Annotated in this window: 122 protein-coding genes and 1 pseudogene (1 of these 123 cut by a window edge); 82 read left to right on the top strand and 41 right to left on the bottom strand. The window is 55.3% G+C overall.

The window, feature by feature from the left end; all coding sequences use genetic code 11:
• The 18 genes from fabD to ACR809_RS15760 all read left to right on the top strand — a co-directional run.
• On the top strand, nt 1-93 hold the end of the coding sequence (fabD, locus tag ACR809_RS15845) for an ACP S-malonyltransferase (RefSeq protein WP_122051420.1). The gene continues 837 nt to the left of window position 1, outside the view; 93 of the gene's 930 nt are visible here — the last part of the coding sequence; its start codon lies beyond the left edge, outside the window; its stop codon occupies nt 91-93.
• A 12-nt stretch (nt 94-105) separates the two neighbouring features.
• The gene (gene fabG / locus ACR809_RS15840) at nt 106-840 is read left to right on the top strand and encodes a 3-oxoacyl-ACP reductase FabG (RefSeq protein WP_002899294.1); all 735 of its coding nucleotides are present in this window, start codon (nt 106-108) and stop codon (nt 838-840) included.
• Between the two features lie 210 nt (nt 841-1,050).
• A complete protein-coding gene (acpP, locus tag ACR809_RS15835) occupies nt 1,051-1,287 on the top strand; it encodes an acyl carrier protein (RefSeq protein ID WP_000103754.1) in 237 nt (78 codons plus the stop codon).
• Nucleotides 1,288-1,376: 89 nt separating this feature from the next.
• On the top strand, nt 1,377-2,618 hold the full coding sequence (gene fabF, locus ACR809_RS15830; RefSeq protein ID WP_002900666.1) for a beta-ketoacyl-ACP synthase II: 1,242 nt from the start codon (nt 1,377-1,379) through the stop codon (nt 2,616-2,618).
• Nucleotides 2,619-2,743: 125 nt separating this feature from the next.
• Nucleotides 2,744-3,553, top strand: coding sequence for an aminodeoxychorismate lyase (gene pabC, locus ACR809_RS15825; RefSeq protein WP_004140684.1), 810 nt, complete (start codon nt 2,744-2,746; stop codon nt 3,551-3,553).
• 1 nt (nt 3,554) lies between these two features.
• Nucleotides 3,555-4,577 carry a cell division protein YceG gene (gene yceG, locus ACR809_RS15820; RefSeq protein WP_004176577.1) on the top strand — a complete coding sequence of 341 codons (1,023 nt, stop codon included), beginning with the start codon at nt 3,555-3,557 and terminating at the stop codon, nt 4,575-4,577.
• Complete coding sequence (gene tmk / locus ACR809_RS15815; protein WP_002900674.1) at nt 4,567-5,208, top strand: dTMP kinase; 642 nt, start codon at nt 4,567-4,569, stop codon at nt 5,206-5,208. Before yceG ends, tmk begins: the two co-directional genes overlap by 11 nt.
• Nucleotides 5,205-6,209 carry a DNA polymerase III subunit delta' gene (gene holB, locus ACR809_RS15810; RefSeq protein WP_122051419.1) on the top strand — a complete coding sequence of 335 codons (1,005 nt, stop codon included), beginning with the start codon at nt 5,205-5,207 and terminating at the stop codon, nt 6,207-6,209. The genes tmk and holB overlap by 4 nt, the downstream gene beginning before the upstream one ends.
• A gap of 10 nt (nt 6,210-6,219) precedes the next feature.
• Nucleotides 6,220-7,014, top strand: coding sequence for a metal-dependent hydrolase (locus tag ACR809_RS15805; protein WP_004140680.1), 795 nt, complete (start codon nt 6,220-6,222; stop codon nt 7,012-7,014).
• A 296-nt stretch (nt 7,015-7,310) separates the two neighbouring features.
• A complete protein-coding gene (gene ptsG / locus ACR809_RS15800) occupies nt 7,311-8,744 on the top strand; it encodes a PTS glucose transporter subunit IIBC (protein ID WP_122051418.1) in 1,434 nt (477 codons plus the stop codon).
• Nucleotides 8,745-9,005: 261 nt separating this feature from the next.
• Nucleotides 9,006-9,362: a purine nucleoside phosphoramidase gene (gene hinT, locus ACR809_RS15795; RefSeq protein WP_002900681.1), complete on the top strand. Its 357-nt coding sequence runs from the start codon at nt 9,006-9,008 to the stop codon at nt 9,360-9,362.
• A 4-nt stretch (nt 9,363-9,366) separates the two neighbouring features.
• Entirely contained in the window at nt 9,367-9,741 is a 375-nt protein-coding gene (locus tag ACR809_RS15790) for a YcfL family protein (protein WP_002900683.1), read from the top strand.
• A gap of 21 nt (nt 9,742-9,762) precedes the next feature.
• Nucleotides 9,763-10,401 carry a penicillin-binding protein activator LpoB gene (lpoB, locus tag ACR809_RS15785; protein ID WP_014342994.1) on the top strand — a complete coding sequence of 213 codons (639 nt, stop codon included), beginning with the start codon at nt 9,763-9,765 and terminating at the stop codon, nt 10,399-10,401.
• Complete coding sequence (gene thiK / locus ACR809_RS15780) at nt 10,382-11,209, top strand: thiamine kinase (RefSeq protein WP_101970361.1); 828 nt, start codon at nt 10,382-10,384, stop codon at nt 11,207-11,209. The genes lpoB and thiK overlap by 20 nt, the downstream gene beginning before the upstream one ends.
• A gap of 23 nt (nt 11,210-11,232) precedes the next feature.
• Nucleotides 11,233-12,243, top strand: a complete 1,011-nt coding sequence (nagZ, locus tag ACR809_RS15775) for a beta-N-acetylhexosaminidase (RefSeq protein WP_004147935.1) — start codon at nt 11,233-11,235, stop codon at nt 12,241-12,243.
• Between the two features lie 35 nt (nt 12,244-12,278).
• Nucleotides 12,279-12,821: an alpha/beta hydrolase YcfP gene (ycfP, locus tag ACR809_RS15770; protein WP_002900775.1), complete on the top strand. Its 543-nt coding sequence runs from the start codon at nt 12,279-12,281 to the stop codon at nt 12,819-12,821.
• A 245-nt stretch (nt 12,822-13,066) separates the two neighbouring features.
• Nucleotides 13,067-14,371, top strand: coding sequence for an NAD(P)/FAD-dependent oxidoreductase (locus ACR809_RS15765; protein WP_002900778.1), 1,305 nt, complete (start codon nt 13,067-13,069; stop codon nt 14,369-14,371).
• A gap of 194 nt (nt 14,372-14,565) precedes the next feature.
• Complete coding sequence (locus ACR809_RS15760) at nt 14,566-15,105, top strand: glycine zipper 2TM domain-containing protein (protein WP_002900781.1); 540 nt, start codon at nt 14,566-14,568, stop codon at nt 15,103-15,105.
• Between the two features lie 57 nt (nt 15,106-15,162).
• Here ACR809_RS15760 and ACR809_RS15755 read toward each other — a convergent pair whose 3' ends face one another.
• A complete protein-coding gene (locus ACR809_RS15755) occupies nt 15,163-17,352 on the bottom strand; it encodes a TonB-dependent siderophore receptor (RefSeq protein ID WP_122051417.1) in 2,190 nt (729 codons plus the stop codon).
• 68 nt (nt 17,353-17,420) lie between these two features.
• On the opposite strand from ACR809_RS15755, the gene ACR809_RS15750 reads away from it, so the two are divergent.
• Nucleotides 17,421-17,543 carry a hypothetical protein gene (locus tag ACR809_RS15750; RefSeq protein ID WP_004140642.1) on the top strand — a complete coding sequence of 41 codons (123 nt, stop codon included), beginning with the start codon at nt 17,421-17,423 and terminating at the stop codon, nt 17,541-17,543.
• A 52-nt stretch (nt 17,544-17,595) separates the two neighbouring features.
• On the opposite strand, the gene ACR809_RS15745 is transcribed toward ACR809_RS15750, so the two are convergent.
• Nucleotides 17,596-18,231, bottom strand: coding sequence for a TetR/AcrR family transcriptional regulator (locus tag ACR809_RS15745; protein ID WP_004140640.1), 636 nt, complete (start codon nt 18,229-18,231; stop codon nt 17,596-17,598).
• A complete protein-coding gene (locus ACR809_RS15740) occupies nt 18,228-18,383 on the bottom strand; it encodes a hypothetical protein (protein ID WP_004147941.1) in 156 nt (51 codons plus the stop codon). Before ACR809_RS15740 ends, ACR809_RS15745 begins: the two co-directional genes overlap by 4 nt.
• A gap of 97 nt (nt 18,384-18,480) precedes the next feature.
• Between ACR809_RS15740 and bhsA the strand changes: the two genes are divergently transcribed.
• The gene (gene bhsA / locus ACR809_RS15735; RefSeq protein ID WP_002900788.1) at nt 18,481-18,738 is read left to right on the top strand and encodes a multiple stress resistance protein BhsA; all 258 of its coding nucleotides are present in this window, start codon (nt 18,481-18,483) and stop codon (nt 18,736-18,738) included.
• A gap of 128 nt (nt 18,739-18,866) precedes the next feature.
• Here bhsA and ldtC read toward each other — a convergent pair whose 3' ends face one another.
• Together ldtC and mfd are read right to left on the bottom strand one after the other, a co-directional pair.
• Entirely contained in the window at nt 18,867-19,826 is a 960-nt protein-coding gene (ldtC, locus tag ACR809_RS15730; protein ID WP_023279550.1) for a L,D-transpeptidase LdtC, read from the bottom strand.
• A gap of 163 nt (nt 19,827-19,989) precedes the next feature.
• On the bottom strand, nt 19,990-23,436 hold the full coding sequence (gene mfd, locus ACR809_RS15725; RefSeq protein WP_122051416.1) for a transcription-repair coupling factor: 3,447 nt from the start codon (nt 23,434-23,436) through the stop codon (nt 19,990-19,992).
• A gap of 39 nt (nt 23,437-23,475) precedes the next feature.
• On the opposite strand from mfd, the gene ACR809_RS15720 reads away from it, so the two are divergent.
• The 7 genes from ACR809_RS15720 to ACR809_RS15690 all read left to right on the top strand — a co-directional run bounded on the left by ACR809_RS15720 (nt 23,476) and on the right by ACR809_RS15690 (nt 29,118).
• Nucleotides 23,476-23,607 (top strand): hypothetical protein, encoded by a 132-nt coding sequence (locus ACR809_RS15720; protein ID WP_004140630.1) that lies wholly within the window; start codon nt 23,476-23,478, stop codon nt 23,605-23,607.
• A 133-nt stretch (nt 23,608-23,740) separates the two neighbouring features.
• Nucleotides 23,741-24,940, top strand: coding sequence for a lipoprotein-releasing ABC transporter permease subunit LolC (lolC, locus tag ACR809_RS15715; RefSeq protein ID WP_004176566.1), 1,200 nt, complete (start codon nt 23,741-23,743; stop codon nt 24,938-24,940).
• On the top strand, nt 24,933-25,634 hold the full coding sequence (gene lolD, locus ACR809_RS15710; RefSeq protein ID WP_002900798.1) for a lipoprotein-releasing ABC transporter ATP-binding protein LolD: 702 nt from the start codon (nt 24,933-24,935) through the stop codon (nt 25,632-25,634). The genes lolC and lolD overlap by 8 nt, the downstream gene beginning before the upstream one ends.
• On the top strand, nt 25,634-26,878 hold the full coding sequence (gene lolE / locus ACR809_RS15705) for a lipoprotein-releasing ABC transporter permease subunit LolE (protein WP_004176565.1): 1,245 nt from the start codon (nt 25,634-25,636) through the stop codon (nt 26,876-26,878). Before lolD ends, lolE begins: the two co-directional genes overlap by 1 nt.
• 48 nt (nt 26,879-26,926) lie before the next feature.
• Nucleotides 26,927-27,838, top strand: a complete 912-nt coding sequence (nagK, locus tag ACR809_RS15700) for an N-acetylglucosamine kinase (protein ID WP_004176564.1) — start codon at nt 26,927-26,929, stop codon at nt 27,836-27,838.
• A gap of 14 nt (nt 27,839-27,852) precedes the next feature.
• Nucleotides 27,853-28,683 carry a Sir2 family NAD+-dependent deacetylase gene (cobB, locus tag ACR809_RS15695; protein ID WP_004176563.1) on the top strand — a complete coding sequence of 277 codons (831 nt, stop codon included), beginning with the start codon at nt 27,853-27,855 and terminating at the stop codon, nt 28,681-28,683.
• A gap of 90 nt (nt 28,684-28,773) precedes the next feature.
• Nucleotides 28,774-29,118, top strand: coding sequence for a hypothetical protein (locus ACR809_RS15690; protein WP_114690437.1), 345 nt, complete (start codon nt 28,774-28,776; stop codon nt 29,116-29,118).
• 24 nt (nt 29,119-29,142) lie between these two features.
• Here the strand turns inward: ACR809_RS15690 and ACR809_RS15685 are convergent, their stop codons facing one another.
• Together ACR809_RS15685 and ACR809_RS15680 are read right to left on the bottom strand one after the other, a co-directional pair.
• Nucleotides 29,143-30,105, bottom strand: coding sequence for a sugar-binding transcriptional regulator (locus ACR809_RS15685; RefSeq protein ID WP_004140612.1), 963 nt, complete (start codon nt 30,103-30,105; stop codon nt 29,143-29,145).
• A 35-nt stretch (nt 30,106-30,140) separates the two neighbouring features.
• A complete protein-coding gene (locus ACR809_RS15680) occupies nt 30,141-30,935 on the bottom strand; it encodes a triose-phosphate isomerase (protein WP_004211823.1) in 795 nt (264 codons plus the stop codon).
• A gap of 242 nt (nt 30,936-31,177) precedes the next feature.
• Between ACR809_RS15680 and pdxA the strand changes: the two genes are divergently transcribed.
• The 9 genes from pdxA to ACR809_RS15635 all read left to right on the top strand — a co-directional run bounded on the left by pdxA (nt 31,178) and on the right by ACR809_RS15635 (nt 42,505).
• Nucleotides 31,178-32,185, top strand: a complete 1,008-nt coding sequence (pdxA, locus tag ACR809_RS15675) for a 4-hydroxythreonine-4-phosphate dehydrogenase PdxA (RefSeq protein WP_004179336.1) — start codon at nt 31,178-31,180, stop codon at nt 32,183-32,185.
• A gap of 35 nt (nt 32,186-32,220) precedes the next feature.
• Complete coding sequence (locus ACR809_RS15670) at nt 32,221-33,939, top strand: four-carbon acid sugar kinase family protein (RefSeq protein WP_004183649.1); 1,719 nt, start codon at nt 32,221-32,223, stop codon at nt 33,937-33,939.
• 92 nt (nt 33,940-34,031) lie between these two features.
• Nucleotides 34,032-35,051 (top strand): 2-keto-3-deoxygluconate permease, encoded by a 1,020-nt coding sequence (locus tag ACR809_RS15665; RefSeq protein ID WP_004140602.1) that lies wholly within the window; start codon nt 34,032-34,034, stop codon nt 35,049-35,051.
• Nucleotide 35,052: 1 nt separating this feature from the next.
• Nucleotides 35,053-35,427 (top strand): PTS glucitol/sorbitol transporter subunit IIA, encoded by a 375-nt coding sequence (locus ACR809_RS15660; protein ID WP_004140600.1) that lies wholly within the window; start codon nt 35,053-35,055, stop codon nt 35,425-35,427.
• A gap of 28 nt (nt 35,428-35,455) precedes the next feature.
• On the top strand, nt 35,456-35,914 hold the full coding sequence (rpiB, locus tag ACR809_RS15655) for a ribose 5-phosphate isomerase B (RefSeq protein WP_004179338.1): 459 nt from the start codon (nt 35,456-35,458) through the stop codon (nt 35,912-35,914).
• Nucleotides 35,915-35,944: 30 nt separating this feature from the next.
• Nucleotides 35,945-36,895 carry a transaldolase gene (gene tal / locus ACR809_RS15650; RefSeq protein ID WP_004147958.1) on the top strand — a complete coding sequence of 317 codons (951 nt, stop codon included), beginning with the start codon at nt 35,945-35,947 and terminating at the stop codon, nt 36,893-36,895.
• A 19-nt stretch (nt 36,896-36,914) separates the two neighbouring features.
• On the top strand, nt 36,915-38,918 hold the full coding sequence (tkt, locus tag ACR809_RS15645) for a transketolase (protein ID WP_032408796.1): 2,004 nt from the start codon (nt 36,915-36,917) through the stop codon (nt 38,916-38,918).
• Between the two features lie 237 nt (nt 38,919-39,155).
• Nucleotides 39,156-40,784, top strand: a complete 1,629-nt coding sequence (locus tag ACR809_RS15640) for a long-chain fatty acid--CoA ligase (RefSeq protein ID WP_122051415.1) — start codon at nt 39,156-39,158, stop codon at nt 40,782-40,784.
• Complete coding sequence (locus ACR809_RS15635; RefSeq protein ID WP_122051414.1) at nt 40,781-42,505, top strand: aldehyde dehydrogenase family protein; 1,725 nt, start codon at nt 40,781-40,783, stop codon at nt 42,503-42,505. The genes ACR809_RS15640 and ACR809_RS15635 overlap by 4 nt, the downstream gene beginning before the upstream one ends.
• A gap of 46 nt (nt 42,506-42,551) precedes the next feature.
• On the opposite strand, the gene potD is transcribed toward ACR809_RS15635, so the two are convergent.
• From potD to potA, 4 genes are read right to left on the bottom strand one after another with little or no spacing between them, the layout of a single operon-like run.
• Nucleotides 42,552-43,598, bottom strand: coding sequence for a spermidine/putrescine ABC transporter substrate-binding protein PotD (gene potD, locus ACR809_RS15630; protein ID WP_004213081.1), 1,047 nt, complete (start codon nt 43,596-43,598; stop codon nt 42,552-42,554).
• Nucleotides 43,595-44,380: a spermidine/putrescine ABC transporter permease PotC gene (gene potC / locus ACR809_RS15625; protein WP_004150813.1), complete on the bottom strand. Its 786-nt coding sequence runs from the start codon at nt 44,378-44,380 to the stop codon at nt 43,595-43,597. Before potC ends, potD begins: the two co-directional genes overlap by 4 nt.
• Nucleotides 44,377-45,234, bottom strand: a complete 858-nt coding sequence (potB, locus tag ACR809_RS15620) for a spermidine/putrescine ABC transporter permease PotB (RefSeq protein WP_004150812.1) — start codon at nt 45,232-45,234, stop codon at nt 44,377-44,379. The genes potC and potB overlap by 4 nt, the downstream gene beginning before the upstream one ends.
• Complete coding sequence (gene potA, locus ACR809_RS15615) at nt 45,218-46,354, bottom strand: spermidine/putrescine ABC transporter ATP-binding protein PotA (protein ID WP_004147966.1); 1,137 nt, start codon at nt 46,352-46,354, stop codon at nt 45,218-45,220. Before potA ends, potB begins: the two co-directional genes overlap by 17 nt.
• Nucleotides 46,355-46,612: 258 nt before the next feature.
• Here potA and pepT point away from each other — a divergent pair, with 258 nt between their 5' ends.
• The gene (gene pepT, locus ACR809_RS15610; protein WP_004150810.1) at nt 46,613-47,845 is read left to right on the top strand and encodes a peptidase T; all 1,233 of its coding nucleotides are present in this window, start codon (nt 46,613-46,615) and stop codon (nt 47,843-47,845) included.
• 376 nt (nt 47,846-48,221) lie between these two features.
• Here pepT and ACR809_RS15605 read toward each other — a convergent pair whose 3' ends face one another.
• From ACR809_RS15605 to phoP, 3 genes are all read right to left on the bottom strand, one after another.
• On the bottom strand, nt 48,222-49,343 hold the full coding sequence (locus ACR809_RS15605) for a ribosomal protein uL16 3-hydroxylase (RefSeq protein WP_004176560.1): 1,122 nt from the start codon (nt 49,341-49,343) through the stop codon (nt 48,222-48,224).
• An 85-nt stretch (nt 49,344-49,428) separates the two neighbouring features.
• Nucleotides 49,429-50,895, bottom strand: a complete 1,467-nt coding sequence (gene phoQ / locus ACR809_RS15600; RefSeq protein WP_004147969.1) for a two-component system sensor histidine kinase PhoQ — start codon at nt 50,893-50,895, stop codon at nt 49,429-49,431.
• Nucleotides 50,895-51,566 carry a two-component system response regulator PhoP gene (phoP, locus tag ACR809_RS15595; RefSeq protein WP_004150807.1) on the bottom strand — a complete coding sequence of 224 codons (672 nt, stop codon included), beginning with the start codon at nt 51,564-51,566 and terminating at the stop codon, nt 50,895-50,897. Before phoP ends, phoQ begins: the two co-directional genes overlap by 1 nt.
• 283 nt (nt 51,567-51,849) lie before the next feature.
• On the opposite strand from phoP, the gene ACR809_RS15590 reads away from it, so the two are divergent.
• The gene (locus tag ACR809_RS15590) at nt 51,850-52,656 is read left to right on the top strand and encodes an AraC family transcriptional regulator (RefSeq protein WP_122051413.1); all 807 of its coding nucleotides are present in this window, start codon (nt 51,850-51,852) and stop codon (nt 52,654-52,656) included.
• An 83-nt stretch (nt 52,657-52,739) separates the two neighbouring features.
• Nucleotides 52,740-53,102 (top strand): cupin domain-containing protein, encoded by a 363-nt coding sequence (locus ACR809_RS15585; protein WP_060415566.1) that lies wholly within the window; start codon nt 52,740-52,742, stop codon nt 53,100-53,102.
• Nucleotides 53,103-53,156: 54 nt separating this feature from the next.
• On the opposite strand, the gene purB is transcribed toward ACR809_RS15585, so the two are convergent.
• From purB to rluE, 5 genes are read right to left on the bottom strand one after another with little or no spacing between them, the layout of a single operon-like run.
• Nucleotides 53,157-54,527, bottom strand: a complete 1,371-nt coding sequence (gene purB / locus ACR809_RS15580) for an adenylosuccinate lyase (protein WP_004176557.1) — start codon at nt 54,525-54,527, stop codon at nt 53,157-53,159.
• A 3-nt stretch (nt 54,528-54,530) separates the two neighbouring features.
• Entirely contained in the window at nt 54,531-55,172 is a 642-nt protein-coding gene (gene hflD / locus ACR809_RS15575; RefSeq protein ID WP_004140557.1) for a high frequency lysogenization protein HflD, read from the bottom strand.
• A gap of 54 nt (nt 55,173-55,226) precedes the next feature.
• The gene (gene mnmA, locus ACR809_RS15570) at nt 55,227-56,333 is read right to left on the bottom strand and encodes a tRNA 2-thiouridine(34) synthase MnmA (protein WP_004150803.1); all 1,107 of its coding nucleotides are present in this window, start codon (nt 56,331-56,333) and stop codon (nt 55,227-55,229) included.
• Between the two features lie 56 nt (nt 56,334-56,389).
• Complete coding sequence (locus tag ACR809_RS15565; protein WP_021313538.1) at nt 56,390-56,848, bottom strand: NUDIX hydrolase; 459 nt, start codon at nt 56,846-56,848, stop codon at nt 56,390-56,392.
• Nucleotides 56,849-56,864: 16 nt separating this feature from the next.
• Entirely contained in the window at nt 56,865-57,515 is a 651-nt protein-coding gene (rluE, locus tag ACR809_RS15560; RefSeq protein WP_004150801.1) for a 23S rRNA pseudouridine(2457) synthase RluE, read from the bottom strand.
• 240 nt (nt 57,516-57,755) lie between these two features.
• Here rluE and icd point away from each other — a divergent pair, with 240 nt between their 5' ends.
• Entirely contained in the window at nt 57,756-59,006 is a 1,251-nt protein-coding gene (gene icd, locus ACR809_RS15555) for an NADP-dependent isocitrate dehydrogenase (protein WP_004150800.1), read from the top strand.
• A gap of 272 nt (nt 59,007-59,278) precedes the next feature.
• On the opposite strand, the gene ACR809_RS15550 is transcribed toward icd, so the two are convergent.
• From ACR809_RS15550 to ACR809_RS15535, 4 genes are all read right to left on the bottom strand, one after another.
• Nucleotides 59,279-59,992 carry an ArsR/SmtB family transcription factor gene (locus tag ACR809_RS15550; RefSeq protein ID WP_020324087.1) on the bottom strand — a complete coding sequence of 238 codons (714 nt, stop codon included), beginning with the start codon at nt 59,990-59,992 and terminating at the stop codon, nt 59,279-59,281.
• A complete protein-coding gene (locus ACR809_RS15545) occupies nt 59,989-60,381 on the bottom strand; it encodes an amino acid-binding protein (RefSeq protein WP_019705570.1) in 393 nt (130 codons plus the stop codon). Before ACR809_RS15545 ends, ACR809_RS15550 begins: the two co-directional genes overlap by 4 nt.
• Entirely contained in the window at nt 60,374-60,697 is a 324-nt protein-coding gene (locus tag ACR809_RS15540) for an antibiotic biosynthesis monooxygenase family protein (RefSeq protein ID WP_004150797.1), read from the bottom strand. The genes ACR809_RS15545 and ACR809_RS15540 overlap by 8 nt, the downstream gene beginning before the upstream one ends.
• Nucleotides 60,698-60,816: 119 nt before the next feature.
• Complete coding sequence (locus ACR809_RS15535) at nt 60,817-60,993, bottom strand: hypothetical protein (RefSeq protein WP_020805510.1); 177 nt, start codon at nt 60,991-60,993, stop codon at nt 60,817-60,819.
• Here ACR809_RS15535 and ACR809_RS15530 point away from each other — a divergent pair.
• Nucleotides 60,941-61,126: a hypothetical protein gene (locus ACR809_RS15530; RefSeq protein ID WP_023159860.1), complete on the top strand. Its 186-nt coding sequence runs from the start codon at nt 60,941-60,943 to the stop codon at nt 61,124-61,126. The genes ACR809_RS15535 and ACR809_RS15530 overlap by 53 nt on opposite strands.
• Nucleotides 61,127-61,146: 20 nt before the next feature.
• Here the strand turns inward: ACR809_RS15530 and ACR809_RS15525 are convergent, their stop codons facing one another.
• The 3 genes from ACR809_RS15525 to ACR809_RS15515 all read right to left on the bottom strand — a co-directional run bounded on the left by ACR809_RS15525 (nt 61,147) and on the right by ACR809_RS15515 (nt 63,083).
• Nucleotides 61,147-61,374 carry a DUF1272 domain-containing protein gene (locus ACR809_RS15525; protein ID WP_004140530.1) on the bottom strand — a complete coding sequence of 76 codons (228 nt, stop codon included), beginning with the start codon at nt 61,372-61,374 and terminating at the stop codon, nt 61,147-61,149.
• A gap of 112 nt (nt 61,375-61,486) precedes the next feature.
• Nucleotides 61,487-62,680 (bottom strand): zinc-dependent alcohol dehydrogenase, encoded by a 1,194-nt coding sequence (locus ACR809_RS15520; RefSeq protein ID WP_021462619.1) that lies wholly within the window; start codon nt 62,678-62,680, stop codon nt 61,487-61,489.
• A 67-nt stretch (nt 62,681-62,747) separates the two neighbouring features.
• On the bottom strand, nt 62,748-63,083 hold the full coding sequence (locus ACR809_RS15515; RefSeq protein ID WP_032421220.1) for a hypothetical protein: 336 nt from the start codon (nt 63,081-63,083) through the stop codon (nt 62,748-62,750).
• Between the two features lie 219 nt (nt 63,084-63,302).
• Between ACR809_RS15515 and ACR809_RS15510 the strand changes: the two genes are divergently transcribed.
• The 6 genes from ACR809_RS15510 (at nt 63,303) to cydB (ending at nt 67,979) form a co-directional block, all read left to right on the top strand.
• The gene (locus ACR809_RS15510; RefSeq protein ID WP_004150795.1) at nt 63,303-63,488 is read left to right on the top strand and encodes a general stress protein; all 186 of its coding nucleotides are present in this window, start codon (nt 63,303-63,305) and stop codon (nt 63,486-63,488) included.
• Between the two features lie 90 nt (nt 63,489-63,578).
• Complete coding sequence (locus tag ACR809_RS15505) at nt 63,579-64,073, top strand: YciE/YciF ferroxidase family protein (protein ID WP_004148027.1); 495 nt, start codon at nt 63,579-63,581, stop codon at nt 64,071-64,073.
• A 26-nt stretch (nt 64,074-64,099) separates the two neighbouring features.
• Complete coding sequence (locus ACR809_RS15500) at nt 64,100-64,606, top strand: ferritin-like domain-containing protein (protein ID WP_004140514.1); 507 nt, start codon at nt 64,100-64,102, stop codon at nt 64,604-64,606.
• 16 nt (nt 64,607-64,622) lie between these two features.
• Nucleotides 64,623-65,510, top strand: coding sequence for a manganese catalase family protein (locus ACR809_RS15495; protein WP_004179357.1), 888 nt, complete (start codon nt 64,623-64,625; stop codon nt 65,508-65,510).
• Between the two features lie 55 nt (nt 65,511-65,565).
• On the top strand, nt 65,566-66,972 hold the full coding sequence (locus ACR809_RS15490) for a cytochrome ubiquinol oxidase subunit I (protein ID WP_004140511.1): 1,407 nt from the start codon (nt 65,566-65,568) through the stop codon (nt 66,970-66,972).
• Nucleotides 66,969-67,979, top strand: a complete 1,011-nt coding sequence (gene cydB / locus ACR809_RS15485) for a cytochrome d ubiquinol oxidase subunit II (RefSeq protein ID WP_004183659.1) — start codon at nt 66,969-66,971, stop codon at nt 67,977-67,979. The genes ACR809_RS15490 and cydB overlap by 4 nt, the downstream gene beginning before the upstream one ends.
• 115 nt (nt 67,980-68,094) lie before the next feature.
• Here cydB and ACR809_RS15480 read toward each other — a convergent pair whose 3' ends face one another.
• Nucleotides 68,095-68,292: a hypothetical protein gene (locus ACR809_RS15480; protein WP_004140506.1), complete on the bottom strand. Its 198-nt coding sequence runs from the start codon at nt 68,290-68,292 to the stop codon at nt 68,095-68,097.
• A 566-nt stretch (nt 68,293-68,858) separates the two neighbouring features.
• On the opposite strand from ACR809_RS15480, the gene ACR809_RS15475 reads away from it, so the two are divergent.
• The 3 genes from ACR809_RS15475 to ACR809_RS15465 all read left to right on the top strand — a co-directional run bounded on the left by ACR809_RS15475 (nt 68,859) and on the right by ACR809_RS15465 (nt 70,794).
• Nucleotides 68,859-69,491 carry a helix-turn-helix domain-containing protein gene (locus ACR809_RS15475; RefSeq protein ID WP_004150791.1) on the top strand — a complete coding sequence of 211 codons (633 nt, stop codon included), beginning with the start codon at nt 68,859-68,861 and terminating at the stop codon, nt 69,489-69,491.
• A 39-nt stretch (nt 69,492-69,530) separates the two neighbouring features.
• Complete coding sequence (locus ACR809_RS15470) at nt 69,531-69,710, top strand: hypothetical protein (protein ID WP_122051412.1); 180 nt, start codon at nt 69,531-69,533, stop codon at nt 69,708-69,710.
• A 397-nt stretch (nt 69,711-70,107) separates the two neighbouring features.
• A complete protein-coding gene (locus tag ACR809_RS15465) occupies nt 70,108-70,794 on the top strand; it encodes a KPN_01159 family EAL domain c-di-GMP phosphodiesterase (protein WP_122051411.1) in 687 nt (228 codons plus the stop codon).
• A gap of 112 nt (nt 70,795-70,906) precedes the next feature.
• Here the strand turns inward: ACR809_RS15465 and ACR809_RS15460 are convergent, their stop codons facing one another.
• Together ACR809_RS15460 and ACR809_RS15455 are read right to left on the bottom strand one after the other, a co-directional pair.
• On the bottom strand, nt 70,907-71,071 hold the full coding sequence (locus ACR809_RS15460; RefSeq protein WP_032410895.1) for a hypothetical protein: 165 nt from the start codon (nt 71,069-71,071) through the stop codon (nt 70,907-70,909).
• Nucleotides 71,072-71,104: 33 nt separating this feature from the next.
• Nucleotides 71,105-72,613, bottom strand: coding sequence for a UbiD family decarboxylase (locus tag ACR809_RS15455; protein ID WP_122051410.1), 1,509 nt, complete (start codon nt 72,611-72,613; stop codon nt 71,105-71,107).
• Between the two features lie 120 nt (nt 72,614-72,733).
• Here ACR809_RS15455 and ACR809_RS15450 point away from each other — a divergent pair, with 120 nt between their 5' ends.
• A complete protein-coding gene (locus ACR809_RS15450) occupies nt 72,734-73,624 on the top strand; it encodes a LysR substrate-binding domain-containing protein (RefSeq protein ID WP_004150788.1) in 891 nt (296 codons plus the stop codon).
• A 6-nt stretch (nt 73,625-73,630) separates the two neighbouring features.
• On the opposite strand, the gene ACR809_RS15445 is transcribed toward ACR809_RS15450, so the two are convergent.
• Both ACR809_RS15445 and ACR809_RS15440 read right to left on the bottom strand, forming a co-directional pair.
• Entirely contained in the window at nt 73,631-75,415 is a 1,785-nt protein-coding gene (locus ACR809_RS15445; protein WP_032432901.1) for a sensor domain-containing diguanylate cyclase, read from the bottom strand.
• A gap of 73 nt (nt 75,416-75,488) precedes the next feature.
• Nucleotides 75,489-76,697 carry an HD-GYP domain-containing protein gene (locus ACR809_RS15440; protein WP_004140494.1) on the bottom strand — a complete coding sequence of 403 codons (1,209 nt, stop codon included), beginning with the start codon at nt 76,695-76,697 and terminating at the stop codon, nt 75,489-75,491.
• Between the two features lie 302 nt (nt 76,698-76,999).
• On the opposite strand from ACR809_RS15440, the gene fraE reads away from it, so the two are divergent.
• From fraE to ACR809_RS15420, 4 genes are all read left to right on the top strand, one after another.
• On the top strand, nt 77,000-78,043 hold the full coding sequence (gene fraE / locus ACR809_RS15435) for a fructose-asparagine asparaginase (protein WP_004179363.1): 1,044 nt from the start codon (nt 77,000-77,002) through the stop codon (nt 78,041-78,043).
• A gap of 661 nt (nt 78,044-78,704) precedes the next feature.
• Nucleotides 78,705-79,619, top strand: coding sequence for a kdo(2)-lipid IV(A) palmitoleoyltransferase (gene lpxP, locus ACR809_RS15430; RefSeq protein WP_004148038.1), 915 nt, complete (start codon nt 78,705-78,707; stop codon nt 79,617-79,619).
• An 89-nt stretch (nt 79,620-79,708) separates the two neighbouring features.
• Entirely contained in the window at nt 79,709-80,347 is a 639-nt protein-coding gene (gene leuE / locus ACR809_RS15425) for a leucine efflux protein LeuE (RefSeq protein WP_004150783.1), read from the top strand.
• Between the two features lie 130 nt (nt 80,348-80,477).
• Nucleotides 80,478-80,741, top strand: a complete 264-nt coding sequence (locus ACR809_RS15420) for a DUF2534 family protein (protein ID WP_004140489.1) — start codon at nt 80,478-80,480, stop codon at nt 80,739-80,741.
• Nucleotides 80,742-80,800: 59 nt separating this feature from the next.
• Here ACR809_RS15420 and ACR809_RS15415 read toward each other — a convergent pair whose 3' ends face one another.
• The 6 genes from ACR809_RS15415 to ACR809_RS15390 form a co-directional block, all read right to left on the bottom strand.
• Entirely contained in the window at nt 80,801-80,926 is a 126-nt protein-coding gene (locus tag ACR809_RS15415; RefSeq protein WP_004140488.1) for a hypothetical protein, read from the bottom strand.
• A gap of 117 nt (nt 80,927-81,043) precedes the next feature.
• On the bottom strand, nt 81,044-81,118 hold the full coding sequence (gene yoaJ, locus ACR809_RS15410) for a protein YoaJ (RefSeq protein ID WP_004213093.1): 75 nt from the start codon (nt 81,116-81,118) through the stop codon (nt 81,044-81,046).
• Entirely contained in the window at nt 81,118-81,219 is a 102-nt protein-coding gene (locus ACR809_RS15405; protein ID WP_004150782.1) for a YoaK family small membrane protein, read from the bottom strand. Before ACR809_RS15405 ends, yoaJ begins: the two co-directional genes overlap by 1 nt.
• A gap of 57 nt (nt 81,220-81,276) precedes the next feature.
• Nucleotides 81,277-82,290, bottom strand: a complete 1,014-nt coding sequence (locus tag ACR809_RS15400; protein ID WP_122051408.1) for a sensor domain-containing diguanylate cyclase — start codon at nt 82,288-82,290, stop codon at nt 81,277-81,279.
• Between the two features lie 264 nt (nt 82,291-82,554).
• Nucleotides 82,555-83,538, bottom strand: a complete 984-nt coding sequence (locus tag ACR809_RS15395) for a phage integrase (protein ID WP_040181453.1) — start codon at nt 83,536-83,538, stop codon at nt 82,555-82,557.
• Nucleotides 83,539-83,653: 115 nt separating this feature from the next.
• Nucleotides 83,654-83,953, bottom strand: coding sequence for a helix-turn-helix domain-containing protein (locus ACR809_RS15390; RefSeq protein ID WP_004213095.1), 300 nt, complete (start codon nt 83,951-83,953; stop codon nt 83,654-83,656).
• A gap of 120 nt (nt 83,954-84,073) precedes the next feature.
• Between ACR809_RS15390 and ACR809_RS15385 the strand changes: the two genes are divergently transcribed.
• From ACR809_RS15385 to ACR809_RS15345, 9 genes and pseudogenes are all read left to right on the top strand, one after another.
• Nucleotides 84,074-84,352 carry a regulatory phage cox family protein gene (locus ACR809_RS15385; protein WP_020806130.1) on the top strand — a complete coding sequence of 93 codons (279 nt, stop codon included), beginning with the start codon at nt 84,074-84,076 and terminating at the stop codon, nt 84,350-84,352.
• Between the two features lie 20 nt (nt 84,353-84,372).
• Nucleotides 84,373-84,591, top strand: a complete 219-nt coding sequence (locus ACR809_RS15380) for a hypothetical protein (protein WP_004216643.1) — start codon at nt 84,373-84,375, stop codon at nt 84,589-84,591.
• Nucleotides 84,592-84,606: 15 nt separating this feature from the next.
• The gene (locus ACR809_RS15375) at nt 84,607-84,984 is read left to right on the top strand and encodes a hypothetical protein (protein WP_040181449.1); all 378 of its coding nucleotides are present in this window, start codon (nt 84,607-84,609) and stop codon (nt 84,982-84,984) included.
• Nucleotides 84,985-84,999: 15 nt separating this feature from the next.
• Nucleotides 85,000-85,272, top strand: a complete 273-nt coding sequence (locus tag ACR809_RS15370) for a hypothetical protein (RefSeq protein ID WP_023329526.1) — start codon at nt 85,000-85,002, stop codon at nt 85,270-85,272.
• Nucleotides 85,273-85,340: 68 nt separating this feature from the next.
• The gene (locus ACR809_RS15365) at nt 85,341-85,565 is read left to right on the top strand and encodes a hypothetical protein (RefSeq protein ID WP_004213098.1); all 225 of its coding nucleotides are present in this window, start codon (nt 85,341-85,343) and stop codon (nt 85,563-85,565) included.
• Between the two features lie 8 nt (nt 85,566-85,573).
• Nucleotides 85,574-86,128, top strand: coding sequence for a 3'-5' exonuclease (locus tag ACR809_RS15360; protein ID WP_227508577.1), 555 nt, complete (start codon nt 85,574-85,576; stop codon nt 86,126-86,128).
• A gap of 8 nt (nt 86,129-86,136) precedes the next feature.
• A complete protein-coding gene (locus ACR809_RS15355) occupies nt 86,137-86,364 on the top strand; it encodes a ParE family toxin-like protein (protein WP_046623557.1) in 228 nt (75 codons plus the stop codon).
• Nucleotides 86,361-87,317: a DNA adenine methylase gene (locus ACR809_RS15350; protein WP_040181444.1), complete on the top strand. Its 957-nt coding sequence runs from the start codon at nt 86,361-86,363 to the stop codon at nt 87,315-87,317. Before ACR809_RS15355 ends, ACR809_RS15350 begins: the two co-directional genes overlap by 4 nt.
• A 17-nt stretch (nt 87,318-87,334) precedes the next feature.
• Nucleotides 87,335-89,916: pseudogene (locus ACR809_RS15345) on the top strand (replication endonuclease).
• 290 nt (nt 89,917-90,206) lie between these two features.
• On the opposite strand, the gene ACR809_RS15340 reads toward ACR809_RS15345, so the two are convergent.
• The 4 genes from ACR809_RS15340 to ACR809_RS15325 form a co-directional block, all read right to left on the bottom strand.
• Nucleotides 90,207-92,477 carry a UvrD-helicase domain-containing protein gene (locus tag ACR809_RS15340; protein ID WP_122051407.1) on the bottom strand — a complete coding sequence of 757 codons (2,271 nt, stop codon included), beginning with the start codon at nt 92,475-92,477 and terminating at the stop codon, nt 90,207-90,209.
• Nucleotides 92,477-93,268, bottom strand: coding sequence for a hypothetical protein (locus tag ACR809_RS15335; RefSeq protein ID WP_040181440.1), 792 nt, complete (start codon nt 93,266-93,268; stop codon nt 92,477-92,479). The genes ACR809_RS15340 and ACR809_RS15335 overlap by 1 nt, the downstream gene beginning before the upstream one ends.
• Nucleotides 93,269-94,116: 848 nt before the next feature.
• Nucleotides 94,117-95,178 carry a phage portal protein gene (locus ACR809_RS15330; protein WP_048289843.1) on the bottom strand — a complete coding sequence of 354 codons (1,062 nt, stop codon included), beginning with the start codon at nt 95,176-95,178 and terminating at the stop codon, nt 94,117-94,119.
• Entirely contained in the window at nt 95,172-96,899 is a 1,728-nt protein-coding gene (locus tag ACR809_RS15325; protein WP_040181438.1) for a terminase large subunit domain-containing protein, read from the bottom strand. Before ACR809_RS15325 ends, ACR809_RS15330 begins: the two co-directional genes overlap by 7 nt.
• A gap of 156 nt (nt 96,900-97,055) precedes the next feature.
• Here ACR809_RS15325 and ACR809_RS15320 point away from each other — a divergent pair, with 156 nt between their 5' ends.
• The 18 genes from ACR809_RS15320 (at nt 97,056) to ACR809_RS15235 (ending at nt 111,794) form a co-directional block, all read left to right on the top strand.
• Nucleotides 97,056-97,895 (top strand): GPO family capsid scaffolding protein, encoded by an 840-nt coding sequence (locus ACR809_RS15320; RefSeq protein WP_040181436.1) that lies wholly within the window; start codon nt 97,056-97,058, stop codon nt 97,893-97,895.
• A gap of 9 nt (nt 97,896-97,904) precedes the next feature.
• The gene (locus ACR809_RS15315; RefSeq protein ID WP_023328071.1) at nt 97,905-98,939 is read left to right on the top strand and encodes a phage major capsid protein, P2 family; all 1,035 of its coding nucleotides are present in this window, start codon (nt 97,905-97,907) and stop codon (nt 98,937-98,939) included.
• 49 nt (nt 98,940-98,988) lie between these two features.
• Entirely contained in the window at nt 98,989-99,846 is an 858-nt protein-coding gene (gene gpM / locus ACR809_RS15310) for a phage terminase small subunit (protein ID WP_023287465.1), read from the top strand.
• Nucleotides 99,847-99,958: 112 nt separating this feature from the next.
• Complete coding sequence (locus tag ACR809_RS15305; protein WP_040181431.1) at nt 99,959-100,474, top strand: head completion/stabilization protein; 516 nt, start codon at nt 99,959-99,961, stop codon at nt 100,472-100,474.
• Complete coding sequence (locus ACR809_RS15300; protein ID WP_004131559.1) at nt 100,474-100,674, top strand: tail protein X; 201 nt, start codon at nt 100,474-100,476, stop codon at nt 100,672-100,674. The genes ACR809_RS15305 and ACR809_RS15300 overlap by 1 nt, the downstream gene beginning before the upstream one ends.
• Nucleotides 100,665-100,949, top strand: coding sequence for a hypothetical protein (locus ACR809_RS15295; RefSeq protein WP_004213110.1), 285 nt, complete (start codon nt 100,665-100,667; stop codon nt 100,947-100,949). Before ACR809_RS15300 ends, ACR809_RS15295 begins: the two co-directional genes overlap by 10 nt.
• The gene (locus ACR809_RS15290) at nt 100,946-101,491 is read left to right on the top strand and encodes a lysozyme (protein WP_023339943.1); all 546 of its coding nucleotides are present in this window, start codon (nt 100,946-100,948) and stop codon (nt 101,489-101,491) included. The genes ACR809_RS15295 and ACR809_RS15290 overlap by 4 nt, the downstream gene beginning before the upstream one ends.
• Before the next feature lie 186 nt (nt 101,492-101,677).
• Nucleotides 101,678-102,013, top strand: a complete 336-nt coding sequence (lysC, locus tag ACR809_RS15285; protein ID WP_158246032.1) for an Rz1-like lysis system protein LysC — start codon at nt 101,678-101,680, stop codon at nt 102,011-102,013.
• Entirely contained in the window at nt 102,014-102,481 is a 468-nt protein-coding gene (locus ACR809_RS15280; protein ID WP_040181428.1) for a phage tail protein, read from the top strand.
• On the top strand, nt 102,478-103,113 hold the full coding sequence (locus tag ACR809_RS15275; RefSeq protein WP_020316957.1) for a phage virion morphogenesis protein: 636 nt from the start codon (nt 102,478-102,480) through the stop codon (nt 103,111-103,113). The genes ACR809_RS15280 and ACR809_RS15275 overlap by 4 nt, the downstream gene beginning before the upstream one ends.
• Nucleotides 103,110-103,697 carry a phage baseplate assembly protein V gene (locus ACR809_RS15270; RefSeq protein WP_009486481.1) on the top strand — a complete coding sequence of 196 codons (588 nt, stop codon included), beginning with the start codon at nt 103,110-103,112 and terminating at the stop codon, nt 103,695-103,697. Before ACR809_RS15275 ends, ACR809_RS15270 begins: the two co-directional genes overlap by 4 nt.
• Nucleotides 103,694-104,044 carry a GPW/gp25 family protein gene (locus ACR809_RS15265; RefSeq protein ID WP_040181426.1) on the top strand — a complete coding sequence of 117 codons (351 nt, stop codon included), beginning with the start codon at nt 103,694-103,696 and terminating at the stop codon, nt 104,042-104,044. The genes ACR809_RS15270 and ACR809_RS15265 overlap by 4 nt, the downstream gene beginning before the upstream one ends.
• A 1-nt stretch (nt 104,045) precedes the next feature.
• Nucleotides 104,046-104,969, top strand: a complete 924-nt coding sequence (locus ACR809_RS15260; protein WP_023300878.1) for a baseplate assembly protein — start codon at nt 104,046-104,048, stop codon at nt 104,967-104,969.
• Complete coding sequence (locus ACR809_RS15255; RefSeq protein WP_040181424.1) at nt 104,959-107,985, top strand: phage tail protein I; 3,027 nt, start codon at nt 104,959-104,961, stop codon at nt 107,983-107,985. The genes ACR809_RS15260 and ACR809_RS15255 overlap by 11 nt, the downstream gene beginning before the upstream one ends.
• Nucleotides 107,982-108,194, top strand: coding sequence for a hypothetical protein (locus ACR809_RS15250; protein ID WP_023339950.1), 213 nt, complete (start codon nt 107,982-107,984; stop codon nt 108,192-108,194). The genes ACR809_RS15255 and ACR809_RS15250 overlap by 4 nt, the downstream gene beginning before the upstream one ends.
• Nucleotides 108,194-109,291: a phage tail-collar fiber domain-containing protein gene (locus tag ACR809_RS15245; RefSeq protein WP_040181419.1), complete on the top strand. Its 1,098-nt coding sequence runs from the start codon at nt 108,194-108,196 to the stop codon at nt 109,289-109,291. Before ACR809_RS15250 ends, ACR809_RS15245 begins: the two co-directional genes overlap by 1 nt.
• 599 nt (nt 109,292-109,890) lie before the next feature.
• Nucleotides 109,891-111,114 carry a DUF262 domain-containing protein gene (locus tag ACR809_RS15240; RefSeq protein WP_052450975.1) on the top strand — a complete coding sequence of 408 codons (1,224 nt, stop codon included), beginning with the start codon at nt 109,891-109,893 and terminating at the stop codon, nt 111,112-111,114.
• Between the two features lie 17 nt (nt 111,115-111,131).
• Entirely contained in the window at nt 111,132-111,794 is a 663-nt protein-coding gene (locus tag ACR809_RS15235) for a HEPN domain-containing protein (protein WP_040181417.1), read from the top strand.
• Nucleotides 111,795-111,924 lie beyond the last annotated feature (130 nt).

Genomic DNA, 111,924 nt, shown 5'->3' with positions numbered 1-111,924 from the left:
GTCCTCACCGGCCTGACCAAACGTATTGTTGACACCCTGACCGCTTCCGCGCTTAACGAGCCGGCGGCGATGTCTGCGGCGCTTGAGCAATAAAAGAGGAAAACCATGAGTTTTGAAGGAAAAATCGCGCTGGTTACCGGTGCAAGCCGCGGTATTGGCCGCGCTATCGCTGAAACGCTCGTCGCCCGTGGCGCGAAAGTTATCGGTACTGCGACCAGCGAAAGCGGCGCGCAGGCGATCAGCGACTATTTAGGCGCCAATGGTAAAGGTCTGATGTTGAATGTGACCGACCCGGCATCTATTGAATCTGTTCTGGAAAATGTGCGCGCAGAGTTTGGCGAAGTGGATATCCTGGTGAATAATGCCGGGATCACTCGCGACAATCTGTTAATGCGCATGAAAGATGACGAGTGGAACGATATTATCGAAACCAACCTGTCATCGGTTTTCCGTCTGTCAAAAGCGGTAATGCGCGCTATGATGAAAAAGCGTCATGGACGTATTATCACTATCGGTTCTGTGGTTGGTACCATGGGAAATGCGGGTCAGGCCAACTACGCCGCGGCGAAAGCGGGTCTGATCGGCTTCAGTAAATCACTGGCGCGTGAAGTTGCGTCCCGCGGTATTACTGTAAACGTTGTTGCTCCGGGCTTTATTGAAACGGACATGACGCGTGCGCTGACCGATGAGCAGCGTGCGGGTACGCTGGCGGCAGTTCCTGCGGGGCGCCTTGGCACCCCAAATGAAATCGCCAGCGCGGTTGCATTTTTAGCCTCTGACGAAGCAAGTTACATCACTGGTGAAACGCTGCACGTCAACGGCGGAATGTACATGGTCTGACCGAGATTTGTGCAAAACGTTCAGGAACCGCGCACTTCGCACGGTTCTCTGTGCGGTTTTGTGCGAAAAGATTTGCGTTCTTAGGGCAAACGGCCTCAAAATAGCGCAAAATCGTGGTAAGACCTGCCGGGATTTAGTTGCAAATTTTTCAACATTTTATACACTACGAAAACCATCGCGAAAGCGAGTTTTGATAGGAAATTTAAGAGTATGAGCACTATCGAAGAACGCGTTAAGAAAATTATCGGCGAGCAGCTGGGCGTTAAGCAGGAAGAAGTTACCAACAATGCTTCCTTCGTTGAAGACCTGGGCGCTGATTCTCTTGACACCGTTGAGCTGGTAATGGCTCTGGAAGAAGAGTTTGATACTGAGATTCCGGACGAAGAAGCTGAGAAAATCACCACCGTTCAGGCTGCCATTGATTACATCAACGGCCACCAGGCGTAAGTGAACATCTCCAGGCGGTCATTCGACCGCCTGAGTTTTATCTTTTTTTTGTCCCACAAGAATCTATTTTCCCTCCCTGGAGGACAAACGTGTCTAAGCGTCGTGTAGTTGTGACCGGACTGGGCATGTTGTCTCCTGTCGGCAATACCGTAGAGTCTACCTGGAAAGCTCTCCTTGCCGGTCAGAGTGGCATCAGCCTGATCGACCATTTCGATACTAGCGCCTATGCAACGAAATTTGCTGGCTTAGTAAAGGATTTTAACTGTGATGACATTATCTCGCGCAAAGAACAGCGCAAGATGGATGCCTTCATTCAATATGGAATTGTCGCTGGCGTTCAGGCCATGCAGGATTCTGGCCTTGAAGTGACGGAAGAGAATGCAACCCGTATTGGCGCCGCTATCGGCTCCGGTATCGGCGGTCTCGGCTTGATCGAAGAAAACCACAGTTCGCTGGTTAACGGCGGACCGCGCAAGATCAGCCCATTCTTCGTTCCTTCCACAATTGTTAACATGGTGGCCGGACATCTGACCATCATGTTTGGTCTGCGTGGGCCAAGTATCTCTATCGCGACCGCGTGTACTTCAGGCGTGCACAACATCGGCCAGGCCGCGCGCATCATCGCCTATGGCGATGCCGATGCGATGGTGGCAGGCGGCGCGGAAAAAGCCAGCACCCCGCTTGGCGTGGGCGGCTTCGGCGCGGCGCGTGCGCTCTCCACGCGCAATGACAACCCGCAGGCGGCGAGCCGTCCGTGGGATAAAGATCGTGACGGCTTCGTGCTGGGAGACGGCGCGGGTATGGTGGTGCTGGAAGAGTACGAGCATGCCAAAAAACGCGGCGCCAAAATCTACGCCGAGATCGTTGGCTTCGGCATGAGCAGCGATGCTTACCACATGACGTCACCGCCGGAAGATGGCGCGGGCGCCGCGCTGGCAATGGTGAATGCTATTCGCGATGCGGGCATCGAACCGGGCCAGATCGGCTACGTCAACGCCCACGGCACCTCGACGCCGGCTGGCGATAAAGCGGAAGCGCAGGCGGTTAAGTCTGTCTTCGGTGATGCGGCGAGCCGCGTACTGGTGAGCTCTACCAAATCCATGACCGGGCATCTGCTGGGTGCGGCAGGGGCGGTAGAGTCGATTTACTCTATCCTGGCGCTGCGCGATCAGGCGGTTCCGCCGACGATCAACCTCGACAACCCGGATGAAGGCTGCGACCTCGACTTCGTTCCACACGAAGCGCGTCAGGTTTCCGGTATGGAGTACACCCTGTGCAACTCCTTCGGCTTTGGCGGCACTAACGGTTCGCTGATCTTCAAAAAAGTGTGACAGGGCTTGCCCCGGTACTGCTTTAACAAAAGGCCCGTTCGTCGGGCCTTTTTTATTCAGCTTTCTCCCCTTGTTCTCTGCTCTGGGTCCTGACACACTGACCGACCAGTGAAAAGGAGTCCTTTATGTTCTTGATAAACGGCGTTGTACAGGACACGTTGGCAGCGAACGATCGCGCCATCCAGTTTGGCGACGGCTGTTTTACCACCGCCCGCATCCAGCAAGGGCAGGTTGCGCTACTGGACGCCCATCTGCAGCGTTTACAGACAACCTGTGAAAAATTACATATCCCATTTAACGACTGGCTGACGCTGAGCGAAGAGATGCAGCGTCTGGCTCGGCCGCACGCGCAGGGCGTGCTCAAGGTGACTCTCACCCGCGGCGTTGGGGGAAGGGGATACAGTACGGCAGGCTGCGTGTCGCCCACTCGCATTCTCAGCTTCTCTCCATTCCCGGCGCATTATGCGCGCTGGCGGGAGGAGGGCATTACTCTGACCCAGAGTCCGGTGCCCCTGGGGCGCAACTCCTGGCTTGCCGGCCTGAAGCACCTTAATCGCCTTGAGCAGGTGCTGATCCGCTCTCATCTTGAGCAGACGGACGCCGATGAGGCGCTGGTCCTTGACAGTGACGGGTGGCTTACGGAATGCTGTGCCGCGAATTTATTCTGGCGTCAGGGACGTGATGTATTTACTCCGCGACTCGATTATGCCGGGGTCAACGGCATTATGCGGCAGCGCTGTATCGCGCAGCTGGCACCATCGACGTTTCGCGTTGTCGAAGTGACAGCGCGTCCCGAGACGTTGCGGGAGGCCGATGAAGTGCTGATCTGCAATGCGCTGATGCCGCTGGTGCCGGTTCGCCGCTGGGAGGAGACCACCTGGTCCTCGCGTGAGCTTTACCATTTTTTAGCCCCTTTGTGTGAGCTGTCTGGTTAGTATGAAGAAAATGTTACGTTTTATCCTGTTGCTGGTCGTGCTGTTGGGCATCGCCGCGGCGGCAGGCATGTGGAAGGTACGCCAGCTGGCGGACAGCAAGCTGCTGATTAAGGAAGAGACCATCTTTACCCTCGAAGCCGGCACCGGCCGGCTGGCGCTGGGCCAGGATCTCTATCGCGAGAAGGTGATCAATCGCCCGCGCGTTTTCCAGTGGCTGCTACGGGTGGAACCTGAGCTGTCGCACTTCAAGGCCGGGACCTATCGCTTCACGCCGCAAATGACGGTGCGCGAGATGTTGCAGCTGCTGGCCAGCGGCAAAGAGGCGCAGTTTCCGCTGCGCTTTGTCGAAGGCATGCGCGTCAGCGACTACCTGCGCCAGCTGCGCGATGCCCCGTACGTGAAGCACACGCTTGAAGACGATAGCTACGCGACGGTGGCTAAGGCATTAGGTCTTGAGCATGCCGACTGGGTAGAGGGCTGGTTCTGGCCGGATACCTGGATGTACACCGCCAACACCAGCGATATCGCCATCCTCAAGCGCGCGCATCAGAAAATGGTCGCCGAAGTGGCGAAGGTCTGGGAAGGACGGATGGAGAATCTGCCCTATGCCGATCAGAACCAGCTGTTGACCATGGCCTCGATTATTGAAAAAGAGACCGCGGTAGCGGAAGAGCGCGACCGCGTCGCGTCGGTATTTATCAACCGCCTGCGCATCGGTATGCGCTTGCAGACCGATCCGACCGTAATCTACGGGATGGGCGAAGGATATACTGGTAAGTTAACGCGTAAGGATCTCGAGACGCCGACCGCATACAATACTTATACCATCAGCGGTTTGCCGCCGGGCCCTATCGCGGTGCCGGGCGAGGCCTCGCTGAAGGCGGCCGCCCATCCGGCGAAAACGCCATATCTTTATTTCGTCGCCGACGGGAAGGGGGGCCATACGTTTACCACAAACCTGGTCAGTCATAACCGTGCGGTGCAGGATTATCTGAAAGTACTTAAGGAAAAAAATGCGCAGTAACTATATCGTCATCGAGGGGCTGGAGGGCGCCGGGAAGACCACCGCACGTCAACTGGTGGTGGAGACGCTGCAGTCGGCGGGTATTCACGATATGGTGTTTACCCGCGAGCCGGGGGGCACAATCCTTGCCGAAAAACTGCGTAGCCTGGTGCTGGATATCCAGTCCACGGGCGATGAAGTGATTAACGATAAAGCGGAAGTGCTGATGTTTTACGCGGCGCGCGTCCAGTTGGTGGAGACCGTGATTAAGCCCGCGCTGGCCCGCGGCCAGTGGGTGATCGGCGATCGTCACGATCTGTCGACGCAGGCCTATCAGGGCGGCGGCCGGGGAATTGACCGCACGATGCTGGCGACGCTGCGCGACGCGGTACTCGGTGATTTTCGCCCCAATCTGACGCTGTATCTCGACGTCACGCCGGAAGTGGGGCTGCAGCGCGCCCGGGCCCGCGGCGAGCTGGATCGCATTGAGCAGGAGTCCATGAACTTTTTCAACCGTACCCGCGCGCGCTATCTTGAGCTGGCCGCCGCCGATCCTTCTATCCGCACGGTTGACGCAACTCAGCCGCTGGATGCCGTGGCGCGCGACATTCGCGCCACGATCGCCCAGTGGATGGCGGAGCAAGCGGCATGAAATGGTATCCGTGGCTGCGCCCCTCGTTCGAGCAACTGGTCGGTAGCTATCAGGCCGGACGAGGCCACCACGCCTTACTGTTACAGTCCCTGAACGGGATGGGCGGCGAGGCGTTGATTTACGCGCTGTGCCGCTTCCTGATGTGCCGCCAGCCCGAAGGACATAAAAGCTGCGGCCACTGCCATAGCTGTCAGCTGATGCAGGCCGGCACGCACCCCGATTACTATGCGCTCAGCCCCGAGAAGGGCAAGAGCGCGCTGGGTATTGACGCGGTGCGCGATGTCAATGAAAAGCTCTATGAACATGCGCGCCTTGGTGGGGCAAAAGTGGTCTGGATTAGCGATGCTGCCTTGCTGACCGATGCCGCCGCCAACGCGTTGCTGAAAACGCTGGAGGAGCCCCCGGAGAATACCTGGTTCTTCCTCGCCTGCGAGGAGCCGGCGCGTCTGCTGACCACTCTGCGCAGCCGCTGTCGCCTGCATCATCTGGCGCCGCCGTCTGAGCCTTATGCTCTGGCCTGGCTGGAGCGTGAGGTGAGCCTGCCGCAGGAGTCATTGTTGACCGCGTTACGCCTGTGCGCCAGCGCGCCGGCTGCGGCGCTCGAACTGTTACAGGAACCGCTGTGGACGGCGCGGCAGCAGTTGTGTCAGGCGCTGGCGGCTACCCTGGCGAGCGGTGACTGGCTGGCGCTGCTGCCGATACTCAATCATGAACAGGCGGCGGTTCGCCTGCACTGGCTGGCGTCGCTACTGGTCGATGCGCAAAAACGACAGCAGGGGATTACCCTGGTGAGTAACCCTGACGTCTGGCCGCTGCTGGAGCAGCTGGCGCACAGCCTGCCCGCCGCCCGGCTGCAGGCGATTGCCCATGACGTCTGTACCTGCCGCGAGCAATTGCTCAACGTTGTCGGTGTCAACCGCGAACTGCTGCTTACCGAGCGCCTGCTGCGCTGGGAACATTACCTGCAACCCGGGACGGGTTTACCCGCCTCCCACCTCTGAGTGAGACATTATGTTTTTAGTCGACTCCCACTGCCATCTTGATGGTCTGGATTATCAAACTCTACACAAAAACGTCGACGACGTGCTGGCAAAAGCGGCCGCACGCGATGTGAAATTTTGCCTCGCCGTCGCCACGACGCTGCCTGGCTACCGCAGTATGCGCGAACTGGTGGGGACGCGTGACAACGTCGTCTTCTCCTGTGGCGTACACCCATTAAACCAGGACGAGCCCTGGGAGGTAGAGACCCTGCGCGCGCTGGCAGCGGAAGAGGGCGTCGTGGCGATGGGGGAGACCGGTCTGGATTATTTTTATACCCCGGAAACTAAAGCCCAACAGCAAAGCTCGTTCCGCGACCACATTCGTATCGGCCGTGAGCTCAATAAGCCGGTGATCGTCCATACCCGTGACGCGCGTGCCGATACTCTGGCTATTTTGCGCGAAGAAAAGGTGACGGATTGCGGTGGCGTACTACACTGTTTCACTGAGGACAGGGAGACAGCGGGCAAGCTGCTCGATATGGGGTTCTATATCTCGTTTTCCGGTATCGTCACTTTTCGTAACGCCGAGCAGCTGCGTGATGCGGCGCGCTACGTGCCGCTGGATCGCCTGCTGGTTGAAACCGATTCGCCGTACCTGGCGCCGGTCCCCCACCGCGGCAAAGAGAACCAGCCGGCGCTGGTCCGTGACGTTGCCGAGTATATGGCGGTACTGAAGGGGGTGTCGCTTGAGCAGCTGGCTCAGCAGACCACCGACAATTTTGCCACCCTGTTCCACATCGACCCCGCCCGTTTGCAACCTGCTTGATCTGCTTATTATTTTAAGGCTCGTAATTAATAGCCAAAGCGAGTAAAGTTCACCGCCACAAAAGTGGCGGTGAAGGTTTTTTAGCAACATCTGGATACAATTTATGTAAGTTGATGTAAATTTTTACCGGAAGGCTGATTGAAACGTGATAGCCGTCAAACAATCATCCCGTTAATTATTTTACTCTGTGTAATAAATAAAGGGCGCTTAGATGTCCTGTCCACGGCACGGTTCTCCCCCCGGGCCAATGCGTGAAAGCGTAAAAAAGTACCAAATACTCAGGAGCACTCTCAATTATGTTTAAGAATGCATTTGCTAACCTGCAGAAGGTCGGTAAATCGCTGATGCTGCCGGTATCCGTACTGCCTATCGCAGGTATCCTGCTGGGCGTCGGTTCCGCTAACTTCAGCTGGCTGCCAGCCGTGGCCTCCCACGTTATGGCAGAAGCAGGCGGTTCAGTTTTCGCCAATATGCCGCTGATCTTCGCTATCGGTGTGGCCCTCGGCTTCACCAATAACGACGGTGTATCCGCACTGGCTGCAGTCGTGGCTTACGGCATCATGGTGAAAACCATGGCGGTTGTTGCGCCGCTGGTGCTGCATTTACCTGCTGACGAGATTGCGGCAAAACACCTTGCTGATACCGGCGTGCTTGGCGGTATTATCTCCGGTGCTATCGCCGCCTACATGTTCAACCGCTTCTATCGCATCAAGCTGCCAGAATATCTCGGCTTCTTTGCGGGCAAGCGATTTGTGCCGATTATCTCTGGTCTGGCCGCTATCTTCACCGGCGTGATCCTCTCCTTCATTTGGCCGCCGATCGGCTCCGCGATCCAAACCTTCTCCCAGTGGGCTGCTTATCAGAACCCAGTGGTGGCGTTTGGTATCTACGGTTTCATCGAACGTTGCCTGGTGCCGTTTGGTCTGCATCACATCTGGAACGTTCCTTTCCAGATGCAGATCGGCGAATACACCAACGCGGCTGGTCAGGTGTTCCACGGCGATATCCCGCGCTACATGGCAGGCGACCCGACGGCGGGCAAACTGTCTGGCGGCTTCCTGTTCAAAATGTATGGTCTGCCGGCAGCGGCTATCGCGATTTGGCACTCTGCTAAACCGGAAAACCGCGCCAAAGTGGGCGGTATCATGATCTCCGCCGCGCTGACCTCGTTCCTGACCGGTATCACCGAGCCGATCGAGTTCTCGTTCATGTTCGTGGCGCCGATCCTGTACGTTATCCATGCCATTCTGGCGGGCCTGGCGTTCCCGATCTGTATCCTGCTGGGTATGCGTGACGGTACCTCGTTCTCTCACGGCCTGATCGACTTTATCGTGCTGTCCGGTAACAGCAGCAAGCTGTGGCTGTTCCCGATTGTTGGTATCTGCTATGCGATCGTGTACTACGTCATTTTCCGTGTGCTGATTAAAGCCCTGGATCTGAAAACTCCGGGTCGTGAAGACACCACCGAAGAGAGCAAAGCTGGCGCCACCAGCGAGATGGCTCCGGCTCTGGTCGCCGCTTTCGGCGGTAAAGAGAACATCACCAACCTCGACGCATGTATTACTCGTCTGCGTGTTAGCGTGGCGGATGTAGCGAAAGTTGACCAGGCTGGCCTGAAAAAACTGGGCGCCGCTGGCGTGGTAGTGGCAGGTTCTGGCGTACAGGCCATCTTCGGTACCAAGTCCGATAACCTGAAAACTGAAATGGATGAGTACATCCGTAACAGTTAAGACGTAGTATCGGGGAGACTAAGGCAGCCAACTGGCTGCCTTTTTTATGCGCTAAAGTCGGTGCCCCACAAGCGATAACCCTGAAAACAGTCCGCCATATGCTTATTCCCTCAGCAGCTAAGTCTATAGTTGAATAAGAAAAAGAGCTTTCAGGTTGAAAGAGAGGGAGAATGTCGCTCATACTCTTAGCGGAACCTGTGCGTCCGCGTTTATCTGCAGAAGCAGGCCAGCGCACGGGATAAAACTTATAAGGAATCAGTCATGGCAGAAGAAACGATTTTCAGCAAAATCATTCGCCGGGAGATCCCGTCGGATATTGTCTATCAGGATGAGCTTGTGACCGCTTTTCGCGACATCTCCCCGCAGGCGCCCACCCATATTCTGATTGTCCCGAATGTTCTGATTCCTACCGTAAATGACGTCACCGCTGAACATGAGCTGGCGCTGGGCCGGATGATGACCGTCGCGGCGAAGATCGCCCGCGATGAAGGTCTTGCCGACGATGGCTATCGGTTGATCGTCAACTGCAACCGCCACGGCGGCCAGGAAGTGTACCATATCCATATGCATCTGCTGGGCGGTCGTCCGCTTGGCCCGATGCTGGCGCACAAAGGCTAACGTCATGCTCAGGACCCTTTTGGGCGCGTGTCTGGCGGCGGGGCTACTCGCCGGGTGTAGTTCACACCCGGAGATCCCGGTTTCTGACCAGCAGGCGCTGGTGATGGAGTCGAGCGTGCTGGCGGCGGGGATCAGCGCCAGCGAGCCTGCCGTCGTGGCGACAGAGATTCAGGCTACCGCCTCCTCAACGCTATATAACGAGCGCCAGCAGCCGGTTACCGTGCACTATCGTTTTTTCTGGTATGACGCCCGAGGGCTGGAGATGCATCCGCTGGACGCGCCGCGCACCATCGTGGTACCGGCCCGCTCCTCGGTCACGTTATATGGCAGCGCCAATATCCTGGGGGCGCATAAGGCCCGCCTTTATCTTTATCTGTAAGGGGTAATTATAATGATGAAAATGTGTCGCTATGCGTTAATCACAGCACTGGCGATATTCCTCGCAGGCTGTGCGGGGTTGCGGGAGCAGCCCGCGCCGGTAGAAGAGGCCAAACCGCAGCCGCAGCAGCCTGCGCAGCCGCAGCCCACGGTGCCGACCGTACCGGCGGTGCCCTCTGTCCCGGCGCAGCCTGGGCCGATTGAGCATCAGGATCAGCAGTCGGGTCAGCCGGCGCCGCGCGTGCGTCATTATGACTGGAACGGCGCGGTTCAGCCGCTGGTGGGGCAGATGCTGCAGGCGAGTGGGGTCAATGCCGGCAGTATTCTGCTGGTTGACAGCGTGAACAACCGCACCAACGGTTCGCTGAATGCTGGAGAAGCCACCACTGCGCTACGTAGTGCGCTGGCCGGTAACGGCAAATTTACCCTGGTATCGGCGCAGCAGCTGGCGGTCGCCAAGCAGCAGCTGGGCCTGTCGCCGCAGGACAGCCTCGGCAGCCGCAGCAAAGCCATGGGCATCGCCCGCAACGTGGGCGCGCAGTATGTGCTTTACTCCAATGCCACCGGCAACGTCAACGCGCCTGAGCTGAAAATGCAGCTCATGCTGGTGCAAACCGGTGAGATTATCTGGTCAGGTAAAGGTGCTGTTCAGCAACAATAAGCTAACGCGCGACGAGCTCTTGTCGCGCTTCTTTCCCCATTATCATCCTGTCGCCTCGCTGAGCCAGAGTGGCCTCAGCGGCGGCAGTGTGATTATCAGCGACGGCGACCGGCGGCACGTGCTGCGTCAGCCGCACGATCCGTCTGCCGGCACTTACTATTTTCGCCGTCAGTATCACACACTCCGCCGACTGCCTGCCAGGCTGGCGCCAACCCCGCTGTTTTACTCACCCTGCTGGATGGTGGTGGAGTATTGCACAGGGGAGGTGAAAAGCGAGTTACCGGCCTCCCCGCAGCTGTCAGGCTTATTGTATGATTTGCATCAGCAACCGCGGTTTGGCTGGCGGGTTAGCCTCACACCACTGCTGGCCCAGTACTGGCAGAGGTGCGATCCGGCGCGGCGCAAGCCGCGTTGGCTGCGCTGGCATCAGCGGCTGCGCCGCCAGGGCGAGCCCCGTCCCCTGCGGCTGGCGCCGCTGCACATGGACGTCCATGCTGGCAATATTATTCATAATGAGTCCGGCCTGAGGCTGATCGACTGGGAATATGCCGGCGATGGCGATATCGCGCTGGAGCTGGCCGCGGTGTGGATCACGCCTGGCGAGCGCCGTCGGCTGGTAGAAGCGTATGCCCGGCGGGCGGCCATCGACGCGCAGCTGCTTTGGCGGCAGGTTGTACTCTGGCGCCCGTGGGTACTGCTGTTGATGGCGGGCTGGTATGAAATGCGCTGGCGGCAGAGCGGGGACCGGCAATTTATCACGCTGGCAGATGAAACATGGTGTCAGTTAGACAACGAACGTAAAGGATAAGAGAGGTCAGTGTGGGCCCAGTGATGTTGGATGTCGAAGGGTATGAGCTGGATGCGGAAGAGCGAGAAATTCTGGCGCATCCGCTGGTGGGAGGGTTGATCCTCTTTACCCGAAATTATCACGATCCGGCGCAGCTGCGCGAGCTGGTGCGCCAGATCCGCGACGCCTCCCGGAACCACCTGGTGGTGGCGGTCGATCAGGAAGGGGGGCGGGTTCAGCGTTTCCGCGAAGGGTTTACCCGTTTACCGGCGGCCCAGTCTTTCGCCGCGCTGCTGGGGATGGAAGAGGGGGGCAAACTGGCCGCCGAAGCCGGCTGGCTGATGGCCAGCGAAATGATCGCCATGGATATCGATATTAGTTTTGCGCCAGTGCTGGACGTCGGCCATATCAGCGCCGCAATCGGCGAACGTTCTTATCATGAAGATCCGCAGAAAGCGCTGACGATGGCGCGTCACTTCATTGACGGGATGCACGCCGCGGGCATGAAAACCACCGGCAAACACTTCCCGGGACACGGGGCGGTGACTGCCGATTCGCACAAAGAGACGCCGTTCGATCCGCGGGCGGCATCGGTTATCCGCGACCATGATATGGCGGTGTTCAAAAGCCTTATCGCCGAGCAGCGTCTGGACGCCATTATGCCGGCGCATGTGATTTACCCGGAGCTCGATCCGCGTCCGGCCAGCGGCTCGGCGTACTGGCTGAAAACGGTGCTGCGCGGCGAACTGGGCTTTGACGGGGTGATTTTCTCCGACGATCTGTCGATGGAAGGGGCGGCGATCATGGGCAGCTATGCCGAACGCGGTCAGGCATCGCTCGACGCCGGTTGCGATATGATCCTCGTCTGCAATAATCGTAAAGGCGCGGTCAGTGTGCTGGATAACCTGTCGCCGATCAAAGCAGAGCGTGTTACGAAATTGTATCATAAAGGTTCCTTTTCCCGTCAGGAGTTAAGGGATTCAGCCCGTTGGAAAACGGTGAGTGCCCAGCTGGAGCAGCTTCATGCGCGCTGGCAAGAGGCGAAGTCCGCGTAACGCTCTACGGGGCGTTGTTGTCTGGTGAGGATGCGATGATTATCTATTTACACGGTTTTGACTCGAACAGCCCCGGTAACCATGAGAAGGTGATGCAGCTGCAGTTTATCGACCCGGACGTGCGGTTGATTAGCTACAGCACGCGGCATCCCAAGCACGATATGCAGCATTTGCTGAAAGAGGTCGATAAAATGCTGCAGCTCACTGCCGATGACCGGCCGCTGATCTGCGGCGTCGGCCTTGGCGGCTACTGGGCGGAGCGGATTGGTTTTCTGTGCGATATCCGCCAGGCGGTGTTCAATCCAAACCTGTTTCCGCATGAGAACATGGAAGGCAAAATCGACCGACCGGAAGAGTATGCTGACATCGCCACCAAGTGCGTGACCAACTTCCGCGAGAAGAACCGCGATCGCTGCCTGGTGGTGCTTTCCCGCCAGGACGAGGCGTTGGACAGCCAGCGTTCCGCCGATCTCCTGCACCACTATTATGAAATTATCTGGGATGAAGAGCAGACCCATAAGTTTAAAAATATCTCGCCGCATCTGCAGCGGCTGAAAGCGTTTAAAACCCTCGGCTAACTGCTTTTCCCTTGTTCCCAAACCCGCGTCGGGTTCACCACGCGGGTTTTTTCATGTCTACACTTATTGGTTTCGCTGAAAAAATACGCGACAAAACTTGATGCACATCAATTTTGGTATGACCAATGCACCGTTCATGGTATTCTCGACAGTGCTGAATGGTTTCATTAACGTAACTTGTTGTTAAATAAAGGCTATTTCAATAACTTTTATTTAACAATTGGTTAATAATTTTAGGGGTACACATGACTACGCCATTGAAAAAAATCGTAATTGTGGGTGGCGGCGCTGGCGGACTGGAACTGGCAACTCAGCTGGGGAGAAAGTTAGGGCGCCATAAGAAAGCGAAAATCACCCTGGTGGACCGTAACCACAGCCATCTGTGGAAGCCGCTGCTGCACGAAGTGGCCACCGGTTCTCTGGATGAAGGCGTTGATGCGCTGAGCTATCTGGCCCATGCCCGCAACCACGGTTTCCAGTTCCAGCTGGGCTCGGTGGTTGATATCAACCGCGAAGGGAAAACCATCACCCTCGGCGAGCTGCGCAATGAAAAAGGCGAGCTGCTGGTGGCTGAGCGTAAACTGCCGTACGACACGCTGGTCATGGCGTTGGGCAGTACCTCGAATGACTTTAATACCCCTGGCGTAAAAGAGAACTGCATTTTCCTCGACAACCCGCACCAGGCGCGTCGCTTCCATCAGGAAATGCTCAACCTGTTCCTTAAATACTCTGCTAACCTCGGCGCTAACGGTAAAGTAAATATCGCCATCGTCGGCGGCGGCGCCACCGGCGTGGAGCTCTCCGCTGAGTTGCACAATGCGGTGAAACAGCTGCACAGCTACGGCTACAAAGGGCTGACCAACGAAGCGCTGAACGTCACGCTGGTCGAGGCGGGCGAGCGCATTCTGCCTGCGCTGCCGCCGCGCATTTCCGGGGCAGCGCATAATGAGCTGACTAAGCTGGGCGTACGGGTTCTGACGCAGACCATGGTCACCAGCGCGGATGCGGGCGGCCTGCACACTAAAGATGGCGAATATATTGAGGCGGATCTAATGGTCTGGGCGGCGGGGATCAAAGCGCCAGATTTCATGAAAGAGATCGGCGGCCTCGAAACCAACCGTATCAATCAGCTGGTGGTCGAGCCGACGCTGCAGACTACCCGCGATGCGGATATTTTCGCCATCGGCGACTGCGCCTCCTGCGCCCGTCCGGAAGGCGGCTTTGTGCCTCCGCGGGCCCAGGCGGCGCACCAGATGGCTACTTGCGCGCTGAACAACATCCTGGCGCAGATGAAAGGCAAACCGCTGAAGGCATACACCTATAAAGACCATGGCTCGCTGGTGTCGCTGTCAAATTACTCCACCGTCGGCAGCCTGATGGGTAACCTGATGCGCGGTTCGATGATGGTGGAAGGGCGCATTGCGCGCTTCGTGTACATCTCCCTGTACCGTATGCACCAGATTGCCCTGCATGGTTACTTCAAGACCGGCCTGATGATGCTGGTCGGGCGCATCAACCGCATCATTCGCCCGCGCCTGAAGCTGCACTAATCGCTGTCGCGACCCGGAGGCGCGCTCTGAGGGCGCCTCCGGGCTCTTCTGCTGGAACCGCAGAGATCCCGCTCGGAATCCTCTGAATCCCTTTGATTTGCAGCGAATTCTCGCACTTTTCATCCGCTATCTGATTTGCGCCCTCCCGGCTCCGGTTGCAAAATTGTATCAACAGCAACAAAGGAGGAACTCCCGTGAATAAATCTATGTTGGCGGGTATAGGGATAGGCGTGGCTGCCGCGCTGGGCGTTGCAGCTGTCGCTGGTCTCAACGTGTTGGATCGCGGCCCGCAGTATGCGCAAGTGGTCTCCAGTACACCGATTAAAGAAACCGTGAAAACGCCGCGTCAGGAATGCCGCAATGTCACGGTGACTCATCGTCGTCCGGTACAGGATGAAAACCGCATCGCCGGTTCGGTGCTGGGCGCGGTGGCGGGCGGGGTGATTGGCCACCAGTTTGGCGGCGGTCACGGACGCAGCGTGGCGACGGTCGTAGGTGCGCTGGGCGGCGGCTATGCAGGCAACCAGATCCAGGGCGCAATGCAGGACAACGATACCTACACCACCACCCAGCAGCGCTGCAAAACGGTGTATGACAAATCCGATAAAATGCTTGGCTACGATGTGACCTATAAGATAGGCGATCAGCAGGGGAAAATCCGCATGGATCACGATCCCGGCAGCCAGATCCCGCTGGACAACAACGGCCAGCTGGTCCTGAACAACAAAATCTAAAAACAGATTTGTGTAGTGATTAGCCCCTCAATCGCTCAGGCTGAGGGGCTTTTTTTATCAGAAGGTTAAGGCGTAGTTCAGACCAAAGGTGCGGCCACGACCTTTGTACTCATACAGCGATGAACTGCCGTAGGTTGGGCTGTAGAGCGGCGGCGCGCGCTGGCCCCAGATAGTGACATAGTCTTCGTTAAGCAGGTTTTCGATACTGAAGGTCAGTTTCCCCACCGGCAGCGCGTAACTACCGATAAAATCGACGGTGTTATAGCCTTCCAGCTTGTTGCCGGCGGCATCGCTGAGGTCAAATACCTGCTGACTCTGCACGCGCAGGCTCCACGGATCCGGCGCCCAGCCCACCCAGGCGGTGGCTTTTGACGGCGAGGCGAGGGTGACGTCCCATTTTTGCCAGCGGCCGTCGGTCTGCACCTGGGATTTCAGCACGTTAAAGTTACCGCCGACGCTCCAGTCGCTATCCGGAATAAAGTAGTCGACCGCCCCCTCAACGCCGTAAATACGCCGTTTGTCGGACTGAACGTCGATGGTCATGTCGGTGCGGTTGACGACAATGGTCTTATCCGAGGTCGAGTAGTACGCCGCCAGCTGGGTGCGCAGGTTATCGCCGGTGTAGCGCCAGCCCAGCTCATACGAGTTAACTTTGATCCCCTGCAGCGGCGAGTCATCGACGTTGACGCTGGAGATCAGCGGCAGATGACCATTCACCGCAGCGCCATATTTACCGATGCCATAGTATTTACCAGGGTCCGGTAGCTCGACGCCCTGCGAGAAGTTAAACCAGGTTTGTTGACGCTCGGTCAGGTGGGCCACGATCCCGGCGTTAAACAGGAAATTGTCATAATCGGTTTTGCCGCCTTTGATGGCGTCGGCGGAGCGCGCTTTGCCGTTGGCGATATCCTGCTGCTGGGCGTAGCCGACAAAGTCGTCGACCCGGTTTTCGGTCCACTGGTAGCGTACCCCGCCGCTGACGGTAAAGATATCGTTCAGATCGTAGCTGGACTGCAGGAATGGCGCGACATTGGAAATACTGTATCCCGGGTAGCGGCCGGTTGTGTAGATCGATTCGTTGTGCAACCCGCCGGAGGCCATCGATTGTGGCAGATCGAAGAACATCTGGTTGGCATTAAAGGTCTCATGATCGGCGTCGAGACCCCAGGTGAGATCCCACCCCGTCAGCGGTTGACTGTTGAGGGTCAGCTTGGCCCCATACTGATCGGTATCCTGCTGCGACGAGGAGAAGCTACTGACCTGACCTTTCGTGAGCGTCGGGAACGGATAGAAGGTGAGGGACTCATCGCGATAGTACACCTGGCTCACCAGATTCTGGCCGAAAAAGTCGGCATCGGAGTACTGGAGGCTGATCAGATGGCGTTCGGTGCCGGGGATACGGTCGGAATTGAGCCCGTCGGTGGTATACGCTTTGCCGCCGCTGGTGACCGCGGACATGTTCTTCCCGAGCCACAGACCGTAGTCATCATCGCCCTGGCTTTTATAATACTGGGTGACCAGCTGCAGCTGGCGGTTATCATCGATCTCAATCGTCCCCGTCCCCATTACGTCGAGGCGGTCAGAGTGCTGGAGCCCCGTTTGGGTATTATCGAGGATCAGCGCATCGTTATTGCCGTCGTACCAGCCGCCGAAACGCTGATAGGCTACCGACAAGCGGCCGGATGCGTGGTCTGTTCCGCCGCTGACGGCCGCCGCGACGCGCTCATCATGATCGTTGCTGTTCGCAAAACCGCTCTTGCTGCCCACCTCAAGATCGACCTGACGATCCTGCTGCCCCTTTTTGGTAACGATGTTGATAAGCCCGCCGGTACTGCCCCCGCCGTACAGCGAGGTCGCTCCGGAGATCACTTCGATATGTTCGATGTTGAATGGATCGATGGCGTCGAGCTGGCGGCTGTCGGTGCGTGAGGAGTTGAGCCGGACGCCGTCAATCAGCACGACGATCGCGCGCCCGCGCATGTTCATCCCATAGTTGGTCCGCCCCTGGCTGCTGACGTCGATGCCGGGGATCATCTGCGCCAGCACGTCTTTGAACTCTTTCCCGCCCTGGACCTGCTGCTCAATCTCCTGGCCCTCAATGACCCAGGTGGTTTGGGCCATTTCGGCCACGGTGCGATGGGTGCGGTTTGCGCTAACGATGATGCTGTCTTCATCAGACTGAGCCGCCAGCGCAGGCAGCGTGCTGGCCAGCAGCAGAGGGTGGAGCACCCAGAGGCGCTTTTTCATATCCATTCCTTTTATGAGCAAGTTGCTTTGTCGTTGTTATGGGCCGGCGTCGGCCGGTATTCGTTACAATGCGAAACATCTGGAAAAACTCAAAAAAGGATTTTGCACATAATGAATATCGCAATCAATATCATTTGCGTTTATCTTGCGCGAGAAAAGGTAATAAAAATCAATCTATTTTGTGGGGATAAAGCCAACAGGAGAGCGGATCCGGCGGCAGAATACCGCCGGAAGCAGGGCGCATCAGGACTCGAGGACCTGCGGCCAGAGACGGAGAGTGGTATCGGTGATTTGCATCAGCTTGTCGAAATCCGCGCCTTCCCGGGCGCTAATCGACATCCCCTGCAGAACGCAGTTAAGAAATTGCGCCAGCTGCGCGACATCGCGGCCCGCGGGCAGTTCGCCCTGCGCCTGCCGCTGCTGCAGAAACTGGGTTAGCGCCTGCTCCTGCATCGCATGGCGGGATTTGATGGTATTGGCGATATCCGTCGAGGAGGCGGCCAGCGCGGCGGAGGTATTGATGATAAAGCAGCCGGCCGGCGTCTCTTTGCTGGTAAAGCAGGTGGCGACCGCCGTGAAGTAGTCACGCAACGCGCGATCGACGGATTTTCCCTCGGCAAACAGCACGGCTTCATGCTTCGCGGCAAAGCGCGAAATGTAACGATCCAACACTGCGCGGAATAGGCCTTCTTTATTCACAAATTCCGCATACAGGGTGGGGGCTTTTGCTCCTGTCGCCTCGACCAGATCGGCGAGCGAGGTCGCCTCATAGCCGTGCTGCCAGAAGAGTGTCATGGCTTTGTCCAGCGCCGCATCCCTGTCGAACACCTTCGGTCGGCCACGGCTTTTTTTGGCGCAACTTTGAACGTCAGTTGTCATGGTGCCGTTGTACCTATGTTGGTTTGGTGAAAGGCCATTATAAAAATAAACGATCGCCGGGGCCAGCGCTGTCGGTTTAAAAATAAATAATTCATATATGTATGAAATTTAAGCATTTTATAAATAGTTAAACGATCGTTATAAAAATGCATTGACGTGTGACATAGATCACATTATTATTTACCTATCGATCGTTAAGTTAATGCTTGCGACCCTACTATAAAATTCATCTGCACAGGTATAATAATCATGAAAACCGTTAATACTCTGGCTATTGCCGCCGTTTTAAGTTCCCTTTCTTTCGCCAGCTTTGCCGCTGTAGAGGTGCAGTCCACCCCTGCAGGACAGCATAAAGTAGGCACCATCTCTGCTTCTGCCGGGACTAACCTGGGCTCGCTGGAAGACCAGCTGGCGCAGAAAGCGGATGAGATGGGCGCCACTTCATACCGTATTACTTCGGTAACCGGTCCGAATACCCTTCACGGTACCGCCGTTATCTACAAGTAAGCCCGATGCGTCGCTGCCCGGCCCCCTTCACCGGACGGCGATGAGTAAGACCCTGTTGTACCCCTGTTTGACCCTTGCCAACAAAAAACCCGCCATCAGGCGGGTTTTTTGTTTTGTGCAGCGTAAGACTACAACGACTGCGGTCCTGGGTCAGCATGACGGGTGACGTCAATCGGCATGCCCGAGCGGTAATTCATCGCGCGCTCCATCACCGTCCCGTCGGTCTGCGGCGCCTGTTTGAACGCAGTCATGGCCGCATTAAGCGTAATGGGCAGGGTCTGCGGGTCGTCATCGATATGCTCAGACAGCGGCTGATGGACCTCAACCAGACGGCGGCCATCCGGCTCAACCGACGCCTTGATCGGCGTGTTGATAATGTTCACCTTCGTGCCCGGCGAGATAGTGTTGTACAGCGCCTTGATATCGTTATCGCGCAGACGAATGCAGCCGGAACTGACGCGCATACCGATGCCGAAATCGGCATTGGTGCCGTGCAGGAGATAGACTCCGCCATAGGCGGCGAGGCGGATGGCGTGATGGCCCATCGGATTGTCAGGACCAGCAGGCACTACCGCCGGCAGCTCAATCCCCATAGCCTTGTAGCGCGCGCGAATGTTGGCGGTAGGTGTCCAGGTCGGATTGGCCCGTTTGTCGGACACGGTTGTGACCATCGTCGGTGTGATGGTGGTTCCGCCCAGCTGGCCGATGCCGATTGGGTAGACGGTCACTTCATTTTTGCCCGGCGGGTAATAGTAGAGGCGCAGTTCGGCGAGGTTTATCACCAGCCCTTCGCGCGGCGCATCGGGCAGCAGCGTCTGCAGGGGGATGGTCAGCACGCTGCCGGCGCGCGGAACATAGGGGTCAACCCCGGGATTGGCCTGCAGCAGGGCCAGGAAGCCGACATTGTACTTCTTGGCAATCGCTTCCAGCGAACCGCCGTCATCCTGTACCACATGAAACTGATTCTGACCCACCAGCCGGCTGCCCGGCGGGGGAAGGGGCCAGGTGTTAGCGCGCGCGGGGAGGGCCAGCGCGGCGACTAACGCGACTAGCGTCAGCCAAAGCGTCACGGGGAAACGGTTTCTCATTACCATAACTCCAAAATATGTAAGTGGTTATTTTTATACGAAAAGCAGATGAGATTATGGCGTGAGTCTGTGTGGGGAAATCCAGGCGGATTGCAAAATGTTTGTAAAGATTGCCAGATATGTGGGAAGGGAGATACGGCAGCGGGGCCGTATCTCCTGCCAGTCAGGCGACGGCGTTCTCTTCCAGCTGGCGCATAAACTGGCGAACCCAGTCCATCCGCGTTTTACGCTCCTCCAGGTCCTGCATGAACTTCAGGCGCGTGGGACCGTCCAGGCGGAAGTGCTGGGGCTGCTTCTGCAGCAGGCCGATCAGCCACACCGGATTGACGTTGTTTTTCTCGTTAAATTCGATCACGCCGCCTTTTTCGTTGCTTTCCAGCTTGCGGATCCCTAACTTTTGCGCCTGCTGACGCAGACGGGCGATATCCAGCAGGTTGCGGGCGGCATCGGGCAGGCGGCCAAAACGATCGATCAGCTCGACTTTGATCTCCTCCAGATCCTGTTCGTTTTTGGCGCTGGCAATGCGCTTATAGAATGACAGGCGCGTATTGACGTCAGGGATGAAATCATCAGGCAGCAGGGAAGGCATGCGCAGTTCAACCTCCGTCTGCTGACTGGTGAGATCTTCCAGCGAGGGTTCACGCCCGGCTTTCAACGCATCGACTGCGTTCTCCAGCAACTCCATATACAGGGAGAAACCGATGGTTTCCATCTGACCGCTCTGATCTTCCCCAAGCAGTTCCCCGGCCCCGCGAATCTCCAGATCGTGGGTTGCCAGCGCAAAGCCGGCGCCGAGATCTTCCAGCGACGCAATGGCCTCGAGGCGCTTTTGCGCATCGGTGGTCATCGCTTTCGGATGCGGCGTCAGCAGCCAGGCATAGGCCTGGTGATGCGAACGGCCAACGCGGCCGCGCAGCTGGTGCAGCTGGGCGAGGCCAAAATGGTCGGCGCGTTCGATGATGATGGTGTTGGCGGTGGGAATGTCGATCCCGGTTTCGATGATGGTGGTGCACACCAGCACATTGAAGCGTTGATGATGGAAGTCATTCATCACCCGCTCCAGTTCGCGCTCCCTCATCTGACCGTGACCGATGGCGATCCGCGCCTCCGGCACCAGCTCCGCCAGCTTGTCGGCGGCTTTCTGGATGTTCTCAACGTCATTAAACAGATAGTAGACCTGGCCGCCGCGCAGCGTTTCGCGCAGGATCGCCTCGCGCACCACCAGGGCGTCATATTCGCGAACGAAGGTCTTCACCGCCAGGCGTCGCGCCGGCGGCGTGGCGATGATCGACAGATCGCGCATCCCGCTCATCGCCATGTTCAGCGTCCGCGGGATCGGCGTGGCGGTGAGGGTCAGGATATCGACATCGGCGCGCATCGCTTTGATGCGCTCTTTATGCCGCACGCCAAACCGGTGCTCTTCGTCGACGATCAGCAGCCCGAGATCGCGCAGCTTCACCTCGCTCTGCAGCAGCTTGTGGGTGCCGATCAAGATATCGATTTTGCCTTCCGCGGCCTGCTCGAGGATCTGCGCCTGCTCTTTAGCGCTGCGGAAGCGGGAGAGCATTTCGATGCGTACCGGCCAGTTGGCGAAACGATCGCGGAAATTGTCATAGTGCTGCTGAGCCAGCAGGGTGGTCGGCACCAGCACCGCCACCTGCTTGTGGTTCTCCACGGCGAGGAAGGCGGCGCGCATGGCCACTTCGGTCTTGCCGAAGCCCACATCGCCGCACACCAGGCGGTCCATGGCCAGCGGCTGGCACATATCGCTGAGGACGGCGTTGATCGCCTGCGCCTGATCCGGCGTGGTTTCAAATGGGAAGCCGTCGCAGAACAGCTGATACTGTTCGCGGTCGTGTTTAAAGGCAAAACCCGCCTTCGCCGCGCGCTGGGCGTAGATATCCAGCAGCTCGGCCGCCACGTCGCGTACTTTCTCAGCCGCTTTTTGTCGCGCCCGGGTCCAGGCATCGCCGCCCAGCTTGTGCAGGGGGGCGTTTTCTTCCGCCCCGCCGGCATAGCGGCTGATAAGATGCAGGGACGATACCGGAACGTATAGCTTGGCATCGTTGGCGTAGGTCAGCATCAGATATTCGCCGATGATGCCGCCGGCTTCCAGGGTAGTCATGCCCGCGTAGCGGCCCACGCCGTGTTCCAGGTGAACGACCGGCTGGCCGATATGCAGTTCGGCGAGGTTGCGAATCAGAGTGTCAGGGTTAATGGTGCGTCGCGAATCCTGACGACGGCGCGCCACCCGCTCGCCGAGCAGGTCGCTCTCGCAAATCAGCGCCAGGCCGCGCTGGCTGTCGATAAACCCGTGCTCGGCAGCGCCAATCATCAGATAGCGGCCGTTGCCGGTGGCTTCCTCCAGACGCAGCACATGTTTTGGCGCAACTTTAATCCGCGCCAGCATTTCGCTCAGCGCTTCACGGCGGCCTTCGCTTTCCACCGAGAAGATCACCGGACCGGTAAAGGACTCGAGGAAGCGGCGCAGATTATCCAGCGGCGCTTTGTTCTGCGCCTGGACGGCGAGGTCCGGCAGCGTCTGGTAGCCCAGATTAGTATTTGCCGCTTTGTCCGCCAGACGTTCGGTTTTCAGCTGCACGCGCGGCCATTTTTTCAGTTCGCTGAATAGCTCATCGCTGCGCAGCCACAGCAGCTCAGGCGGCAGGAGCGGGCGCATCGGGTCGACGCCGCGGTTTTCAAAGCGGGCGCGGGCTTCATTCTGGAATCGTTCCGCGCTGGCCTCGAGATCGCCGGTGTTGACGATCAGCGTGCTGGCTGGGAAATAGCTGAATAACGGCGGCAGCGGCTCGCTGAAGAACAGCGGTTGCCAGTATTCGATACCGGCAGGTAGCGTCCCTTTACTGACCTGCTGATAGATGTGCTCGGCATCGCGCTTCACCTCAAAGCGGTCGCGCCACTGGCTGCGGAACAGCTCAATAGCGGTCTGGTCGGTGGGGAACTCGTGCGCCGGCAGCAGGTTAATGGCCGCCACTTCCTCCAGCGTGCGCTGGCTGTCAACGTCGAACAGGCGCAGGCTGTCGATTTCATCGTCAAAGAAATCAAGGCGATAGGGCTGATCGCTACCCATCGGGAACAGGTCGAGCAGCGCGCCGCGGGTAGCATATTCGCCGTGCTCCATCACCTGATCGACATGGCGGTAGCCGGCCCCCTCCAGCTGATCGCGCAGCGCATCGCGCGACAGGCGCTGGCCCTTTTTCATCACCAGCGCGTGGCCGTGAAGGAAGCTGTGCGGACAGACGCGCTGCATCAGGGTGCTGACCGGGACGATCAGTACGCCGCGCTGCATGGTGGGTAACTGGTAAAGGGTGGCAAGACGGGAGGAGATGATGTCCTGATGCGGCGAGAAGCTGTCGTAAGGGAGCGTTTCCCAGTCCGCCAGCCCCATCACCATGCTGTCGGTAAACTGCCTGATCTCGTCGTTCAGACGCAGCGCGTTTTGCATGTCAGGCGCCACCAGCACCACCGGGCCGTTGTGGCGTTCGGCCATCTCCGCCACCAAAGTGGCGCAGGCTGCGCCGGTCAACTCGCCAAGCTGGCGCTGATCGCCGGCTTTGACCGGCAATGAGTATCGATATTGTTCAGGCATAGACGGTTTCATGATCTCTTAGGGATTCGCTCTGCCGATATGGAGGGCAACTCGCTGATATTCAATAGTGAGATTATCCGCGATTGGTCTGGATTCGCCAACCCGAATTGCCATCGCGTGTTGGGTGAAGAAAGGTCAGCGCTGTCGATAAGCGTAAAGATAAATAAGTAAGTACTTATCTATCCGTTTGTATTTACTTGGTTTTTAGGTTTATTGCTAATAAAGTCGTCATGTATCAGTCGTTTACGCTGCCCCTAATCGCTTATATACTCGGGCATCGGCTATCAGCAACCAGATGGATGACATGTACCAACCTGCCGCACTCTTTATCGGCCTACGCTATATGCGCGGGCGCGCAGCCGACCGCTTCGGTCGTTTCGTCTCCTGGCTCTCAACTATCGGTATTACGCTTGGCGTAATGGCGCTGGTGACGGTCCTGTCGGTGATGAACGGCTTTGAACGCGAGCTGCAAAACAACATCCTGGGGCTGATGCCACAGGCCATTCTTAGCGCCAAACAGGGTTCGGTGAACCCTCAGCAACTGCCGGAGCGCGAAGCGAAACTTAATGGGGTAACCCGCGTAGCGCCGATCACCACCGGCGACGTGGTGCTGCAGAGTGCGCGCAGCGTGGCGGTCGGGGTTATGCTGGGCATTGATCCGGCGCAGAACGATCCCCTGACTCCATACCTGGTGAACGTCAAACAGAGCGATCTGCAGGCGGGCAAATATAACGTTATTCTCGGCGAGCAGCTGGCGGGCCAGCTGGGGGTTAATCGCGGCGATAAAATTCGCGTGATGGTTCCTTCCGCGAGTCAGTTTACGCCGATGGGCCGCGTGCCGAGCCAGCGTCTGTTCACGGTCATCGGCACCTTCGCCGCCAACAGCGAAGTCGATGGCTATCAGATGCTGACCAACATCGACGACGCCTCCCGTCTGATGCGCTATCCGCTGGGGAATATCACCGGCTGGCGCCTGTGGCTGGATAAACCGCTGCAGGTCGACACCCTGAGTCAGCAGACGCTGCCGCCGGGAACTCAGTGGCAGGACTGGCGCGAGCGCAAGGGCGAACTGTTCCAGGCGGTGCGCATGGAGAAAAATATGATGGGCCTGCTGCTGAGCCTGATCGTCGCCGTCGCGGCCTTCAACATTATTACCTCGCTGGGGATGATGGTGATGGAGAAGCAGGGCGAAGTGGCGATCCTCCAGACCCAGGGGCTGACGCCGCGGCAGATTATGGCCGTCTTTATGGTGCAGGGGGCCAGCGCCGGGATCGTCGGCGCGCTGCTGGGAGCGGTGCTTGGCGCCCTGCTGGCCAGCCAGCTGAATAATTTAATGCCGATCATCGGCGCCTTCCTTGACGGCGCGGCGCTGCCGGTGGCGATTGAGCCGCTGCAGGTCATTGTTATCGCCCTGGTGGCGATGGTGCTGGCCCTGTTGTCTACGTTGTACCCTTCCTGGCGCGCTGCCGCCACCCAACCCGCTGAGGCTTTACGTTATGAATAAGATCCTGCTGCAATGCGACAACCTGTGCAAACGCTATCAGGAAGGCAATGTGCAAACCGATGTCCTGCACAATGTCAGCTTCAGCATTGGTGAAGGCGAGATGATGGCTATCGTCGGCACCTCCGGCTCTGGCAAAAGTACGCTGCTGCATCTGCTCGGCGGCCTGGATACGCCCACCTCTGGCGACGTGATTTTCTCCGGTCAGCCGATGAGCAAGCTATCCACCGCCGCGCGCGCCGACCTGCGTAACCGCGAGCTGGGCTTTATCTATCAGTTCCACCATCTGCTGCCGGACTTTAGCGCACTGGAAAACGTGGCGATGCCGCTGCTGATTGGCAAAAAGAAGCCGGCGGATATTGAACGCCAGGCGAAAGCGATGCTGCAGGCGGTCGGGCTTGAACACCGCAGCCATCACCGTCCGTCGGAGCTCTCCGGCGGCGAGCGCCAGCGGGTGGCGATTGCCCGCGCGCTGGTGAATAAACCGCGGCTGGTGCTGGCGGACGAGCCAACCGGTAACCTCGACGCTCGCAACGCCGACAGCATCTTCCAGCTGCTGGGCGAACTGAACGTCGCGCAGCGCACCGCGTTTCTGGTGGTGACCCACGACCTGCAGCTGGCGAAGCGCATGAGCCGCCAGCTGGAGATGCGCGATGGCCGTCTGACCGCCGACCTGACCCTGATGGGGGCCGAGTAATGGCGTCTCCGTTATCGTTACTGATTGCATTGCGTTTCAGCCGCGGCCGGCGGCGCGGCGGCATGGTGTCGCTGATCTCGGTGATCTCCACCATCGGCATTGCGCTGGGGGTGGCGGTGCTGATCGTCGGCCTCAGCGCGATGAACGGCTTTGAGCGCGAGCTGAATAACCGCGTGCTGGCGGTGGTACCGCACGGCGAAATCGAACCCGTGAATCAGCCGTGGAATAACTGGCAGGAAGCGCTGGCGAAGGTGCAGAAGGTGAAGGGGATTGTCGCGGCAGCGCCCTATATTAACTTCACCGGCCTGGTGGAGAGCGGCAGCAATATGCGCGCCATCCAGGTGAAAGGCGTCGACCCGCAGCAGGAGAGCCAGCTCAGCGCGCTGCCTACCTTTGTGCAGAATAACGCGTGGGCCGGATTCAAGGCTGGCGAACAGCAAGTGATCCTGGGCAAAGGGGTCGCCGATGCCCTGCACGTGAAGCAGGGGGACTGGGTGTCGATCATGATCCCTAATGCCGACGCCGACCATCAGCTGCTGCAGCCAAAACGCGTCAGGCTGCATGTGACCGGAATTTTACAGCTGAGCGGCCAGCTCGATCATAGTTTTGCCATGATCCCGATGCAGGATGCGCAGCAGTACCTGGAGATGGGTGGCAGCGTGACCGGCATCGCCATCAAGGTCACCGACGTTTTCCATGCTAACAAGCTGGTACGCGACGCCGGCGAGGTGACCAACAGCTACGTCTACATCAAGAGCTGGATCGGCACCTATGGCTATATGTATCGCGACATCCAGATGATCCGCGCCATTATGTACCTGGCGATGGTGCTGGTGATCGGCGTGGCCTGCTTTAACATCGTCTCGACGCTGGTGATGGCGGTCAAAGACAAAAGCGGCGATATTGCGGTGCTGCGCACGCTTGGCGCAAAAGACGGCTTAATTCGCGCGATTTTCGTGTGGTATGGTTTATTAGCCGGATCGGTAGGCAGCCTGTTTGGGGTGGTGATCGGCGTGATCTGCGCGTTGAACCTGACGTCGATCATCAACGGCATCGAATACCTGATTGGGCATAAATTCCTCTCCGGCGACATCTATTTTATTGACTTCCTGCCGTCAGAATTGCACTGGCTGGACGTCTTTTATGTGCTGGTGACAGCACTGTTGCTGAGTTTGCTGGCCAGCTGGTATCCCGCCCGCCGCGCCAGCCGCATCGACCCGGCGAGGGTGCTGAGTGGCCAGTAATTTATCGTCATCGTCGGCCTGGCTGACGACAAAAGAGGAATTGCTGAAATGTATTATGGATTTGACATTGGCGGCAGCAAGATAGCGCTGGGCGTATTTAATCAGGAGCGGCGACTGCAGTGGGAAAAACGCGTCGCCACGCCGAAAAGTAGTTATGAGGATTTTCTCCAGGCGGTAGAGGCGCTGGTGCGCGAGGCCGATGATCGCTTCGACCAGCAGGGTTCGGTCGGGATCGGTATTCCGGGAATGCCGGAAACGGCGGACGGCACGCTGTATGCCGCTAACGTGCCAGCCGCCAGCGGCCGGCCGCTGCGCGCTGACCTCAGCGCGCGGCTGGGGCGCGAGGTGCGTCTCGATAATGACGCCAACTGTTTCGCGCTGTCGGAAGCGTGGGACGATGAGTTTACGCAATACCCGCTGGTGATGGGATTGATCCTCGGCACCGGCGTGGGCGGCGGCCTGGTGTTGAACGGTAAATCGATTACCGGACATAGCTATATCACCGGCGAGTTCGGTCATATTCGCCTGCCGGTGGATGCCCTGGAGGTGGTTGGGCGCGATTTTCCGTTGCTGCGCTGCGGCTGCGGCCAGCTGGGCTGTATTGAAAATTATCTCTCCGGTCGCGGTTTCGCCTGGCTGTACGAACATTTTTATCAGCAACCGCTCTCCTCGCCGGAGATTGTGACGCAGTGGCAGCAGCACGATCCGCGCGCGCAGGCGCACGTTGAGCGCTATCTCGATCTGCTGGCGGTGTGTCTGGGGAATATACTGACCATTGTCGACCCGGATTTGCTGGTGCTCGGCGGTGGATTATCTAACTTTACGGCCATTAGCGAAGGGCTGGCGCAACGATTGCCGCGCCATCTTCTGCCGGTCGCCAGGGTTCCGCGCATTGAGCGCGCGCGCCACGGCGATGCCGGGGGAATGCGCGGTGCGGCCTTCCTTCACCTGACCCATTAATCACAGAGGTAGCTATGCAGTCGCGCCGTTTACATCGATTGAGCCGTTTTCGTCGCAATAAACGTCGGTTGCGTGACCGTCTGCGTCAGCGGATTTTCTTTAGGGAGGACAGGATGAAGCCTGAAGCGATGGCAAAACCGAGAGTGGTGGTGTTAACCGGCGCGGGCATCTCGGCAGAGTCGGGGATCAAAACCTTCCGCGCGGCCGATGGCCTGTGGGAAGAGCATCGGGTGGAAGATGTGGCGACGCCGGAAGGCTTCGCCCGCGATCCGGCGCTGGTGCAGGCGTTCTACAACGCCCGTCGTCGTCAGCTGCAGAGTCCGGAAATCGCGCCGAACGCGGCGCATCTCGCGCTGGCGCGTCTGGAGGATCTGCTGGGCGACCATTTTCTGCTGGTCACCCAGAATATTGATAATCTGCACGAGCGCGCCGGCAACCGCCGGGTGATCCATATGCACGGCGAGCTGCTAAAGGTGCGCTGTTCGTGGAGCGGCCAGGTGCTGGAGTGGACCGGCGACGTCACCGCCGAGGACAAGTGCCACTGCTGCCAGTTCCCGGCGGCGCTGCGTCCGCACGTGGTCTGGTTTGGCGAAATGCCGCTGGGGATGGATGAGATCTACAGCGCGCTGGCCGACGCAGATATTTTTATCGCCATCGGCACCTCCGGCCATGTCTATCCGGCGGCTGGCTTTGTGCACGAGGCGCGACTGCACGGCGCCCATACCGTTGAACTGAACCTGGAGCCCAGCCAGGTGGGCAGCGAGTTTGCCGAGAAGCACTACGGGCTGGCAAGCGAAGTGGTGCCTGCCTTTATCGATAAGCTGCTGCAGGAAAACGCGCTGTAAACTGAAGCAGCCTGCCGGTAGCCAGGGCGCAGCCCACGGCCGCCGGCAGCGCTGCTGACAAGGATGTCACGTCATGACAGGAGTCAGACCATGCATAATCCGCTGGTTATCGAAGCGATCATGTTGATCGCGGCCATTATCGTTGGCGTCTGGAGCCAGCGCGCTTTACCGCTACACGCCGATAGCCGACCGATCCTCTTCCTGCTATGTCTGTTCCTCGGCACTGGCAGCGCGTTGTGCCTGCTGCTGGATATCTTAGCCCTGCTGTTGACCGCTGAGTTCGCGACGGGCGGTGTGCGAATATACGGCCCGTTGCTGCTGCTGGTGGTGCTGTGGAAACCTCTCAACTGGGTTGTCGGCATCATTGAAGATTTTGTGCAGCGGCGAGCCGAAAAAGAGAAGGGTAAAGGCCAGCGCGACGGCGGTCAACGCTGATCCGCCGCCTGCGCCGTGGCTTATTTATAGCGCCTTTTGCATATTAATGACCGAACGGGCGTTCGAGGCGCTGGTAGCCAGCACATCGATAACCCCGGTGCGTAATGCCCCCAGGATCGCCGTCGCTTTCGTACTTTCGGAGGCGATAGCGATGACGCAGGGAATGGCCCGCAGCTGTTCGAGACTTAAGCCAATGACCCGGTCATTCATCACCGTATCGACGGGTTTGCCCTGAATATTGAAAAAGCTGTACCCCGCCAGATCGCCCACCACCCCCTGTTCCTGACGCGCGGTGGCAATTTCCTGCGGCGTAAACCAGCCGAGCTGCACCATAAAGCTGTTTTCATTCATATCGCCGAGGCCGATGATCGCCACGTCAGCTTTGCTGGCCTGTTCGAGCGTGGCCTTAATCAGGCGGTTTTGCATAAAGGCCGCGCGCAGCTCCGGGGTTTCCACATAGGCCGGGGCGTAAAGCGTTTCGCTGAAGCCGTTAAATTTGCGCGCCAGATTCCGGCTGATGTGGTCGGCGTCAATCAGCTGATTGTCACGCTTGGTTCCGCCGATGCCGCAGATAAAGCGGCAGTGGCGCTCAGGAAACACGCCAACGTGATTCGCCACCGCGGCCACATTGCGCCCCTGACCAACGGTGACGGTCATATCGTTTTTTAACACCCCGGCAAGGTAGTTACTGACCAGGGCCGCCACCTGCTGGCGCTGTTCATCTTCATCATGGTGATCCAGGGCAATTAGCGCGCGCTTAATGCCAAAGTGCGAAATAAACTGCTGCTCAATCTGGGAGCTGAAGACCGGATGGTATTTGACGCTGATCTCAACAATCCCTTCCTGGCGCGCTTTTTTCAGCAGGCGCCCGACTTTGATACGCGAAATGCCGAATCGTTTGGCGATCTCTTCCTGCGTTTGTTCCTGATCGTAATAAGCCACCGCAATTTCAGTGAGCAGGGCGTAATCTGAGTCTTGTTCAATCATGGCCTGGAATTTCCATCTCTGGTGTCCCTTTTATATTACTGCGCCTGCAAAATAAATTCCTGTGTAACGCGTTGAACAATGTCGCAATAGCCTTGCGCGTCCCAGGCCGCGCGGCCGATAAACAAGCCATTGATCTCCTGCTGGCGCAGCAATTCCACCGCGTTTTGCAGCGTTACGCTGCCGCCATAGAGCAGCGGGATACGGGTTCCCGTCTCGTGACCAAACCGCTCGCAAAGCGCCTGACGTAGCGCCTGATGAATGACGCCCGCCTCCTGCGGTGAGGCGGGCGTACCATGTTCGCCAATGGCCCACACCGGTTCATACGCAATCAGGGTCCGCAGCGCCTGCTGGTGGCTCAGGCCATACAGGGCGATCTTCATCTGCCGCACCACGCTTTCACGCGACACCTGCCAGCGTTTCTCCTCGGCGCTATCGCCAATACAGATCAGCGGGCGCAGGCCATGACCTAAGGCGCTATGCACTTTTCGATTAATCGCGGCATCGCTTTCATTAAAGGCGGCACGTCGTTCTGAATGTCCCAGCTCAACAAGCGTGGCGCCGGTTTCTGCCAACATGGCCGCCGAGATTTCCCCGGTCCAGGCGCCCTGATCCGCTTCATGCATATTCTGCGCGCCGGTCAGAAGCGGTAACTGATGCGTTTGCAGAAAATGGCTGACGGGTTGGATCGCGGTGAAGGGGGGAATGACGAAGGGCTGAATAGCAGGGTGACAGCCCTCCGGCATCCGCGCTGCCAGCGTTTCGCACCAGGCCATGGCCTGCGACAGCGGCTTGTTCATTTTCCAGCTGGTTCCTAACCATATCGGGGTCATCATTGCTTCTCCTCTTAATAAAATCAAATAGTTGCCAGAAACGGGGCCGTATCCTGTATTGAGGTTGAACTTTTTATCACTGTATGAACATATGTTAGATCACATTTTTCGATGAAAAAAATCTATGAATTTTTTTATGTGATCTTCATCACTCATGGCGGCTCATTCATCAGGTAATGTTTTGAGCATATGATTTGGCATTGAACATATGAACAATCAACTGAAAAAATGAGAGGCGCATGATGTCAGCAGAGAAAAAACCCGTTGTGGCGATTACCATTGGCGATCCGGCAGGGATCGGCCCGGAGATCACCGTGGCCACCATGATGGACAAAAGCGTGTATGACGAGTGCAAACCGTTCCTGATCGGCTCGGTACCGATTATCAGCCGGGCGATGAAAATCATGGGCTGCGATTTTGCTATCCATAAAATTGCCCATCCGCAGGAGGCCCGTTTTAGCTGGGGGACGTTGGATGTTCTGGAAACTGGCGACTACGATTGCGACAGTATCGAATGGGGCAAGGTGCAGAAACTGGCGGGGCAAATGTCGCTGGACTATGTGATGAAGTCGATCGAGCTGGGTAAAGCGGGGCTGATCGACGTGGTCTCTACTGCACCAATTCATAAGGAAGCCATCAAGCTGGCAGGATGTAAGCTCCCGGGCCATACCGAAATCTATCAGGTGGAAACCCAATCTGATTACGGTCTGACCATGTTCCACGTCCACAACCTGCGCGTCTTCTTCGTGAGCCGTCATATGGCGCTAAAAGCAGCCTGTGACTATGCCAACAAAGCGCGAGTGCTGGCCTGCGTTCAGCAGATCCACCATGAATTTACCGCCCTGAACATCAAAAATCCGCGCATTGCCGTGGCCGCCCTGAACCCGCATGGTTCCGACAATGGTCTGTTTGGTCACGAAGAGGCTGACAATCTGATCCCGGCGGTGAAAGCGGCCCAGGAGATGGGGATCAACGCTATCGGGCCGGTTCCGGCCGATTCCGTGTTCCATCTCGGCAAACAGGGGCGCTACGACGCCATTCTCTCGCTGTATCACGATCAGGGGCATATTGCCTGCAAAACCCTCGACTTTGAACGTTCGATCACCATTACCTTCGGCCTGCCGTTTATGCGCAGCTCCGTCGACCATGGGACGGCGTTTGATATCGCCGGTACCGGTAAGGCGGGTACCGTCAGTATGCTGGAGTCGACGCTGGTGGCGGCCCGTTACTGGAAAATGAAGCATCAATAATCGCTGAGGTTCATGCGAATCACGAGGACAGAGAAATGGAAAAACATCTGTTGATTAGCAAGGGCTGTAAGGGCTGGGGCGGGCCGCTGACTATCACGCCAGGTCAGGGGAAAAAGATTGCGTACATCACCGGGGGGATCCGTCCCCCGGTCGTCGACCGCCTGAGCGAACTGACCGGCTGGCCTTCCATTGATGTATTCAAGAATGGCGAACCGCCGGCGGAAGAGATTGGTTTAATGGTCATCGACTGCGGCGGCACGTTGCGCTGCGGACTCTATCCGAAGCGGGGAATTCCCACCATTAACCTGCATCCCACCGGTAAAAGCGGCCCGCTGGCGGAATTTATACACGAAGGGATCTACGTCTCCGGCGTGACGCCAGCCTGCATTGAGATGGTCTGGCCGCAAGGGGAAGGCGGAAAGCTTGGGATCGTGGCTGACGATCTGACCGGGGCAACTACCGTCGGGGTGCTGCTGGCGCGCAGTGGTTTAAAAACCGCCGCGTTTTTCGATACCGAATCCTTCGCCCGCAATGAGGTAGAGTATCCGGCGATGGTGGTCAGCAGCGACAGCCGCCCATTGCCGAAAGCGGAGGCCCAGCACAAAGTGAGCGCTGCGGTGAAACAGCTGCAGGCTCGCGGCGCGCATTACTTCACCAAGCGGATTGATACCACGCTGCGCGGCGGCATCGGATTTGAAATCGACGCCATGCTGGAACAACTGCCGCAGGAGACGGTGGCGGTTGTGGTGCCGGCGATGCCGCAGTCACGGCGTATTCTCGTCGGCGGTTACTCGGTGATTGATTCGGTAGCCCTGTCGCGGACCGATGTGGCTCGCGATGTACGTACCCCGGTCACCGAGTCGTGGGTGCCGGGACTGTTGGCGGCGCAGACCCATCATCAGGTCGGGCATATCGCGCTGACATCGGTGATGAAAGGCGAAGGGCAAATCCAGCAGGATTTACAGGAACAACAACAGCGCGGCGTGCGGGTGATAGTGGTCGATGCGATAACCGTCGACGATGTCGATGCCATCGCCGGGGCGGTAGTGGCCCTGAACTGGAACGTGCTGGCCGTCGATCCGGGGCCCTTTACCGAACGGCTGGCGGTTCGTCGCGGCCTGATGCGCGAAGCGCGGAGCAGCGCGCCCGCGAGCCTGACAGCGGACGGCCAGCGCGGCTCGATTTTGATCGTTGCCGGCAGCGCAACGCCAGTAACCAAAAAACAGCTCCAGTATTTGATCGCTAATGATGCCCGGGTCTGCCATATCCCGGTGGATGCCGAGCTGTTGGTTGACCGGAAAAACGCCGCTGAGATTGAAGTCAATCGCGTGGTGCAGCATGCCCGACAGTGCGTTCCGGCGCAGCACAACGCGCTCTTTGTTTTTGAGTCCGCCTTGACCGGGCGGTTGCTAAACCTTCAGGAAGAGGAGCAGCGATTTGGTCTGGCCCACGGTGAGGCTGCGCAAAATATTAACCACGGATTGGGCAGTATTGTGCGCGAGGTGCTTAACTGTGCGTCGGGTGAAATTAAAGGATTGTATATGACCGGTGGTGACACCATGGTCAATGTACTAAAAGAGCTGGGCGCCACCGGAATAGAAATGATTGACTATGTCATCCCGCAAACCGATATGGTGCGGATCATTGGCGGCGATTATGCCGGCTTAATTTGCGTCGGGAAAGGAGGGCTAACCGGACCGGAAGATATTATTAGCATCATTGTTGACCGAATTTATCAGGAAGCACAGCAATAACCCAGTAATCTAATAACTAATAAACGACGTAATGGTCGTCAGGGTAGTATTGCGTCGTTATCTCTGTTAAATCTTAATTTAAGAGTTACCCTATGAATATTAATATACTTGAAAAAATGAATAAGGTGCCCGGTGGGTTAATTATTATTCCACTGCTGGTGGCTATATTAATTAATACTTTCGCGCCCCAGGTGCTCAGCATTGGCGGCCCGACCACCGCCTTATTTAAAGTCGGTTCCAGCGCCATGATGGGCATATTTTTGCTCATTTGCGGAACCTCGATCAATATCCGTCAGGCCGGGTTGCCGCTCTATAAAGGCGCCGTGCTGCTGTTTCTCAAATGTCTGGCCGGGGCACTGGCGGTATGGGTTGCGGGAACGTTGTTTGGCCCGAGCGGTTTTCTCGGAATATCGACCCTGGCGCTGATTGCCTGCCTGACCAGCTCGAACAGCTCCCTCTATATCGCATTGTGCAGCAACTATGGCGATGCCAGTGATGCCGGGGCGATCTCCGTATTCTGCATCAAGGATGGTCCGTTTGTTACCATGATGGTGCTGGGCGTCAGCGGCCTGGCCAATATTCCCTTCGCCGCGCTGCTGTCGATGCTGATCCCACTGCTGATTGGCATGCTGTGGGGCAATCTGGACGAACGCTTTAAACAGTTATGCGCTGCGGCGCAGCCGCTGGTGATCATTATTATGTCGTTCGCCATCGGCGCCAACTCCAGTATCAATACGGTGTTCACCGCCGGGCTGTCCGGGATCCTGTTGGGGATTATCTCCGCGCTAACCGGGATTGTGTTCTACTTTATCTACAACCTGTTTTTGAAGAAGAAAAGCGCGCTGGGCGCCGCGCTGGGAACCACCGCCGCCAGCTCGGCGCTGACGCCGGCGATGGTTGCCCAGGCGGATCCTTCGCTGGCGATGTACGTGGATGCCGCCACCGCGCAGCTGGCGACGGCGAGCATTATCACCATGATCACCGCGCCGATACTGGTCGCCTGGTTTGATAAACGGCTGAAAAAGCGTGCGCCAGCCGCTGAACCGCTGAAAGAGGTGAAAAGTGAAGAGAGCGTGACATTATCTTCCCCTGCCGCCAAAGGACACAAATAGTATGAGCGTGCCGTTGTATTCATTACGGATTACCGCCGTCGGGGAATATGTTGAGTACTCTCTGCGGGAGCTGCGGCTTATTTTATTCTCCGATGCCGTTCCCGACGATATTGCGAGTTATTGCGCTGTACACCAGGCCAGCGAACTGACCGCCGAGTTATCGCCTGGTCAGCAAATGAAATTAAATGATAAAAATTATCGGGTGACCGCGGTAGGCCGTGTGGCAACGGCAAATTTACGACAGCTTGGCCATATCACGCTAAATTTTGATGGCGCAGATATCGCTGAATTACCCGGGACGGTACACCTTTACGGCGAACCACCACAAATTATTCAGCCTGGCGACCAAATTTCGTTTTACCCGAATTGTCATTAAGACGTACTGTTAAATTAAGGAAATAACCATGAAAACAATCGCTATTGGTGCGGATGATGCCGCCTATGCTTTTCGCGATTCCATCGTCGCTTATTTGAATGGGTTGGGAATTAACGTCGCGGATTACAGCAGCGATAAACGCCAGGGGAGTACCGTTTATCCGGATGTTGCCCATGCGGTGGCGATGTCGATTAAACAGGGCGAACACGAGCGTGGGATCCTGATCTGCGGTACCGGCATTGGGATGAGTATTGTGGCCAATAAAGTCCCCGGGGTCCGCGCCGCACAGTGTCACGATACCTTCTCCGCCGAGCGAGCGCGTAAAAGTAACAACGCGCAGATTATTACCCTCGGCGCGCGGGTGATTGGCGCTGAGCTGGGCAAAAAAATTATTCAGGCGTGGCTTGAGTCCGAATATGAAGGCGGCGGATCCGCGCCCAAAGTGGAACGTATTGATTATTACGAACACCAGCATGCCAGAGATTAATCTCCGCAGTCGTAAGATAAGGAACAGATGATGAGCCAGTTAGACGAACTGAAAAAATACACCACGGTTGTTGCTGATACCGGCGATATTGAATCGATTAAAAAGTTTGCACCCCAGGATGCGACCACCAACCCCTCGCTGGTGCTGAAGGCCGCGCAGCTGCCGCAGTATCAGCCGCTGATTGCCGATGCGATTGGCAAGGCACGCCGCCAGGGAGGCAGCGCAGAAACGCAATTGATTAACGCCTGCGATCAGGTGGCAGTGGATATCGGCAGCGAGGTGCTGCGCCATGTGCCCGGGCGTATCTCCACCGAAGTGGATGCTCGCTTTGCCTGGGATCGCGGGATGTGCGTCGCGAAGGCGCGCAAGCTCATCCAGTTATATGAAAAAAATGGCATTGGTCCCGAGCGGATTTTAATTAAGCTCGCCGCCACCTGGGAGGGCATTCGCGCTGCCGAAGAGTTGGAGCAGAGCGGTATAAACTGCAACCTGACGCTGCTGTTCTCTTTCGCTCAGGCCCGGGCGTGCGCCGAAGCGGGCGTCTTTCTCATCTCGCCCTTTGTGGGCCGCATCTACGACTGGTATCAGAAGCACCAGCCGCAGTCAGCCTATCAGGTGGACAGCGATCCGGGCGTGGTCTCTGTGCGCCAGATTTATCAGTATTACAAATCTCATGGCTATGACACGGTGGTAATGGGTGCCAGCTTCCGTCGAATTGAGCAGATCCAGGCGCTGGCGGGCTGCGATCGCCTGACCATCTCTCCGGCACTGCTGGACGAGCTGGCGGCCAGCGAAGGAGTGCTGACCCGCCAGTTGACTCCCGGCTGCGTGACGGAAACCCGTCCCAGCCCGATGACGCAGGCGGAGTTCCTCTGGCAGCATCATCAGGATCCCATGGCAGTGGAAAAACTAGCGGAAGGGATCCGACTGTTTGCTGTCGATCAGGTGAAACTGGAACAACAGATTCAGCAGATGTTGTAATCCGCGGGGATAAAGACTGATGAAAACGACAAATACCACTCGCCGCCAATGCGCCAACGCGCTGCGCGCCCTGAGCATGGACGCTGTACAGAAAGCCAAATCCGGCCACCCGGGGGCCCCGATGGGTATGGCTGACATTGCCGAAGTGCTGTGGCGTGATTTCCTGAACCATAACCCGAACAATCCGGCCTGGGCTGACCGTGACCGTTTTGTGTTGTCAAATGGCCATGGTTCGATGCTGATTTACAGCCTGCTGCACCTCACTGGCTACGATCTGCCGATATCCGAGCTGAAAAACTTCCGCCAGCTGCACTCCAAAACCCCGGGTCACCCGGAAGTCGGCTACACCGCAGGCGTGGAAACCACCACCGGTCCGCTGGGCCAGGGTATCGCTAACGCGGTCGGGATGGCTATCGCCGAGAAAACCCTGGCGGCGCAGTTCAACCGTCCGGGACACGATATCGTCGACCACTACACCTACGCCTTCATGGGCGACGGCTGCATGATGGAAGGCATTTCTCACGAAGTGTGCTCCCTGGCCGGTACCCTGAAACTGGGTAAACTGGTGGCGTTCTATGATGACAACGGCATCTCCATCGACGGCCACGTTGAAGGCTGGTTCACCGACGACACCGCCAAACGCTTTGAAGCCTACGGCTGGCACGTGGTGCGCGGCGTGGACGGTCACGACGCTGACGCCATCAAACGCGCGGTAGAAGAAGCGCGGGCGGTCACCGACAAACCGTCCCTGCTGATGTGCAAAACCATCATCGGTTTCGGTTCGCCGAACAAAGCCGGTACCCACGACTCCCACGGCGCGCCGCTGGGCGACGCCGAAATCGCCCTGACCCGCGAAGCGCTGGGCTGGAAACACGCGCCGTTTGACATCCCGTCTGACATCTATGCCCAGTGGGATGCCAAAGAAGCCGGCCAGGCGAAAGAAGCCGCATGGAACGAGAAGTTTGCGGCTTACGCCAAAGCCTTCCCGCAGGAAGCAGCCGAATTCACCCGCCGTATGAAAGGCGAAATGCCGTCTGACTTCGACGCGAAAGCTAACGAGTTCATCGCGAAGCTGCAGGCCAACCCGGCGAAAATCGCCAGCCGTAAAGCCTCGCAGAACGCCATCGAAGCCTTCGGCCCGCTGCTGCCGGAATTCCTCGGCGGCTCCGCAGATCTCGCGCCGTCCAACCTGACCCTGTGGTCCGGTTCTAAGCCGATCAACGAAGACGCTGCCGGGAACTACATCCACTACGGCGTGCGCGAGTTCGGTATGACCGCTATCGCCAACGGTATCGCGCTGCACGGCGGCTTCCTGCCGTACACCTCCACCTTCCTGATGTTCGTGGAATACGCGCGTAACGCGGTACGTATGGCCGCGCTGATGAAACAGCGTCAGGTGATGGTCTACACCCACGACTCGATCGGTCTGGGCGAAGACGGCCCGACTCACCAGCCGGTAGAGCAGGTGGCTTCCCTGCGCGTGACCCCGAACATGTCCACCTGGCGTCCGTGTGACCAGGTGGAATCCGCGATTGCGTGGAAATATGGCGTGGAGCGTCAGGACGGCCCGACCGCGCTGATCCTCTCCCGTCAGAACCTGGCGCAGCAGGAGCGTACCGCAGAGCAGCTGGCGAACGTGGCCCGCGGCGGTTATGTGCTGAAAGATTGCGCCGGCCAGCCGGAGCTGATCTTCATCGCCACCGGTTCAGAAGTGGAACTGGCGGTTGCCGCATGGGACAAACTGACTGCCGAAGGCGTGAAGGCGCGCGTGGTTTCCATGCCGTCCACCGACGCGTTCGACAAGCAGGATGCGGCTTATCGCGAATCCGTACTGCCGAAAGCCGTGACCGCGCGCGTTGCCGTGGAAGCGGGTATCGCTGACTACTGGTTCAAATACGTTGGCCTGAACGGCGCTATCGTTGGCATGACCACCTTCGGTGAGTCTGCGCCGGCTGAGCAGCTGTTCGAGGAGTACGGCTTCACCGTCGATAACGTGGTTGCTAAAGCGAAAGCACTGCTGTAAATCCCCACCGCTATCGCCCGGCCCGAAGTCGGGCGATACGCTCTCTGAGTAATGATCTTCCGGTCATGAGTTTGTCTTTTCCTTTCTGAACCATTTCCCACTCTATTTTGTGCGTGACCGCTGATTTCTGTACGTTTTTTTGTGCAGACCGGCAAATGTAGACCAGATTCAATAGGCGCCCGCACGATCGCGCCGCGCCCCTCGATTCCGCCGGACGTCTGTAAAGGAGACCCCGCCATGCCGTCACCGATGATTTATCAGGATCTCACCACTGCCGCGCTGCTCGGCCATGCGGCGCAGTATCACAGCGAGACCGAGATTGTCTCGGTGAGTACTGGCGGTGAGAAGGAGCGCAGCTGCTGGGGGGAGGTGGCCAGCCGTGCTCAGCGGCTGGCATCGGCGCTGGCGTCGCTGGGGCTGCCGCCGGGCGCCCGCTGCGCCACGCTGGCATGGAACAACCGCCGCCATCTGGAGATCTATTTTGCCGTCGCCTCCGGCGGCTGGGTGACGCACACCGTCAATCCGCGGCTGTCGGTTGACCATCTGCGGTATATCCTCAACGACGCTGCCGATGAAGTGCTGTTTTTTGACCAGACCTTTTTGCCGCTGGTAGCGCAGCTGCTGCCGCAGCTGCCGACGGTGAAACACGTCGTGCTGATGGAGTCCCGCAGCGAAGCGGGGCTCAGCCAGCTGCCCTCATTGCTGTTTTATGACGATCTGTTGCAGCAGGGGATGGCAGACTATCGCTGGCCGCAGCTCAATGAACTGACTCCGGCTTCGCTCTGTTACACCTCGGGAACCACCGGCCGGCCGAAAGGGGTATTGAACACCCATCGTTCGCTGGTCCTGCACGCCCTGAGCGGCAACCAGCCGGACGCCGCCGGCATATCGGCGAAGGACAGCCTGTTGCCGGTGGTGCCGATGTTCCATGTCAACGCGTGGGGGACGCCGTTTATCGCCGCCATGGTCGGCGCGCGGCTGGTGCTGCCGGGGCCGCACCTCGATGGCGACAGCCTGCTGCAGCTGCTGGCCGCCGAGAAGGTGACGGTGGGGTTTGGCGTACCGGTGATCTGGGCCGGCTTGCTGGCGGCGATGCGCCGGACAGAGGTCCGGCTGCCTGAATTTAAACGTGCGCTGGTCGGCGGCTCCGCGCTGCCGCCGTCGATGGCCGAGGCCTTTCAGCGTGATTACGGCATTGCGCTGACCCACGCCTGGGGAATGACCGAAACATCGCCCATCGGCACCATCAACACACCGTTGAGCAAACATGACGCGCTCCCGGCACAGGAGCAGCAAAAGCAGCGCGCCGGTCAGGGGCGGCCCATTTTCGGCATCGAACTGCAGGTGGTGGACGTGGATGGCGAACCGTTGCCCCGGGATGGTCAAAGCCAGGGGTATCTGCAGGTCAGAGGGCACTGGGTGGTAGAGCAATACTATGGTCAGGACGCGAGCGCCCTGACCGCGGCAGGCTGGTTTGATACCGGTGATATCGGTACGCTCGACGCCAATGGTTATCTGGTGATCAGCGATCGGGCAAAGGATATTATCAAGTCCGGTGGCGAGTGGATCTCCACCGTTGAGCTGGAGAATATCGCCATCGCGCATCCGGGGGTGCGCAGCGCGGCGGCCATCGCCGCCCGCCATCCGCGCTGGGACGAGCGGCCGGTGCTGCTGTGCGTCCGTGCGGAAGGGGGCGAAGTGGAGGAGACCGATCTGCTGAGCTGGTTTGAGAAGCGGGTGCCTAAATGGCAGATCCCGGACCGGGTGATATTTGTCGATGCGCTGCCGGTCAGCGCCACGGGTAAGGTGCTCAAAAATCAGCTGCGCCAGGCCTACGGAGAGATTTTAATGAGTGAGGGAAAATGAGCCATGCGCGACCCGGTCTGACGACCTGTTCTCAGTATGATGCGGCCCTGCACGCCTTGTCGGCGGCGCGCCAGCGCTGGACGGAAACCTCAGTGAACCGTCGTCTGGCGCTCCTGCGCCAGATCAAGGATGCCCTGGCCGGCATTGCCCCGGCGTGGGTGGCCGCGGCAGCGGCGGCCAAAGGGCTGCCGGCGGGCGATCCGCTGGCGGGGGAAGAGTGGCTGGCGGGCCCCTGCGCGCTAATGGTCGGCTGCAACGGGCTTATCGCCACCCTGGAGCAACTGGAGGAGAAGACCTTTCTGCGGCGGATCCCGCTGCGGACGCTGGCGGACGGCCGCCTGGCGCTGCGGGTGGTGCCCGGCACGCTCTGGGATCGGCTGCTTCTGTCTGGTGTTCGCGCTGAGATATGGATGCAGCCAGGCGTCAACCGGGCGCATCTCGACCGCTATGCGGCGCGGGCATACGACATCCCGCCTGCCGCGCGGCAGGGCAAGCTGGCGCTGGTGCTTGGCGCCGGCAATGTGGCCTCGATTGCGCCACTGGATGTGCTACACAAGCTGTTTATTGAGAATCAGGTCTGCCTGCTGAAGCTCAATCCGGTGAATGATTATCTGCACGATCTGCTGGCCCAGGCCCTGGCGCCGCTGATTGCCATGGATGCGCTCCGCATCGTCACCGGCGACGCCCGGGCGGGAGCGTGGCTGACTACCCATCCCGCTGTCGATGAGATCCATATCACTGGCTCCCGCGAGACCCATGACGTCATCGTCTGGGGCGAGGGTGAGACGGCTCGCCAGCGTCGGGCCGCCGGGACGCCGCTGAACCCGCGTCGGGTGACCTCGGAGCTGGGCGGCGTCAGCCCCACCATTATCGTACCCGGGCCGTGGAGCGAGGCGGACATCGCTTTTCAGGCGCAGCAGCTGGCGACGCAGAAGATGAACAACGGCGGGTTTAACTGCGTGGCCAGCCAGGTGCTGATCCTGCAGCAAGGCTGGGAGCCTGCGACGGCCTTGCTGAATCAGCTGTACCGACTGATCGCCGCGAATACCCGCCCGGACTACTACCCCGGCGCTGAAAACCGGCTGACCGACTTTCGCCTGCGCGCCCGTCAGCCGCTGGAGATAGCCCGCGGTGACGCGCTGCCGTTGATTGTGGCGAATACCGACGATGATCCCGGGTTCTGCCAGCAGGAGGTCTTTGGCCCGGGGCTGTCGGTCACCCGTCTTGAGGCCGATAGTGCGGAAAGCTTTCTGCGCCAGGCGATCGGCTATGCGAATCAGCGGCTGCAGGGCACGCTGGGGGCCAATATTGTGATCCACCCGCGCACCCGCAAAGCGATTGGACGTAAGCGTTTTAATGCGCTGATCGCCGAGCTGCGCTACGGCACGGTGGCGATCAACTGCTGGAGCGGGGTGGCCTTCCTGTTAGCCCCTTGCCCGTGGGGAGCGTTTCCCGGCCACACGCTCGACGATATTCAGAGCGGGCGGGGCAAGGTGCATAACAGCTTTATGCTGGAGAAAACGGAGCGCACGGTGATTGAGGCGCCGTTTCGGCCGTTTCCGCGTAGTCTTTGGCATGGCGAACTGACGCTGATGCCCCTGCCGCCCTGGTTCATCACCCACCGGGGGCAGGAAGCGGTGGCGCAGCGGCTGGTGGATTTTTACCATCGGCCGCGCTGGCGCAAATTGCCGGCGCTCCTCTGGCGCGCGCTGCGGGGCTAAGGTGAGAGCAAAAAAAAGGGCGGAACCGCAGTTCCGCCCTGCGGGATTAACGGCCCGCTTTCAGCTTCTGGTAATACTCTTCATAAATGGCGCTGGCGCTGCCGACGTCATTCTGCCATTCGCCTTTCTCAATGGTTGCGGCGTCCGGATAGAGCGATTTATCGTTGGCCACTGCCGGGCTGAGCATCTTGCGCGCCGCAAGGTTCGGCGTCGGATAACCGATGGTTTCAGCGACCTGTTTGGCGACATCCGGGCGCAGCAGGAAGTTAATCAGCTTCAGCGCGCCGTCGACGTTTTTGGCGTTCGCCGGGATCGACAGGCTGTCCATCCAGAAGATGCCGCCCTCTTTCGGCCAGATCACTTCCAGCGGAGTACCTGCCTGGCGGGCGACGTAAGCCGAGCCGTTCCATACCATCCCGAGGTTCACTTCGCCTTCCATATACGGGTTCGCCGGGTTATCAGAGTTAAACGCTGCGACGTTGGGCATCAGCTTTTTCAGCTCGTTATAGGCGGCTTCAATCTCTTTCGGGTCGGTGGTGTTGCCGGAATAGCCCAGCTTACGCAGCGCCATCTGGAACACTTCGCGCGCGTCGTCGGTCAGCAGCAGGCTGCTTTTGTATTCCGGCTTCCACAGGTCGGCCCAGCTGGTGATAGTTTTCGGGTCAATCGCCTCGCTGTTGACGCCGATGGCCGTCGCCCCCCAGATATAGGGGATGGAGTAGTCGTTATTCGGATCGAACGGTTTATTCAGCATCTGCGGATCGAGGTTGCTGAAGTTAGTCAGCTTGCTCTTATCGATCTTCTGCAGCATACCTTCTTTGCGCATCTTGTCGACAAAGTAGGTCGACGGGACGACCAGGTCGTACGCGCCGTCTTTATAGGTTTTGAGCTTGGCGTACATGGTTTCGTTCGACTCGTAGGTCGAATAGATAACCTTGATGCCGGTCTCTTTGGTGAACTGCTCCAGCAGGCCCGGCGGCACATACTCGGTCCAGTTATAGAAATAGAGCGTTTTGCTATCGTCCGCGTGCGCAGCGCCCATGCCGATTGCCAGAGCGCCGGCTGCGAGCAGGTGGCGTGACCATTTTTTCATTTTAACGTCCCCTGAGTTTTATCACGTGCAATTAACTGACTGGCGATGACCATCACCAGCGACAGAACCAACAAAATCGTGGCCAGGGCGTTCACCTCTGGCGAAACGCCAACCTTGACCATCGAATAGATCTTCAGTGGCAGGATTTCATACCCCGGACCGGTCACGAACGAGGAGACTACCACGTCATCCATCGACAGGGTGAAGCTCAGCAACCACCCAGCGGCTACCGCCGGCAGGGCCAGCGGCAGGATAATTTTGCGCAGGATGGTCATCTCGCTGGCGCCCAGATCTTTCGCCGCCTCCAGCATCCGCACGTCAAAGCCTTTCAGGCGGGAGTAAACGGTGACCACCACAAACGGCAGGCAGAAGGTGATATGCGAAAACAGCAGCGACCAGAAACCAAGCTGGACGCCGATCAGCATAAACAGCACCAGCAGAGAGATGGCCATCACAATATCTGGCGACATCATCACCACAAACAGCATGCCGCTGACAAACGGTTTGCCGCGAAAGCGGTAACGGTACAGCGCCACGGCGGTCAGCGAGCCGATAAGGGTGGCGAAGGTCGCCGACAGCACCGCCATGGTCAGCGAGTGCTGGGCGGCCTGCAGCAGGCTATCGTTGTTCATCAGCAGGCTATACCAGTCGGTGGTGAACCCCTGCCAGTTGATGCCGAAGCGCGACCGGTTAAACGAGTTAACGATCAGAATAATAATAGGGATGTAGAGATACGCGTAGATGGCGGTCATAAAGCCGCCGCGCAGCAGTCGACCGATCATTCCAGCTCCACCTTTTTATTCAGCAGGCGCGCCGCGCGCCAGTAAATCAACAGCATCAGGCCCATCACCAGGGTTAAGGTAATGCTGGTTGCCGCGCCGAACGGCCAGTCGCGGATATTGAGGAACTGGCTTTTGATCACGTTGCCGATCAGCAGGTTCTTGGCGCCGCCCATCAGGTCGGAAACGTAGAACAACCCCATCGCCGGCAGCATCACCAGCAGACAGCCGGCGATGATCCCCGGCATGGTCAGCGGGATGATAATGCGGATAAAGGTCTGCAGCTTGCTGGCGCCGAGATCTTTCGCCGCTTCCAGCAGCGGGCGATCCAGTTTCTCAATGCTGGAGTAGAGCGGCATCACCATAAACGGCAGCAGGATGTACACCAGGCCGATGATCACCGCCGAGGGGGTGAACATAATGCGTATCGGGGTGTCGATCACCCCCAGCCACAGCAGAAACTCGTTCAGGTAACCTTTAGTGCTGAGGAAAATCTTCAGCCCGTAGATGCGGATCAACGAGTTGGTCCAAAAAGGGACGATCAGCAGGAACAGCAGCAGGGGCCGTACCTTCTGCGGCAGCCGGGCGAGGAACCACGCAAACGGATAGCCCAGCGCCAGGCAGGCGAGGGTCGCCAGCAGCGCCATGTTTAGCGAATGCAGCAGAACGTCATAATAGAGCGGATCCAGTAGCCGCGAATAGTTATCCAGCGTGAAGACCAGTTTGACGAAGTTGGCATCGTCGCGGGTCAAAAAGCTGGTGGCGATGATCATCAGGTTGGGCAGGAAGACAAACAGCACCAGCCAACCGACGATAGTGGCGATCACCACATTCTGGAATTTACTGGTGTTCTTCATCGGCCAGCACCACCTCCCAGCTTTCCACCCAATTGATAGACATTTTCTGGTCAAGAGAGTGGTCGAAATCCGGGTCGTCTTCGTTAAAGAACTCGCTGACCATCACCATTTTGCCGTTCTCCAGTTCCACCACCGACTCCAGAGTCATGCCTTTATAGTTGCGCTCGCGGACATAGCCGATCAGGCCATCGGCGTCGCTGTTATGGTGGATCTCGTCGACGCGCAGATCTTCCGGGCGCAGCAGGACATGCAGACGCTGGCCGGCCTCCACGGCAAAATTGACGGTGATGTTGCATTCCCGTCCTTCAACGCGGGCGCGCACGCGCTGTTCGTCGAGACGTTCAATTACCGTGGCGTCAAAGATATTGATCTCGCCGATAAAGCTGGCGACAAACAGGTTCTTCGGCTCTTCGTAGATCTCTCGCGGGGTGCCGTCCTGTTCGATTTTGCCATCACGCATCACCACGATGCGATCGGACATGGTCAGAGCCTCTTCCTGATCGTGGGTGACGAAGACGAAGGTGATCCCGAGCTTACGCTGCAGCGCTTTCAGTTCGTTCTGCATCTGCTTGCGCAGCTTGTAATCCAGTGCCGAAAGAGACTCATCGAGCAGCAGCAGACGCGGTTTGTTGACCACCGCGCGGGCGATGGCCACGCGCTGCTGCTGGCCGCCGGAGAGCTGGTGCGGTTTGCGCTGGGCAAACGCCTCCAGCTGCACCATTTTTAAGGCATCCATCACCCGTGGGGTGATTTCCGCCGCCGGGGTTTTCTGCATCCGCAGGCCAAAGGCGACGTTCTCGAACACCGTCATATGCGGAAACAGGGCGTAGCTTTGGAATACAGTATTGACGTGGCGGTTTTCCGCCGGAACATGAGTGATATCGTGATCTTCGAGATGGATCCGTCCGCTGTCGACGTTTTCCAGGCCGGCAATAAGGCGCAGAACGGTGGTTTTACCGCAGCCAGAGGGGCCAAGCAGAGTGAGAAACTCACCATTGTTGATGGTCAGGTTAAGGTTGTCGATGACCGTTTTACCATCAAAGCTCTTGCGAATTCCCGCCAGATGCACCAGCGGCGAACGCGAACGCGGTTGTATATTCAATTTTTGACTCTGTCCCATGTAGACGCAACGGCAAATTTCCGGCCGCTGCGGGGTTTGTGATTAACCACCTTTGGGGTTGCACGTTTTTAATAAGGGCCAGCATTCTACGGCAAACGAGGGTAATCGCCAATCCTTGATACGCCCGCATAGTCTACCTTTACACCATAACGTCGGTTCCGTTATTAAATTTCGCTTTACGGGCTAAAAATGACCTGACGCAATATTTGTCTTTTCTGGCTTATGAATAATGTTGTCACAAAAGAAGAGGGTGGCTACATGGATAAATTGCTTGAGCGTTTTTTGCAGTACGTTTCTTTGGACACGCAGTCAAAGCCTGGCGTTCGTCAGGTCCCCAGCACGGAAGGGCAGTGGAAGCTGTTACGCCTGTTGCAGGCGCAGCTGGAAGAAATGGGACTGGTCAAGGTAACGCTGAGTGAAAAAGGGACGGTAATGGGAACTTTGCCCGCTAACGTTGAGGGCGATATCCCGGCCATCGGTTTTATCTCCCACGTCGACACCTCCCCGGATTTCAGTGGTAAAAACGTTAATCCGCAGATTGTTGAAAACTATCGCGGCGGCGATATCGCGCTGGGTATCGGCGATGAGGTGCTCTCCCCGGTGATGTTCCCGGTTCTGCATCAGCTTTTGGGACAGACGCTGATCACCACCGACGGGAAAACGCTGCTCGGGGCGGACGACAAAGCCGGCATTGCCGAAATTATGACCGCGCTGGCGACCCTGCAGGCGAAAAATATTCCTCATGGCGATATCCGCGTGGCCTTCACCCCTGATGAAGAGGTGGGTAAAGGGGCGAAGCATTTCGACGTCGAGGCCTTTGACGCCCGCTGGGCCTATACCGTCGACGGCGGCGGGGTCGGCGAACTGGAGTTTGAAAACTTCAACGCCGCCTCGGTGACGATAAAAATTGTCGGTAATAACGTGCACCCCGGCACCGCGAAAGGGGTGATGGTCAACGCGCTGTCGCTGGCCGCGCGCATTCATGCCGAAGTACCGGCCGATGAAGCGCCGGAGACCACTGAAGGCTATGAAGGTTTTTATCACCTCACCAGCATGAAAGGCAGCGTCGATCGGGCCGAGATGCATTACATCATCCGCGATTTTGACCGTAAGCACTTCGAGGCGCGCAAGCGCAAGATGATGGAGATCGCCAAAAAGGTCGGCAAGGGACTGCACCCGGACTGTTATATTGAGCTGGTGATCGAGGACAGTTATTACAACATGCATGAGCAGGTGATCGCCCATCCGCACGTGGTCGATATTGCCCGCCAGGCGATGGTGGACTGCGATATTGAACCGCAGATGAAGCCGATCCGCGGCGGCACCGACGGCGCGCAGCTGTCATTTATGGGACTGCCATGCCCAAACCTGTTTACCGGTGGCTACAACTATCACGGCAAACATGAGTTTGTCACCCTGGAAGGAATGGAGAAAGCGGTGCAGGTGATCGTGCGTATCGCCGAGCTGACGGCGGCACGCAAAGGGCATTAATCTTCTCAGGCGGCCCGGTAAGGCCGCGTGTCGGACAAGATGCCGGATGGCGGCTTCGCCTTATCCGGCCTACGGTCCAGCCGGTGAGCGCGGAACCCGTAGGCCCGGCAAGCGCAGCGCTGCCGGGCGTTCAACATCAGAGCGGGTGCCTGTCTTCATGCCGGATGGCGGCTAACGCCTTATCCGGCCTACGGTCCAGCCGGTGACCGTGGGACCCGTAGGCCCGGCAAGCGCAGCGCCGCCGGGCGTTCAACATCAGAGCGGGTGCCTGTCTTTATGCCGGATGGCGGCTTCGTCTTATCCGGCCTACGGTCCAGCCGGTGACCGCAGAACCCGTAGGCCCGGCAAGCGCAGCGCCGCCGGGCAGGATGATGGCTCAGTCGCCAAAGAACCAATAGCCGCTGTTGACCAGCGCTGCCAGCATGGCGAGGAAAGAAGGATCTTCCAGCGCATCGCCAAAATGGTCGGCGCGCAGCGTCAGATGGGTGGCTAAGGCGTCCAGCGCCGGACGGTGCGGGGAGTTGATCTTCTCGCCGTTAACGAATACCTCGCCGTCAATGCGCAGCACCCGCAGGCCGCCCAGGCGTTCCAGGGTATCGCCCTGCTGCAGGGCATCGTAAATCTCATCTGGCTGATACGGCGGCTCCGGCGGCGCGACGTCGAGCTCATGACGCGACTGGGTGATAAACTCGCCGAACCACTGCTTAAAGTGCTCCGGTTGGTTAATCAGACCCAGCATCATCTCGCGCAGGCGGTCGAGTTCGGTCGGTAAAATATCCGCCGGATGGTCGCGGGACGGCACGTCCGGATCGGCGTAGCGCTGGCTGCCCAGTTCGCGCTGGAGGACATAGTCGGCAAAGCCGCTAAACAGCTCGCGGGCATTCGGCGCGCGATAGCCGACCGAATAGTTAAGCGAGTTTTCCAGCGAATAACCCTCATGCGGGAATCCCGGCGGAATATAGAGAATATCGCCAGGCTCCATCTCTTCATCGATGATCGCCTCGAAGGGGTCAACCTGTAGCAGGTCCGGATGCGGGCAGTGCTGTTTCATCGGCACCTTTTCCCCAACGCGCCAGCGCCGACGGCCGGTGCCCTGAATGATAAACACATCATACTGATCCAGATGCGGGCCGACGCCGCCTCCCGGCACCGAGAAGGAGATCATCAGGTCGTCGATACGCCAGTCCGGCAGGGCACGGAACGGATGCATCAGCGCTGCGGACGGTTCATGCCAGTGGTTAACCGCCTGCACCAGCAGGGACCAGTTGTTTTCGCTCAGGTGATCGTAGCTTTCGAAAGGACCGTGACTGACCTGCCATTTTCCATCCTGATGGCTGACAAGGCGGCTATCGACCTCGCTCTCCATGGCCAGTCCTGCCAGTTCGTCCGGGCTTAGGGGGTCGATAAAATTGGCGAAGCCGCGCTTCAATACCACCGGCCGTTTTTGCCAGTAGCGTTCGATAAAGTCGGGCCAGTTAAGCGTTAATTGATAATCCATATTGATATTCCACTGCAGGTGTCTGACAGGGATTATAACGGATGCGGCGCCCTGGCGATGCAGGCGCCGTGAAAAATCTCAACGATTAACTCTGTTTATCTTCCATCTGCTGGCGGCCAAACACCACCTCCATGCAGGCGCCGCCGAGCAGGCTTTCACCGGCGATGATCTCTCCATCATATTGTTCGACAATTTCACGCGCAACGGAGAGCCCTACCCCCTGGCCGGGACGCAGGGTATCAGCCCGCTGGCCGCGGTCGAAAACGGCCCGGCGCTGGCTCTGCGGGATCCCCGGCCCATCGTCTTCCACCAGGATGTGCAGATGGCTGTCGGTGGTCTGGCGCACGGAAACTTCCACGAACTCCAGACAATACTTACAGGCGTTATCAAGAACGTTACCCATCACTTCCATAAAATCGTTCTGCTCGCCGACAAAAGTGATCTCCGGCGAGATGTCGAGCGAGATATTGACCCCTTTGCGCTGATAGACCTTGTTGAGAGCGGAAGTCAGGCTGTCAAGCAGGGGGGCGATCGGGTGTAATTCCCGGCTCAAGAGGGTGCCGCCGCTGCGCATGCTGGCGCGATGCAGGTAATAACCAATCTGCTGCGAGATGCGGCTTATCTGCTCCAGCATCACCGGCTCCGCCTCGTCGACGCTGATCTTCTCGCCGCGCAGCGAGCGCAGTGTACTCTGCATCACCGCCAGCGGCGTTTTCAGACTGTGAGTGAGATCGGTGAGGGTAGTGCGGTATTTGTCATAGCGTTCGCGCTCGCTGCGAACCAGGCGGTTGAGGTTGCTGACCAGCCGGGTCAGCTCGCGAGTGGTGTTGGGATTGAGCTTTTCGCGGTGATGTTCCTCCAGTTCGCGCACCTCTTTGGCCAGCGACTCAATGGGCCGCAGGCTCCACCAGGCGGCGACCCACAGCAGGGGGATCACCAGCAGCAGGTTGGCGGCCAGCACATAGACAAACCAGCTCCACACCATATAGCTGCGCTTGAGCTCCACCGGAATGGTGTCGACCACCACAATGCTGAGCTGAGGCATTTTGCTGGTGGCCGGGTAGAGGTTGATCGCCACCGAGTGGGTCATCTCAGAGTCGTCGCCCTGTTCGCGGATAGCGTCCAGCTGTTCCTGAATCTCATGGTTATTGCGCAACAGCATACTGCTGCTGTCGACATCGGCTTCAATCTCATGGAAGCCATTGCGTTTCAGCCATTCCGGTTGAATGCGTTTCGCCAGCCAGGGAACATCACGCTGCGCCCACAGCAGTTTGCCCTGCTCATCGTAGATAAGGGTCACCGTCGGGCTTTCCATATTCAGGTTTTCCGGGATATCGACGTCAATAGCGCCGTTTTCCCATCTCGCCAGCATATAAAAGAGATTGCTCTCGCCGCGCAGCAGGCGAAAGGTGGTTTTATCGAAGCTAACGCTATAGCCCACCAGGGCCACCATGCCGTAGGCCAGGGAGAGCACCAGCACCACCCCGGCGGTCGCCAGCAGGAAGCGAACCCGTAATGACAGCGGGAAGATATGCCGCAACAGTCCCTTCATCAGCGCAATTCGAACAGATAGCCCTGGCCGCGCACCGTGGTGATGACGTCCTGTGGGTATTCAGCCTGAATTTTCTTGCGCAGCCGACCCATCAGCACGTCGATGGTGTGGCTTTCTCGCAGTTCGGCATCCGGGTAAAGCTGGAGCATCAGCGAATCTTTGCTGACCACTTTGCCGCGGTTACGGATCAGGGTTTCCATAATGGTGTATTCAAAGGCGGTCAGCTTGATCGGCTGGTCATTCACCGACAGCTCGCGCCGGGAGAGGTCGACCTGGAACGGCGGCAGGGAGATCACCTGCGAGGCCAGACCGCTGTTACGGCGCAGCAGCGCCTGCATGCGGGCGGCAACCTCTTCAATATGGAAAGGCTTGGTGACGTAATCATCCGCCCCGGCGCTCAGCACTTCCACCTTATCCTGCCATCCTTCGCGGGCGGTCAGCACCAGCACCGGCAGCGACACGTCGTGGCTGCGCCAGCGGCGGATCAGTGATAAACCGTCTTCATCCGGCAGGCCGAGATCGACGATGGCGATATCCGGGAGATGTTCGCCCAGATAGTAATCCGCTTCCCTGGCATCTTCCGCCGCATCGACCTGATGGCCCAGCTCCTGCAGCTGAACTTTGAGGTGGTGACGCAGCAGGGCATTATCCTCAACCACGAGTACGCGCATGGCTGTTCTCCCTAGCATTTTCGATAGTAGTCTGACGCTCATTATATACGCAAAATATAAACGGCTGTTAAATAAAGCTTTTTATAAAAAGGGCCCCTGGTGCCCCCGGGCTGGCCAGCATTCGGCGGCGCCCTTTGCGCATACTGCATGGAACTCCTTCATTCTATGCGTAATTTCAGTAAACGCCCAGCGGCAGGATGCGAACGGCGAGCGGGTTGGTGATGTTAATTTTTTGTGTAATAGTGCTGGAATCACCCCTCAAGAACGTCGCAGGTTATCCATTATGTCTCAGCAGCAGAGCGCGGACTGGGTCAGGCTGGCGCAATCGCCCAGCCGGACGGAACGCATCGAAGCCTTCTTCGGCGGCCACGGCTACGAACCGCACCGGCATGATACCTACGCCATCGGCCAGACGATCGCCGGCGTGCAGAGCTTTCACTATCGCGGCGGACGCCAGCACAGCCTGCCCGGCGGAACGATGGTGCTTCATCCGGACGAAATACACGATGGCGAGGCGGGCACCGAGGCGGGGTTTCACTACCGCATGGTCTATATCGAACCGGCGCTGATCCAGAAGATACTCGGCGACAGGCCACTACCGTTTATCCCCGACGGCCTGTCGGCGGATCCACGGCTACGTCGCGCCGCGCAGCCGCTGTTGAAAGCGGTCACGGATACCTTCGAGCCGCTGGAGGAAGAGGATGCTCTGTACGACCTGGCGCAGACCCTGGCCGTTGTCGGCGGCCAACGTTCCCGTCGCCAGGCGTTTGATTATCAGGCGGCGGAGAGGGCCCGGGAGTATATTCATGCCTGTTTTATGCAGGATATGACCCTCGACACCCTGTCGCAGGTCAGCGGCCGGGACCGCTGGAGCCTGAGCCGGGATTTCAGAACGCTGTACGGCACCAGCCCGTGGCGTTACGTCATGATGCGTCGGCTCGATTTTTGCCGCCAGCGGATGCGCGCCGGGGAACGTCTGGTGGATATTGCCGCCGACGCGGGCTTTGCCGATCAGAGCCACATGACGCGCCAGTTTATCAGCCGCTTTGGTCTCTCTCCGGGCCGCTGGCTGCGGGCGATCCGCGGCTAGCGCGGTTCAGGTTGCACAATCGTTCAAGCGTGACCGCGGCGAGGCGAACTATGCTGACTGCCTTTATCACAAGGAGACAGCCCATGGTTCAACTCGTTAATCTTGCTCAGAAATTTTCCCTGTTCAGCGAACAATGGCAGCCCAAAGTGGTGGCTGAAATGAACGACTATCAGTTCAAGGTCGTGCGCATCGCCGGCGACTTTATCTGGCACAGCCACCCGGAAACCGATGAGACATTGATGGTGGTGGAGGGGGTATTGCGCGTGGACTTCCGCGACGGGCATGTGCTGGTGAAGGCCGGGGAGATGATCGTCGTGCCGCGCGGGGTGGAACATAAGACCTCGGCGGAGACGGAAGCGAAGCTGATGCTGATTGAGCCGCGCGGGGTGTTGAATACCGGCCACGAGGGCGGCGAGCGGACGGCGGTGAACGACGTTTGGATCTGATCGCTTTCCGGCGATAAAACGCCCCTCTTTCCGGCGGAAAGAGGGGCAGGGCGATTACTTCAGCTCGTCAACCATGGTGGTTGCCCGACCGATATAGTTGGCCGGGGTCATCGCTTTGAGACGCACTTTTTCCTCTTCCGGCAGGGCGAGGCTGTCAATAAACTGCTTCATCCCTTCCGCGTCCACGCGTTTGCCGCGGGTCAGCTCTTTCAGCTTCTCGTAAGGTTTTTCGATACCGTAACGACGCATCACGGTCTGGATCGGCTCAGCCAGTACTTCCCAGTTGTGATCCAGTTCGTCCAGCAGGCGATCCTGGTTCAGCTCCAGCTTGCTGATCCCTTTGAGGGTGGACTGATAGGCGATCAGCGCATAGCCGATGCCCACGCCGAGGTTACGCAGAACGGTGGAGTCGGTCAGGTCGCGCTGCCAGCGGGAAACCGGCAGTTTGCTGGCCAGGTGCTGCATGACCGCATTGGCCAGGCCGAGGTTGCCTTCGGAGTTTTCGAAGTCAATTGGGTTCACCTTGTGCGGCATGGTGGAGGAGCCGATTTCCCCGGCGATGGTCTTCTGTTTGAAGTGGTTGAGCGCGATGTAGCCCCACACGTCGCGATCGAAGTCGATCAGAATGGTGTTGAAGCGCGCGATGCAGTCAAACAGCTCAGCGATATAGTCATGCGGCTCGATCTGCGTGGTGTACGGGTTCCACTGAATACCCAGCGAGGTAACGAACTCTTCGCTGAACTGATGCCAGTCGACTTCCGGGTAGGCGGCGATGTGGGCGTTGTAGTTACCCACCGCGCCGTTGATTTTACCGAGGATTTCCACCTGGTTCAGTTGACGATACTGCCGCTCCATACGGTAGGCGACGTTCGCCATCTCTTTACCCATGGTGGACGGCGTTGCCGGCTGGCCGTGGGTACGGGAGAGCAGCGGCACATCGCGGTACTGGGTCGCCAGATCTTTTACCGCGTCAATCAGTTTGCGCCAGTAAGGCAGAACCACTTCGTCGCGGGCGGTTTTCAGCATCAGCGCGTGGGAGAGGTTATTGATGTCTTCAGACGTACAGGCGAAGTGAATAAACTCTGATACCGCGTGCAGCTCGGCGACGTCAGCGACTTTCTCTTTCAGGAAATACTCTACCGCTTTCACGTCGTGGTTAGTGGTGCGCTCGATGGTTTTGATGCGCTCCGCGTCTTCAACGCTGAAATCGGCGACGATTTTATCAAGGAAACCGTTTGCGTCGGCAGCAAAAGCAGGAACTTCCTTGATCGCTGCGTGGGCGGCCAGTTTTTGCAGCCAACGTACTTCCACCTGAACGCGGAATTTCAGCAAACCGAATTCGCTGAAGATACCGCGCAGCGCGCTGACTTTATCGCCGTAGCGGCCGTCTACAGGGGAAACGGCGGTCAGTGAGGATAATTCCATAGATCACAACTCCGGGGTTAAATGAGCAAGAATTTGCTTTGCCTGGTTAACCAGACGATTACGGGAAAACATAAGCTGCAGACGTCCGCCGCCCACCTGATGCCAGAGCACCGCGGCGCGAATACCCGCCAGCAGCGCTGAGCGAACTTTCGCCTGCACCTGCGGGCTTTGCAGCACGGCAGGGGAGCCGGTCACCTGAATACGCGGCCCCAGCGGGCTTATCACATCGACATAGATGCCCGCCATGGCGCTGAGCAGCGTTTCGGACTGCAGGTCAAAGTGTTCCAGCTGACGGTGCAGGCCGGCGATGCGGTTGCCGAGCGTGTCCATCGCCCCTTTACTGGCGGCGAGCTTGCGCTCCAGCACCATCAGGCTCAGGGTATAGCGGGTGAGTTCCGCATTGAGGCCCTGACGGCTGCTGGTATTGAGCACCCCGAGCAGCGTTTCAAGACCGAGGCGAAGATTGGCTTCACTGCCACCGAACACCGCCAGCGTCGACTCAGGATCGAGGTCGATGATGCTGTTCAGCGACACATGCAGGGCATCGCTGTCGCAATGTCCCTGATGCGCCAGTTGCTGAACCAGTCGCGCCGCCTGGCAAACGCCAGCCAGCGCCAGGGTGATGTCATAGTAATTCTTCGCCACACATACTCCTTGTCAGCCGCCAGGGCGGTTCGTCCCGGCGGAAATAACGCGCGTTCAGGACTGCAGAGGCAGTCGTTGTTCAATAATTCCGCCGCCGAGGCACACTTCCCCTAAATAGAACACTGCGGACTGGCCCGGGGTCACCGCCGCGACCGGCTCATCGAAGCGGACTTCGATACGGTCTTCATCCAGCGCGGTAACGGTGCAGGGGATATCGGTCTGGCGATAGCGGGTTTTCACCGTGCAGCGCAGGGTGCCCTGCAGCGGTTCACGGTTTACCCAGTGCAGCTGTTGGGCAATCAGACCGACGGACATCAGGCGCGGGTGGTCATGGCCCTGGGCGACGATAAGAATATTATTCTCAACGTCTTTATCGACCACGTACCATGGATCTTCGCTACCCTCTTTGGTGCCGCCGATACCCAGCCCTTTACGCTGGCCCAGGGTGTGGTACATCAGCCCCTGATGGGTACCGATCTCCTCGCCGTCGACGGTGAGGATTTTGCCCGGCTGCGCCGGCAGATAGCGGCCAAGGAAATCGCGGAATTTACGCTCGCCGATAAAGCAGATGCCGGTGGAATCTTTTTTCTTCGCGGTGATCAGATCCAGCTCTTCGGCGATCTTACGCACCTGCGGTTTTTCCAGTTCACCCACCGGGAACAGGCTCTGGGCAATCTGTTCGTGGCTAAGGGTGTAGAGGAAGTAGCTCTGATCTTTGTTGCCGTCGAGTCCGCGCAGCAGCTGGCTTTTACCGTCGACATCGGCGCGGCGCACATAGTGCCCGGTGGCGATGTAGTCGGCGCCGAGGTCTTCGGCGGCAAACTCGAGGAAGGCTTTAAATTTGATCTCTTTATTGCACAGAATATCCGGGTTCGGCGTGCGGCCGGCTTTGTACTCTTCCAGGAAGAGCTCAAAGACGTTGTCCCAATATTCGGCGGCAAAGTTAACGGTGTGCAGTTCAATGCCCAGCTTATCGCAGACCGCTTGCGCATCGGCAAGGTCGGCGGCGGCGGTGCAGTATTCCTCGCCGTCGTCTTCCTCCCAGTTCTTCATGAACAGGCCTTCCACCTTATACCCTTGCTGCAGCAGCAGGTACGCGGAGACCGAGGAGTCGACGCCGCCGGACATGCCGACGATCACTTTTTTCTGGCTTTCTGACATGGAAATACTCGCTACATTGAACTTCGAGGCGGCGTATTCTAGCACGCGCTCACCGTTCATTCACCCCCTGTGAACGGCCAGTTAAATGCGCCAATCAGCGACAGCGGCTGCCGCGGGTCCTGCAGGTAGCAGCGAATGCTTTCGGCAACCAGCGGCGAGCGCAGGTTCGGCGCGTTAAGAATTTCCTCAGCACTGAGCCACAGGCAGCGATCGATATCGCTGTCGTGCGGTTCAGTGGCGCACAGATCGCTAAGTTCGATGGCGAACAGGAAGCGCAGAAACGGGGTGTCATCGGGAGCCAGCCACTGATGCATGCGGATGAAGTGCTGCGGCGTGGCGCGAATGCCGGTCTCTTCCCACAGTTCACGTTCGGCGGCCTGCAGCAGCGTTTCATTGGCCTCGAGATGGCCCGCCGGCTGGTTCCACAGCGCTTTGCCGTTAATGGTTTCTTCGACGATGAGAAATTTATCCTGGGCGTGAACCACGCAGGCAACGGTGACATGAGGTTTAAACATCGCTTTTCCTTTTCAGTTATTCGGCTTTGCGCCAGTCGCCGTTGGCCAGTCCGTCGAGGGTATAGCCGCCCATGGCGTAGCGGATCAGCCGCAGAGTGGGGAAGCCGACGTGGGCGGTCATCCGGCGCACCTGGCGGTTGCGTCCCTCGTAGAGCGTGATTTTCAACCAGCGGGTGGGAATCGATTTGCGCTCACGAATCGGCGGGTTGCGCGGCCACAGCCAGACGGGCTCCTCGACAAGTTCTACGCCGGCAGGCAGGGTGGGGCCGTCGTTAAGGGTTACGCCGTCGCGCAAGGCGGTCAGCGCCTCGGGCGTGGGTTCGCCTTCCACCTGAACATAGTAGATCTTGCCGGTGCGCTTACCCGGCTGGGTAAGCTTCGCCTGCAGCGCGCCGTCGTTGGTCAGCACCAGCAGGCCTTCGCTGTCGCGATCGAGCCGACCTGCGGCGTAGACGCCCGCCACCGGAATAAAATCTTTTAGCGTGCTGCGCCCGGCCTCGTCGGTAAATTGCGGCAACACATCATAGGGTTTATTGAACAAGATCACAGTTTTTGGCTGGCGTTCTTTACGTTGTCTGGTGACTTGTTGTGTGCTGAATCGCTCAACGCGATGTTTTCTAAATGAAGTTTTCTGCATGGTATTTTCAGGCTTTATCAATTGCCGCATTATAGCCTAATTACGAATGCCTTTCATGGACGCAAACATTCAGGTAGTATTGACATGCTCATTACAAATTATTAACAAAAAATTGCTCAAACCGATTCGCACTACAGGCAGGAAGGCGACACGGACGCGATAGCTCCGGTTAGCGGGAAGACCCGGTACGCCGAAGCTGGCCGACTCAGCCAACACCAGGCTCGCGTGAAGAGGGAAGAGCAGAACCAGAAGCGCTCGAAGGAGAGGTTAATGGAAAGCAAAGTAGTAGTTCCGGCGGAAGGTCAAAAAATCACCCTGCAAAACGGCAAACTGAACGTCCCTCACAATCCGATTATCCCGTTCATTGAAGGTGACGGTATCGGCGTTGACGTTACCCCAGCGATGCTGAAAGTGGTTGATGCCGCCGTTGAGAAAGCCTATAAGGGCGAGCGTAAAATTTCCTGGATGGAAGTTTACACCGGTGAGAAATCAACCCACGTCTATGGCCAGGACGTCTGGCTGCCAGCTGAAACCCTCGATCTGATTCGTGACTACCGCGTTGCTATCAAAGGTCCTCTGACCACCCCAGTCGGCGGCGGCATCCGTTCTCTGAACGTGGCGCTGCGCCAGGAGCTGGACCTCTACGTCTGCCTGCGTCCGGTACGTTACTACCAGGGCACCCCGAGCCCGGTTAAACACCCGGAACTGACCGACATGGTTATCTTCCGTGAAAACTCAGAAGATATCTATGCGGGTATCGAGTGGAAAGCCGACTCTGCGGAAGCAGACAAAGTGATCAAATTCCTGCGCGATGAGATGGGTGTGAAGAAAATTCGCTTCCCGGAACATTGCGGCATCGGCATCAAGCCGTGCTCTGAAGAAGGCACCAAACGCCTGGTGCGCGCCGCGATTGAATACGCGATCACCAACGATCGTGATTCTGTCACTCTGGTGCACAAAGGCAACATCATGAAGTTCACCGAAGGCGCGTTCAAAGACTGGGGCTACCAGCTGGCTCGCGAAGAGTTCGGCGGCGAGCTGATCGACGGCGGTCCTTGGGTGAAAATCAAGAACCCGAACACCGGCAAAGAGATCGTGGTGAAAGACGTGATCGCCGATGCGTTCCTGCAGCAGATCCTGCTGCGTCCGGCGGAATACGACGTTATCGCCTGTATGAACCTGAACGGCGACTATATCTCTGACGCCCTGGCGGCGCAGGTTGGCGGTATCGGTATCGCCCCGGGCGCCAACATCGGTGACGAGTGCGCGCTGTTCGAAGCGACTCACGGTACTGCGCCGAAGTATGCCGGCCAGGACAAAGTGAACCCGGGCTCCATCATCCTGTCCGCAGAGATGATGCTGCGCCACATGCAGTGGTTCGAAGCCGCAGACCTGATCGTTAAAGGCATGGAAGGCGCTATCGCCGCCAAGACCGTGACCTATGACTTCGAACGTCTGATGGAAGGCGCTAAACTGCTGAAATGTTCAGAGTTTGGCGACGCGATTATCGCGAATATGTAATCCCGTTGGTGGATTAAGTAAAAGCGGGAGCCGATGGGCTCCCGTTTTTTTTCGCCTTCAGGCAATTAATCTGCCGGACGCTTGAAGCATTAGGCGATGGCGAATGTCCCGCAGCGCAACGTTCAACAAAGCTATATACCTCATGACAGGGAGAGATCCATTTGCCGTAAGAGCTCGCATGAAAACGGATTGCACGCCAGGCGTCATACTGAGGGCCCGACCGACTTAAACCGGGGCCGTTCGGCGAAAATGTGCTGTAGCCTAAACTCAGGCTATCCGCTCACTTTCAGATTAAACAGCCGGGACAGCGCCGCTCTGCCGCTATCCGTCACTTGTACTTCCCGATATCCCGGCGCGCGCGTTATCCATCCTTTTTGCAGGAACAGCGTCATTAGCGACGAACCGGCATCGCCGCCCAGATGAAAACGTCTTTCGCTCCAGTCGAGACAGGGGCAGCAGGGCTTACGCCGTGGGCGGGCGTTAAACACTGCGCCAAGGCGTTCAAGCTGGGTTTTACCGGCTGACGTCAGGGCCAGGCCATCTGCCGCCAGCCATTTTTCCCTCAGCATAAATTCATAAATATTGACCGCCAGCTCGCCCGCCAGATGATCGTAGCAGGTCCGGGCGTAGCGAAGATTAACCGGCGTGCTGGGGAGAAGCGTCTTATGCGCTTGCATAGAGACGCCCATCAGGTTTTCCAGCAGCCCGGCAATATGCGAGCCCGCCAGGCGGTAATAGCGGTGGCGCCCCTGCGCGAGACACACCACCAGTCCGTTGCTGAGCAGCCGGGCAAGATGGCCGCTGGTGGTGGAGGCGGACACCTCGGCGACCGTACTGAGTTCGGTTGCCGTCCATGCGCGCCCGTCCATCAGCGCGCAGAGAATACTGACCCTTGACGAGTCAGAGAGGGCGGAGGCCACCATCGCCATAGCGGTTTCCAGCGCCTCCTCTGGCTCACTGTCTTGCTGCGGTTTCAGGAGATTCATTCAGAAAGTATGGCCCATTTTTTGGTCACTTCCGCTGCCCGGGCGTCATCATCGGTAAGGAGAATGAGCCGGTTACGGTGGTCGCTGTACTGTACCAGAATATTAATACCATTATGGGCCAGGGTGTCTGCGATGTCTCCCAGTTCCCCTGGTCGTTCCTGAGGTAACTTTCGTATCAGAGGACGGCATACATTGCTGACCGTAAAGCCGGCCTCGGTCAGCACCCTGCGGGCTGTCTCACCGTCTTCCACCAGAAAATGCGCATGTCCGGCATCAGGCGTGGTGAATACGCCACCGCCTTCGAGCCCCACGCCGTTGTTACCCAGCGCCTTACCCATTGCGCCAAGCGAGCCCGGCGAGTTGCTGAGAATCACGTGAATGTCATACATCTGACTGTGCTCCCCGATCCGATGCGTAATCCCGGAACACGCGGGCGACGCGTATTCTGTAATATGAAAAAATCGATGCTTTGCCTTCGCGCTGGGCAGCCAGATGCCGCTCATTTTGCTGCCAGTTGGCCACCGATGCTTCATCTTCCCACCAGGATAACGAGAGGATTTTGCCGGGCGTACTCAGGCTCTGAAAGCGCTCGATGGCAATAAACCCCGGCGTGTCTGATAGCAAAGGCGTCAGCCCGGCCGCCAGCTGAAGATATCTTTCCTGTGCTTGTGGTAAGGCGTCGGCCTCAAAAAGTACCGCAATCATAAGTCTGCTCCGTGGTGAATTTCCCGGCAGTCTACTGACGGTCAGAGCAGGAAGCTTCGGTGTGCAGCGAAATATGCCTGGCAGGAGATCAACGATTGCAACGGAAATGCTCCCAGGCGTTATTGCGATGGTGAATAAAAAAGAACGCCAGCCATGCGATACGGCAGCCTGAGCGCACAGGGCTGGCTGAGTTTTAGTGAAATCGCGATGTGGGGGGATAAACCCTGACGGCTGCGGCTATCGATGAAAGCGATCGCCGACGGGCAGTACGGGCGGGAAAGCCGTTTTACTGACATGCAGAATATGAACCCGGAAACGCTCGCCCGGACTAGCGAAGCGCCGCCGGGCGATAATCGAAAGAGCACGTTGTCTGCCACCGGTCACGCCTTCAGGCTCCGCGCTCTCCTCGGGCGTGGATTTTTATCTTAGCCGGGAGACCTGCGTCTCGCCTACTGTGCATGGCGGCGCAGGGTGGAGGCGGGGTGGCGCCGCAGCGCCTCTTCGGGACGCACAGGGCGCCGCACCAGTTCGCCGCCGCAGTTCGGGCAATGTCCGTTCAGTCGCGTCGTCATGCAGTCCCGGCAAAAGGTGCACTCGAATGAACAGATAAACGCCTCGGGTGAGTCTGGCGGCAGATCTTTATCACAGCATTCGCAATTCGGACGTAACTCGAGCATCAACTTCTCCTCTGGTGAACGGCTATATCAGCGACGGCGGGCCAAAGCACGCTATGTTTATATCATGCCGCGATCGGTCCGCCGAGAATTTCCTTGCGCGTTAATCGCCTTCTCAGAGGGTCGCCTTCCCGGGCTGCATTCCCGGTACGAGGATCACTTTGCGGCACGCCTCTTCACGTTTCTCAAAGATCTGATAGCCGCGCGCGGCCTCCTCCAGCGGCATATGGTGAGTGACAATCTCCTCCGGGGTAAGCAGCCCTTGCTCAATAAGCGCCAGCAGATCCGGCAACCAGGCGTGGACGTGGGTTTGTCCCATCCTGAAGGTCAGTCCTTTATCAAAGGCATCGCCAAACATAAAGCCGTGGATGAAACCGGCGTAAACCCCGGGTACGCTGACGATGCCGCCGCGGCGCACGGCGGCGATGCACTGGCGCAGGGCTTTTCCGCTGCTCCCCTCGATTTTCAGGGTGCTGAGGACGGTTTCCGTAAGGCTACCTTTCGCCTCGAAGCCCACGGCGTCGATCACCGAGTCGACGCCGCGATGGCCCGGCGTGTTATCGATAATCCACTGCGCAGGATCGTCATGGTGGTCAAAGTTTATCGGGATCGCGCCATAGCGTTGTTGCGCGAAATCGAGTCGGTAATCGTTATGATCGATGATAAATATCTGTTCTGCGCCATTGAGCCTGGCGCAGGAGGCGCAGAGCAGGCCTACCGGGCCGGCGCCAAAAATAGCCACGCTACTGCCGGGTTTGACCTCGGCGTTTTTAACCGCCTGCCAGGCGGTGGGCAGAATATCTGACAGAAACAGCACCTTTTCATCGGGTAAGGTGTCTGGCACTTTAAACGGTCCGGTATTGGCTTTGGGGACCCGTACATATTCCGCCTGGCCGCCCGGGATCCCGCCGTACAAATCGCTATAGCCAAACAGCGCCGCCGGTGGCGAAATGCCTTTTCGATTGAGCGTCGCTCCCTGGCCGCTATTGGTGCTTTCGCAGGCGGCATACTGCTGCAAGCGACAAAAGAAGCAGTCTCCGCAGGCGATGACAAACGGGATAACCACCCGGTCGCCTTTGCGGACCGCGGTGACCTCGGAACCGGCTTCCACCACTTCCCCCATAAATTCATGGCCGAAAATATCACCATGGTGCGTGCCGGGGATCTTTCCGCGGTACAGATGCAGATCGGAACCGCAAATCGCTGTCGCGGTGACGCGCAGAATAATATCGTCCGCTGCCTCAAGAGCCGGGTCAGGCATGGTGTCGACGCTGACATGATGCGGGCCGTGATAAGTGAGTGCTTTCATAGAATATTCTCCTCGAGAGAAAGGTTGACAGCATGCGGTTCTTCGGCCTGGTGAACGGCTGCTATCGTCACCGATAAATCATCGTAAAAAATAAAGCGTAGAGTACTAATAATGGAACTGCGTGATATTCCAGGAGCTGAATATATTCCACGCTTCGCTTATTTAGCAGCTGGTTTGTTGAGGTTATTTGCCTATTGCCCTTATGTGTGCCAGTATTAATCGGGCATGATATTCGCTCCATTTTGTTTGCTAGCCGCTTCCCCAGCGGCTTTTTTTTATCCGTAAAATCAGGGAAAATTCTTAATTTCCGTCTGGCAAAGGGCAATGCTGCCGCTTCGTTATATAACCCAACGGTAGTAATCCTCCGGTATAGATAATTCTTTGCCGCAGAGGTGATCTGCATACATTATTTCCCTGAACACAGTGAGTTAGCGGCAAGGTGCCGTCTGGTTATTTTTGAGGTGTCTTGTAGAATTATTCCGAATTACTGCTAAAAGGTGTCGAAAAAACGGAATAATAATTTGACTAACCAGCATTACCCGCTAGATTTAAATATCGAACGACGAGTGATACGGAATATTTTCGTATCGTACTGACATAACCGATATACATGAGGTGAAATATGGCAGAGCATCGTGGTGGTTCCGGTAATTTTGCTGAAGACCGTGAAAAAGCTTCTGAAGCAGGTCGTAAAGGTGGTCAGCACAGCGGCGGGAACTTTAAAAATGATCCGCAGCGTGCGTCCGAAGCGGGTAAAAAAGGCGGACAGAATAGCCACGGCGGTGGCCGCAAGTCCGATAATTCCTGATTATCCTTTTCCTTGCACCCTGAAGTGAAAGTATCTCCTGCGAGTCTGTCACAGACTCGCAGTTATTTTCTGACTCCAGAAGGTATTTCTATGAATATGAAAAGCATTGAAGATGTATTTATTCACCTGCTCTCAGATACCTACAGCGCAGAGAAACAATTAACCCGCGGGCTGGCTAAACTAGCCAGAGCGGCGTCCAGTGAAAAACTCAGCGCGGCGTTCAATGCTCATCTTGAAGAAACCCAGGGCCAGATCGAACGTATCGACCAGATTATTGAACAGGAATCCAACCTGAAAATCAAACGCATGAAATGCGTGGCCATGGAAGGATTAATCGAAGAAGCTAATGAAGTCGTTGAGAGCACGGAAAAAAATGAGGTACGTGATGCTGCATTAATTGCCGCTGCGCAAAAGGTCGAGCATTACGAAATTGCCAGTTACGGTACTCTGGTCACCCTGGCAGAGCAGTTGGGCTATAAAAAAGCAGCCAAACTGCTTGCCGAAACCCTGGAAGAAGAAAAACAAACCGATGTGAAATTAACCGATCTGGCGGTAGGTAATATTAATAAGAAAGCGGAAAAATAAACTCTCCCTGACACGAGGAAATCACGATGAATCACGTTGAACATTACCATGACTGGCTACGAGATGCGCATGCCATGGAAAAACAGGCAGAGTCCATGCTGGAATCAATGGCTGGCCGTATCGATAATTATCCGGATCTCCGTGCCAGAATCGAACAGCATGTTAACGAGACCAAACGGCAAATTACCGTGCTGGAAGAGATCCTCGACCGCAATGAGATTTCGCGCTCGGTGATTAAAGATTCGATGAGTAAAATGGCGGCTCTCGGCCAGTCCATCGGCGGGATGTTTCCTTCCGATGAAATCGTCAAAGGCTCGATCAGCGGGTACGTTTTCGAGCAGTTTGAAATCGCCTGCTATACCTCTCTGCTGGCGGCCGCTGAAAAAGCGGGCGATACCGCCTCCATCCCAGCCATTGAAGCCATCCTGGCGGAAGAGCGGGAAATGGCCGACTGGCTGATTAAACATATTCCTCAGACCACGGAGCAGTTTCTCCTGCGTTCAGATGCTGACGGCGTAGAAGCGAAAAAATAACCCAGGAGGCAGGCCTATGTTTCGTCATGTGAAACAACTGCAGTATACCGTACGCGTTGCTGAACCGAATCCGGGGCTCGCGAATTTACTGCTCGAACAGTTTGGCGGCCCTCAGGGCGAGCTGGCCGCCGCGTGTCGTTATTTCACCCAGGGATTAAGCGATGACGATCCCGGCCGCAAAGATATGCTGATGGATATCGCGACAGAGGAGTTGAGCCATCTGGAGATCATTGGCACTTTGGTCGGCATGCTGAATAAAGGCGCCAAAGGAGCCCTGGCGGAGGGCACCGAGAGCGAAGCGGAACTCTATCGTTCGCTCACCGCCAACGGCAATGACAGCCATATTACATCCCTGCTGTACGGCGGCGGTACCCCGCTGACCAACTCGGCGGGCGTGCCGTGGACGGCGGCCTACATTGATACTATCGGCGAACCCACCGCCGACCTGCGGTCGAATGTCGCGGCGGAGGCGAGGGCGAAGATCGTCTATGAACGCCTGATCAACGTGACCGACGATCCTGGCGTGAAAGACGCGCTGGCCTTCCTGATGACCCGCGAAGCGGCGCATCAGCTCTCTTTTGAGAAGGCCCTGCAGTCGATTCGCAACAACTATCCACCGGGCAAACTGCCGCCCATTAGCGAGTACGCTAACACCTACTACAATATGTCTGAAGGTGGAGAAGTACGCGGCAGCTGGAACAGTGACAAACACTTCGATTATGTCAAGGATCCACAGCCGGGCGTAGACGGCGGAGATGGCAGTGCTTCTGTCGGCCTGACGCCAGAGCAGGAAGCGCTGTGCAAAGCGATGCTGAAGCGAACGCAGTCTGACCCGCAGGGCGATCCTTTGACCGGCGCCGAACTCGGCGCCGGGAAGCAAAACACTTCATCATCGGCTAAGTGATGTTCGCATGAGCCCCGGCTGCGGCCGGGGCGATTCACAATGATGGGTGTGGAATATGTTTGAATTCGACGCGTTTCATCTGGCCCGATTGCAATTCGCCTTTACCGTATCCTTCCATATCCTCTTTCCGGCCATCACCATCGGCCTTGCCAGCTACCTTGTGGTGCTTGAGGGGATGTGGCTGCGAACCCGGGATAATGTCTGGCGTTCACTCTACAATTTCTGGCTGAAAATCTTTGCCGTCAATTTTGGCATGGGCGTAGTCTCCGGATTAGTCATGTCCTATCAGTTCGGCACCAACTGGAGCGGATTTTCCCAGTTCGCTGGCAGTATTACCGGCCCGCTGCTGCTGTACGAAGTGCTGACCGCCTTCTTCCTTGAAGCGGGATTCCTCGGGGTGATGCTGTTTGGCTGGAATAAAGTGCCGCCAGCGCTGCATTTTTTTACCACCTGCATGGTGGCGCTTGGCACGTTGGTTTCTACCTTCTGGATCCTTGCCTCCAATAGCTGGATGCAGACGCCGCAGGGTTTTATCATCGAAAATGGCCATCTCATCCCGCAGGACTGGCTGGCGATTATCTTTAACCCCTCTTTTCCGTATCGCTTGTTCCATATGGCGATAGCCGCGTTTCTCAGTAGCGCCATGTTCGTCGGGGCGTCTGCCGCGTGGCATCTTCTGCGCGGCAACGACTCGCCGGCCATCCGCAAAATGCTGTCGATGGCGATGTGGATGGCGCTGCTGGTGGCGCCGATCCAGGCGGTGGTGGGGGATATGCATGGTCTTAACACCCTTGAGCATCAGCCGGCGAAGATCGCGGCCATCGAAGGGCACTGGGAAAATCGCCCCGGCGAGGCCACGCCGCTGCTGCTGTTTGGCCTGCCGGACATGGAGCAGGAGCGGACCCGCTATGGTCTGGAGATCCCCGCTCTCGGTAGCCTGATCCTTACCCACAGCCTGCATAAGCAGGTGCCGGCCCTGAAAGACTTCCCGAAAGAGGACCGACCCTATTCGCCCGCCGTCTTCTGGTCGTTTCGCATCATGGTCGGGATGGGCGTGTTGATGATCGCCTTAGGGATCTGCAGCGCCTGGCTGCGCTATCGGCGGCGGCTGTACCACTCGCGTCCCTTCCAGTGGTTTGCGCTCTGTATGGGGCCCGCCGGTCTTATTGCCCTGGTCGCCGGGTGGGTGACCACCGAGATGGGCCGCCAGCCGTGGGTGATATACGGGTTGCTGCGCACGCGGGATGCGGTGTCGTTGCACAGCACCCTGCAGATGGCCATCAGCCTGCTGGTATTTATCGTGGTTTACTGCGCCGTGTTTGGCGTGGGGTATTACTATATTTTCCGGCTTATCAAAAAAGGGCCGCAGCCGGTGACTGAGCTGACCTCGCAAACCGCAGGCACCCCGGCGCGTCCGCTCTCAGCGGCTGAGCCGGTGCGTGATGAGGAGAACGCATCATGAGCATCGATATCTCGGTGATTTGGTTTGTCATCATTGTCTTCGCCACGCTGATGTATATCGTGATGGATGGTTTCGATTTAGGTATTGGGATGCTGTTCAGCGTGGTGCATGATGGCGAAGAGCGCGATGTGATGGTCAACAGCGTCGCCCCCGTCTGGGATGGTAACGAAACCTGGCTGGTACTCGGCGGGGCAGGGCTGTTCGGCGCCTTTCCGCTGGCCTATGCGGTGATCACCGATGCGCTGGTTATCCCGCTGACGGCGATGCTCATCGGCCTGATTTTTCGCGGCGTGGCCTTTGAATTTCGTTTTAAAGCGGTTCCCTCGCATCGCATCTTCTGGGACTATGCCTTTGCCGGCGGCTCGCTGTTGGCGACCTTCAGCCAGGGGATTGTCGTCGGCGCGTTTATCAACGGCTTTGCGGTGGCTGACCGCCGCTTCGCCGGTTCGACGCTGGACTGGCTTACCCCTTTCAATCTGTTCTGCGGTCTGGGGCTGGTGGTGGCCTATCTGCTGCTGGGCACCACGTGGTTGATTATGAAAAGCGAAGGCGCGCTGCAGCAGCGGATGCGCGAGCTGACCCGCAAGGTACTGCTGGCGCTGATGGTGGTGATCGCGGTGGTCAGCGTCTGGACGCCGTTGGGCTGGCGCTACGTGGCGGAACGCTGGTTTACGCTGCCCAATTTCTTCTGGTTCGTGCCGGTGCCGATTCTGGTGTTGGCTCTGAGCCTGTGGATCTGGCGCCTGAGCGCGCGCCCCGCCAGCCATGCCCGCCCATTTATCCTGACGCTGGGCCTGATTTTCCTCGGCTTCAGCGGGCTGGGGATCAGCGTCTGGCCGAACATTATCCCACCGCATATCTCTCTGTGGGATGCCGCTGCGCCGCCGTCCAGCCAGGTATTTATGCTGCCGGGCGCGCTGCTCATTATCCCGGTGATCCTGATGTATACCGCCTGGAGCTACTACGTCTTTCGCGGCAAAGTCTCCGGCAGCGAGGGCTATCACTGAGCCTGATTCGCGCCGGCAGGTGAGGATTTGCCGGCGCGTCGCGCCGTCCGGTCAGGGATGACCGAGAGGGATGCGCACAAACCGGTGATCTGCTGCAACGACTCTGGCCGGGTGTTTATGCCTTCGGCGGCTTGATCTTAATAATAAATCGTTCGTTAACCCGGGTGATCCTCGCGCCAATATCGCCAAACTCGGTGGCGATTTTAAAAAAATCGTCCGCGGCGACATCAAAATCGAGTTCAATCTTCGGGTGTTGTCCTGTCGCCAGTAATTCATAGAAATGGTCAAGGCTGCGGGCTTTTTCGCTAGGCATCTTATTTCTCCATGGTAAACCAATCTGCAGGGGTTTTATTGCTTACGGCGCTTTTACGGATTATTCAGCAGGATGACAAACGTGCCTGGTATAAAATTATGCAATGACAGTAAGAATGAGGCAGGGCGAGGTTATTCCGTGTTGTTAAACCGCGTGGCGACGCGTTGTCCGCCATACCATGACGGCAGAGACGACCCTGCGGCGCCGGTTGATGATAGACATTTTTTGATGACAAATTAATGACAATAAAATGAATCTGTCCGGGCTTGGGATGGCATCGTGCTAAATAATTTTATTCTGTGGCTGTTAAGGTGGTTGTTAACTACTTTATGGTGATGGAGCGTCTTTTTTAGGGCCAACGGCGAGGGAACAACGATGCAATTACTTGATTTATTCGCAGGCTTATTATGGTTAAGCAGCGTTATCTTCCTGCTGTTTGTTCTTGATGTGATCATCACCCGTTATCTTTATCGTAAATAATCGACAACGACAGCGGCGTTGGGCATAGGGGACGGCGTCGGAGGATGATAATATAACCCGCGGACTGATTCAGAAAGGAATGCGCGGTGGCCGGGAGAATTGATTACGATATTGAAAAATACCAGTTTACCGAAGCCGGTGAGACTCCACGGCTCCGGGAGCAGTGGCGCGAAGTATACCTGGAGTGTCGTCAGTTGCGGGCCGGGGCAGAGGAGCGCCTGCGCATTGCGTTACTGAACGTCGACTATGTCACCAGCTTCGAGCTGCCTTTTCGCCTGCTGCTGGTGCGCGCGCCGCAGCTAATCGCCGATGTTCGCGAGACGCTGCAGCTTAGCCGTAAAGCCGCCGTTTTCAACGGCAAACGTTACGGCTGCGTCTATAGTTTGAAACAGGATTTACAGGCTGTACCGGAAGCCTTTCATTACCGCCTGGCAAACCGCATTCGTCGCGTCGATGCAACGGGGCTGACGGCGGCCCCGTACCAGCAGATTGCCCGGGAGATAAAGCCGGCCCGGGAGCGGCTCCGCCAGGCGCTGAACGCCGGCCTGCCGGTCACCGCTCTCGACGCCCTGTTCTGGTTCGGCAGTCAGCGAGTGGCGGCGGACATCGCGCAGTTGCGCCGGTCCGGCATGGCGATTGTCACGACGGAGGTGGAGGTCAGCGACAATTTGTTCAATACCACCCGACGAGTGCCCGTTTACCGCCTGGCCAGCGAGTGAATCGGCAACCTTTCGCCCAGCCGTTGCCTCTGCAGACAGTTGACCATTGCCCCGTCGAACCAGACGCACAGCCCTCTGGCGACAGGCCGCGGGGTCAGTTCCAGCCATGCGCTGGCGATGAGCATGAGGAGCATTAGCGCCAGTGGAACCATGTATTTTCTTTTCACTGCCCATTATCCGCTGCGCCTGTTCTGCCAGCAAGGTAGCGGTAAAGTATGACGTTTCGTTGACCGGGGCAGCGTTTTTATTATTGGCAAGCGGTTGCGTTGGGTCAGAGATTATTCATCTTTTGGCATACGAAAGGACGAAAACTGGCGGCTTGTATTTTTGATTTTTATTACACCACGCTTTTTTTTGCCGCCGGGGAAAAGCGTAATGTGGCTACGACTGGATGCGGCTCGTCATGTAACTGGCTGGTTTGAAACAATATTTTAATTGTTGTCTAAACGCATGCGACAGCGGTGGCTAATTTATATTAATTCACTTTACCGATCAATAAATTATATGTTGATAGTTTTTAGCTATCGAATGTTTCTTATCGATCATTTTAAACTATTTTTGTTGGCGGGAAATATATGACATGCTTTAACCCTTTCTTATTTTTGGTATTTTTTAAATGGTTGAAGAAAACGCGAAAAATACCTCCTATCGCTTCGTACTGGAGCCCGCTATTAGCGATGATGGCAGCTGCCACTCGTGGGAATTGCTCACTAAAGATATTATAGCACCCGCACGAAATAACGCCTCAGCGCCCGCGTTTTCTTTCTCCACGCTTACCGAAAGCGATAAGCTTGCACTATTTACCCGACAAATCGAGTTGCTTTCCGTATTTGATTTTTCCCTGGTCGATAATAAGCCGATCTCGCTCAATATCGATGATTTATTAAGCCATTTTATTCTGACGGACCGCTATCTCTGCGATTTTCTGCGCTCGTGTAAGCATATTGCTTTGGAGATAAATGAGAATTTTCATGAGTTTATCGCCGGCTGCGAGCTGACGGCGCTAAGCACGCTGGCGGCGCTTTGTCCGGTCTGGCTGGATGATTTTGGTCGCGGGCGAACCTCCTTCCCGCTGCTGGAGAGATTCCGCTTCGATTGCGTCAAAGTGGATAAGGATTACTTCTGGGATAAAGAAAACGACCCCGCTTTGCCCGGTCTGTTGCAGTCTATTCATACCCTGACCGGCCATGTGATCGTTGAGGGTATCGAAACCGAAAAGCAAAAACGGTTAATCACTTCTGCCGGGGACATCATAGGTCAGGGCCGCTACTGGAAGGAAGAATATATTTTTCTTTGCGGTTGAGGGTCGACCGGGGGCTGGTTTCGGTTACCTGCTATTCTTTTATTATCCAGTTTTAAATACCCCCTTTGCTACAGATAGTCTTTATTAGCGCAGTGATAAGCGCCTCTCTTTTTTATGAAGGATCATTCCCTGTAAATACCCCCATGCGTAACGCCCCGATCGCCATTTCGACGTAAGCCAGGTGCTGACTTCTGAGCTGCGCGAGCTGGTGAAAAAAGATCTCGCCGCTGCGATCAATTAATCCTGCCTGCGCCATCCGCTCAGGATCGCGCGGCATGGAAAAATGCCGCCGTTTACCGGCGGCTATTGCTTATTTTGCGCTACCCTGGTTTTTTTCCAGCCGGGCGAAATACTCCGGTGCAAACGGGCGCGGATCGACGTCGGCAAACGGCGCGCGCTCAAAGTGCGATTTCAGCGCCCAGGGGACCGTGCAGTCAAAAATGGTCTTGCAGCTGATGCCATTTCCACGGATCGACGGGCTGTATTCCGGCGTCTGGGACGGATCCAGCTGGTGACCGCGAATGCCGGGGATTGTCGTAATGCTGACGTCCCCCTGCATGCGGGTGGTCATCGCCCACAGGATATCGTCGCTGTCAAAGATGTCGACATCTTCATCAACCAGAATAATATTTTTTAGCTCGGAATAGGTCGCCAGCGCCAGCAGCGCGGCCTGCCCCTGCCGGCCTTCATCGGCGGGTTGACGTTTTTTCACCTGCAGGATCCCGAGGAACTTACCGCCACCCGCGGTGTGGGCGTAGACATTTTGTAAAAAGCCCGGAATGGCGACCTCGACGGCATTCCAGATACTGGCTTCCGTTGGCAGGCCGGCGAGGGTGGTATGCTCTTCCCCCGGTCCCACCAGGGTCTGCAGAATCGCATTGTTTCGCATGGTCACTGCTTTGACTTTGATTACCGGCAGCGACGGATTAGCGCCGCCGCAGTAGCCAGGAAATTCCGGCATCGCGTGGCCGCTATTGGTGTGCTGATCCTCTCTGACGCGCACGCCAGGCAACAGCTCACCTTCGATAACGATCTCGGCGCGGGCGATGGCTTTCTCCGGGACGCTGACGCCCTGAACCAGCTCCACCGGACGTTGACGCAGCGCGCCGGCGACGCCCAGCTCGTTATAGCCGAACGGCGTGGTAGGGGCTTCGAAGCAGGCGCCAATATAGATGGCCGGATCGAGACCCATATTGATGGTTATCGGCAGCGGTTTGCCGGCGGCCTCGGCCTTCTGGCGAAACACTTCGATATGGCGGCCGGCGGCAAGAAACATCGACAGCTCATCCCGGCCCTGAACGCACAAGCGGTGGATGGTGACGTCGGTCAGCGAGGCGTCGTCGGGATCGCTGGCCAGCGCCAGGCCCAGGCAGAAGAAGGGGCCGGCGTCGATAGGGGTGTTGGTGGGCGCCGGAAGCAGGGTGCGCAAATCAAAATCCGGATCGTCGGCCAGAAAGATCTGTTCCTGGCAGGGGGCGCTGCTGGCCGGGACGACCACCGGCGCGACCGGTTTTTTCACCGCCTTACCCACTTCAAGGGCCAGCTGCGAGGCTTCGCAGCCCAGCAGCAGCGCGGCCCGCTGGCGGCTGGCGTGCATACCCACCAGAATGCGCGAGTGTGGATAACCCTTAATATTGTTAAACATCATCGCCGGCCCGATGCGGGTGGGGCGCTTCACGGTGCCGCCCGCGCCGATATGGCGATAAACACCGGCCAGCTCGGCGTTAGGGTCAACCGGATGATCGGTTTCGAGATACTGATTGTCATGCTGTTGCAGCAGCGCGATGGCGTCGCGCAGATCCTGAATCGGTGCGGTCATGATGTTCTCCTTAGCGTATCGATGCGCACAGTATGCTTCGCAGGCTAATGGTTATCAATTGCATCATTTATGCTTTATTGATAAGCTTTTTCTTATCAATTTGTAGGGAGGAGTCCGACCATGTCCTTGCGAGCGTTACGCCATTTTGTGGTCGTTGCCGAAGAGTTGCATATGCACCGGGCGGCGGAGCGGTTACATATCGCCCAGCCCGCCCTCAGTCAGCAGATTAAGCAGCTTGAGCAGCGCCTGGGCGTGGTGCTCTTTTCCCGCGCTAACCGCCGTCTGACTCTGACCGCCGCGGGCGAGGCCTTTTTACACAAGACGCGGCTGGCGCTGGAAATGGCCGATCAGGCGGTGCTGGACGCCCAGCGCACCGCGCGGGGCGAGCAGGGGAGGCTGCATTTGGGGTATGTCTCCAGCGCGATGTACGACAGTAAACTGCCGGGGCTCCTGCGCCGGCTGCGCGCCGACTGGCCGGGGATTGAGCTGTCGCTGGTGCAGGGGGATGTGCAAATGCTCTACGAAGCGCTGTTGGATCTGCGTCTGGATATCGCCATCATCCGCGCGCCGCTGGCCTCGCCGCCGGACGCGCTGGTGGTCAGGCCGTTTGTACGTGAAAAGCTCTGCCTGGCCCTCTATCAACAGCATCCGCTGGCCGGCGTGGGCGCGCTTAATCTGGCCTCATTGCGCACTGACAACTGGATCTCGCTTGACGATCCGCAGGGCACCGGACTGGAGCAGGTTTTTATGGATGCCTGTCGCGTCGCGGGCTTTACGCCGCAGGTGGCGCAGCGGATTAACGACGTTACCTCGATGATTAGCCTGGTCTCCGCCGGGGTGGGAGTGGCGTTGGTTCCGCTCTCGGCGCGGGCCTTACGCCTTGATAACGTGGTGTATATCGATCTCCAGGATCGGCTGGCGGAGAGTGAGCTGAGCATGGTTTACCACCGCCATATTCGTTCGGCGGTGGTAAGGAAAGTTATCTCGCTGCTTAATACCGCTGAGCGATAGTCCCGGTTAGCTGGTCTTCAGGCGGCCAAAGCTGACAATCCTTGAACGGCCCAGCTCTTTCGCCCGGTACAGCGCGGCATCCGCCGCGCGCAGCAGACTATCGCTTTGGGTGTGCTGCGGGTAGCTGGCGATGCCAATCGACACATCCACCTGGCCTATCTCGGTCAGACCATCACGCAGCGTCATATTGCGCACCTGGGTGTAGATCTCGCTGGCGCACTGGTGCGCCCCGGCTTCGTCAATCCCGGGGAGCAGCACTAAAAACTCCTCGCCCCCGTAGCGGAAAGCCATGCCGATATCGCGCACCGCGCGCTGCACAATGGTCGCAACGCTCTTAATCACCAGATCCCCAGCCTCATGGCCATAGCGATCATTGATGGTTTTAAAATGATCGATGTCGATCATCAGACAGCTCAGCGGAGTATGGGTATGGACCGCCAGCGCCATCTGCGAATGCAGCGCTTCGTCAAGATGATGGCGGTTACGCAGGCCGGTCAGGGAATCGAACAGCGCTTTTTCCAGCAGGGCGCTGCGCAAACGCTGATTGGCCAGCGCCAGGCCCAACGCTTCCGCCATCAGCTCGAGATAGGCCCGGGAAGGAGCGTCACTGGCGGTGACGTTCTGGAAGGTCAGCAGGCCAATGGCTTCGCCCTGGGCGATGAGCGGTACGCAGAGCGACTGGCCGGCGTGCGTCTCCGGCAGATGATAGCAGGTGATATCGGGCTCGCCCTGCACCGGCGGATGGCTGAGTCCCCGCCGTATCGCCCAGCAGTCGTCGGGAGAAAAGGGCGTCGTCTCACCGGCGGGCGACAGCCACTGCGCTACGCAGCGCAGCTGCCAGGGGTCGGTATCCAGAACATACAGTTTACCGGGGATCGTCGGGGCGATATTCGGCGCAAACCGCTCCGCCACCTTAATCACATCCTCAATGGTTTCACAGCCCTGCAGCCGCTGAGTCATACGCGCCAGCAGCTCGCGGATCGCCCAGTCGGCGTCGCGCTGCTGCTCCAGCCGCTGACGGGCCAGGCCGTTCTCGCGAAAAATGCGGATCGCCTGAGCCATGTCACCAATCTCATCCACCTGGGTAAAGTGCGGCGTCTCCACCGCATAATCCTGGGAGGCGAGACGCTGGACCACGTCGCTCAGGCGAACCACCGGGTAGAGCACCCGGCGTTTGAGAATGAAGCCGAGGACGAACAAAAACATCAGGGCGGTCAGGCCGACCATGATTTCCGACAGCGTACGCCAGATCCGCGAGCGCTCGGTGGCCTGGTCGATAGCGACGGCGGCGCGATGCTCAAGCATCTGGCGGAAGCGATCGATCTGCGTCTGCATGCGCTCCAGTTCAGTCTCGTACGCGGTGCCGTACAGCACCGCGATGGCCGCTGGCGCATCGCCGCGAGCGACATGCGCCAGGGCCGCCTGCTGTTCATCCTGTAGCTCATTGGCGATCCGCAGGCCATCCTGAAGCAGCGCCAGCTCCTCGCGGCTGGCGCCGTTATCTTTCAGGCCGCCCAGCCGCTGCTCTATGCTCTTGTCGGTCTGCTGCAGCTGCTGATATTGCGTAAGCGTCTCCGGCGAAGGCTTTATCACGTACAGCCGGGCGAGGTCAGACAGCGCCCAGGCGTCGTTTTCCACCTCGTCGGAGAGGGTATCAAAGACCTGGCGCTGCTGTACCGCCTGGCGTTCGACGCGGTCGGCGCTGGAGGCCATGAGCATAGCGCTCCCGGAAGCCAGCGTCAGGCCAACGGTGATCCCGTAAGCCCAGTTAGTGATGGTGGCGATTCTCACCGTGAATTTCCTTGCATGCAGATGAAGCTGTTTTGATTATAGAACTCCGCCCCCGCCACGACGGCGGCCCGCTTCAGAGGCGGCGCTCGCTATGCAGAGGGGCAAGGGTCTGAAGAATGATGGCGTGTAGCGTTTCCGCATGGTGGCGCAAAACGAGGAAGACATCGCTATCCAGAGCGCCATTTATAACATCCGCTTCCATAATCTGTAAGGCTTCCTGCCAGGCCATCCCTTTACGATAAGGGCGATCTTCGGTCAGCGCGGTGAAAATATCGGCGATGGAGATAATCCGGTCGGCGAGGGTCAGGTGCTCCTTTTCGAGATGCAGAGGGTAGCCGCTGCCGTCCATTTTTTCATGATGATTCGAGGCCCAGTTAATGATGTCGCCGAGCTCGCTATAGTCGCTGAGAAGTTCGCCGGTCATGTAGCTGTGCTCCCGCACCTGACTCAGCTCCTCATCATCCAGCTCGCCCTCTTTTTCGAGAATGGAGAGTGGGATATAGACCTTGCCAATATCGTGTAGATAGCCGGCTATCTGTATTTGCTGGCAGGTAGGCTCCGGCAGCTGCATCCAGCGGGCAAGCTGGCGGGCGATTTCCCCCACCATGATGCTATGGGTGGCGGTAAAGCTGCTGTAGGTGTCGACGATTTTGGCAATCAGCAGGCAGACATCCTTCAGACCGTGAATATCCAGATAGCGCGTGTTGATGGGGCCAATAATCTCCAGCAGCCGCTGAATATGGCCGGGGTGAAGGTGCTGCCAGAAGTTCGCATTTTCAGCGACCTCGCACAGGATATCGCAGAGCGGCGGATCGATCTCCCGATGCAAAGCGACGAACTGTTCCACCACCGCCCGCGTGGGCCAGGCGGCAACGTGGCTATCGGCCGGCAGCAGCCGTTCAAAGGCATCAGCGAAATAGACAATGTGCTGTTCGCGGGAGCCCCGGTGGTTCGGGCTAAAATGGTGATCGCGAATAAAGGGAACGATGGGCTGGAAGGTCGCTAATCCCTCCAGCATCGCCACACCCTGGCGCTGATGCGGGTCGTGGATATTATCGATAGCATCCAGCGAATGAATGGTGCGTTTATCCCCCAGCACGCCGATATCGTGCAGCAGCGCGGCGCAAAAAATGGTCTGCTGCCGTTCGTCAGGCAGTTCCAGCCTTTGCGCCAGCGTCAGGGCGATTAAGGCCGTTCGTTGCATATGCCGGTGCAGTTCAGGGTTAATGATCTGGATGACTCTGGTGGTCAGCATCAGGGCCGACTTCAGGGCAATACGCATCTCTGTTCTCCGTTCGCGTGACCTGGCGGGCAAAAATGCTCTCGCCGGTGACGGAAGTGTCGATAATCTGATCGCAATGCGTGTTGTGTGTTGCTGAACAGGTAAATCCTCAGAATGTTTTGGTTCATAGCTCTGCCCGTTTCAGATCCAGTGGTGCACCAGAGTTGGGCGATATCGTCCTAAGAACCTTATTATTGTCTGATAGTTAACCATTTCCCCCCCAGAAAAGAAATGAATTCTGGCAAGCCCTTTGCATTAAGCAAGCGTAAGTTTGATTAATGTCTATGAAGGGAGTGACCTGTATGAATTTTAGAGCATTACTTGCCATTGCGTTATTGACGATGAGCAGCCTGGCGTTTAGCGAGACGCGTCTTCCGCATATTGTTATTTTAGCCACCGGCGGAACGATTGCTGGTTCGGCGGCCAGCAATACCCAAACAACCGGCTATAAAGCCGGGGCGCTTGGGGTGCAGACGCTGATTAACGCCGTGCCGGAAATGAGTAAAATCGCTCACGTCGAGGGCGAGCAGGTGGCGAATATTGGCAGTGAGAATATGACCAGCGATATTATTCTCCAGCTCTCGAAGCGGGTAAATGCGCTATTGGCCCGGGACGATGTCGATGGCGTGGTGATCACCCATGGCACGGACACGCTGGATGAAACCCCGTATTTCCTCAATCTGACGGTGAAAAGCAACAAGCCGGTGGTCTTTACCGCGGCGATGCGCCCGGCGACGGCGATCAGCGCCGACGGGCCGATGAACCTGCTGGAAGCGGTCACGGTCGCCGCCGATCCTGATGCCCGGGGACGCGGGGTAATGGTGGTGCTTAACGACCGCATCGGCGCGGCGCGCTTTGTCACCAAAACTAATGCCACTTCGCTGGATACCTTCCGGGCGCCCGAGGAGGGCTATCTTGGTGTCGTGGTGGGCGGAAAACCCCAGTTCGAGACGCGGGTGGATAAAATTCACACGCTGCGCTCGGTGTTCGATGTGCGTCAGCTGAAGGTTCTGCCGAAGGTGGTGATTATTTATGGTTACCAGGACGATCCGGAGTATATGTACGATGCGGCGATCGCCCATCATGCCGACGGTATTATCTACGCCGGAACCGGGGCGGGGTCGGTGTCGGTACGTAGCGCCGCCGGTATCAAAAAAGCGCAGCAGGCGGGCATCGTGGTGGTGCGAGCCTCCCGTACCGGCAGCGGAGTCGTACCGCCGGATGACAGCCAGCCCGGGCTGGTGGCCGACTCCCTCAACCCGGCAAAAGCGCGTATACTGCTGATGACCGCGTTGACGCAGACTAAAGATCCGCAGCTGATTCAGCAATATTTCCATACCTACTGATCCTCTGCGGCGAGGGCGTTGTTCACACCCTCGCCGTGCTTTCTTCTCAATGACCTGGCTTCCATGCAAATCGATGGCGAATGATTGCCCATCATTCACTCCACCTGTGTTTCCCACGAGGCGTAAAGAAATATTTTTTATTGTCCGGCGGGCACAGTATTTCAATGCACCGCGCTTATTTTAAAAGCAGGTTTAAATAAGTCTATTCTTAATTGTTGTCTTAAAGTCGTTTTAATCTTTTTTATGCTGACGGATTAAAAAAGATGCATTTCGCAGTGGGACGCGTTTAATACTCGCTTTGCCAGACTACGATGCATCCCAACGCGGGCAGGCCGCCGATCGCGCGGCTCAGCGGACGCCTGCCACCGGCGGCCAGGGCCACACTGCGGCAGCTTTCGGTTGTTTTCGTTAGTAACGCTGATGATTAGCGTGAAAATGATATGCATGATGAATATATTAAGCGTGGTTCAAGATTTAAGTTTACATTTAGTAACATATGTGCCGCAATTATGTTTTTTTGTCAGCTTGCTGTTTTTTACTTGCAGGAGGGAATTTCAGCGGATTAGTATTGTCGAACTTGCTGTACGTACCGCCTAATGATGATAAATGGATTCTTTTTTCCTTAAGCGTTACCACATAATTAATGTTTACAGGAAAAATCATGGCCTGCGTATTTAATAAACAACTTTTACACCCGCGTAACTGGCTGACCTGGTTCGGGCTCGGCATCCTCTGGTTAATCGTGCAACTGCCTTATCCGCTGCTGCATTTTATCGGCACCAGCGCTGGTCGCCTTTCCCGTCGCTTTCTTAAACGCCGCGAACATATCGCCCGACGTAATATTGAACTCTGCTTCCCGGACATGTCGCCAGCGGCGCGCGAGACGCTGATCGATCAAAACTTTATGTCGCTGGGAATGGGGCTTATCGAAACCGGCATGGCCTGGTTCTGGAGCGACGAGCGGGTCAAAAAATGGTTTGATGTCGAGGGGTTCGCCAACCTTAATCACGCGCTTAGCGGTGGGAAAGGGGTAATGGTCGTCGGCGTGCACTTTATGTCGCTGGAGCTGGGCGGCCGCGCGATGGGGCTGTGTCGGCCAATGATGGCCACCTACCGGCCGCACAACAGCCCGCTGATGGAGTGGGTGCAAACCCGCGGTCGCCTGCGTTCGAACAAAGCGATGATCGATCGCAACAACCTGACCGGTCTGGTGCATGCCTTAAAATCCGGTGAAGCGGTGTGGTTCGCGCCCGATCAGGATTACGGTCCCAAGGGCAGCGTCTTTGCACCTTTTTTCTCCGTCCCGCAGGCGGCGACCACCAACGGCACCTATGTCCTGTCCCGCTTATCGGGCGCGAAAATGTTGAGCATCAGCATGGTACGTAAGCTGGATCGCCGGGGCTATAGCCTGCATATCAGCGAGGTGATGAATGACTATCCGGGTGAGGATAAGCAGATCGCCGCCGGCTATATCAACAAGGTTATTGAGCGCGAGATCCTGCGCGCTCCCGAGCAGTATCTGTGGGTACACCGTCGTTTTAAAACCCGCCCGCTGGGCGAACCTTCCGTCTATTAACCTTCCCGCACAGGCTGCGCTTTCAAAATCCCGACAGTTGGGGTAACGTGAGCCGGATCATGTTTTAGTCGTGCGCGAAGGAGTGCAGAGTGTTCGCTGAGTTTGGTGTTCTGAATTATTTAACCTATCTGGTCGGGGCGGTGTTTATCATCCTCGTTCCTGGCCCTAATACGTTTTTCGTGCTGAAAACGGGCATTGCCCACGGGGTGAAGAAAGGCTATCTGGCGGCGGCGGGCGTCTTTATTGGCGACGCAGTGCTGATGTTTCTGGCCTTCGCCGGGGTGGCGACGCTGATTAAAACCACGCCGGTGTTGTTTAACGTCGTGCGCTACCTCGGGGCAATTTACCTGCTGTGGCTCGGGGGCAAAATGCTCTATGCGGTGCTGACCCAGCGCGACGGCCAGTCCGACGCCAGCGCGGAGCCGGCGAGCGCGATCCTCAAGCGCTCCCTGACCCTGAGCCTGACCAATCCGAAAGCGATTCTGTTCTATGTGTCGTTTTTCGTGCAGTTTATCGATGTCAACGCCAAAACCCCCGGCGTGGCGTTCTTTATCCTGGCGCTGACCCTCGAGGTGATTAGCTTCTGCTATATGAGCTTTTTGATCCTCTCCGGCTCGTTTGTCACCCGCTACGTCAAAACCCGCAAGAAGCTGGCTAAACTTGGCAACAGCCTGATTGGTCTGGTTTTCGTCGGGTTCGCCGCGCGCCTGGCTACCCTGCAGTCCTGATCCCCACGGGCCGGTTACCCGCTGACCGGCCCGCCGTCTCTTATTCTGCCCTGTAACAAAAACCCTTCATTTTTTATTGCATTGGTGTTACATATACAGCCGTTTATCGCTCAGCAAAAAGGAAGCCCCGATGATTCTGCAAAAACTCCTCAGCAATAAAAACTGCAAAAAATACTGTCTGTCGCTCGCGGTGGTGTTTGCTATCGCGCTGGCGGTAGTGGGGCGGGCGACCTTCGGGGGCGTGGTGAGCGAGTACAATATGCCGTACTCAGAGTGGACGACGTCCATGTTCTTCCTGCAGGGGGCGATGGTGACGGTTTACAGCATTGTCTTTACCGCGCTCTTCGCTATCCCCCTCGGCTTTATTTTCCTCGGCGCCGATCGTCAGGATTAAGCGTCAACGGGCGAACCGCGGTTCGCCCTGTCTTATCGGCTTATCAACAGCGTGAAGCATTAGTCGTCGTCATGATAGTGATGATGGTGGTGGTGGCGATGGGGATGATATCCATCGTCAATAATGCATCCCGATAACAGCGTGCACAGCGCAATAATCAACGGTAACACGATCGGTTTTTTCATCCTTACTTCTCCCGCTATTCTTATTCCCCGGGGCCGAGAATGCCGCGGCGGATAACGTGAGTGTAAAGGGTTAACTTATTGATGGGATAGGATAACTCCGCAATATCGCCGCGGCGATCACCACCAGCCAAACTGGGTGCCGGCCACCGCCACGATGGCGACGACCAGCATGATAATGGTGCTTTTTTTCATTATGCCCCACCCGGCGCCGCATAGCCGCCGACAAAAAACCAGCCGAGAAAGACGACGGCGATGATAAAGATCGCCACCGGGAAAAGAATACCCAATTTCATGATTGTGTCCCTGTGCCCACGAATGATGCCCTGCATGATACTGGATATCGCGGTACTTTAGTCAATATGAATGAAATTCTCCTGGCGGCGGGACTTCTTATCCTGGTACATCGCCTCATCGGCAGCGCGTAAGGCCGCTTCAACATCGATACTCTGCGGATCGCAGGTGACCACCCCGAAGCTGGCGCCCTCATAGTCGATACGCTGTTCGCCGAGGAAGTAGACGCCGCACAGAGCCTGACGCAGGGACGTGACATACGCCTGGTGTGCGGCAGGCTGCTGGGCGCTACCGACGATCAAAAACTCATCGCCGCCAAGGCGGCCAACGATATCTTCCCGGCGCGCGACAGCGGTGAGTCGTTTGCCGACCTGCACCAGAAAGCTGTCGCCGCACGGATGGCCGAACCGATCGTTAATGGCTTTGAAACCATCGAGATCGATAAAAATAAGCGAGACCTGCTGCTGCTGGGCGCGGGCGGAGGCAAAGCGTAACGCCAGCTGCTTAAACAGCGCGCGGCGATTGGGAAGCTGGGTGAGCTCATCGGTAGACGAGTGCAGCTCCAGCGCGACGTTTGCCGCCTGCAGCTGTTGCACCAGGGTGTCTTTTTCCACGTAGTGGGAAATGAGCTTCGCGAACAGGCCCATGACCTGTTCGCCTTCGAGGTTATAAGGCTGTTGTTGCCGGCTGGTGGCGCAGAGGGTGCCGAACAGAGAACCGTCGGCCAGGCGGACGGGAATGCTTAAAAAAGTAGCGATTCCCAGCTCCTGGGCGGCGATGCAGGAGTGCCAGCGGTTGGCAACGTCATTGCTAAACGTACACTGATCCTCAAGGGCGCGTTTGCACAGGGATTCATCCCAGGGGACGGAAAATCCTTCCGGGATCTGCATTTCGCTGCTGTTGTGGGCGAACATGATCTGCTGCCGCTGGGCGTTGATATCAATGCGGGTGAGGTAGGTGGACTCCATTCGCGTCACCGCCTCCAGCATCTCCAGCAGCTGGCGCACCAGGGTTTCCAGGGATTGTTCCGCAGCGAGGGTTTGCGACACCCGGGCAAGAATAAAATCTGACATGAATAATACAGCTCCAGCACGCCAAACGTCACCCCAGCATATTGGGCTGCAAACGGACATCAGCGTCAAATAAACAGTGATATTTTTAAATTTATCACATCTGTCTGGGGAATACTTGTCCACGCGGTGGGAAAAAAAGCCCCGTCGGGTGCGTTAGCCACCCCAGACACTACGGCTTTCAACGGTGCAATGCGGGGTTGCGCGGCACGCAATACCGTTGAAAGCCATATTTACCTACCTAAGTGTGGACATAATGTGGACATTTTACGCATCAGCACCACCTCTCAGCGGGTTAAGTGAGATTGCATCCTGGAGGTATTCGGGCGCAAAGTGAGCGTAGGCCATAGTTTGCTCAATTCGCGCATGTCCTAGGATCCTCTGTAATGTAATGATGCTTCCCCCATTAATCATAAAGTGCGTCGCGAAACTGTGGCGTAGTGCATGCGTCGCCTGGCCGGTCGGAAGATCAGGTTTTACTTCCCTGAGTATCTGCCTGAAGTCAGAATAAGACGCCTTACCAAATAACAACCCTCGTTTACCATCCGCTATGAGTTTTGCCACTTCCGCTGAAACTGGAACAGTCCGCTGCTTGTTACTCTTGGTTTTAACGAACGTCACACGGTTCTGTATGATGTGTTCCGCCTTGAGTCGAGCCGCTTCGCCCCAGCGAGCACCAGTACTTAAACACAGAACAGCTATCTTCTTGTTGTCGCCATCCAGTTTAAAGAGCAAGTGCTTGATTTCGTCCTCTGTCAGATAGCCAGTTTCTGGGACATCTTCTTTCAACTTCTTCCGCCCTCTGATCGGATGTTCACCCGAAAACAACTCGGCCTCGATAAGCGCTGTGAACATGCCACTGATGCTGTTGAGATCACGGTTAATGGTGGAAGCTTTAATGCCCTGGCTTCTTCTTGCCGCGTAATACTGACTAATCAGCGCTTTTGTAATCTGAAAAGCACAAGGATCGTCGGTAATCCTGCAAAAAATATCTAACTTGTTGCGGTTTATCCGACCGTGCTCATCATGCTTGCCTTTCAAATTCCACCAAAGCTGTATCAGTTCAGACAGATGCCGCTTATCCGTCGGTTTTGATAACCATTCTTTGGTGTGGTGGTTGAACTGGGTATGCTTCTCGAAAGCTACCGCTTCACTTTTCTTATCAAACTTCCTGCGGATACGCTTTCCATTGCGACCAGCAGGCCTGATGTCCACTTCATATCGACCATCATCGAGTTTCTTAATAGTCATAAGAAAACCCTCCGATGGGTGCGTTTGCCTTTCGGCCTCAACGCGTTGCAATTATGTGATGAATACTTTTCGACCAATAATAGACATTTGAAATGTATGTAGGACTGGTTAATTGTTAACCAGTCTTTTGGTCTGAGTGCTGCGAGGTTGTTAAGTCTTGCCCAAAGTGTGCGAGGGCCGGTGCGATTTGACCGGCTTCAGGCGAAACCTGATCGGTCATAAACCACAGTGTGTATTTCACGAATCTAGGGTGTTGGAAGATTTTCATGATTGGTTCAAGGCTCGCACTTTTTGTACCAGCCTCATAGCCAGAAAGTGTGCTGTAAATTACTCCTGTTAACTCGCTGAATTGCCTACGATTAAGCCGTTCTGACTCCCTGATAAGCTTCAACTTCTCTGAAATAGGGATTGACATAAAAACCTCTTTGGGAAAATATTACGCGTATGGATAATAAATTTTCATTTGAGTAAGTCTCTTAACGGGCAATTAAAACCCATTAAGAGCAATTAATTACCCTAAAGGAGAATGTAACAGATGAGCAAACAGCTTGTAAGTAGCACGGATGCTGTGCCTTATCAGGAGTTCGCCAGACTCATCGGGAAAACCCCTGCAGCGGTGAAGGGCATGATCGAAAAAGGGAAGCTTCCTGTAATCGAGATGACCGATCCCCAGTCAACTTCTGGCCGTGCGGGCGAGTACTGGGTTTACCTTCCAGCCTGGAACAACGGCATGAAGCTGGCCTACGAAAGTCGTCCGAAGGAGATCAGGGAAGGGTGGTTGATGTGGCTTGGTCTCGGTGAGCCAGGTCGATAGCCGGTTTCAGGAGAGGAAACATGAAGAACGGTAACCGCGGATCAGTATCACAGCTCAATAGCAAAACCAGCCTCTACTGTGGCTTTACTATTCTGAAACTCCCACGCAAAAAACCGTACAACCGCCAGCGCTATCAAATTACGCACACAGGCCATTATTACGGCATCGACTTTGCTTTATCAGAAGCATGCCGAACGATTGACAGAATCATGAGTAAAAAGCGGTTTATTGCTTTTTAATCTCTGGGAGCGAAAATGAAACTCGAATATGCAGACAAAATTAACTCGCTTTTACAATGCTTCCATTTCAATAAAGAGTTTCTGGAATGGAATCATGATTACTCTCTCCAGCTTTTACGCCATGGCGTATCCCACCTTTATCATTTCGCAATGCTTCAAGGCGAGAATGATGAATGCACTCTTGAAGAACTCCGCAACATCATTATTTCCGTCACCGATGGTGATATCCCTAAACCATACGACCTGCTATCTCTGGACGCTGAGCAACTGAAGAAGGCTATGAAGTTTGTTCAGCCGCAGGAGGTAACCGTAGAGGTTACACCGGAGATCCTGGAACACCTGAAACTGGGAGCTAGAGCCTCCTGGCGGCTGGAGCCCCCTCGCTTTAACTGATCATCGGAGTACGCCATGTTCACCGAAGAAAAAACATCCTTTGAACAGGAAATGCTGATTCGAGAAGCAGTGGAAAGTGCCGAGCAGGGGTTCACTGTACATCTAAAAAATGGCGCTCGTATCACCATTAGTTCAAAAAGCCCGTCTAAAGATTTAATCATTTACGGGCTCGAAAAAGCAATACGCGGTAATCACGATCGCGCGCGAATGACCTTTATTGATTTCATGTATTACTGGCATGAAAGGATATTTAAGCAGATTAAAAGAAAACAGCGTCCAAACAATTAATTAACCCGCTTTAAAAATGACGGCATTCACTTTGCCGGGGATTCGTTTTGCCTTTTTCAGGAGGTTGCATGTCGGTTACGTCAATAAAGCCGGAAGGCGGAATAAGCGATCCAGAGTTTATGGGAATCAGCACCAATGCGCGCAAAGGCGAGCGCGCCCACTTACTCGGATTGCTGCGCATTCGTATGGGCCTACTGAAAGAGCAAGGCCTTACCCCCGAAGAGATTTATTCAGCACTTGAGCAGTGGATAGCCAACCACGAAACAATCACCAGCGAGGGCAGTAGACCATGAATCACGTAATGATCGATTTGATTAACGTTAGTAAGAAACCGTCATCACCTCTGTGTGCCATTGAAGCAGTGTTTTTTGAACCCTCAACAGGGCAGATCGGAAAGGTTTTTTATTCTTCGATAGACATTCGTAAATCTGAAAGCTTGAAGGGCCGTATCAGCATTAGTACGGCATTCGATTGGATGAAAAAAGACTCTCACTGGCGCGCCGAAGTGATGAGCGCAACCGAAGCTGAAGAAGATGCACTTTGCAGCCTTGCTGCTTTCATCGCCGACAATACCTGTCCCCGGAACGCGGCGTTATTCGTATGGTTCAAAGATGCCCCGGAAAAACTGGTTTCACTTCGTTATGCCGTGGATCGCTTAGAGGTGTCAGGCATTTTTCCTGAAGGCACAAAATATCGCTGCATTCGTTCACTTCTCGACCTTGCTGCTGCCACAGACTATGCGCCTCATGCGAGAAGCGCCCTGGCATGTTACACGCTCACTGACGCGCGATATCAAGCGGAGCAAGTCTGCGAAATCTGGCAGCGCTTAACCTCCCCACACATTGGATCGCTGTGAGGGCCGCCATGCATTCGCGTCTGTCTGTTGTTTGTAACGCGCCGTTGCCGGTTTGTAAGAGGGCGCTTGCCGCCCTGAATTGCTTTGCTCGTGGACAGCGTAATTACACCCGCGTCAAGCCACACGCCTATCTCGTGATCCGCATTGGCCTCCGTTGGCGTTTGCTCAGCAAAAACGGTGGTAAGCAGTGGCGACTGATGACCCATGAAACCTATAACCAGGAATGCCGCAAATGATTAAGTCACCTCTTAAATGGGCTGGCGGTAAAACCCGCGTGTTGCCGGAGCTGCTGAAACACTTACCCAAAGCCGATTGCTTGATTGAGCCTTTTGTAGGCAGTGGCACAGTCTTTATGAATACGGAATACCGCCGCTATGTGCTTTGTGACAGCAATCGCGCACTGATTAATTTCTTCCTCGCGCTCAGGGAAGACCCAGAAAGATTGATACTGATCGCCAGGAACGTATTCAGAAATGGCAATAACGAAGATAGCTATTACGAAGAGCGCAAGTTGTTCAACCACCTGTCGTGGGATGACGAGTGTGCAGATGATTACGTTGTACGGTGGGCGGCATCATTTTTATACCTGAACCGCCACTGCTTTAACGGGCTTTATCGCACCAACAGGGATGGCGGTTTCAATGTTCCCTTTGGCAGCTATAAGGCGCCTTATTTTCCAGAAGCAGAAATGCGCCTATTTGCCGAAAAGGCGCAGGATACTCACGCGCTCTTTCTTTGTAATGATTTTCGTACTTCCATTCCGTACGTCGCCAGGAATAGCCTGGACTCCGTGATTTACTGCGATCCGCCGTACATCCCGACTAGCAAAACAGCCAGTTTTACCCCTTACGGCAAGCCATTTACCCTGGATGATCACCGCGCTTTGGTTACGGCGTTGCTGGACGTTAATCGTCAGCATGGAACGCGCTCGGTCATCTCGAATAGCGACACACCAGAAACACGCCAGATCTACTCCGCTTTCAATCTCCACGCATTCAGAGTTCGACGTTCCGTTAGCGCCAAAACCCGCCATATTGCCGGTGAAGTGATTGGCGTACTTCGCGTGTGCGGCGGTTGCGGTCGTTCTGGTGGTGGAGGTTGCCCGGACTGTGGGGCGGTTATGGGCGATGCGGCATATGCCGAAATGTTTGGCGTGCCGGCTTGTTGTGGCGTAGCCCAGGCAAAATAAGATAACGACGGTAAGCTATGCCTGATTCCACAGCCCTGGCATGGAGCTGGAATGCCCAACGGCGGGCTATTAATCCAAGCAACGCCGAAGAGTCTGCAATTGAGTATCTCACCCCAAAAGGCGAGCGTAAGGCACTTGCCTATAGCGATCTTGTTGATGTTGTTTATCGGGTACCGTTGCGCCCTCGTGATGGGGAGGCGCGCAGGGCATTTGATCGCACAAGACTGGAGCGTCATCTGCGGCGCCGCGTCCTGGCTCTCCCTGCGTTTATCCGCAAGCGTTTTTCAATGCACCTGGAAACTCTGGACCGTAGGAACCCGAAAGAGGCTGTACGCTGGTTATTCAATACGTTTGAGCGCCATGTATTGCGTCGAGTTGATGCGGTAAACGCACAATATCTGCCACAAGGTAATCTGCCTGCAATTCTCTTTCCTCTACGTGATGATTTTCATCTGCTGCCATGGGCAGATAAAAAGCGCCTGAAAAGACTGGCGTATAAGCTCGCGAACCTGATGAAAAGCGAGTTTATGCGCGAGTTTGATTTTCGGTACGAGAAAACGGCAGATGTGGAGTTTTCCACGATCTACGCTTACGGCGCCATTGCCAGTAAAGCGACCTCACTCAACATTGCAATCCCTGGTTGGAAACAGTATTGCGATGAAGTACTGACAGCAGAAGATGCATTACGTGTCATTGCTAGACTTCAAAAGGAAAAGTGGTGGCTAGGTAAGCTCCGCAAAATTCATGACCGCTGGCGTGAGCACCTCATGATCGCCACTAGCTACGTCAGCAAAGTGGCATCCCCTTATTGCTCTGAACCTTGCCTCAGGGAGTGGGTAGCTCAAAAAAAAGCCAACTTTGAATACCTTCAGGCGATGGAGCTGGAAGACCAGGACACTGGCGAGCGTACCTCCTTGCTCGACAAGGTCATGGGCAGCGTTTCCAACCCGAAGATCGCCCGTCACGAATTGATGGTGCGCATGCGCGGTTTTGAGGATATGGCTAACGAGATGGGACTGGTTGGCATGTTCTACACATTGACCGCACCGTCACGTTATCACGCCACGCATGTGCATTCCGGCAAGCGCAACGATAAATACTGCAATGCCAGCCCACGCAAAACTCAAAAGTACCTTTGCAACGTCTGGTCGCGTGTCCGCGCCAAATGGGGGAGGGAAGGCATCCGCACATTTGGTTTTCGTGTAGCCGAACCACATCACGACGGAACACCACACTGGCACCTGCTGTTATTTCTCCGCCCTGAAGAGGTGGAGCTTGCCACTGATATTTTTCATGAGTACGCCCTCCAGGAGGATGGAAACGAACGCGGCGCGGCTGAGTATCGTTTTACTGCCAAACTAATTGATGAAGAGTTTGGATCGGCAACGGGATACATCGCGAAGTACATCTCAAAAAATATCGACGGTTATGGAATGGATGGCGAGTTTGATCACGAGTCAGGCAAGCCCGTTAAAGAGATGGCAAAGCGCGTGCGGGCGTGGGCTTCGCGCTGGAGTATTCGCCAATTCCAGCAGATTGGTGGCGCGCCTGTATCCACCTGGCGGGAGCTGCGGCGGCTAGGAAGTCGTGAGCTTATCTTGCTCCCGGAACTTGAAGCTGCCCGCGCTGCTGCTGATGCGCCCGACTGGCCGGGATACATCAACGCCCAGGGCGGCCCGTTTGTAACCCGTGATTGTCTGCGCGTGCGCCTCCATTACGAATACACCGAAAACGGCAATGATTATGGTGACACAGTCGCCAAAATCACCGGCGTCTATTGTCCTTTTACGATCAGTGAAGCGGTCATTTATACTCGTACCAACGATTACAAAATTGTACCGAAACGTAAGCCATCGCCGGTCGAGAATTTGACCTTAGAAGGCCGCGACGCGGCCCCTTGGAGTTCTGTCAATAACTGTACGGGTCGCGCCGAATCGGACGAAAAACCACCACCACTAAAGACAGAACTTACGCAGAATGTCGTCGATTTCATAAGATATTCACGCCAGCAAAGGCAGGAGATCAGCGAAAGTTTGAGGCAAGATTTTGGTGAAAGGTCAGATATATGAGTGTGCCGCATAAAAAATTGCACATGTCGAATTATGATATCTATGTGCTGTCGTGGGGGGGCAAAGGTTACCGATAGTAAAGATATGAGTATGACATAGGAAGATGCGGATCTGCGCTGATATGAGCGGCTACAACTAGTAGCGAAACGGTGGGCAGAAAATTATGACGCTATGGGTGCTGAATTTTTGAGGAAAAAAGCCCCGCAAACTTGCAGCCGCTAAAGAAGAGATATGCGGAGCTAGAAAGCTTAATAAACGAAAAGGCAATAGTAATTGTTTGCGATAAACTGCGCACCTACTGTTTCTTCGCCAGCGATAAAATAGTGAGATCGAATGTTAGCAACGCTAGCATTCGGGACGGCGGACAAGTTTACGCTATCAGCAGTGGCATTCTGCGACAGGCAACAGTTGATGATTCTGGTAATAAAGTAGGATCAATAACCGAATACATAGCAGCGTATGAACTGGTCGTGCGCTGGAAGAAAACAGCTAGCAAAAATTCCAAGGCTGAAGTTGAAAGTAAACAATGAAATTATTATATATCAGCAACTCCGATGGGGGCGACTCAACAGAACATCTAATCTTTAACAGCCATATAGCAGTGATTGTAGAGCACGATCATGAAGAGTCTATCAATTTATTAGATCACAAAGATTAATGCCATGGCTAACTTTTCGCGAAGGCTAAAAACCATAAAGAATATGAATTTTACTATATATTTATAAGTGATGTATATTAATAAGTCATAGCTTAACTCTAATTATTAGAGCAAAAGTAAATTTGCGCATCATGTTTAATACATAACGCGCAAATCTGTTAATTATAGTCTGTTTGAAAGTTCATCATTGTAAGTCAATAATCCCTCGGTTACAGCTGTTTCGAGTAATGGACTTATTTTTTGAGTCTTTTCAGCTATAAAAACAATTTGATATTTAGCCCGTGTTATAGCCACATATAATTTATTAAATGATGAGTAATTAATGAAGTGCAGAGATTCTCCAGTATAAGTCGATTGTTCAGGGAATTTGTCAGAATCAGCACCAACAATCACTACGACTGAAAATTCCAAACCACCTATATAATCCATCCCTCCTATTACATAAAGGTTGTTTGTGGCTGCAGCTTCTACAGCTAAATTATCACCACGCCTTTCAATTGATATATATTCCTTATCATTTGATTCAGCAAAATTTTTTAATTCCTTGAAAACTTGATCTGTACATGGGACTATTAAAACATCACTTTTTGAAATATCTAATTCTTGAGCAATATGATCAACAAAAGAGAAAGATGCTCTGTAAACTTCAGAAGCATTTTGTTTGGTTATTATATATGGGACACAGCATTTATCCTCAATCAAAGATGTATGGCCAGTCATCGATTCTGCCAAAGGATTTTCTAACTCCTGAAATAATGTAGCCCCAGATGCTAAAACACAACTTGCTAGATTTATGATATGTTCAGAAGAACGAAATACAGCACTTAAACCATGCTCATTTGCTAAGTTGGCATCAAGTTCTTTGGCTACATCTTCTTTGGTTATAGTCGTATCTCCGGTTGCTTGACTTCGATCCATTGTAAATACAATATGATTAGAGTTGGGTTTGAGGAGATTATGGAATAAACTTAGCTCATTAATATTAAAAAGATGTGTCTCATCAATATACATAATATCAAACCCAGCGGTCATTCTACGCCTTTTCCATATCGGAGTTGACGTTTCTTTAAGCGCGGATAGAGTAATGTCGTCACTATCAAACAAGTTTAATGCTATAAGTTTTTCTTGATATTTATTGTAAATCGAGAATATAGTTTTAAAATCATCATCGTTCTCTATTGGGATGATATTTTTGGTCCTGGGAAGTGACATATAGGTCTTAAGATCATCACCAGCACGACCTTTAATATACGTTGATATTTCCTCTTGGAGTAATATAGATATGCCCCAAGGATCGTTATTGCCAAAGAACTTCTTAAGTTTAGGCGAAATGAAATTAAGTGAACCAGCATAATCCTTGATGAAAAAATCCTCTAGTGCTTCATTTATGTAAAGTAGTTGCAACTGTTTTGACTCTAATGCATCACTATCAAGATATTCAGTTGCAGATATTCTATTACCTAAATTATTTATGCACCATTCTTGTAGAGTAGTAACTTCAATTGACTGTAATTTACCAGAGTTAATGAACTCATCTCCACCGTTAGACGCTATTAAATTTTCAATGTTATTTTTAGTCGCTATGCTGTGAGTTATGAAGATCGCTCGAAGTTGGTTGTCCGTTTTTTTGGCATTTTTGAGTTGAACAACAGATCTCAGGATTAAGCTTAATGTTTTTCCTGTTCCTGCAGCTCCTTTAAGAATGTCTGGCCCAAAGCTTTCGCTGAAAACAAATTTCTTTTGGCTTTCTGTTAGGTTTTTTGTCCAGTAATCTAAGCCCATATGAGGATTGTTTAAATTCCCCGCTTCATGAATCTCGCTAACACTTAAATAAGAACTTGATGGGTCTGATTGGTTTTCAGAACTTTTAAATAAAGTGAGGGGGTCTATTTCCAAAAATCCTTCTTTTGCCTTTCGGAAATTAGCTAGCTTGGGTTCGTTCTCAGCTGTATCATACCCATCTTGAAAAATTAAGAAGCTACTTTCATTCCTTTTTTCTTGCCTTTCCTTATCCGGAGATTTATCAAGTATTACTTTATAAGATTTTCCAGTGGTAAATGAGAGCGGTAAAAGGGTAATTAATGATGTACCATTAATTATTTTTTCGCAGGGACTATGACCAATTTTATCCCATAGCTTAATAGCTAATCTACACGATTTTTGAAGAATGGTAACAACTTCACTACTACTCCTTTGAAAACCATTAAATGTAGTGGTATCGAATATCAACAGGTTTTTCTTATTTGGGTTTTTACTTAAAATATAAATTCCGGAGTTTATAGACAAGGCTTTAATGTCTAAACTGAAGTCGGATATTTTACCATCTTTTAATAAGCGTGCCAAAATTTGGCCCTTGTCGTAATCTGCAGACTGAAGCATCCTTTCCGATACTATTTTCCGCGCTGCATTACTTTCTATAGCAATAAAGTTCATTATTTGGCATCCATTATTGTTGTTAATAATTTACTATGGTGATTTGCAACGCCAACCCTAACGAAATTATTAGTAAAACGCTGCATAAGTAATTCAATAAATGGTGACTTGAGTTGGCCTACAATACTGCAAAACTTATTTGTTACATTTATGTTTAGGCCTGAATAATTTTCACCATTATCTAGTTCAATACCATTTGGTATTTTTTTTGCTAAGGAGATGTTCAATTCATAAATTTCTCTTAGGTTGACAACAACAGAATTGTAACCATCAACATTATCAATAAAAAAATAGTCAGGGTTTTTATTTTCGATTATATCTTTGAGGGCCTTTTCACATTCATCTCGAAAATGGATAATAATTTTTTCATATGCTGAGTTTTCATCTAAGCAATTTATTTTAGTTTGAAGTGAATCTAGGCGTGTTAATTCCCTGTTATTTAGTAAATTCTTTTCTTTTATTACGGCGTATATCCTGTGATAACCATAAGTTGTAACATTGAGTTCTGAGAAAGATGCTTTTTCAAGAAGCTCAAGAAATTGTCTTTTTAAATTTTTAAAAACTTGCTTTTTTACTATTGGTTGTAATTCTTTATCTCTCCAGATGCTGAATGGAACTGCTGGAATAAAATTGTAAAACTTAACCTTTTCTTTATTTGCAATATCACATCTTGCGGTGATCACAAGACCTAAAGTTTCATTGTTAGGGTAAGAGGCTGAGTAAGCACAATTAAAAATTGTCCCTTGGGTTAAAGTCCTATCATCCGTAACATCAACCATGTCACGTTGCATAAAATCTCCTTATTTTGAATATCAGAGCCCTAAACTATAAGTGCTTTATCATCAATCCTTTGACTTGGATTCTGATGAAATGTACTTATGGTTTCTTATCTATTATATATACATACGATGAATAATTATCAATAACATTTCATTATAAGTTTTGGTTGTTTCATGGATGCCTTGAATTTAGCTACCGTTGCTTTTGTCAATGGAATTTTTATGATTGTTTGATTTAAATCAATAAATTTAATGTAACTGTATGATTTTTATTGGGGTGGCGTGCTCATTTATTGGAAAGCTATGTTCTCCATAACATTAGTGCACGTTGTACTTCGATGATGTTTTTTTATTTGATATGGACTATCCATAACGAACGCTAATCAAATTGACTAAATTCTCCTAACCCAGCTATACAAAAGATTTAGATACTTCTACTAATTGACTGGGAAACATCCTAGTGAGTTAAATGTGAAAATTAGTGGTTGTTATTGAACTTATTTGCACAAAATTGCAAATGATCTATTGATATCGATATTTCGTGTATTGCGCCACAGTAGGTATGCAGCTCTGATTCTAAGCATGCACGAAAAAAGGAAGGATAGTTGCGCGCAGGTGACGGGGGGCAAGCCCCCGCAAGCGGGTCAGGGTAGGGAAGGCGGCAGAATACGCAATTTGACGGTTTCTGCGTCACGGTGAGCGGTCGTTTTGGTTGGAGGCATGCCCTTTGCTGGGAAAAAGCAGCGACGCGCAGAGGGGCGCTGATGCGGGATTTTTTCAGCAGAAAAGATGAGGCCAGCGAAAACGCTGGCCTGTTATAAATGGCTGATGTTGTTTAAAGAAACTGAGTTTTCTGGCGGTTATTTCTCAGCGGTAAGCAATGCGTAAGGGTTAAAGCGGATCACTTCTTCTCCGATCCACTCATTGACCACCTTCAGCGCCTCCATTACGGGCGTCAGCTCGTTGATAGCGTAGACCCGGGCGGCTTTCTCGATATCCCCAAATGAGCCGTTTCCCTCTGGCATGGCGCCCATCAGCTGCGGCGGGATACGGTGCGCTGCGAGTATGTCGTCACGTGTGGCGTTCTTAATGTTGATAAACTCATCTTTCGCCGTGATCTGCTGGAAGGGGAGGATTTGCACGCCGTCTTTGCCGCCGCCTGGCGCATGCAGCAGCAGGTTTTTAAATGCCCCTTTCCCACGCGCACCGGTCAACGTCTCTTTGACTGCCTTCATGCTTTTATCATCAACCTGTCCAGCGCCAATATAGACAATACATCCAGCATGCGATCCGTTGTCGTAGTACAACTTACGGAACATGTCAGCGGAGTGGGCCAGGCTGGCGGCCAGCAGTGCTGCCATATATTCCGGCATACCGTAGACCTCCTGATTAATATCAGGGTTCAGAACGTGACAAACCGTTCCTGATTTGAACGTGTGCTCTTCTTTCCAGCGCCGGATAAACCAGTATTGATCGAGATCTGTGCTCCCACGCCGGGTGTACTTCGCCAGAGAGTGTTTGAAGGGTAGCGGGCCGCCCAGGCGATTACGCGGCAATTCGAGATAGGCATTGCCAAACGTGAACCAGTCCAGCACAAACGCGGAAAAGGTCTGGCGATTGAGCAGCTTGTGCGGGATAAAGCAGCCGGTGAGCACATTTCGTTTGAAATACAACGCTGACTCATGCCAGGCGCTCTGACGTGGAGCTTTAGCCAGCCCGTAAAAATCCACTGGCGTCTCATAGTATCGCCCGTTGTCCAGGCAATAGAGATTGTCCAGCAAATCGGCCATATCACGCACGGGATAAGGGCCATCAAAGCTGAACGCTGTCAACGCGGGATCGGCCTTCAGTGACTCCGCAATGTCAGAACCGGCGGTGCTGGCTATCGGCTTTTTACCGTATTTCTTTTTCACAGTTACCATCCCATTGCGAAACCACCGCCGCCACTTTCCTGGCCCAACGGTTCATTAATAATCGAAAGCATGGTTGCCCACGCCATATCACCATGGCTTACGCCGCGCGATCGGTCAGTTTCGTAAGTGATGAAACCGCCGGGCGTAACAACTTTGCGAACAGCGTTAAAGGCTCTGACCAGGCCCTGCTCGCTGCGGTCATATTCCCAGCGGCCGGCGCGGATGACCTGCAACATTTTGAGGACAAGGGCGCGCTTGGAAGAGAGGCTCATCTGGTAGCAAATAGCGGCTGGGAACCAATTTTTAACAATCTGCCAGACCGCCTCCCCGACGCCTTGCCCGTCAATGGCGATGTGAGTGACGTTGTAGCGCTCGGCAGCCTCTTTGATGACCGCCGCCTGCTGTTCAAACTCAAGCCCTCGCAGTTGCTTCAATTCAACCGTGCGAAATCGGCCGCCGGCTACAAGGGGAGGGACCGTCACGGACAGAGCACCGGCATCACCATTGCCGCTGCCGCCGTTGGCGTCGTAGCCCAGCCACACCTCACGTTGCCCCATAGGGCGACTGGCGAACGGTTTCCAGTCGGGCCAGTCGTCATACCCGTCAGCGCCGCACCCCAGTAACTGGCTAAGATTGAACGCGCTTTCGCCGTCTTTGACGAACTCGCACATGTACAGGTTTTCAAATTCATCAGGGCTGTTTTCGTCCCGGATTTCATCAATGTCGGTGTAGTCCCAGCCGTTGTTGATAGCGTCCTGAATAGTGACGATCTGCCGCCACGTTTTATCCGGGTAAAGCACGCCGCTATGCGTTTTCTTCCAGGACACGTCGAAATCAACCCGCTGCGCTTTAGGTCGTTTCGCATTCCATCGATCGCCGGTCCAGAACTGATAGGCTTCATGGCTTTCACTCGATGGCGTGGAGAAGTACGTGCGTGTTAAGCCTTTGAGCGTTGCCATGGCGCCGGCAACCTTGCGCAGGTTGATAAAGTTTCCGGTCCAGAAAAACTCATCAAATCGCAGGTGCCCCGTGTAGGACTGCGCGGTCGCAGCTGATGTCCCGAGAAAATGCAGCTCCGCGCCGTTTGACAGCGTAATTTGCTCACCACCTTTAAGTTCGACGTCCACCTCTTCAGCCGCTTTGCGGATGAAGTTGCGGAACTGTAGCGCTTGCTTTCGTGATGCTGACAGAAAGATTTGGTTGCGCTGGTAGTCGTGCTTAACGTCCGTTCTCAGTGCGCCCAGCAACGCCTCGCGTGCAAAGTACCAGGTAGCGCCAATCTGCCGCGATTTGAGGATCATCCGGTTACGCTGATCGCGCTGTTCGTACCAGCCGCGCTGGTGCCATGCGAGAGAGTCGAGAATTTTTAAGCGCAACGCCTCGATCTGCTCCTCGGAGAAGTGATTTTTCTTCTTGCGTCGACTGGTTTTTTTAGCGCCTGTGGTAGTGGAGGCCTGCCCGGTATCCAGCTTTTTCAACTGCCGGGTTAACAGATCAATCTCTTTGAAATCGCCACTGGTTTTATTGTCTTTCGCGCTCAGCTGGCAGAGACGGGTATCAATGGATTGCGTCACCCGTTTGATGGGCGTTGTGTCATCCCATGCGTCGCGCTTTTTCCACGAATAAACCGTGTTTGAGTTGATGCCCATGAGTCGCGAAATTTCGGCGGGCGGGTAACCCTGCCAGTAGAGCTGTTTTGCCCTTAATCGAATAAACGCATCCTGAATCATCACTTCCCCCTTTTGAGCAGGGAGATTACCTGCGCGCGATCCCCGCGGCTCGGGCTTTCAGGTCTGGCCGTTCTCCGACAACAAAACCGCGTGGCGCCGGGCTTTCAGGCTCTGCGATGATGCAGCGACTGACATAAATCAACAGGATAAAACGACATGGCCAGCACGACTAAACCCGCCCGCAAAAAGTTTCGCGTTGCGGTTTCCGGCGCCACCGTTGACGGGCGCGAGATCCAGCCGCAGCACCTCCGCGATGCGGCGGCGAGCTACAACCCGGCCGTTTACGGCGCCCGCGTGAACGTGGAGCACTATCTCTCCATGCTTCCTGACAGCAATTTTGGCGCCATGGGGGATGTTGTTGCTTTAAGCGCGGAGGATATCACCGAAGGGCCGCTGGCCGGTCGTACGGCGCTCTATGCCGAGATCGACGCTTCGGCACGAATGAAGCAGCTCACCGATGAAGGAAAAAAAATCTATTCCAGTATTGAGCTGCATCCGCAGTTTGCCCTTAACGGTAAGGCGTATGTGGTCGGCCTGGCGATGACGGACACCCCGGCAAGTCTGGGGACTGAGCGCCTTAAATTTGCTGCGCAGCAGCGCGCGCAGGTGATGGCCTTCAATAACCAGCAGATCGAGGCGCCGCTGTTCTCTGATGCGCTTGAAGCTGAAGTGATCGAACTGGCCGCTCATCGCAGCGAGGAGGGCGTCAACTGGTTCAACCGCGTGATGGGCATCCTTGGTAAAGGCCAGAAAACCGACGATCAGCGGTTCAGTCAGTTGCATCAGGTTGTTGAAGCCGTTGCTCAATCTCAGGCAGACCAGATTGACCGGTTCAGTGCCCTGGAACAGGACCGCCAACAGGATAAAGCCACCATTCAGCAACTGACCAGCGAACTTAACGAGCTGCGCGGTCAGCTTCAGCTCCAGCCCGCAGAAAATTACAGCGCACGACCGGCGGCAACCGGCAACAGCAGCGTGCAGCTTGCAGACTTCTAAGAGGTAACCATGGAAAACCAGACCCGCGAACTATTTGATAAGTACATTGTGCGCCAGGCACATCTGAACGGTGTCTCACCCTCAGCCGTTGCCAATCGTTTCAGCGTCGATCCGACTATCCAGCAAAAACTGGAACAGGCCGCCATGGAGTCGGATGACTTCATGAAGCTGGTTAACCACTTTGGGGTTAAAGAGCAGGAAGGGCAGAAAGTAAAAATTGGCAGTAAGGGACCGATGGCGAGCACCAATAACAGCTCGGACGGCACCAACCGCCGTAACCCTGCACCGAACCATAACAAAGAGCCGCAGAACTACCACTGCCGCAAAACCAACTATGACTATGCGCTTTCGTATGCGGAGCTGGACGCGTGGGCCGGTCACCCTGAATTTCAGTCATTAATCAGTAATGCGATGGCCCGTCAGCTTGGGCTGGATCGCCAGATGATTGGCTTTAATGGCACGCATTACTCTGAAAACTCCGACCGCACGACCTATCCGTTATTGCAGGATTGCGGCGTTGGCTGGCTGCAAAAGATCCGCAATGAGGCGCCGCAGCGCATTATGCCAGGTATCACGCTGACTTCCCGTGATGAGAATAACGCGGTAATTGCGTCAGGCACCTACGGCAATATTGATGCCGCCGTGCTCGATGCACGCCACAGCCTTATGGATCCCTGGTTCCGCCGCGCTCCCGGTCTGGTGACTGTGCTCTCGTCCGATCTGCTGCTGAAAGTGAACCTGCCGAAAGTGAACGCGCTCAGCCAGACCAATCCGAATACCGAACTACTGGCCGCGCAGCTCATTGTCAGCCAGGAAAAGATCGGCGGCCTGCCGACGGTCTTTGTCCCGGGCATTCCTGAAGATGTCGTGCTCATCACCAACCTGAAAAACCTCTCTGTGTACTACCAGAAAGGCTCCCTGCGTCGCTCTATCCGGGAAGAGCCGCAATACAACCGCGTGGCGACTTACCAGTCCAGCAATGATGACTATGTCATTGAAGAGTACGGCATGATTGCCATGATCGACGGCGTGACATTCGCCTGATAATCCCCATCACATGGCGGGCAGCAAGCCCGCCCAGGAGAATGAACCCATGCTGACACCGGCACAAAGACACTTTCAGAAGGTCATGGCAGAGAGGCGGGGCATCAGTGATGAGCGTGACGCGGAGACGCGCACCGCGCATGAGCAGATCCTCTTTCGCCTGCATATGCATAAATCTTCGCTAAGCCAAATCCAGTCCCGCCAGGCGAAGGCCGCTGTAAAGGCCAGCATCCTTCCTGAGTTTCAGGGATGGATTGACGGCACGATCGAGGGCGACAGCGGGCGCGCGGATCCGGTCATCACCACGCTGATGGTGTGGGCGGTGGACTGCTCCGACTATGCGCTGGCGCTGCGTATCGGGCGCTATGTCGTTAAGCATGGCCTGAGCATGCCGGATGACAACTATCGCCGCCCGGCACCCACGGTACTGGCCGAGGAAATCTGCAATCCCATTCTGAACCTCGCCACCACGGACGCCGGAGCCGATTTGTCAGGCTATATCCCCATGCTGGACGAGCTGGCCGAAATTGTGGCTGACAGTGATATGCCGGATGAGGTCCGCGCGAAGCTGTGCAAGGTGAGGGCGTTTTGCCGTCGCGACACGGAAGACGCGGAAACCAAAGGCGAAGCGCTGAAACTCTTCCGGGAAGCCATGAGCCTGAACCCGGGTGCCGGTGTGAAACGGGAGATCGCTTCTCTGGTCAGCGCTTTGAAAAAGGCGCCGCAGACCAGCGCGGCAAGTGGTGATGCGGAAGATGAGACTTCATCCAGCGATACAGCAGCAACCGAAACACCCGCAACAGAAAAAGCAACACGAACGCGCAAGCAGACGAAAACGGCGGCCGGCACTCAAAAAGCCACCCGCAAAACGGCGGCAAAAAAGACAACGAAAACCGCCACAAAGTAAACGCCTGAGCGTAATGAACTGGCCCCGCGCCACAGGCGGCGCGCCCGGCGATCTGCCCGTAATGCGGTCTTTTTACCGGACGCCCACCGCCTGACCTACCGGAGAAACGACGATGAGTTTTATCGCACAGCGCCCCGTCAGACCTGCTGAAAGTGATGTGACAGACGTGGACGACGGCGGCGCACAGATTGCCATCGACACTTTCTGGCCGACGGTAAAACTCCACGATCTGCGCCTGGCTGCCCGCATCGCCGGTGACATTACAACATCCCGATTAATGCATATGGCAACGGAGGCCGCGCTGCATGTCGCGGATCAGTTGAAGGACTGGCGCAAGCAAAGGGAAGCGGAAGGTGCGGAATCTCTGGCCTCTGTGCTGCTGACTTCTGTCGGTGAACCTGTCGAGCAGATTAACGGCGAAAGCGCAAAAGTTTACCGCTTCCGGCGTGCGGTCTACTCCTTCACGCGCGCCAGTGTTCTGGAGGGTTACAGGGATGTTGGCACCACGCCAAAAGGTGACAAAGACGCCGAAGCCCTGGACAGGCAAATAGATGATCTCTGGCGGGACGGACGCTGGAGTATCGCTGACATTCGGGAAGAAGCCCGTATCTATGCGGAACTGTTCTGATGAAAGTCAGGGCGTTGCAAAACGACACGGTTGATCAGCTCTGCTGGCGTCATTACGGCAAAACCGCAGGTGTCACGGAGAAGGTGCTCGAAGCCAATCCGGGACTGAGCAACCAGATATTTTTGAATGCCGGGCAGGAGATCGAAATGCCCGTGATAACCAGCGAGGTGGAACGGGTAACCGTCCAGTTATGGGAATGACTCTGGATCGTATTAACGAATATTTTGCGTTTGCAACATCCGCCCTGGTGACCGGCGTGGGCGTGATGACCGTCAGCGAAAAGCTGGCGCTGGCTGGACTTCTTCTGGGGATTGTTTCCGCCGTCCGGCTGGCGATTCACCGCCGCCGCATTGAGCAGGCCAGCCAGCGCCGTAACGATTTGATCGAGCAGATTCTCCGCCAGGCGGAAACCCGCAATCTGTCGGACCGCGAGCGGCAGTTGCTGGAGCAACTGCACGGAGACAAACCTGCATGAAGAACATCATCAAAAAATGTTCGATTGCGGTGATTGTGGCTCTGGGCATTTCGCTGGCGCCCGGGAGCGTCAGAACGTCGAAAGAAGGGCAGCAGAAAATTGCAGGTTGGGAAGACTGCCGCAGCACGCCTTATTACTGCACGGCGGGTGCTCTGACCATTGGTATCGGCTCCACGGGCGGCGTGGAAAACCGCGAATACAGCAACCAGGAAATAGCGCGACGCTGGATCAATGATCTGCAACGGGCAGAAAACTGTATTAATAACAATTTTCACGGCGCCGACATGCCTCAGCTCACCTTTGAGGCCATGACTGATGCCGCCCTGAATCTGGGCTGCACCGGGCTGATGTGGTTCACCGATAAAAACGGACGCAAGCAGAGGACCACGATCTGGAAGCATGCCCAGGCCAGACAATGGCCGCAGATGTGCAACAGGCTGACTGATTTCGTCAATGTGGGCGGTAAGCGCTCCGCCGGCCTGGTTAACCGGCGCAATGATTTTAAAGCCTGGTGCCTGCTGGGCCTGAGTACGCCGTCATGAGGGCGGGCAGTGTGATTGTGATGCTTGTCCTTCTGGCTGCTGTCTGGTGGCAGACCGACCAGCTGAGCGAGGCCAGGACCCGCAACAAGTTGCTGACCGAAACGGCGACCGGTTACGACCAGGTTATTCAGGAAGTGAAGGCGACCGCCATACAAACCCATAAGTTACTGGCAGAGGTAAAAGTCCGTGAGCAACAGCGTAATGCAGAAGGGGAGCGACGACGTGAAGCAATGCAGACCGCGTTCAATGGTGACACGTGCGCTGTTACTCCTGTGCCTGACGCTGTCAGCCGCAGCCTGCAAAAACGCACCGCCCGCGCCGATCATTCAACAGGTCCGTGAACCCGTCCCGGAGAGCCTGACCGAAGAGACGCCACGCCCGGCGCTGGATAAGCCAGTGACCTGGGGCGCGGTGGCGATATTCAGCGACAGGCTGATGGATGCGCTTGATGCCTGCAATGCTGACAAAGCGGCGATCCGCCAGTGGGACAGTCTGCGCCAGAACACCCGAAAGGAGCCATAAATGCTGAAGATAAACACACTCCGCGCCGCCATAGAGAAAGCAAACACCTGGTGCCGGGCGAACCCGGAAGCCTGGACGGTGTTTGTTGAAGAGGGTGGCATTGAAACGACCGGTGAAACGCCGTCTTTCATGTACCGCTATTCTCTGGTGCTGTTCGTCATGAACTACGCCGGGAGCATTGACGACTTCACGCTGCCACTGATGGCCTGGCTCTGGTTTAATCAGCCCGATCTGCTGCTGAACCCGGATAAAAACCAGCAGATTAAATTCACCACGTTGATTAACAGCGATGACACCGCCGATCTTATGTTTGAGCTGCCGGTGCGTCAGCGGGTACTGGTGCAGCTGGATGAAAACGGGGTGCCGTATGCCGTGCATTTGCCGGAGCCGCGCCCGCGCGTGCTGGCACCCCACGCCGCAGGCTGGGGGCTGGTATTTGAAGGCATGCTTCAGGAGGCCGGAGCGTGAGCGATCGCATGTTCAGCGAGCTGGATCAAGTCTTTCAGGACATCCTCGACGGCGTCAGCCCGGCGGGGCGCACCCGTACCGCGCGCAAAATTGGTCTGGCACTGCGTCGCAGTCAGCAGCGCCGTATCGCGTCACAGAAAAACCCGGACGGCAGCGGCTATGCCGTGCGCCGCCGTAAGGTTTACCGCACCCAGCAGGGGATCAAGTTCTTCTGGAATAACGAGGTGCGGGCGCTGAAAAACTGGCGCGGCGGGCGCGGTAAATATGGCCGGACAATCACTGGTTTTGACGAGAAGCGCCGGGATATCCGCACCTTCTACCGGGCCGATATCGAGCGGTATCTGGAAATCAAAACGCAATCAGCTACGCATTCAGAGACAAAAAAAGCACCGATGTTTACCCGCCTGCGCACCCTGCGTTTTATGAAGCTCAGGCCGGACGCGGGCGGCGTCACCGTAGGATTTGACGGCATCGCTGCGCGCATTGCCCGTATTCACCAGTACGGCCTCAAAGACGAGGTTGGTCCGGGCGCTTACGCGCAGTACCCGGCGCGTGAACTACTGGGCATAACTCCGGCAGACCTGAGCGCTACGGAAAACGCCGTTATCAGCAGTCTGGGCGGTGCGTCATGAATGCTGAGCTGATGCGCCTGCTGGAAAACATTCTGCGCCTGGGCGTCGTGGAACAAATCAGCGCCGACAAGAAAGCGGTGCGCGTTCGCTCCGGCAGGTTGCTGACCACCTGGATCCGCTGGAACGTCACCCGCGCAGGGGCATTCAGCATCTGGCTGCCGCCCTCGATAGGGGAGCAGGTCTGGATCGGTTGTCCGGGCGGCAACCCTGAAAACGCGTTTGTGATTGGCTCTGCATACAGCGCAGATAATCCGCCAACGGGCAGCAACCTGCTGGAAATCAGCATCACCGCACCGGATGGCGCGCGCCTGCATTACGACGCCGCCGCCGATGCCGGAGCACTGTCCGTGACCGGTATTAAAACCGCGCATATCCAGGCAGAGACCCGCGTCACGCTGGACACACCGGAGGTGGAATGCACGGAACACCTCAAAACGCGCACTTTCGAACTGACCCACGGCGGCACGATGGCCGGTGATGTGTTCCATTCCGGCGGCGTGTTGCAGTCAAACGGGATCACCGTACATGAACATAAACACGGTGGCGTGCAGTCTGGCGGGAGTACCACGGGAGGTCCGCAATGACAGCCAGTTATACCGGGATGAACCCGGAGGGCACCGGCGCGCTGACCGATCACGATCAGCTCTGGCAGTCCGTGACAAAAATCCTCACCACGCCAACAGGCTCCCGTGTGATGCGCCGGGACTTTGGCTGTGTGGTACCTGATTTACTCGATGCGCCACAGAACACCGTCACCCGCATGCAACTGATGGGCGCCACCGCTATTGCGCTGGCGCAGTGGGAGCCGCGGATCAGTCTGACCACCGTCAATGTGGTGTTTTCAGAAACAGGCGCGGTGACTGCTGAACTGACCGGCACTATCACGGAAACCATGACAGAAACCAGTAACACCATCAGGCTAAGGAGCTAGTGTGCAAACGTCCGTCGATTTATCTCAGATCCCACAGCCTGATATCGTCGAGGTGCCCGATTTTGAAACGGTGCTGGCTGATATCCGGGCGCTTATCGTGGCGGCCATGCCTGTGGAACTTCAGGCTTCTGTGTCTGCTGCGCTGCTGCTGGAATCTGAACCGATGGCGGCACTGGCGCAAGCCTTCACCTATCGCGAGATCCATCTGCTGCAACGTATCAATGAAGCCGTGCGCGCGGTGCTGCTTTCGAGCGCCTTGGGGGCGGATCTCGATCAGATCGCCGGGAATTTTGACACTGAACGCCTGCTGATTACCGAAGCCACCGACGAGGCGGACGCAGTATATGAAAGCGACGAAGAGCTGCGCGGCCGCACGCTGCTCTCATGGGCTCGCCTTAGCACGGCGGGCGCCAGAAATGCCTATCACTATTTTGCGCGAGGTGCGGATGCGGATGTGCTCGATGTGCGCGCCTATGGCCCTGAAACCCATAACCAGGAAGGACGCGTTTTTCTCTACGTGCTGTCACGTACCGGAGATGGGACTGCCCCGCAGGCGCTGCTTGATAAAGTCCTGTCAGCGGTAAACCCGGAAGATGTGCGTCCGATTACGGATTATGTGGCTGATTATGTCCGCTCCGCTGTGATTGTGAATTATCAGGTGGTTGCTGACATTTACGTCCCTTACGGCGTGGACACCGCCACGGTGCTGGAAAAAGCCACCGCAGCACTGAACGAATACACCGCCTCTGTGCATCTCATCAACGCCACAGCTGCACGGTCGGGCATAGACGGGGCGCTGCATCAGGACGGCGTTGTTACCGTCGATTTGCATTCACCGGCCGCCGACGTCGTTGCGACGATGGGCGAAGCGCCTCATTGTACCTCTGTGAAAATCAATCTTGTGGTGATGGACTATGACCGCTAATTATCCCGCCAGCATTCTGCCACCCAACGCCACCGCCGTGGAGCGGGCCATAGACAGGGCCAGCGCCGCCGCACTGGAGAGGTTGCCGGTATATCTGATCCGTTGGGTTAAAGATCCGGACAGTTGCCCGCTGGCGCTGCTGCCGTGGCTGGCGTGGGAATATCAGGTTGATACCTGGAATATTAACTGGTCAGAACAAAAGAAACGCGATGCGATCAAGCGCGCCCACTACATCCACCGCCATCGTGGTACAGTCGCCGCCGTCCGTCATGCCCTGGTGGACAGTCCTTTCGGGACGGATATTGTTGAATGGTTCAATCAGAACCCGAAAGGGGATCCGTATACCTTTCGCCTGAATGTGTATCAGAACGATTTGCCGGTGACGGAATACGACCAGCAGGATCTAAAACTGGCGGTGCTGCGCGCCAGGAATCTGCGCAGCTGGTTTTCCGTTCATGTATTTGGCCGACTTCATGGAACCTCGTATGCGGCCGGTTACATGTACGCCACGGAGAAAATCACGCCGCGCTTTGTCCCGTTGCAGGTGGTTTTATCCCGCTACGAGCTGAATCTGGCCCCCGGGGACGCGGAAACGGTCACGGTGACAATTCTCCCCGAATACGCGGAAGATAAAACCTTTACGGTAACTACATCGGATCAAACAATCGCGACCGCCCGGATAGTAAACGGCGATATTCTGGTTACGGGCATGAAGCGAGGTACCTGTTCGGTCACCGTTACGACGACTAATGGCGTCAGTGCGGTGATCAGCATAAAAGTGGTCGCGGTAATGAAGTTCATTACCCGCATCGACAGTGCAACCAGGCCAATATTCTTTGCTCATATGGACGAGGGTTTCACGGTTGACTATGGCGACGGCATTGACAGCCGGGACTACCGTTTCGATCCCGCCAGTGAAGCTTCAGGTTGGGTTATTCCTACACGTGAATTAGTACAGGGAAAGGAATACACCATCACGGTTAAGAACACGGAAACCGCCTGTCTGCGCAGCCGTTTATCTAACTATTCTTCGAAACTGAACCCTGTTGTGGAATTGATTAGTGTTACAGGGGAAAGAGGTCATCTTTCAGGGTTCGCTTTGGATACCACCGGATTAATGGCTATTCGTCCCGGAGCATTTGACGATTTGCCAAACGTGAATAACTGCAAAAATATTTTTACCAACTGCTCGTCGCTTGCAGGTATTCCGGCATCGTTGTTTTCTCGCATGAAGATAGAGGATTTTTCAGACGCATTCAGAGGGTGTACATCGCTTACTGAGGTTCCATCGGGGCTATTTGCAAACCAGCCTGATGCGATCGACTTCTCATCGGTATTTGCAGGCTGCACCGGCCTGATCAGTATCGGCAATAATCTGTTCCACAGCTGTGTATCTGCGGTGAATTTCAGTTACGCGTTTGATGGTTGCTCAATGCTTGCAAATATCGGCACGGGAATATTTACAGGATGCGGTTCAGCAGGGACATTCTCTTATAGCTTCAGGGCGTGTAAAAATCTTCTTGTCTTGCCTGCTGATATGTTTGCGGATGTTCCGGGCGGCGCATTCACCGGCGTATTCCAGAATTGCATGGCACTGACGGCAATTCCCGCCAACCTGTTTAAAACATGTTCTGAAGCGAATCATTTTGGCGGTGCATTCTCTGGCTGTTCGCAGCTTCTTTCTGTTCCTGCCGGTCTGTTTGCAGGTCTGTCGAAAGTCACCTATTTCGGGACAGTCTTTTCTGGTTGCAGTTCGCTGAAAACGGTCGGCGCGGGTTTATTTGCCGGGTGCAGCCAGGCGCAGACATTCGCCTCTGCATTTTACAGCTGCCGCTCTCTTGAAACTGTAGCGAAAGATATTTTCAGCGGCTGCGTAGAGGTGACGACCTTTGCCAGTACGTTTTATGGGTGCAGCAGCCTGACGGCGCTCCCGTCTTTTACTGACTGCGCGAAAGTCACCACTTTCTCATACGCTTTTGCTAACTGTGGATCGCTCACGAAAATTGATGCAGATGCTTTTGCTGTTAAAGCGCTGGTCACGACATTCACATACGCTTTTGTAAACTGTACTTCGCTGGTTTCTGTGGAGGACGGTGCATTTCGGGGATGTAGCGCGTTAACCAGCTTGGGCTATACGTTTTCAGGTTGCCGCTCTCTGGTTTCTCTCGCGGGAGATATGTTTGCCGGTTGCGCCAAAGTGACAGCCGTCGATTTCTTATTCGACAAGTGCTCCGCGCTGGTTGAACTGCCAAAAGAGCTATTCAGCGACATGGTGTCCTTGAAAGGCATGGGATCGACTTTCCGGGATTGTACTGCACTCATCTCGCTACCATCCGGCCTGCTTGATGGTTGCATCAATCTCACTTCGTTAACGCTGACATTCTCGGGCTGCACCTCACTGGCGTTATTGCCTGGCGATTTGCTGAAAAACAACATTCTTCTGTCCGGCGCCGGATCGACGTTTTACGGTTGCACCTCACTGGTAAATATTCCGCCGACGCTGTTCGCGTCCTGCTCTCTTATTACCTCGTTTGGCGCCACGTTCCAGAATACCGGCGTGGAGGAAATACCGGAAAACCTGTTCAGCGGCAACCCGCTGGTGACCTCTTACGGCCAGACTTTCAGGGGCTGTAAAAACCTGCGCTCAGTGCCAGCCGGTCTTTTTGCCGCCAGCATAAGTGCCACGGTATTCACGAATGTCTTTTCGGAATGCAGTGCGCTGGAAGTCGTCGGGGCGGGATTACTCAACACCACGGCGGTAACGACGGTGGGTTATCTGTTTGACGGCTGCGCGTCATTACACAGCGACGTTAACACGATATTTAATCTTGCGAGTTACCCGGAGATTGTCACCACAACGGCAATATTCAGGAGCTGCGTATTACTCGCCGGCAAAGGCCTGGTATTTATGGGCAAAGTGCCGAACGTCACCGCGCACTATTACGCGTTTTATGCCTGTGCGGGCCTGGACGATTACGACGATTTACCCGGCAACTGGATAACGAACAAACTATGAAAACATTCAATCAATTAAAAAGCCTGATCGACTTTTGTCAGACCGATGCGTTTTTCCTGGAACACCTGAACCGACTTCAGATCGCTGGCGTGATTTATCTTGATGAAGGCGATATCGATGCTGACCACAAGACCGTGAGTGATGATTTTTATGATCGACTTGCCAGCGTGTACGGCATTGAGCCAGAAATAAAAAGTGAGGAGGCATAATGGCCACGGGACTGACACTAACCACGGCGGGCGCCGCCGAAATCGAGGCCGCGTATCAGGCGGGGGAGGTTGTGCATATTACCTCCGTGCTGATCGGCGATGGTGGCGGCGTGACATTGCCGGCTGATCCCGATGAGCTGGCGGCGGTGACGGCGCTTTTTGGACAGTTTGGCCGTGAAACCTTTGACTCTGATTCAAGCTATGAGGGGTTTATCAGCGGGCAGATCGTTATCAACTGCCAGGATTATCCGGGTAAAACGCTCAGAGAAGCGGGGCTGGTCAGCGCTAAGGGTACGCTCATCGCTTACGGCACATACCCGGCGACATACCTCCCGGCGCAATCGGATTCCATTATTAAAGAGATCATGCTGACGCTGGTGTTGACGCTGACGCACAGCTCAAACGTGCAGCTTGTTATCGATCCGGCGCTTGCCACACTCACGCAGGAAACAGGTGATAAACGCTATCTGCGGCGAGCACAAAATCTTTCTGATTTAAACGATCCCAAAGAGGCCAGGGATAATCTTGAACTGGGTAACTCAGCTACGCGGGACGTGGGCACCGAGACGGGAATGGTAGCTGCGGGGGATGACTCGCGCATAACCGGCGCACTTCAGAAAGAAAATAATCTTTCCGATCTGAGCGATACATCCGAAGCCCTGAAGGCGCTGGGACTCAACAGCGACGGAGCGGCTTATAGGGCTATTGTTGACGCTATTTTTTACGTTGGGATCATCATTTCAGGTGAAAAAAGCCCAGCAGAGCGTTTCCCTTGGCAGACGTGGACGGATTTAAGCGAAACCTTTGCTGATAGGGTTGTCAGGATTGGTTCTCAGTATGGTGTGACCGGCGGCAGCAACAAGGTGAAGCTTGAAGCCGATAATTTGCCTCCACACTGGCACCGTTCTGGTGATAGGTCTCCGGGAGCAACTTGGGATCCCAGTGCCACTCACGGAACAGATAACCAGAAAAGTGGTCCGCTAGCGCTCACTGAAGGAACCTACATCGATGCGGCAGGTCTGAAGGCGTCCGTAAACAAGGATTTTGATGTGACTAACGAATATACAACGTTGTGTATGTGGAAGCGAAAGGCATAAAAAATGTGTGTTTGTTCAGAGTTGCTCCTTCATAAAATAAGAAATGAGTAGTGGTGGATATGAAAATCTAATAGCCTGTAAAGCGTATCCTCAATTATCCGTAGATGAACAATTATTCTTAAGGTGGCCTCGCTGGCTTTGATGCTGTGGTCAAAAGAACATAGATTGATGCTGAAGTTTGTTAAATGTGGAGAAGCTCACACGGCGTTTTTTAATCAATTTATTTAAACGCACAGATCTGGTGAAATACAGTTTTTAAGTTATGAAATGGCTTGATTTAAATTTTGATAAATGAGTTCTTTCTGATTGGGTTTAATAATCATTGATTAAATTAATAAGCATTTCAACAGTAATGGCTGAAGTCTCAAAAATGGATTTCCAAGATTTTTGTGAAAGGAAGGTTTAGATGCTTACATTGTCATTTTAAACCTGAGTGGTTTCTAAATATTAAGGTGGGTTAAAGCATTTTAATGAATTTTAGATGTATTAAGAGGGAGGTGAATTAAAAGATGCTGTTTATACATATATTTTGAAATGGATTTTTTTGTTGTTGTATGGTATCATGTACTGTAGTATGACATAATTTCAGAGGAATTAAAATGGAAGAAAAACATTCGTTAGAAGAAAATGCCATAGCTGTTTCTGAAAGTGACGATCTCGAGATTATCGAGTCTAATCAAGATATAATAAGTGATGATCCTGTTACAAAGGAAGACATTGAAAATCTTGTAATTTATTCGCGGGATTGGACTATTGAAACAATAATTAGCCAAATAGAATCTGGGAATATTGATCTCAACCCTGCTTTTCAAAGGAGAAATGTCTGGGAAAATGATAAGCGTTCTAAGCTAATTGAGTCATTTATTGTAGGGTATCCTGTTCCAGAAGTTGTTTTGGCTGAAATACCAGGTAAAAAGAAACAATATGTTGTTATTGATGGTAAGCAACGCCTTCTTGCCATTCATGGTTTTTTTAAACCTGAAAATAAATATTGGAAAGGTAAGGCTGAGTTAAAAGGATTAACAATTCGTAAAGATTTGGAAGGTGTTTCATTTGATAGATTAGATGGAGATGACCTTAGGCTGTTGAATAACTCAGATCTAAGATGCACCATTCTATCAGGATATCAAACAACAGCTGTACTTTACGATGTATTTTATCGTTTAAATACTGGTTCTGTACCTTTGTCGATGCAAGAACTAAGAAATTCATTACATAAAGGAGATTTTTCTGTTTTCATAACTGAGAAGACTAACTCTGAAATCCCACTGCATGCTATTATGTCATTGCCAGGTCCAGATAAAAGATTTAAAGATATTGAAGTAATGCTTAAGTTTTTAGCCCTTAACTTTAATAAAGACAAGTATAATGGTAATTTAAAAGTTTTCCTAGACGGGTTTACAGAATATGCTAATCAATCTTGGTCTTCTAACAATAAACTTATAACCAATGCTTGTGATGAGTTTGATCAGGCGTGTTTATTATTGATTGATATTTTTAACACTCCAAAACTAGTCGGTAGAAAATGGGTTCCTATCAAAGATAATTGGGAGTCGAGATTTAATCGATCTGTTTTCGAAGTTTTAGTTCAGTACGCATTTAATATAATCAAAGATGGCAATTCTGCATTATTTTCCGGTGATAATGAAAAAAATGATTTTATAGAGTGTATAAAACAAGCATTCACAGGGCAAGAATTTGCAGCCTCTGTATCGACTACGACAAAAACAGTTGAACAACATTCGATAAGATTTAATGTTTTATTTGGAATTTTAAATAGCAAATTTGGTTTGCATTATACTCTACCTCAGACAATTCAATAATAAAATGAGAGGGCGAAATGGACTATTCAGTTGATATAATGAAAGCCTTCGATACTCTGGTTAGAGTAAATACGAATCTTTACAATAGATATATATTACCACATATAGGCGTTGTAGACTCAACTGATGAGGTGTTTTCCTTAGACGTTAAATCATATTTAATATTGTTGCATGCAGCCATTGAGGACTACATAGAAGGAATCAGTGTCTTCACTAGTAATGCAGCTTGCGAGCTATTCAAAAATGAAGGCAAAATAACCTTGCCACTTATGTTTTTGTTTGCAAAAAGTAAATCATTCAAAGACAGAGTATCCGATAAAAAATTATCAGAAGAATTACATGACTCTCCGCGAGATTTTATGGTTAGTTCGTTGGGGGATATTAACGCAAATGCAGTTGCAGGTGCGATTGATAATAATGGAATAAATGTCAGGTATCTCAATAATCTTTTGCAACATTGTGGCATTAATTTTGATGTGTCTGAAAATGATTTTATTAGTTGGAAAAGTTTAGCTGACTATAGAGGTGATTATGCTCATGCAGTGGTATTTAATCATGGCAAAAAGCCTAAGGCGACAAAGCTTATATCACCAGAGGATGCTAGAGATCTAGGTAATGATTGCATCAGATTTTCGGAAAAGATAAGAGATGAAGCATTAAGTAGTTTAGGTTTAAATTAGAGGCTTATAAGGCGAAAGAATTAGTTTCGCCTTTTTTCATTCTTTCAGTGTAATAGTGGTGAAATATATATTTTAAAATGTTTGGTTTTTTTAACAACCAGCTTACTCTTGCTATTCGTGGTCGCTACCA

It is taken from the genome of Klebsiella sp. CD33 (assembly GCF_051992865.1).
Classification (GTDB): domain Bacteria; phylum Pseudomonadota; class Gammaproteobacteria; order Enterobacterales; family Enterobacteriaceae; genus Klebsiella; species Klebsiella pneumoniae.
The sequence above is the reverse complement of the archived record's forward strand: the minus strand, read 5'-3'. Positions and strand labels throughout refer to the sequence as shown.

Coding starts and splice junctions, on each gene's coding strand:
- fabG (WP_002899294.1), top strand. CDS start 106: ATGAGTTTTGAAGGAAAAATCGCGCTGGTTACCGGTGCAAGCCGCGGT.
- acpP (WP_000103754.1), top strand. CDS start 1,051: ATGAGCACTATCGAAGAACGCGTTAAGAAAATTATCGGCGAGCAGCTG.
- pabC (WP_004140684.1), top strand. CDS start 2,744: ATGTTCTTGATAAACGGCGTTGTACAGGACACGTTGGCAGCGAACGAT.
- yceG (WP_004176577.1), top strand. CDS start 3,555: ATGAAGAAAATGTTACGTTTTATCCTGTTGCTGGTCGTGCTGTTGGGC.
- tmk (WP_002900674.1), top strand. CDS start 4,567: ATGCGCAGTAACTATATCGTCATCGAGGGGCTGGAGGGCGCCGGGAAG.
- holB (WP_122051419.1), top strand. CDS start 5,205: ATGAAATGGTATCCGTGGCTGCGCCCCTCGTTCGAGCAACTGGTCGGT.
- ACR809_RS15805 (WP_004140680.1), top strand. CDS start 6,220: ATGTTTTTAGTCGACTCCCACTGCCATCTTGATGGTCTGGATTATCAA.
- ptsG (WP_122051418.1), top strand. CDS start 7,311: ATGTTTAAGAATGCATTTGCTAACCTGCAGAAGGTCGGTAAATCGCTG.
- hinT (WP_002900681.1), top strand. CDS start 9,006: ATGGCAGAAGAAACGATTTTCAGCAAAATCATTCGCCGGGAGATCCCG.
- ACR809_RS15790 (WP_002900683.1), top strand. CDS start 9,367: ATGCTCAGGACCCTTTTGGGCGCGTGTCTGGCGGCGGGGCTACTCGCC.
- lpoB (WP_014342994.1), top strand. CDS start 9,763: ATGTGTCGCTATGCGTTAATCACAGCACTGGCGATATTCCTCGCAGGC.
- nagZ (WP_004147935.1), top strand. CDS start 11,233: ATGTTGGATGTCGAAGGGTATGAGCTGGATGCGGAAGAGCGAGAAATT.
- ycfP (WP_002900775.1), top strand. CDS start 12,279: ATGATTATCTATTTACACGGTTTTGACTCGAACAGCCCCGGTAACCAT.
- ACR809_RS15765 (WP_002900778.1), top strand. CDS start 13,067: ATGACTACGCCATTGAAAAAAATCGTAATTGTGGGTGGCGGCGCTGGC.
- ACR809_RS15755 (WP_122051417.1), bottom strand. CDS start 17,352: ATGAAAAAGCGCCTCTGGGTGCTCCACCCTCTGCTGCTGGCCAGCACG.
- ACR809_RS15750 (WP_004140642.1), top strand. CDS start 17,421: ATGCGAAACATCTGGAAAAACTCAAAAAAGGATTTTGCACATAATGAA.
- ACR809_RS15745 (WP_004140640.1), bottom strand. CDS start 18,231: ATGACAACTGACGTTCAAAGTTGCGCCAAAAAAAGCCGTGGCCGACCG.
- ACR809_RS15740 (WP_004147941.1), bottom strand. CDS start 18,383: ATGCATTTTTATAACGATCGTTTAACTATTTATAAAATGCTTAAATTT.
- bhsA (WP_002900788.1), top strand. CDS start 18,481: ATGAAAACCGTTAATACTCTGGCTATTGCCGCCGTTTTAAGTTCCCTT.
- ldtC (WP_023279550.1), bottom strand. CDS start 19,826: ATGAGAAACCGTTTCCCCGTGACGCTTTGGCTGACGCTAGTCGCGTTA.
- mfd (WP_122051416.1), bottom strand. CDS start 23,436: ATGCCTGAACAATATCGATACTCATTGCCGGTCAAAGCCGGCGATCAG.
- ACR809_RS15720 (WP_004140630.1), top strand. CDS start 23,476: ATGGAGGGCAACTCGCTGATATTCAATAGTGAGATTATCCGCGATTGG.
- lolC (WP_004176566.1), top strand. CDS start 23,741: ATGTACCAACCTGCCGCACTCTTTATCGGCCTACGCTATATGCGCGGG.
- lolD (WP_002900798.1), top strand. CDS start 24,933: ATGAATAAGATCCTGCTGCAATGCGACAACCTGTGCAAACGCTATCAG.
- lolE (WP_004176565.1), top strand. CDS start 25,634: ATGGCGTCTCCGTTATCGTTACTGATTGCATTGCGTTTCAGCCGCGGC.
- nagK (WP_004176564.1), top strand. CDS start 26,927: ATGTATTATGGATTTGACATTGGCGGCAGCAAGATAGCGCTGGGCGTA.
- cobB (WP_004176563.1), top strand. CDS start 27,853: ATGCAGTCGCGCCGTTTACATCGATTGAGCCGTTTTCGTCGCAATAAA.
- ACR809_RS15690 (WP_114690437.1), top strand. CDS start 28,774: ATGCATAATCCGCTGGTTATCGAAGCGATCATGTTGATCGCGGCCATT.
- ACR809_RS15685 (WP_004140612.1), bottom strand. CDS start 30,105: ATGATTGAACAAGACTCAGATTACGCCCTGCTCACTGAAATTGCGGTG.
- ACR809_RS15680 (WP_004211823.1), bottom strand. CDS start 30,935: ATGACCCCGATATGGTTAGGAACCAGCTGGAAAATGAACAAGCCGCTG.
- pdxA (WP_004179336.1), top strand. CDS start 31,178: ATGTCAGCAGAGAAAAAACCCGTTGTGGCGATTACCATTGGCGATCCG.
- ACR809_RS15670 (WP_004183649.1), top strand. CDS start 32,221: ATGGAAAAACATCTGTTGATTAGCAAGGGCTGTAAGGGCTGGGGCGGG.
- ACR809_RS15665 (WP_004140602.1), top strand. CDS start 34,032: ATGAATATTAATATACTTGAAAAAATGAATAAGGTGCCCGGTGGGTTA.
- ACR809_RS15660 (WP_004140600.1), top strand. CDS start 35,053: ATGAGCGTGCCGTTGTATTCATTACGGATTACCGCCGTCGGGGAATAT.
- rpiB (WP_004179338.1), top strand. CDS start 35,456: ATGAAAACAATCGCTATTGGTGCGGATGATGCCGCCTATGCTTTTCGC.
- tal (WP_004147958.1), top strand. CDS start 35,945: ATGAGCCAGTTAGACGAACTGAAAAAATACACCACGGTTGTTGCTGAT.
- tkt (WP_032408796.1), top strand. CDS start 36,915: ATGAAAACGACAAATACCACTCGCCGCCAATGCGCCAACGCGCTGCGC.
- ACR809_RS15640 (WP_122051415.1), top strand. CDS start 39,156: ATGCCGTCACCGATGATTTATCAGGATCTCACCACTGCCGCGCTGCTC.
- ACR809_RS15635 (WP_122051414.1), top strand. CDS start 40,781: ATGAGCCATGCGCGACCCGGTCTGACGACCTGTTCTCAGTATGATGCG.
- potD (WP_004213081.1), bottom strand. CDS start 43,598: ATGAAAAAATGGTCACGCCACCTGCTCGCAGCCGGCGCTCTGGCAATC.
- potC (WP_004150813.1), bottom strand. CDS start 44,380: ATGATCGGTCGACTGCTGCGCGGCGGCTTTATGACCGCCATCTACGCG.
- potB (WP_004150812.1), bottom strand. CDS start 45,234: ATGAAGAACACCAGTAAATTCCAGAATGTGGTGATCGCCACTATCGTC.
- potA (WP_004147966.1), bottom strand. CDS start 46,354: ATGGGACAGAGTCAAAAATTGAATATACAACCGCGTTCGCGTTCGCCG.
- pepT (WP_004150810.1), top strand. CDS start 46,613: ATGGATAAATTGCTTGAGCGTTTTTTGCAGTACGTTTCTTTGGACACG.
- ACR809_RS15605 (WP_004176560.1), bottom strand. CDS start 49,343: ATGGATTATCAATTAACGCTTAACTGGCCCGACTTTATCGAACGCTAC.
- phoQ (WP_004147969.1), bottom strand. CDS start 50,895: ATGAAGGGACTGTTGCGGCATATCTTCCCGCTGTCATTACGGGTTCGC.
- phoP (WP_004150807.1), bottom strand. CDS start 51,566: ATGCGCGTACTCGTGGTTGAGGATAATGCCCTGCTGCGTCACCACCTC.
- ACR809_RS15590 (WP_122051413.1), top strand. CDS start 51,850: ATGTCTCAGCAGCAGAGCGCGGACTGGGTCAGGCTGGCGCAATCGCCC.
- ACR809_RS15585 (WP_060415566.1), top strand. CDS start 52,740: ATGGTTCAACTCGTTAATCTTGCTCAGAAATTTTCCCTGTTCAGCGAA.
- purB (WP_004176557.1), bottom strand. CDS start 54,527: ATGGAATTATCCTCACTGACCGCCGTTTCCCCTGTAGACGGCCGCTAC.
- mnmA (WP_004150803.1), bottom strand. CDS start 56,333: ATGTCAGAAAGCCAGAAAAAAGTGATCGTCGGCATGTCCGGCGGCGTC.
- ACR809_RS15565 (WP_021313538.1), bottom strand. CDS start 56,848: ATGTTTAAACCTCATGTCACCGTTGCCTGCGTGGTTCACGCCCAGGAT.
- rluE (WP_004150801.1), bottom strand. CDS start 57,515: ATGCGGCAATTGATAAAGCCTGAAAATACCATGCAGAAAACTTCATTT.
- icd (WP_004150800.1), top strand. CDS start 57,756: ATGGAAAGCAAAGTAGTAGTTCCGGCGGAAGGTCAAAAAATCACCCTG.
- ACR809_RS15550 (WP_020324087.1), bottom strand. CDS start 59,992: ATGAATCTCCTGAAACCGCAGCAAGACAGTGAGCCAGAGGAGGCGCTG.
- ACR809_RS15545 (WP_019705570.1), bottom strand. CDS start 60,381: ATGTATGACATTCACGTGATTCTCAGCAACTCGCCGGGCTCGCTTGGC.
- ACR809_RS15540 (WP_004150797.1), bottom strand. CDS start 60,697: ATGATTGCGGTACTTTTTGAGGCCGACGCCTTACCACAAGCACAGGAA.
- ACR809_RS15530 (WP_023159860.1), top strand. CDS start 60,941: ATGAAAGCGATCGCCGACGGGCAGTACGGGCGGGAAAGCCGTTTTACT.
- ACR809_RS15535 (WP_020805510.1), bottom strand. CDS start 60,993: ATGTCAGTAAAACGGCTTTCCCGCCCGTACTGCCCGTCGGCGATCGCT.
- ACR809_RS15525 (WP_004140530.1), bottom strand. CDS start 61,374: ATGCTCGAGTTACGTCCGAATTGCGAATGCTGTGATAAAGATCTGCCG.
- ACR809_RS15520 (WP_021462619.1), bottom strand. CDS start 62,680: ATGAAAGCACTCACTTATCACGGCCCGCATCATGTCAGCGTCGACACC.
- ACR809_RS15515 (WP_032421220.1), bottom strand. CDS start 63,083: ATGCAGATCACCTCTGCGGCAAAGAATTATCTATACCGGAGGATTACT.
- ACR809_RS15510 (WP_004150795.1), top strand. CDS start 63,303: ATGGCAGAGCATCGTGGTGGTTCCGGTAATTTTGCTGAAGACCGTGAA.
- ACR809_RS15505 (WP_004148027.1), top strand. CDS start 63,579: ATGAATATGAAAAGCATTGAAGATGTATTTATTCACCTGCTCTCAGAT.
- ACR809_RS15500 (WP_004140514.1), top strand. CDS start 64,100: ATGAATCACGTTGAACATTACCATGACTGGCTACGAGATGCGCATGCC.
- ACR809_RS15495 (WP_004179357.1), top strand. CDS start 64,623: ATGTTTCGTCATGTGAAACAACTGCAGTATACCGTACGCGTTGCTGAA.
- ACR809_RS15490 (WP_004140511.1), top strand. CDS start 65,566: ATGTTTGAATTCGACGCGTTTCATCTGGCCCGATTGCAATTCGCCTTT.
- cydB (WP_004183659.1), top strand. CDS start 66,969: ATGAGCATCGATATCTCGGTGATTTGGTTTGTCATCATTGTCTTCGCC.
- ACR809_RS15480 (WP_004140506.1), bottom strand. CDS start 68,292: ATGCCTAGCGAAAAAGCCCGCAGCCTTGACCATTTCTATGAATTACTG.
- ACR809_RS15465 (WP_122051411.1), top strand. CDS start 70,108: ATGGTTGAAGAAAACGCGAAAAATACCTCCTATCGCTTCGTACTGGAG.
- ACR809_RS15460 (WP_032410895.1), bottom strand. CDS start 71,071: ATGCCGCGCGATCCTGAGCGGATGGCGCAGGCAGGATTAATTGATCGC.
- ACR809_RS15455 (WP_122051410.1), bottom strand. CDS start 72,613: ATGACCGCACCGATTCAGGATCTGCGCGACGCCATCGCGCTGCTGCAA.
- ACR809_RS15450 (WP_004150788.1), top strand. CDS start 72,734: ATGTCCTTGCGAGCGTTACGCCATTTTGTGGTCGTTGCCGAAGAGTTG.
- ACR809_RS15440 (WP_004140494.1), bottom strand. CDS start 76,697: ATGCGTATTGCCCTGAAGTCGGCCCTGATGCTGACCACCAGAGTCATC.
- fraE (WP_004179363.1), top strand. CDS start 77,000: ATGAATTTTAGAGCATTACTTGCCATTGCGTTATTGACGATGAGCAGC.
- lpxP (WP_004148038.1), top strand. CDS start 78,705: ATGGCCTGCGTATTTAATAAACAACTTTTACACCCGCGTAACTGGCTG.
- ACR809_RS15420 (WP_004140489.1), top strand. CDS start 80,478: ATGATTCTGCAAAAACTCCTCAGCAATAAAAACTGCAAAAAATACTGT.
- ACR809_RS15415 (WP_004140488.1), bottom strand. CDS start 80,926: ATGAAAAAACCGATCGTGTTACCGTTGATTATTGCGCTGTGCACGCTG.
- ACR809_RS15405 (WP_004150782.1), bottom strand. CDS start 81,219: ATGAAATTGGGTATTCTTTTCCCGGTGGCGATCTTTATCATCGCCGTC.
- ACR809_RS15400 (WP_122051408.1), bottom strand. CDS start 82,290: ATGTCAGATTTTATTCTTGCCCGGGTGTCGCAAACCCTCGCTGCGGAA.
- ACR809_RS15395 (WP_040181453.1), bottom strand. CDS start 83,538: ATGACTATTAAGAAACTCGATGATGGTCGATATGAAGTGGACATCAGG.
- ACR809_RS15390 (WP_004213095.1), bottom strand. CDS start 83,953: ATGTCAATCCCTATTTCAGAGAAGTTGAAGCTTATCAGGGAGTCAGAA.
- ACR809_RS15385 (WP_020806130.1), top strand. CDS start 84,074: ATGAGCAAACAGCTTGTAAGTAGCACGGATGCTGTGCCTTATCAGGAG.
- ACR809_RS15380 (WP_004216643.1), top strand. CDS start 84,373: ATGAAGAACGGTAACCGCGGATCAGTATCACAGCTCAATAGCAAAACC.
- ACR809_RS15375 (WP_040181449.1), top strand. CDS start 84,607: ATGAAACTCGAATATGCAGACAAAATTAACTCGCTTTTACAATGCTTC.
- ACR809_RS15370 (WP_023329526.1), top strand. CDS start 85,000: ATGTTCACCGAAGAAAAAACATCCTTTGAACAGGAAATGCTGATTCGA.
- ACR809_RS15365 (WP_004213098.1), top strand. CDS start 85,341: ATGTCGGTTACGTCAATAAAGCCGGAAGGCGGAATAAGCGATCCAGAG.
- ACR809_RS15360 (WP_227508577.1), top strand. CDS start 85,574: ATGATCGATTTGATTAACGTTAGTAAGAAACCGTCATCACCTCTGTGT.
- ACR809_RS15355 (WP_046623557.1), top strand. CDS start 86,137: ATGCATTCGCGTCTGTCTGTTGTTTGTAACGCGCCGTTGCCGGTTTGT.
- ACR809_RS15350 (WP_040181444.1), top strand. CDS start 86,361: ATGATTAAGTCACCTCTTAAATGGGCTGGCGGTAAAACCCGCGTGTTG.
- ACR809_RS15340 (WP_122051407.1), bottom strand. CDS start 92,477: ATGAACTTTATTGCTATAGAAAGTAATGCAGCGCGGAAAATAGTATCG.
- ACR809_RS15335 (WP_040181440.1), bottom strand. CDS start 93,268: ATGCAACGTGACATGGTTGATGTTACGGATGATAGGACTTTAACCCAA.
- ACR809_RS15330 (WP_048289843.1), bottom strand. CDS start 95,178: ATGGTAACTGTGAAAAAGAAATACGGTAAAAAGCCGATAGCCAGCACC.
- ACR809_RS15325 (WP_040181438.1), bottom strand. CDS start 96,899: ATGATTCAGGATGCGTTTATTCGATTAAGGGCAAAACAGCTCTACTGG.
- ACR809_RS15320 (WP_040181436.1), top strand. CDS start 97,056: ATGGCCAGCACGACTAAACCCGCCCGCAAAAAGTTTCGCGTTGCGGTT.
- ACR809_RS15315 (WP_023328071.1), top strand. CDS start 97,905: ATGGAAAACCAGACCCGCGAACTATTTGATAAGTACATTGTGCGCCAG.
- gpM (WP_023287465.1), top strand. CDS start 98,989: ATGCTGACACCGGCACAAAGACACTTTCAGAAGGTCATGGCAGAGAGG.
- ACR809_RS15305 (WP_040181431.1), top strand. CDS start 99,959: ATGAGTTTTATCGCACAGCGCCCCGTCAGACCTGCTGAAAGTGATGTG.
- ACR809_RS15300 (WP_004131559.1), top strand. CDS start 100,474: ATGAAAGTCAGGGCGTTGCAAAACGACACGGTTGATCAGCTCTGCTGG.
- ACR809_RS15295 (WP_004213110.1), top strand. CDS start 100,665: ATGGGAATGACTCTGGATCGTATTAACGAATATTTTGCGTTTGCAACA.
- ACR809_RS15290 (WP_023339943.1), top strand. CDS start 100,946: ATGAAGAACATCATCAAAAAATGTTCGATTGCGGTGATTGTGGCTCTG.
- ACR809_RS15280 (WP_040181428.1), top strand. CDS start 102,014: ATGCTGAAGATAAACACACTCCGCGCCGCCATAGAGAAAGCAAACACC.
- ACR809_RS15270 (WP_009486481.1), top strand. CDS start 103,110: ATGAATGCTGAGCTGATGCGCCTGCTGGAAAACATTCTGCGCCTGGGC.
- ACR809_RS15265 (WP_040181426.1), top strand. CDS start 103,694: ATGACAGCCAGTTATACCGGGATGAACCCGGAGGGCACCGGCGCGCTG.
- ACR809_RS15255 (WP_040181424.1), top strand. CDS start 104,959: ATGACCGCTAATTATCCCGCCAGCATTCTGCCACCCAACGCCACCGCC.
- ACR809_RS15250 (WP_023339950.1), top strand. CDS start 107,982: ATGAAAACATTCAATCAATTAAAAAGCCTGATCGACTTTTGTCAGACC.
- ACR809_RS15245 (WP_040181419.1), top strand. CDS start 108,194: ATGGCCACGGGACTGACACTAACCACGGCGGGCGCCGCCGAAATCGAG.
- ACR809_RS15240 (WP_052450975.1), top strand. CDS start 109,891: ATGGAAGAAAAACATTCGTTAGAAGAAAATGCCATAGCTGTTTCTGAA.
- ACR809_RS15235 (WP_040181417.1), top strand. CDS start 111,132: ATGGACTATTCAGTTGATATAATGAAAGCCTTCGATACTCTGGTTAGA.